Below are 115,343 nucleotides of genomic sequence, written 5' to 3'. Positions count from 1 at the left end.
GTTTCTTGCGCCAATCGTCGGTAGCGTTAAGGTCGGGCACAAGCATCACCTCTCTGCCTCGAAGTGCCTTGATTGCCTCGCGGTTGAGACAACTGCACTTGCCGCCTGTGGCGAGCCACAGATATTGCGGGAGGTAATGGGTTGCGAGTATTGCCGTCTTTTCACTCTCCACAATGGCAACCGGTTTGTCGCGGATGTATGGGAGCAGATGCTCACCGAAGAAACATTGGGTTAACTTGAAATCGGGCAATCTTAACACTGAGTGTACCCAGTTGATGTGGGGGAACGGTTCCTGCACACGATGTCCGGTCAATCGGTCATACAGCATAATCTTACCACCACGGACGTTACCGTCAGCCGAGATTTGCCAGAACACCGTGGCACCTTGCCAATGCTTCGATGTGCCTACGCGATACATTTCCATCAACCGCTGTGCTTCTTCACTTCCGATTATCGCCGCCACGAAAGCGAACAGATTGTTTCTGTCGTAGCCACGCATGGTGGCCGCTACCATTGCATCATCAATCCTGTTCATCGGAAGTAACTTTGTTAGTGGAGTAACAAGACAGCTTCTTATACCACCCTTGGCGTACACGACGGAAGAGAGTGTTGAGATTGCGGGTGAGGAACATCTTGAATGTATGGTCTTTCATCCCGAACCGCTCGGCTATACGGATACCGTCGGCGGTTGAAAATTCCTCGGTGAGATGCTCATACACGGTGCGGTGCAGTTCATTCAATTTCTCCTCGCTGATGCAGGTGAGTACGCTGAGCGCATTGCTTCGGAAATATTCAGCCAATTCTATCACTCCTGCCACGTCGTCATCTTCGATGTATGAGGGGCGCGGCTCTTTATCACTGACAGCCCAGCGAACCAATCGGAGTATAAGGCAGAACCGGAGCACATAGATTTCGAGTTTGCAGAAGAAGCTGACCACATTATCGCTCATCTCGTTGTCGCATAGTGCGGCATTCTCATGTTGCCATTCATAGAGTCTGCGCTTGGCATCCGCAGTGAACCGCATGACAGTGGGAATTGGCTCCTTTTCCTCGTTGACCACACACTCCACCGAAAGAAGTCGGTTGAGTATGCGCTCCCATTCACGGTCGAGATCGTCGCGCACTTCATCCTCGTTCCATCTCGGCTTGCCGTTGCTCTTGGTCATTGCAAAGAGTATGCGGTCAATAAACCCGTTGGCGGCTCTCTCACCGTTGGCAAGTTCGGTGAGCAGACGTTTTTGGATTGTTCCGACCACCGAGATGAACGGACGCTTGATGAAGATGGAGTTCTGGCAATTCTTGCGGTCCGACATTGTTGTGCTGCCGTTGAAAGCCGAAAGCCAGAATTGTTCTTCCGAGCCGGTGTTGTAGCGGGTGAAGTTCTTGAACCATGCCGACAGTTCATCAACCCAAAGGCATAATCCACGAGGATTATGGGAGTGGATGGCACTGAGACCCTCCTGCGTCACGTCCGACACCAGGTAGCGCAACCGTTTCGGCTCTTTCGGAAATTCTTCCAGTCCGGCACTGATGCGCTCCTTGCGGCTCATCGCTATAGCCTGCTGATATTCGCAATGCTTTTTCTGAAACTCCTGATTGTTTTTCCAGTCGGCATTGACCAGCGGGCGCATCACGAATGTAAGCGGATGTGATTTGCAATCTCCGGGGCGTCCGACAATCGCGATATACACGATTGCCGATTCTTGCCAGCTGCGTTTCACTTCTACGCGGTGGGTATTGCCGATTGCCACAGATATTGCGGCAATCATAGCCGATGCCGTGTAGTCAATCGGGAAACCGCATGTGGTGTTGAGTTCGAGGATGATCCGTTGCATCTTGGCGGGGAACACATGTACCGGGAAATCACTATCGGATGTCTTGATGTGATTCATCAGTGCGCTGATTACTGAGTCAGTGGTAATATTCTTTTCCATAGGCTCAGAAGTTATATCCACCACGGGGACGGCGTTTCATTCCGGCAGTTATGGCAGCCGCAGTTTCGGCGAGTGATGGAGCGACGGAATGTTTGCGTCCGCTTTCAATCCATGCGTACAGTTCATCCTCATAAAAATAGAGGAGTTTGCCGCGCTTGTAGCTCGGAATGGGGTCATTCGGAGCCTTGATGCCGCGGTAGAGACTCGAAAGTGACTTGCCTATTATCTGGCAAGCCTCTTTCGCATACACGAGTCTGCGCGAGGGCTTGGACTGTTTGGAGTGGCCGGTGAAGCCTGCCTTTTCAAGCAGTTCAAGCACTCGGTCGAGTTTCTCTGAGAGACCGCCTACCACGTGGGGCAGTTGGTCGAAGGTGATTGTTGGTGCTTCCATTTTAGTGCGGTTTTATATTGTTTACGGAAATAGAACCGCACTGATTGAAAGTGAGTTGTCGGTGAAATAAATAACCGCAATCACGTTCTAAAATAACCGTTTGGCAAGTGTTAATACTGTGATATTCAGAAGGTGTTTTGTGAAAATATTTGTATGGTGATTCGTAAAAACAGTAGGTGATTTCAAGGTTATTTTGAGCAATAACCTTTAATGGCTTTCATTGGTGTGGAAAGTTGAGTAAATTTGCGTTATAATTGAGATTCATTATGGTATATATCGAAACTGAAAGGCTTATTTTACGTTCGTGGAAACCGGAAGATTTACCATTGTTCATTGCTATGAATAAGGATGAACAGGTAATGCGCTATTTCCCGGCTATACTGAGTGATGGGGAAACTATGGCATTTTACAAACGGATACAGGATGAGTTCAATCAAAAGGGTTGGGGGCTTTATGCAGTGGAAATAAAGTCTACCGGAGAATTCATCGGATATGTCGGGCTTCATGGGATAGGCTTCGATGCAGTTTTTACTCCCGGAGTTGAGATAGGCTGGCGACTTGCAGCCGATTATCACAATAAGGGATATGCAACTGAGGCGGCAAGATCAGTTTTGAAATTGGCAAAAAAATCAGGAATTGAACGGTTGTTTTCTTTCACAGCCAAAATTAATGCTCCTTCAGAACGTGTGATGCAGAAGATTGGCATGGTAAAGGCTGGAGAGTTTAATCACCCGAAACTGTCAGATGCTTCACCGCTATGTGTTCATGTACTTTATGAGATTGAGTTATAGCAAAATAGGCGAATAGTCATGACTTTTGTCCCGACTATTCGCCTGTAATATACTTAGGATTTCCTTGTTATTTCCCGCTTTTCTTTTTTGCAGCCTCTAATTTGGCTTTAGCCTCTTCCTCCGCCAATCTTTTGGGTATAATGTCGAGGTTGATTGTCTTATAGCGTTTATAGTGTTCAAAGAGATAATTCATTTCTTTGGCTGACAGTAAAGGAATACGATCCTTCTTTGGATTCTTATCTGCAAGTTTTGCTATAATTGTTCCTATTTTTACGGTGTCAAAACTCTCTGCAAATACATTTTTGACGAATAGTGCAATTTCATTCCCCTTAAGATTCAGGAACTTGCCGACATTGTAACAAAGATGTTTGATGTCTTCTTTCGACAGGTGATTGCTTCGGAGCCGAACAGAAGCGAATTTAGCTATGGGATTTTTAGTCCATTTTTCAGCGTTCTTATGAAGTTTATCGAGTTCGTGAGACTCCATGAATTGTTTCATGGTATGTGTGATATATGCACATATAAACGACACCTGTTCAAGATTATATAATTCTTCGTGACGTTGCATCTCCTCAAACGCCTCATCACATTGTTGTTTTCTTGTGATTATTTCTTCATGCGTTTCTATGGTGTCTTTGTATTTCTCATAAAAATTGCATATTGGACCCATGTCTTCGAGATAATACACCGAACCGTCGGGAGTAACATAGACCTCTTGCTCTGTTTCCTCGATCAAAGTAGTTCCATCCGGATTGTTGTGGATCTCTTGAACTGATACTGATGAAAAGAAACCTACTTCTTCACCATATTCTCTCTTCTTTTTAACGCGTTTAATACCGTGGTCGTGGTCATATCGTTCTTCCGCAGTCATAGAGTCAAGATACTCCTTGTATGCCTCTTCAAGTTCGGCATCATAATCTCTTGAATCGTTATACGCTTTTTCAAGGATAATCTCTTCATCAGATAGACCAATACCCACATAGGCTTCCTCTCCGTCCGAGAAACGGATATGACGCATATCGTCTACAACTTCCAAGACCTCAAACGGTGCTTTGTCCGTTGATTTCTCAAAAGTTGCATTGCTCTCTTCAATGTCAGACACTTCTGAGTTGGTCTCGAAATATTGCGTCATTGTTACTGATGGTTCTTCAACTGAAACGTGCATTTTCTCACCGTTGGCAGTTTCAGCAATAGCCATAACTTCACGACGGCGAAAAAGAGTTGAAAGACGATTGAAAACATCTTCGACTGCCGACTGGAATCCGCAATATAGACCGATTGTGAGGACAAAGAAAACGGCAAAGAGAACATTGCCGGTAAATTCGTCAGTGCCGAAACGGGTTATGGCGGCATGACGACCAAGTAAAGCCATGATGCCGCAACCGGCAACCACGGCACTCCAGATAAAAATTTTGTCCCGGGTAGGGGGAGCGAGGCTCCTCAAGCGCTGGGGCGTTTCCTTCATAAATAAAACAGTGGGTTAAATATTCACGTCTTTATAGACAATTTAACCCACTGTTTTGTTCGTTCAGGTAAGGCCACAATTTAATCGTATTGAATGCGGAGATATTCCGCTATATCAATTTTTGCCTGGGCTATATCTGGATTTGAGAGTATAGGAATCAATGTATCAACCTCTTCAATGGGACGGTTCCACCATTGTAGACGCTCCAACAGGTCTATCATTTCATCGTCAAATCTGCGGCGTATGACTTTTGCCGGATTGCCCACGGCTATCGAATATTGAGGAATGTCGGAGGCAACCGTGGCATTTGTGCCGATTATGGCTCCGTCGCCAATATGCACGCCGGGCATGATTGTCACATTTTGCCCGATCCACACATCATTGCCGATGACTGTGTCACCTTTGAGCGGCAATTCATCCATTACCGGAGCAATCGCACCTCCCCAATCTCCTCCCATTATGTAGAAAGGATAGGTGGTGGCGCAATCCATCCGATGATTGGCGCCGTTCATAATAAAAGTAACTCCCTTAGCAATGGCGCAAAAGTTACCGATTATCAGCCTATCACCGATGAACTCATAGAAATGTGTAACGTGTTCCTCAAATCTGTCGGCTCCGTCTATATCATCGTAATATGTATAATCTCCGATAATGATTCTCGGATTCTTCACCACATTTTTTATGTAGCAAATGCTCGGAATCGCAGAATTTGGAAATGCTTTGTCTTTGTCAGGATATATTTTCATCATTATAGAAATCTTTGCGAAGAAGGATGTATTATATAGAGAGCTTCAAATTCGGCATAATGGCATCTATCATGGGCTGGGGAACTTCACATTCCCTTGCCAAGAGAGGCCAGCGTGAAGACACTTCGGCAATACGGTCAATTATTTCAGTAGCTTCCTTTATATTGTTGTGTCTCGCAAATTCCAAAAGGTCTTGGCGAGTGATGTCGTCAAACTTTCCGTTTATTGACATCTGGTGCTGTGCTGTCCATCCACCCTTCGGATTATAGGCAAATCCCATGTCGTATGCCGGCGAAAGAGTCCATTTCCCTTGTCTGTCCATAAGGAAGGATATGTTTTTTGTGTGGTCATCCTGATTGCGGATTACAACATTGAATACCATGCGACGATACATTTCCTGTGCCTGTGAGTATGGCAGTCTCAATGCTCTCATCACGTTGAACGCCTGCTCGTAAGAGTATGAACGGGGATTACGATAATCATAATGCGCTATACCACAGAGTGTCTGCATATGAATTTTCTCACCATTCCGGCGGTCAAAACGCTTGGTGAGAAAATGGGCGCGTCCATTCTCTTCTATCAGACTGCAATCCGACATTTCTATGCCGCATTCCTTTACAAGCCGATAGAAAGAGTATTCCAGTCGGCCGAAATTCTGAGTTTCCCTGAATCCGGCTTCAGCGGTTACACCGTCGAGTTTTATCAGATAATAGTCAAAGCCTTCCGGGGCTTCAATCTGTCCTGAACGAACTTCCCCGGTCGATGGATTGTAGGCTATGATGGCTTTCGCCCTCTGTCCTCCGGCAGAGGTACCAAGTCGCACTATCTCGGCTATTGCCGCCTTCTTGTCCTCTTCAAGATTAGCTCCAAATTCTTCCTTTTCCGACAGTGCTTCGCTTGCCACTTCAACAAGGGAATCAAGTTCTATTCTGACATCGGGACCATAGGGCGCATCCATGGCCGGTTCAAACTCCAACGCTCCCATACAGCGTTTCCCAAGAAAACATAACGTCTCCACAGCGTTCCCGCTGCTACGCCCGGTCAGCGCAAGCCAGCGGTCGAACAATGCTCGTCCGTAAGTATCGGGCAATGAATCTGCAAGCATACCGGGAAGTCCCTTGAACGTCTCACGACCTATGTCGGAGAATGAATACACCCTTCCCTGACGCACAGGCATCAGAAGCGGCGAGGGTTCAAGACCTTTGCCTATGAAGCTTTCGGCATACTCGAAATGTGCCAGCTGGCGGTTGCTGTCCCATCGGAATGTACCGACGGGTTGACCATACAGGTTTACTCTTGCTATATCTACCATTCTGATTCCTCGGTATTAGGTTGTGTGTTGGTCTTGTTATTGCCGCTTGCGCGTTTGCGCTGCTTCTTCTTGCTTGCTTCGACAAACTCGAAATATTCATTGGGACTCATCTCATCTTCCTTAATGAGTGACGAGAACACATCCAGTTCGCCAAGTATGCGAAGCACGCGCATCAGGGAATCGAAATAGCTTATATCGCCTTTCTCGATTCTCTTTAGTGTCGTCAATGAGACTTGCGCCTGTTCTGCGAGTGATGTCTGAGTGAAGTTCTGTCGGAGTCGCAGATGCCTTATTTTTTGTCCCAGCCGACGGCGGATTTCACTGTCAGGTAACATGTATATATTCTCTTCCATAGTCGTACTTGCGTCTATTAGGTTGCAAATATAGCAATAATAGCTCAAACTACGACTATTTTGTGCGATTTTTTTTGAGCCAGTCTGAAGATTATTGTCTATTTACAGGATGGTCAAAGATACCCTTCTGCCGAGACCCTCAAAGATTCGGAAGAGGGTGCTGAGCTGGACATCAGATTTGCCGTTTTCCAGACGAGAGATATAGGTTTTCTTAGTACCGATACGCTCAGCGAGCTGCTGTTGGGTCAGTCCGGCTTTGAGACGTTCTTCTTTGAGTGTCTCTGCCAGACAGAACGCCGCCGCATCAGCGTCGAACTGTTCCCGCTCCGAGGTGCCGGGCTTGCCATATTCTGCATCAAGAAGCTCGTCGAAAGTTGAGCAATGCATTATCTTGTCATCGTGATTAGAGGTATTGCTTTCCATCACACTATATGGTTAAAAGTTTGACGCCGAGAGCATCGGAAATCTTTGCTATCGTTCTCAGTGTGAAATTATGAGTGCCTCCAAGCCATCGAGATACTTCTGCTTCGGTCTTGCCCATCTTTTTTGCCAACTGTTTCTGACTGATATTCTTTTCACGAAGAATCATGTCAATCTTATCGGCCAAGGCAAACGACATGTCAAGTTCCATCTTGACATCGTTCTTAACGGTAGCAAGACATTCATCGAATAGTTGGGCTGTAGTTTTCATAACTCAAATGTTTTATCGGTTATTCCATTCAGGACTGTTTCTTCGACAATGATGGATCCTTCTTTCTCAGCTGCTTTTAATAGCGCATCAAATTTCTGAAGATCCATGACATAACCATTGAGTTCCTGATTCTCATTGTATGTCTTTGTTTGCTTAATACCTCCATTGCCAAGAATCAATATTTTATCCGAAATTCTCAGGCAATATAATCTCAGTTTGCCTGAGTCAATCGGGAGTGCGCATACTCTGTCTGCATATTTCCCCTCGGGACGGAAATATCGTTCCTGCACTCCATTTTCCAGAATTTTTTGCAGGGCATACAGAATCAGCTGATAGTCACGCTGGAGTTTGCCATTGTCCTTGAAGCGGTTAAGGAATTTTGCGAACTCCGACATATCACCATCCTCAAAGATGATGGTGTAGAGGCTTGCCGATTCGGAAGACCTCACAGGCTCTATTTTTACTTTCTTACTCATAATTCGTCTACAAAGATATAACAAAATTTCGAGAGTGTTAGCTTATATGCTAATTATTTTATTTCAGGATAATTGAATTTTAGCGGCATCGCGTAGCTTTCAGCGTACACAGGTTATGATGATTCAACACAAATCGGTGTTTTTGTGGCGTTTTAATCGGTGTTTTTGCGGCATTTCAATCGGTGTTTTTGTGGTGTTTTGATCGGTGTTTTTGCGGTGCCTGCTTTGAGCTTTAACCTTATCAATCATTTGAGGGTGATTGAGTTGGCGGCATCACGCTTCTTCTGGCTGATGACCTCTGCATATATCTGAGTCGTGGCGACGTTTTTATGCGTTAGCATCTTGCTGACGGTGTAGATATCTGTACCGTTGGTAATCAGAAGTGTAGCGTAGGTGTGGCGAAGACCGTGGAAGGTAAATTTCTTCTTGATACCGGCATCTTTTAGCCATTTCTTGAACGGTTCGCGGGTATGGGCACGGCTCAGTCCTTTGAATACCATGCCTCGACCTTGTTCACCACAGTACGACAAGGCTTCATCGCTCAATGGCAGTGTTGCCTGCGTCTTAGTTTTCTGGGTACGGATGCGCATACAGTAGCCGCCATCGGGTGACAACTCAATATTCTCCCAACGGAGCTGGAGAATATCGCTGATGCGAAGTCCTGTCATACAGGCGAAGAGTGATGCACGTTTTAGTACATCGACTTTGCATGGCGTGGCAGCCAGTTTCTTAACCTCCTCGATTTCGAGATAGTTGATTTTCGGTTCCTCCCAGTCAATGCGGTCAAGGTAGTCATTGACGTTCTCACGGAGCCAGCCTTCCTTATATGCCAACTTCAACAGAGCGCGGAAGGTTGACCAGTATCCGGCGGCAGAGTTGCGTGAGATTATGTTGCCCGTTTGTTTCACCCCGATTCTGAGAATGTAGGTGCGAAAGTCGTTACACAGTCCGATAGTCACGTCTTTCATCAGACATCTGCCATTACAGAAGTCCTTGAAGTGTTTATAGACGATTTCCCATTTCTGATATTTCTCTTTGGTCTTGCTCTCGAAGTATTCAAGAAAGTCCGCTTGTTTCTTGGTGCGGTCAAGGAAGCCAAACTCCTCATTGATGATTGCCAGTTCGCGGGTGGCACGGATGCCACGGGCTTTGAGCATGATTTCCTCGTTGTAATCAAGCTCGAACTTGTCTTTTGGATTACCGATGAGATACAGACCGAGAAACTCCCGGCGCGACATCTTCTTGATGTGCGGATTCCAGATGGGTGGGTAGTAGTCGAGATAGAGCGACAGTTTGCCGCTGCGGAGTTTTTCTTTTCGGAGGGTCACTTTGGTGATTGTTGCTGATTCCATATTATGCTGTTTTAGATTTATAATGTGTTAGGGAAAGAGGTGGTTGCCCGGTGAGAAAAATCACCGGATTATAACTCAATCTTTGGGTTGAATAACTCGGCTAACTCTTTGGCGTTCAGTTTGACATGCTTACCACAGCGGAGCTTGGTTATCTTGTATCTTTTGACGTAGTGATACAGCTGGTCACGGGTCAATAAGTATTTCTCCATGGCATCAGCCACCGAAATAAACTCTACATCCTCGGCTGACTTAGCACCCTTGGCCACATCGAAGTGATATTTGGAATAGTAGACCTTTGAACCCTCTTTGCGCTTTGGTATACCGATTTTCGACACCAGAGAATATATCGCAGAGAGAGTCATACCATACTTTGACTGAATATCCTCGACCGAATACCACTCCGTAATTTCCGGATTCTCCTTTCTCGCAGAGAAAAGCCGGTCGATATGGCTCTTGCTGAAATATGCCTTACCACGAAGAATGGTCTTAGGCACATTGTTCTCGGCAACGACCTTGTATATCCACGAATCCTTGACCCCGAACTTCTCACGAATTTCTGCGCGAGTATAAAACTCACTTATCGTTTTCTTTTCATTGGTTTCCCTTTTTGTATATGGGGAACCATCAAGCATTTTGTCTATACTCTCACGTTTGATAAGTGTCAAACGAGAACTGAGTTTGGCCGCAACAAGATTACCGCGATAAATCAGTTTATAAATACCCTGCCGAGTCATACCCAGCACTTGCGCTGTTTCCGCGACTGTCAGATAATCTTTCTCCTTAATAGCAGATGTCGTCGCTGGCACAGTTGAGTTTGCGAGTTGAATCTTCTGCTGTCTCATTCGCTCCTTATAGGAGTGCTCCGCACATCGCTTCGAGCAGAAGCGAGTGACGGTAGTCTGAGCGGTGAATTGTTTGCCACACCACTCGCAAATTTTCTCAATTCTAATGTTGCTACTCATTTCATTTGTGGAGATTTCTCCGTTGTTTGTAAATGTTCGTAAACCATTGACAACCATTGTCAACTTTCTCCACCACCTTGCTGACGCTTGTGGTGAAATGAGTCGCTGTCGTACAAAATCCGTACAAAATAGTGCATAAAAACGCCTAGCACTGACAGTTATCAGCATTAGGCGTTCTTGTAAGATTTAAGTTTTATCGTTCAGTAATAGTCAATTACTATCAATTTAACGCATTGATAATCAACCATTACTTGCCGATGCAGAATTGGGAGAAGATGGTGTTGAGGATTTCGGTGGAGGGGATTGTGCCTGTTATTGTGGAGAGGTGGGAAATGGTTTCGCGTAGATGTTCGGCTATGAGGAAGCTTTCAAGTCCGTTGTTGAGCCCATTTATTAGAGGTCGGATTGATTCAATGGCTTGACCAAGAGCTTCAGCCTGGCGCAGATTGGTGATTATGATGTCGTTTTGATCGGTGGTGTCTTTATTTTTTGCAATCTTTGTCAGCTCATGTTTCAGGTCGGATATCCCTGTGCCATGTTTTGCGGATATGGGTATCACATTTTCAATGGATATCTTGTCTGTATTGATTGCTTGTTTCGTTTTGGATGATGAGTCAAGCAGGTCGACCTTATTTAGTACAACTATTATGCTTGGTGATATTCCTGTGTCGGACAATAATTCCTCCGGAAGGTGGTTTCTAAGAGCGGTCATATCAAGGCTGTCATCCGGAACGGTCGTTGCATCGATGATAAGGAGCGCTATGACAGATCTGCTGATGGCTTTACGTGAACGGCTGATGCCTATCTGTTCAATAGGGTCGGATGTGTCGCGTAGTCCTGCGGTATCGATGAAACGGAAAAGGTAATCACCGATTTCAAGAGTCTCTTCGATTGTGTCGCGTGTAGTGCCATGTATGTCGCTTACTATTGCTCGTTCATCATCAAGGAGAGTGTTGAGTAGTGATGATTTTCCGGCATTTGTCGCTCCGATTATTGCTACAGGGATTCCTTCCTTTATGGCATTGCCTCCTTGGAATGAGTTGTGTAGGCGTTGGAGTTCATTATGGATATCGGTAGCTATCTGGAGCAATCGGTTACGGTCGGCAAACTCTACGTCCTCCTCCGAAAAGTCAAGTTCAAGTTCGAGAAGAGCAGATAGCTGTATCAATTGCTCACGTAGTGTGGAGAGTTTTTTCGAGATGCTTCCTTTCATCTGGCTCATGGCTATACGATGAGCGGCACGTGACGACGAGGCTATGACATCAGCCACACCTTCGGCTTGCGACAGGTCCATGCGTCCATTCATCACAGCACGTCGGGTGTATTCTCCTGGTTGTGCCATTCTGCATCCTGAACGTATGAGAAGTGCGATTGTCTCACGCTGTATCCATCGTGAGCCGTGTACAGAAATTTCAACGATGTCCTCTCCTGTATATGAATTGGGCCTGCGAAATACGGTGGCCACACATTGGTCAAGAGGTTCGTCGGATCTTTCTTTGTCGATTATTTCTCCAAGATGTGCTGTATGGCTCTTTGCGGAGGAGAGCGGTGCTCCCTTCCACAAAGAGTCAACTATACTGACCGCTTCCGGTCCGCTCACGCGAATCACGGCTATACCTCCCGTGCCTCCAGGCGTGGATATCGCACAGATGGTATCTTCAGCAAGGTAGAGGTCCATCATTACTTTTTAAGAGTGCTCCATTGGTGAAAATTACATTGGCTCTCAATCTGTTCCTCAACATCGTCGGGGAGCGTTGAGAAGAAATCATGACCGGTAAGTTTCTCTACCTCGTCAATGGATACAGCACAGTTCTGCATTCCTCCGACCACAGTGCCGTTCGGCATTATGAAACCTATGCCGCGTGCCGGAGTAGAGTAGGGGGCTATGATTACTTTGAAGAACCTGCGCGGCACCCATACTTTGGAGTCTCCTATATATTCCAATGGGGTCTCATCCATAATAGGACCGCATACAATATAGATTTTTCCATCTATTTGAGCCCATGTACGGCATTTCTCCTCAAGTGATTTCCAGGAACCGTTGTTGAGAGAATGTAACTGCGGGCACATGTTGGCGAATGAAAAGCATTCGTCCATTGCTTTCTGGCTCCATTTCATGTCACCTGCCGGAGCCATGTGACCACGGTCATATCCCGATCCACGGTAGTCATAGTCGTAAGCGCAACCTTTGATTTCGGGATCTACAAAAAATTCATCTCCGCGTGGCACCGTCCCATTGGTCTTTTCCTCAGTAAGTTCCCATGACACCCAGTTGGGGATATGACAGTCGGCATTGAACGAAACATCCATTCCTGTGTAGCTCTTTAGCTGAGAGGGTACGTCCGGATTGGTGACGACTTTCATAAGGTTGCCATACTCTCCAGGTACTTGCTGCATTTCCGGTTCCGGATTGTTGCAGCAAGTGAGAGTATTGGCTACCCAGAAACAACCGAGTAATACAAAGGTCAGAATGAGGGAAGAGAGTGATTTACGAGATGATTTCCTGCGGCTTGATTTTCTGTATTTGTATGACATGTCAGGTGTTGTAATTATGTGGTTAAATAGTTAATAAATTGGTTTCTGATAAGTGAGTTATTCGGAGAGTTGAAGAATAGTGTTGAGTAGTGTTTCTCCAAGTCCGATGGTATATCCCTGTTGTACAGCCACGACACGATTGAAAGTATCGGCGATAATAAATATCGGCAGATCTGAAGTAGTCAGATTAAGCCCATCTTTCAGAGCTTTCGCTATCTTACCATCCGGATCTGAGCCCCATTTGATTGTTGATGGCAGTGACTTGTAGAGTGAGGAATCAAAACGGCTGGCACTCTCTTCAGGCAGAAGCAGTACAATGCTTTTCCCCCATTTCTCAAATTCATCTTTTATTGCCGATATGTCATTGAGGGCGTGAGCCGATGGCTCGTGGCTTGGAGCTATCAGTCCGAGTACATAATACCCGCGTCCTGTGGTGGAAAGTATGCTGCGAAGTTCGCCCGACGGATCTTTATAGCGTGTTTCAGCGTCAAAGTTGCCTATTACTTCTACTCCGTTTGTCGCATGACGCACAGTAAGAGGGACGTTTGCTATGGCGGATTCCTGGACTGTAAAGATACGTATCTTGGCGAGCACGCTTCCGTCAGCCATGCGCCTTCCTGTCACCATCATATATTGTCCGGCATCCACTTCGATGGGCTCGGAAGCTATTTGTGACACAGGAAGAAGTTCTCCCAATTCAAGTGTCGACGGGATGCCGTCAGAGATCTTTGCGATGGTGAATTGTGGATAGTATTTCGGCTCAAGCCCTCCGTCGTGGGTATAGCTGATATTGATTCTGCCCTTAGGATTATTTGGCGTGACAACTTTTCCGAAAAGGTCTACATCAATCCATTTCCCTGAATTGTCGGCGTATTGTGTTTTGCAAGTCACAGGATCGAGTCTCGCCGGAATGCCGAAACTGCGAGCTCCGCTTACAAAGAATATTGCCGCGGAGTGGGTGTCAGCTTTTCTCCCTTTCAGTACTCCTTCAGGATGCATGCTGAATCCGAGAGGATTCCATGAAGTGTCAATGGTTATATTGTCTGATACCCATTTGCTCCATTTATCCGGGTTGGCACGGAAGCTGTTGCGTTCAGTTTCTGAGAATGCATTGCGGAAAACATGTTTATATGGAGTGAGCTGCTCCAGCCATACACGTGGGTTAAGTATGCTCTGTTTGAAATGCCAGCTGTTCACGTCAGGAGTCGCAACATGATCGCGCAATGTCTCTGCATTTATGTCATTGAGGTCTTTTACCGCTATGACGCTAAGAAGGTCGATCGCCTTATTGCGGTCCGTTTCCGGGACTTCGTTCAGGAACGATTCTATCACGCGCCAGTTGCCTCTTGCATCGGTCATTATATCTTTCACCTTTTCGGAGTCAAGACCAAGTTTTTTGGCAAGAACTTCTGACTGTTCCGGGGTATAGAACGTATTCATATATGCGATACGTATTGAGTCCTCCTGAGCCTTGCGCATGTCATTCATGGCAGTTTGTTCCTTTGTGACCGGAGGCATGGATGCTCTTACCGGAGGAGGCACGATGTCAAAATCAAATTCGGCCACACTTTCCGGAGAGTACTCAAGGGTGACAGTAGCGGGAGCTGATGCCGAAGCTTTGGATATTCCGAAACGGTCTCCGTCATATGCCCATATGATCATATCCCCTTTGCCGGCAACTATTGATGCTTTGCCATTGGCGTCAGCCTCCTTTGTGCACACAGGGAAGAATTCGGCATAATTGTAGATACAGAAACGTACTTTTGCTCCGGGTACCGGTGAACCGTTCTTGTCCTTCACAGTAACATTGATGGTGCTTGTCGGGGCGTAATTGCTTGTTACGTTTATGTCGGTATAAGCAGCGTTTGTGAGCAACACTTCTTCAGGACCGTCATAACGCCCTATGACTCTGGTATTCATCATCATGCCGCGTGATGCGGGTGCATTGAACCAGGCAAGATTAAGTACTGGCTCAGGCTCGCAGGCTCCCAGAAAGTACCATTTCCCATTAGCCCATGCCTCTACCCAGGCGTGATTGTCGTCAGTGTGTGCCCATCGCGGAGTATATATCTGACGAGCAGGAATGCCGACTGAGCGTAACGCTGCGACTCCGAATGTGCTTTCCTCTCCGCATCGGCCCAAGGCGGAGCGTATTGTCGCGCTTGGCGAGTTGGTGCGTCCGTCTGAAGGTCTATAAGTCGCTTTTTCGTGACACCAGTGATTCACCTCCAATATGGCGTCTTCCATTGACATTCCCTTTATGCGATCTTTAAGTTCGGCATAGAGATAGTCGCGTGAGTCGTCAAGATTCTCGTTGTTAACACGTGGGGAAAGCACAAAATGCCGGAACTCACGGTCGGGGACATCCTTGCCCCACGGCATCTCCTCGGATGCTCGTATGGCTCCTCGGATGTTTTGGAGGTAATATTGCGGAGTCCGGTCCATTATGTCAGGTAGTGTCATATAGGCATACATAAAGCGCAGTCCCTCTTTTTCGAGGGCTGTGACTGTATCGCTCTCCAGCAGGGCCTTTAGCTGAGAAGGCATGGATGATTTGTAACGCTTCTCGAAATCGTTTCTTGATAATGGTGTCTCTATCCTGTCTACTGCAAACATGGATGCTGTTGTGGCGAACAGTAGCATAGCGGATGAGAATATACGGCATATGTGTCGCATCAGTGTATGGTATTATATTCGGTGATTATGTCTTTAAGGTTGCGCACTATTGTGGCGGATGTGGTGAGACGTGAGAACTCGTCGGCATCAGGTGTGCCCATCTTCACGCTTTCACGACGGAATTTTACCGGGGAGGTGACTTTGGTTCGTGCTGATGCATGCAGATCGTCCGCTGCTGCCGCCTTAAGTATGGCTGGGGCTGTTGCTGGTGACACTCCGGCTCCTGCCATAATCCTTATGCGGCCTTCTGCACGCTCACGCAGATGCATGAGGGTAGGGATGCCGTCAAGAGCAGTAGGTGCCATTCCCGAAGTGAGCAGGCGGTCGCATCCGAGTGAGATGATATCTTCGAGAGCCTCGTCGGGGTCTTCTGCCATATCGAATGCACGATGGAAAGTGATGCTCATGTTGTCGGCTTCATCCACAAGTCTTTTACAGGTCTCCATGTCAATATCACCTCCTGGAGTGAGTGCCCCTATTACCACACCGTCAACTCCGAGACTCCGGCACATGGCGATGTCGGAGCGCATGCATTCCACCTCATCGGGGGTATATATGAAATCGCCTCCTCGCGGACGTATGAGCACGTGCACCCTGATGCCTCGTATATTTTTTGCGGCGGCTATGAATCCTAATGACGGAGTGACGCCACCTTCACCGAGTGCGCTGCATAGTTCTACGCGATCGGCTCCTCCGGCAACGGCTGCTTTTACGCTGTCGATATCTCCGGCGCAGATTTCAAGAGTGATTTGTTTCATTTTACCGTTTATGTAAATGTGTTACCCGGTTGTTATATCACTTTTTTATAGTCACTTCTATGATATGGTCAGGCACATCGGGAGTGGCGTCCATTCGGAGGATGGTACCGTCTTTGGATTTTTTTGTCTCCACAGGAGTGCGGGATGCGAAGGTCTCCGCTTTTTTTACTTTCAGGTCAGACGGAATAATGATCTCGGTGGTGCCTGGCTTTATGACATGAAGGAAGAGCCTGTCGCCGTTGCGGGTAGCGGTGCCCCACGACTGTTCGGCAAATGGGCTGCCTTCAGTCCCATAGATGGTTTCGCCGTTGACACTCAGCCATTCTCCCATATCCTTAAGTCGATCAAGAGCTGTTGCTGGAAGTTCGCCGTTAGGCTGCGGACCGATATTGAGTAGCAGATTGGCTCCGAGTCCGGCTGTCTTTACAAGGAAACGGATCAGTTCGGTAGTGCTTTTATAATTTGTGTCGATTACTTTGTAGCCCCACATGCCGTTCATGGTCTGGCATGTCTCAAGCGGAAGCCGGCTTATTTCCTGTCCGGACAGACCTGCTGTATTCTCTCCTGGAGCATCTCTCTCGAATATCTGTATATCTTCACCTTCGAATGGGGTGATATGATGGTTGTTTCCTACAAGGCATGCCGGTTGCAGGCGATGTATCATCTCGTACTGAGGTCCGAGTTGCCAGTCGAAAGGCACTGTGTCCTGATCGTGGTCCCATACTCCGTCAAACCATATGGCACGTATAGGTCCGTAATTTGTAAGAAGCTCTGTGAGCTGGGCATTCATGAACTTGTAGTAATTGTCCCAGTCGGAGTAAGTTGAGTCGCGTCCGGTGCTGAGCCCGGTGCGCCCACGCGGATAGTCGGGGCGAGTCCAGTCGATGTGAGAGTAGTAGAGATGAAGTTTGAGGTCCTCTTTCTGGCAAGCCTCTGACAGCTCCTTTACGATATCACGTTTGAAAGGGGTGGACTTTACTATATTATAGTCGCTTTGCTTTGTGTCCCACATGGAGAATCCGTCGTGGTGCCGTGATGTGAAGCAGATATATTTTGCTCCCGAACCTTTGATGGCGCGGGCCCATTCTTCGGCATTGAAGTCAATAGGGTAGAACCCTTTGGCGGCTTTGGCGTATTCGTCGGCCTTTACGCCGTAGTTGAGATACCATTCCCCTTGACCGAACATGCTGTATATGCCCCAGTGGATGAATATGCCGAAGCGGTCGGCCGAAAATTCTTTTTGAGAACGCTTTACCTCTTCGGACGGTATGTATTTGTCGGCGGCATATGCCGTAGTGGCTGATAATGCCAATGCGGCAAGAGCTGAGAATAAAATTTTTTTCATTTGGATATACTACTGGTGCGATAAAAATCGCGTTAGTTTAAAAATCATCAAATAAAGAGAGTTCTTTGACATTTTGGTCTGAATTGGTTGATGGGTCTTGTTTGGTCATAAGCCATCGCAGGTCGACACGCTCCAAGGCAGAGATTCTGATCAAGGTCGCCACCTCGGTAATAGAATAGCAGCTGTTATAATTGGCTTTTATTCTTGCTACCGTCAGATAGGCTATGATGGCAGTCCAAATGTGGACTTTAACGGCATTTTCGGAGAATCCCCAAAGATTCTTGACGACGATGTTCTGCTTAATCCACTTGAAGAAAACCTCTATATCCCAACGGTGACGATAAAGATTGGTGATTTCCAATGCGCTGACTTCAAAGTTATTGGATATGAAATCAACAATGGCATCATTGTCCATGTCATATACTCTTACGAATCTCATATCCTCAGGATAGAGCTTGCAGGACTTGTATCCGGTGACACGAATCCGAGAGTCTTCTATGATACTTGGGGTCGTATCGGGGATAGCCAACTGCTCTATGGTTGTGAACTTCATGTTCTCTTTTGGGCGTGACACCCAGAATGCCTGCGACTGATGGAATTTGAACAGTGCCTTGAAGTCAACATACGCCTTGTCCATTACATAAAAAGCGAATGGTTCCGGTGTGAGCATGTCGAGTTCGTTACTGTCATGCCATTTACCATCAGTGATATGGATGTTGGTGGGTATACTTCCTCGTAAATCAAGCAAAGTATGCATTTTAACTGCCCCCTTGCTGTATTTGCCCAACGCCCACGCTGCGAGTTTTATGCTTGTGGATATGGTCGTGGAGTCCAACGCATAAATTACGTTGTCTATGGTTATCTCTGAGAGTTGAACCTTTGAATACATTGGTCTAACCAATCCGATAAGATAAAACCCAAGTCCCTCAAAAATACGATAATCCCTGCTTTCGTTTGCGCGAGACAATGATGTATGGTTCACTGTGTTGCGAAAACCGAGGTGATATAGGATTTTCGAGTGGGCTTCCAAACATAGACAAATGTCTCTAAGTGAATCACACCCTGTCAATTGACCAAAGAGCAGATGAAGGAGGTGGTTGTAACTGGTGAGATTCTTTACATGCCAATCGCCTTTATATTGCTTTACCAGCTTATCGAACCAGTAGCGCGGTATAAACTCGATGACTTGGGAGAACACGAACTTTCCTTGATTCATAATCTTGATGCTTCTGAACAACAAGACTAATAAACCAAATTCAAATCAAAAAATCAATGTACTCTTGTATTTGACTAAATACTAATATATTAATCACAGTGGTTGGATTTTTATCGCACCACTACTAATTTGGATATAAGAGATAAGATTTGTTATTGTCTCGGATTAAGGCACTGTTGTGGTGTTAGGTGTGCGGTCTTCACCATGCTGCCGCTGCTGCACCGAGCACTGCCGCATCATTGTGTGGAAGCTGTGATGTGGTGATCTCAACCTGGTCTTTATATATGTAAAGTATATGCTTTGCGAGAGATTCTCGTATGGGGTTTATCAGATGGTCGCCTGCTTTGGTTACACCTCCGAAGAACACTATTGCCTGAGGGGATGAATAGGCACAGAAATTGGCGCAAGCTTCTCCGAGAATCTCACCTGTATATTTGAGCACACGTATGGCAAGCTGATCACCGTTGGCGGCCGCATTGCCTATATCTGCCGAGCATAGGTCCTTTGGAGGGATTTCACTCAGTACGGATTTCATGTCGGGGAATTCTGCGATCATTTCGATGGCAGTATGCACTATCCCTCTGGCGGATGCATAAGTCTCAAGGCATCCTTTGCGCCCGCAGCTGCATTGGCGTCCTCCGGGACGTATGATGGTGTGACCAAGTTCTCCAGCGAGTCCGCGGTGTCCGTGCACGAGATGTCCGTCACTGACAATGCCGCTCCCGATTCCGGTTCCGAGAGTAAGGATTATGAAGTCTGACAGACCTCTTCCTGCACCGTATATCTGTTCGCCTATAGCTGCCGCGTTAGCGTCGTTGGTGGCTGATACAGGGAGTCCGGTGGCACTTTCCATCATCTCTTTGAGCGGGATGGGTGATGGCCATGGAAGATCTACAGCTCCCTCGATCACTCCAGTATTGTGATTTACTGCCGGTGCTCCGATGCCTATGCCTTCGATCTGTCCTTCCAGGCCGTTGGCTGAAATCTGTTCAGTGACAGCTTTGGCGAGTGATGAGATATAGTCGGACAATTCAGGATATTCGCCTGTCATTATCTTGTCGCAGGCTACGATGTGTCCGTCTGTATCCACGATGCCGAATACGGTGTGGGTGCCGCCTATATCTATGCCCACTACGTAACGTTTTGCCATTGTTGTGAAATGAAGATTGGTAAATAACCCTCAAATTTAACAAAACTGAATGAACTAACCAAATTCGGGACGAATTCTTGTTGTTTTGTGCAATTATGTTTTAAAACACATGGCAAAAGTGATAGATTGTAGAAAAATATCACTAATTTGCGGACGCTTTAATTATTTGCTTAAAGCATATTCTTTAATTATTATTTACCACAACGACATCTCAGGAGAATATGAAAGTCTATCAAACCAACGAGATTAAAAACATTGCCCTTCTCGGAAGCAAGGGCTCGGGTAAAACCACGCTCGCTGAAGCTATGCTTTACGAGTGTGGAGTGATAAAACGTCGTGGCACCGTTGAAGCGGGCAACACCGTATCCGATTCTTTCCCGGTTGAGAAGGAATATGGCTATTCGGTATTCTCTACTGTGTTCTATGCTGAATTTCTCGGCAAGAAACTCAATGTGATTGACTGCCCTGGAGCCGATGACTTCGTGGGTAACGCCATCACAGCTCTTAACGTCACAGACACCGGTGTCATTCTCATTAATGCCCAATATGGTGTGGAGGTGGGCACACAGAATATATTCCGCACAACTCAGAAACTCAAGAAACCTGTGATATTCGCTCTCAATCAGCTTGATGGTGAGAAAGCGGATTATGAAAACGTGATCGAAGAGATGCGTGAGCATTTCGGCAATAAGGTCGTGACTGTGCAGTATCCGATTCAGTGCGGAGCCGGCTTCAATGCTATGATCGACGTTCTGCTTATGAAAAAATACTCCTGGGGTCCTGACGGCGGTGTCCCCACTATAGAGGAGATCCCTGCCGATCAGATGGAGCATGCCCGTGAACTTCATCAGGCTCTTGTCGAGGCTGCTGCCGAGAATGACGAGACCCTGATGGATAAGTTCTTTGAAGAGGGACATCTTACCGAGGATGAGATGCGTGCAGGCATCCGTAAAGGTCTTGTGGACCGTTCGATCTACCCTGTGTTCTGCGTAAGTGCAGCTAAGGACATGGGTGTGAGGCGTATGATGGAATTCCTTGGCAATGTGGTGCCTTTTGTCAATGATATGCCTGCTCCGGTAACTACAGACAATGTCGAGGTCAAGCCTGACAGCAATGCACCTCTTTCATTATATTTCTTCAAGACGACTGTGGAGCCTCATATCGGTGAGGTCAGCTATTTCAAGGTGATGTCGGGTACGCTTACTCCAGGTGTCGATCTTGACAACGTGACACGAGGCTCGAAAGAACGTATCGCGCAGCTCTATTGTGTGTGCGGAGGCATTAAGTCTCAGGTGGATAAGCTCTGTGCCGGCGACATCGGAGCTACGGTCAAGCTTAAGGATGTGCGCACCGGCAACACTCTTGATGCCAAGGATTGCGATTATCGTTTCGATTTCATCCGTTATCCCGAACCTAAGTATCGCCGGGCTATCCGTCCTGTCACTGAAAGTGATGCCGAGAAACTGATGACTATTCTTACCCGTATGCATGAAGAGGATCCCACATGGGTTGTCGAGCAGAGTAAGGAACTGAAACAGACTATTCTTTCAGGTCAGGGCGAGTTCCATCTGCGCACTCTCAAGTGGCGTGTGGAGAACAACGATAAGCTCCCGATCATGTTTGAGGAGCCGCGCATACCTTATCGTGAGACCATCACCAAGGCAGCACGTGCCGACTATCGTCACAAGAAGCAGAGCGGTGGTGCAGGTCAGTTTGGTGAAGTACATCTCATCATTGAGCCTTATACAGAGGGAATGCCTGCTCCTGACACATATAAGTTCGGCAGTCAGGAATTCAAGATGAGTGTACGTGACACTCAGGAGATACCTCTGTCATGGGGTGGCAAACTTGTGGTCCACAACTGTATTGTTGGTGGTGCCATTGATGCCCGGTTTATTCCTGCCATAGTCAAGGGGCTTATGGACCGTATGGAACAGGGTCCGCTGACAGGTAGCTATGCCCGTGATGTAAGAGTATGTATCTACGACGGCAAGATGCATCCTGTTGACTCAAATGAGATCTCTTTCCGTCTGGCAGGCCGCAACGCTTTCTCCGAAGCATTCCGCAATGCCAATCCTAAGGTACTTGAACCTATCTATGATGTGGAGGTTATGGTGCCGGGTGATGTGATGGGCGATGTGATGAGCGATCTTCAGGGACGTCGAGCCATAATCATGGGCATGGAAAGTGATAACGGTTTTGAGAAGATTATTGCTAAAGTTCCTCTCAAGGAAATGGGCAGTTACTCTACAGCTCTGTCATCGATCACAGGCGGGCGTTCGGCATTCACCATGAAGTTCGCATCCTATGAACTTGTTCCTTCCGATGTTCAGGACAAGCTTCTCAAGGAGTACGCCGAGAAGAGCCAGGCTGATGAATAGAATACTTAACGCTGGACACAGGATTAGTACAAACCTAATCATATATCAGATATAATTAAAGGTTAGATTTTTTCGTACAATCTTGCTGAAAAATCTCTCTTAACGTTCAGCAGTCTCAGCAATAATCAATCGGGACAGACCGGGGTCAGTGGCGGTCTGTCCCGATATATTTATTATCTGTGCCTTATCTTTTATTCCGGATTGACAGGCACCATACTGTGGCATATGATACCACGGAGCATATGACCACAGGAAACATCATTCCATAATATCCGGTCATCTCCACTACAATGAACATTGACATGAGCGGAGCCTGGATTATTCCCGCCATAGTGCCCGCCATTGCTATAAGTGCGCAGTTGCCGAGAGGCAGTTGAAGCCCGAAAAGATGGTTGAGCAGTCCACCGAAAAAGAATCCTGCCATACACCCTGCAAAAAGGGTGGGGGCAAAGTCTCCTGCCACACCGCCTCCGCTGTTAGTGGCTGCACATGCTACACCCTTCACAGCTGCAACCGCACCACACACTATCATCACAGTCTCAACAGTGGGCATTCCTTGCTTGTGCCAGAATGAGAATTCGGTCATTGTGTGCAGGTCTCCGTCGATAAGATTAGCCATTGTGGAATATCCCTCGCCATAGAGTGATGGGAACATAAATACAAGCACCGAAAGGATGCCGCCGGATACCAGGGCTCTTACCCATGGCGAGCGTAACTTTTCAAGTAGTGTGCCGGTCCATCCTGCCATCCGGTAATAGAATATCGAGTATACGCCGCAGAGCACACCCAGCACAATGATCCATCCGCTCATGTGAGGGTCGAAGTACTGAGGATGAGTCAATGGGACGTCGAGAGTGAATCCTGTGAGGCCATAGCTTGTCATACCGCCTATGACACATGCTATGGTCAGAGCTATCATCGATACAGTGGACATTGACATCCCCATGACTTCGAGCGTGAACATCATCCCTCCTATCGGTGCCTTGAATATGCCAGCGATTCCTGCTCCTGCGCCGCATCCTATGATTATCATCATCAGTCGAGGCGGTAGTCCCACCCATCGCCCAAGTTGGCTCGCGAGTGCTGCTCCGGTGGAGGCTATAGGACCTTCGGCTCCTGCTGACCCTCCGAATCCAAGGGTCAGTGTGGATGCCATTATCGGACCATAGGTATATGTGGCCGGGATATCACAGATTTTCTGTTTCACCATTGCATCGATCTTATCGAGACCATGCTCGATATTACGTCTGAAACCGTAGCGTTGGAGTGCCACTGTGAGTACGATTCCTGCGAGTGGCACAATGAGAAGTGCCCAGTTGACACCGACAATGCTGAAATGGTTGACAACCAGTATAGACAGCCATCTGATGATGGATTTAAGCAGAAATGCGCATCCACCAGTGATAAGTCCTACGAGTGCCGCAAGTACATACAGCGATACAGACGGAGGCAAAGATCCAAGCTGCCATTGCGGCTCGGCATATGTGTTGTCGCAGGTGTTGTTAGGGGTGTCGGTTGGCATGGTTGAAACGGTTGTTTCTAATAATAACGTACATGTGTGTTATTGAGTTTTGCATTTCCAACATTTGCATAATCGCCGGAATGTGTATAACTTTGTTTCCTGCAAGCTGTATGGGATGAGCCTTTTGGGCATTCCTACAGAAAATATAGATGAATTATGAATATTCTGATTACCATATGTGCGCGAGGGGGGTCGAAAGGGATTCCCGGTAAGAATATAAAACCGGTTGGAGGAAAACCGTTGCTGGCATATTCTGTTGAGACGGCAAGGCGTTTTTCCGATCGTTTTGCCTCGCAAAAGGACTCGGATGGGAATAATGGTGTGGACACAGTGCTTTCCACCGACTCTGAAGCTATCAAGAGTGTGGCGCGGGAGTATGGACTTTCTACCGATTATGTACGTCCTGACTATCTTGCGAATGACACCTGTGGTAAGCCTGATGCCATCCGTGATGTGCTATGCTATGCTCAGGAACACTATGGCAGGAATTACGACTATGTGATAGATCTTGATGTGACGTCACCCATCCGTACGGTCGAAGATGTTGAGGCCTGTCTCAGGCTTATTATTGCCAATCCTGAAGCCAAGACGATATTTTCGGTTAATCCATGTGCCCGCAATCCTTATTTCAATCAGGTCCAGGAAGATGGGAATGGATATTGCCAAGTGGTGCTTGGAGGAAAATACACCACGCGCCAAAGTGCTCCGAAGGTATATGATATGAACGCGTCGATCTATGTATACCGTCCCGAGGCACTGATGTGTGAGCATCCCAGAGCCGTGACTGATAAGTCATTGTTTTATGTTATGGACCATGTGTGTTTCGATCTTGACGAACCGTCCGATTATGATTACCTCGCCTATCTTATAGAGACAGGTAAAATAGAGTTGTGACGATGAGGGTGCTCGTAATAGGCTTAGGCTCAATTGCACGTAAGCACATCGCAGCCCTGAGGAATATTGATCCGGAAGCAGAGATCCTGGCTCTGCGCTCATCCATTGGAGCACCATCCTGTGATGGTGTGCGTGATATATATGACATCTCTGCGATAAAGGGGACAAAGATAGATTTCGCAATCATATCCACTCCTACTTCCGAGCATCTAAGGTCGCTTATGGCTGCACGAGAATTGGATTGTCCTCTTTTTATAGAGAAGCCTGTGCATCATACGCTTGAATGCGAATCTGTTGTGCGAGAGCTCATGTCGTCAGGTGTATTGACCTATGTTGCGTGCAATCTTCGTTTTCTTGATTCCATCCGTTTCATCAAGAACGCCGTAGAGACACGTGGAGTGGCAGTCAATGAGGTGAACGTATATTGCGGGTCCTATCTGCCAGAATGGCGTAAGGATGCCGATTTCCGGAAGGTGTATTCATCTGTCCCGGAGATGGGTGGAGGTGTCAATATTGATCTTATTCATGAGATTGATTACCTTTACTGGATATTTGGCATACCGGAAAGCGTCGTCAAGGTCCTTAGGAACGGTTCCTCTCTTGGCATTAGAGCCGTGGACTATGCCAACTATACAATGGACTACGGCAACTTCTGTGCGAGTGTGGTGTTGAATTACTATCGGCGTGACTATAAACGGACTTTGGAGATTGTATGGGAGGACGAGACATGGTTATGTGATCTCGCCCGGAATATGGTCGTCCGGACATCCGACGGTCAAGTGTTGTTCCGGTCGGATGATTCAATACTTGATACGTACGAGGCGCAGTTAAGATATTTTGCAGATCTTGTAAGAAACAATAAGAAAGAATCCTTTAACACTGTGGGTGATGCTCTCAGTGTGCTTAAAATATGTTTGGACGATGAATCTGAAAGATAAAGTAATCATAGTTACAGGCGGACGCGGCCTGATAGGGCGCGAGATAGTCAGGGAATTGAATGACCACGGAGCAAGAGTGGTGGATGCCGATATCTCCTGTGAGACAGATGCGGATAAAGGCACTTATGGACTTGACATGGGATCGAATGAGTCTATTGACGGTCTGATAGAGTTTACAGTCAATAATTACGGACGTATCGACGGACTCATCAATGCTGCATATCCACACACCAAGGATTGGGGGAGATACCGGTTTGAGGATACGCCGTTTGAGCACTGGGAGGAGAATGTGAGATTGCAGCTGAACTCTGTGTTCTACATCGATCGTCAGGTGTCGCTCGTGATGGAGCGTCAGGGCTACGGCTCTATAGTCAATTTCGGTTCCATTTACGGTATCGTAGGCAATGATTTCACGATCTATGAGGACTACGGAGGCACATCCCCTGTGGAATATTGCGCCATAAAGGGTGGAATAATAAATTTCACACGCTATATGGCATCCTATTTGGGGAAATACGGTATCCGAGTCAACTGCGTATGCCCGGGCGGCATATGGGATCACCAGCGTGAGGAATTCGTAAGGAACTATAATCACCGTTGTCCCATGAAACGTATGGGCAATCCTGACGACATAGCCCCGCTGTGTCTCTTCCTCGTATCGGATGGAGCGAAGTATATCACAGGTCAGATAATTGCCGCTGACGGCGGATGGACCGCGATATAGCGGCTTATTATATTTCCGGAAAAGAGATTGTGAAACATGTCAGGGAATCTCTCGATTTCAGTCAGGATATATTCGTGCTTGTGGAGCGATTCAACAACCAGCGCGAGCAAGTGGCGATAGCTTCTAAGGCTGGTGAGACAGCCGGCCGACGCTATTCCGCCAATGTGGAGACATTCATGATAGGTAAGTTGTCGGTACTTGATCTCAATGATTCACATATCAGGAATGATGAATCACGTTGCGATTATATCAATCAGTTATTCCAGTACTGGTACTATTATTATCAGCTCCGCAGCCTCACTCTCACTGACCCATGTACAGGGCGACCTCTAACATCGGAAATATACAGGCTTGTAAGATGAGAATACTGTTTGATAAAACCTGTACATGTGCTTCGGCACTTCTAAACTCTGTACTCTATTTTTTTTGCATAACGTGGCGGATTTTTATAATTTTGTTGTCGATTATGGAAAAGGACATAACAATACGTTCATTGCGCTTCCATTATACCGACAACCGTCCCTCCGGAGGTCCTGCGGCGACCGTCGTGACATCTGACCGCGGTGTTTGGGAGCCGACCATCATCCTTATGCACGGATGGGGGTGTGACCACACCACTTTGGCTTCGGTGGAGAGTGTTGCTCTTAAGTCCGGATATCGCGTTGTCAATGTGGATTTTCAAGGGTTCGGCAAATCTGAAGAGCCTTGTGCGGTATGGGGGGTGGAGGATTACACCTGTGCCATGGAGGAATTCATCGAGGCTCTCGGCATCAGGAATCCTGTGCTGTTAGGTCACTCTTTCGGTGGACGTGTAGGCATTCTTTATGCCTCTCGTCATCCCGAGGTCAAGGCTATGATACTTGTGGATGCAGCCGGGATAAAGCCCAGACGTTCGTTCAGTTATTATCGGAAAGTGTATACTTTCAAGGCTATAAAGCGGATGATGTATCTCATATATGGCAAGTCAAAGGCTGAGCTGAAACTTGATGCACGCCGTGCCAAAGCCGGGTCGAGTGACTATGCCTCTGCTTCACCGATGATGCGTCGCATACTGTCACGTGTCGTTAATGAGGACCTTACTGACCGTCTTCCGCTCGTCAAGGTTCCTGTGCTGCTTGTATGGGGCGAGAATGACACAGCCACACCGCTGTCTGATGCCCGCACCATGGAGCGTCTGATACCCGATGCCGGACTTGTTTCGTTCCCGGGATGCGGTCATTACAGCTTCCTTGATAATCCGGTTCAATTCGCCGCAGTCCTGAGGAGTTTTCTTGGAGAGATTGCAAAAAAATAGTATAGATTTTAGTCATAAGTATTAAGGAAAAGACATGATAACAATCCTAAGCGCAATTGCTGCTCTTCTCGCCATAGCCTGTTTTTTCGTGGAGTTTAGGCGTGATCTTATGATGCTTCAGCAGAACTCCTACCGCAACGAACGTTACAGCCGTTGGCTGCGTGCTTCGCAGGACACCACCTCTGCCATGCGTCTTGTGAGTGGAGCTGTGGTTCTCGCATCAATGTCGACACTATCAGTGCCTGTAGTGTCGATGTCGCTTATAGCATTTGTCTCAGCCGTCAATGTTATTATCCTTGTCAGACGCAGGTACAAGAAGCCGCTTGTGATGACCAACAGGGCTTGGCGTATTTTCTCGGTGATGCTTATCCTTGCGGTTGTGATTGTTGTGTCGACCGGAATTGTAGGGTGGAAGTACGGTAAAGGATTCGAATATGCGGCAGTGGCATCGCTCTGTGTGTTCTGCTTCTCTCATCTTTTCTCAATGTCAGCCAACTGGCTTCTCAAGCCGGTGGAGAAGCATATCAACAACGGTTATTACAAGGATGCCGAACGGATTCTGCGCTCAATGCCTGACCTGAAGATAATAGGAGTGACAGGAAGTTACGGCAAGACTTCCACCAAGCATTATCTTAACAGGATACTCTCCGAGCATTTCGATGTCATGATGACTCCCGGAAGCTATAACACAACAATGGGTGTGATACGTACTGTGCGCGAATACCTGAAGCCTTACAACGAGGTGTTTATCGTTGAGATGGGTGCCAAGCAGATAGGGGATATCAAAGAGATTTGCGACCTTGTTCATCCTTCTGTGGGGATTGTGACAGCAGTCGGCGAGCAGCATCTTGAATCGTTCAAGAGCATAGAGAATGTGCAGCGTACCAAGTTTGAGCTTATTGACTCGCTCCCTTCCGACGGAGGTCTTGCTGTCATCAATGATGATTTCCCATATGTGGCAAATCGTCCGGTAAGCAATGTGGAGTGTGTGCGTTATGCAGTGTCCAATCCTGGTAATGCAGGTTATGTTGCCACTGACATCACTTATACACCTGCCGGGACGCAATTCACTGTAAGGACACCTCAGGGTGCGTCTCTGGAATTCTCCACGCGTCTGGTAGGGGAGTGCAACGTGAGCAATCTCCTTGCGGCAGTCATTGTCGCCATGCGTCTTGGTGTACCTGAGGATAAGATAAGATATGCTGTGGGACAGATAGAGCAAGTGGAACATCGCCTGAACATGAAACGTACCCCCGGAGGAGTCACCATTATTGACGACGCGTTCAATTCCAATCCCACCGGATCCTCAATGGCTCTCGATGTGCTCGCAATGATGACACAGGGAAGGCGTATTGTGGTCACTCCTGGTATGATTGAGCTTGGTGACAGGCAGGAGGAGCTGAACCGTAATTTCGGGCAAAAGATTGCTGCATCAGCTGACATTGCCATTGTCGTGGGTGAATACAACAGGGAAGCAATAGTCGACGGCATCAATGAAAGTAAAGAGAAAGATGCATCGTCGGCGACTGAGGTCCACACTGTTCCTACATTCCTTGACTCACAGAGTCTGTTGGGTTCCATTCTCCGTCCAGGTGACACGGTGCTTTATGAGAATGATCTTCCTGACACCTTCAAGTAGCTTAAATTTCCAAAGATAAATAAACATATAATCCTCAGCCATGGGCTGAATAAATTATGAAAACCAATATAGGAGTATTCTTCGGCGGCCGTTCCACCGAACATGAGATCTCGGTGATATCGGCATCGCAGGCAATGCACGCCATCAATCGTGACAAGTATGATGTCACACCTATATACATCTCCAAGCAGGGACGTTTCTACACAGGTGACGCTCTTTTTGATGTGGCTAATTATCGTGATATTCCATCGCTTCTTGCCAAGTGCACCCAGGTGTATATGGAGCCGTCATATGGCGATTACAATCTCTACCGGGTGAAGAAACCGATGTTCGGATCGGCTGTGCTTACCACGCTTGATGTTGTGATCCCTGTGCTTCATGGCTCCAACGTCGAGGATGGAATCTTTGAAGGGGTTCTTGAGACCATAGGTATTCCGTATGCAGGATGCAACACTCTTGCAAGTGCCAACGGTATGGATAAGATCACCATGAAGATGATTCTTCGGGAGTGTGGTGTCCCTGTGATCGATTATGTGTGGTTCACTGACAAGGAGTGGTTCAAGAAACGTGATGAGCTGATCGCCCGGATTGAAGATAAGATCGGTTATCCTGTAATTGTCAAGCCTGCCAATCTCGGATCGAGTGTGGGCATAGGTCGTGCTGCAAATCGCGAGCAGCTGATCGGGAAGATTGAGATTGCAGAGAAATATTCTTCACGTATCATTGTGGAGCATATGGTCGACAATCTTAAGGAAATCAACTGTTCGGTGCTCGGTGATTGTGACGAATATCGCTCATCTGTGCTCGAAGAGCCAATCAAGAGTGCTGAGATCCTCTCGTATGAGGACAAGTACATGGGCGGAACGAAGGGAGCCAAAGGTATGCAGGCATCGCAGAAACGTATCCCAGCCGATCTCCCAGCCGGGATGACCGAACGCATCCGCTTCCTTGCCGGTGAGACATTCCGAGTGCTCGGTTGCCATGGTGTGAGCAGGATTGACTTTATCATTGACGATGACACCAAGGAGATTTTTGTCAATGAGATAAACACTATTCCGGGGTCTCTTTCTTTCTATCTTTGGGAAGCTACAGGCTTGTCGTTTGATGCTCTTATGGATACACTTGTCAAGCTCGCTCTTAAGCGTAAGCGTGAGCAAGGGCAGAAAACCGTGAGCTACGACCAGAATATATTCTCCCTCTCCGGAGGCGTCAAAGGCGGAGTGAAAGGCGGGATAAAGAAATGACCTATGAAAGGCTTTCTCGCCTTTTATACCCACATGTCAGTCATGATGATACGGCTCTCCTCGCAGTATGGTCATTGCCCGGTACACTTGCTCGACAAAGAACAGCCTCACCATTTCGTGGGTGAATGTCATTCGTGAAAGCGACATTTTACTGTCAGCCCGGGAGTACACCTCCTGCGAGAATCCGTAAGGTCCGCCGATAACGAAAACGAGTCTTTTTAACCCCTGGTTCATTCGGCGGTCGATCATGGTGGCGAATTCCCTTGAAGTCATTTCAATGCCGCGCTCATCAAGCAGGCACACATGGTCGCCCGGTTGAAGTGAAGCCATTATTCCGGCTCCCTCCTTCTGTTTCTGGACCTCTTCTGTGATACCGCGGGTGGATTTCAGATCAGGTATGATGACAATGTCCATCGGTGCATACCGGTTCACTCGTTTGAGGAATTCGCTTGTGGCATCAGCGATATATTGTGTGGATGTCCTCCCCACAGCTATCAATACTATTTTCATGCTTCAAAGTTAATCAAAAAATATGAAAACAACCGACCAACTTATCGATGATCTGCTCACCTTGGCATTCGCCGAGGATGTGGGCGACGGTGATCACACTACTTTAAGCACTATCCCCGATACTGAGCGTGGAGTACAGCGTCTCATTGTGAAGGAAGAGGGCATAATCGCCGGTGTCGAAATAGCCCGAAAAGTGTTTGAGAAATTCGACCCAGAGCTTAATATGACAGTCTACATCAATGACGGTATGCATGTGAAGCCTGGCGATGTAGCATTTGAGGTGGAGGGCAAAGTGCGCTCGCTCCTTCAGACCGAGCGTGTGATGCTCAACATCATGCAGCGTATGAGCGGTATTGCCACCCAGACTGCAAAGTATCAGCAGCGTCTTGAGGGGTTAAAGACTAAAGTGCTTGACACTCGCAAGACCACTCCCGGTATGCGTATGCTCGAAAAGGAGGCTGTACGTATCGGCGGAGGATGCAACCACCGTATAGGCCTCTTTGACATGATTCTTATCAAGGATAATCATATTGACTTTGCCGGAGGCATTCCTCAGGCTGTGAAGGCGGCTAAGGATTATTGCAAGGCTAAGGGCAAGGATCTGAAAATTGAGGTAGAGGTGCGTAACACCGATGAGATCAACCAGGCTCTTGATGCTCAGGTCGATCGCATTATGCTTGATAATTTTACTCCTGAGCGTACTCTGGAAGCGGTGAAGCTTATCAATGGTCGCACCGAAGTGGAGTCGTCAGGAGGTATAACTCTCGACACTCTCCGTGAATATGGTGAATGTGGAGTGGACTTCATATCAGTGGGTGCCCTCACTCATTCTGTCAAGGGACTTGATATGAGCTTCAAGGCTGTGAAGTAATATTGTTTGATAAATAAAAGCCGTCAGCGGTATGGAATGGCTAACAGCCTTACCCCATACCGCTGACGCTTTATAATATATGTTGCCGTTTTATGCTTGGCCGATCATTTCAAGGAACTGGCTCTCGTTGATGATCGGGATTCCGAGCTTTTGGGCTTTTTCCAGTTTGGATGGACCCATATTGTCCCCGGCAAGTACATAGTCAGTCTTTTTTGAGATTGATCCTACGTTTTTGCCTCCGTTCTTTTCGATGAGTGCCTTATATTCATCCCTGGAATGCAATGCGAACACGCCGCTTATAACTATGCTCTTACCATCAAGGATTGTAGTGTGGTCGGAGGTATCCTCTTCAGGCATGCTCATCTGCACTCCTGCCTCACGCAGCCTTTCTACAAGTACACGGTTGGGTTGGTAGGCGAAATGCTCTATAATCGAGTCAGCGATTCGCGGTCCCACATCGTCGATGGCTATAAGCTCTTCCCGGCTCATTGACATGATGGCATCTATGTTCTTTGCGGCTCGCGCTACCTTTCTTGACAGGGTGGCTCCAACATAGGGGATTGACAAGGCATACAGCACACGGTCGAATGTGACTGATTTTGAGGCTTCCACTCCTTCAAGAATCCTGTCGGCAGTGCGCGGGCCCACTCGGTCCAGTTCCCTGAGAGCCGGTGTGGTCAGTGTATAGAAATCGGCTATGTCCTTTACAAGTCCTGCGTCATATAGCAGCGAACAGTTTTCGTCGCCGACGCCTTCGATATCCATCATATTGCGCCCCACGAAGTGCTCCAGACGGCCTATTATCTGTGGGCGGCACCCATATTTGTTAGGACACAGCCATGCGGCCTCTCCCGGAATTCTTATAAGCCGAGTGCCGCAGTCGGGGCAATGTGTCACAAATTCCACCGGTCTGCTTCCTGCTTCGCGGGCGTCTGTATCTACACCTGTGATCTTGGGGATTATCTCGCCGCCTTTTTCCACATATAGCATGTCATGCTCGTGGATGTCAAGGTTCTTGACTATGTCCTCGTTGTGGAGCGATGCGCGCTTTACTATTGTGCCTGATAGAAGGACCGGATCAAGATTTGCTACCGGAGTGATCACCCCCATACGTCCTACCTCAAACGACACCTCTCTGAGCCGTGTCTGGGCTCTCTCGGCGGCAAACTTGTAGGCTATGGCCCATCTTGGGGATTTGGCTGTGTATCCGAGATTGAGTTGCTGGCGCAGATTATTGACCTTGAACACAAGACCATCCGTTGCAACCGGAAGATTACGCCGTTCGATATCCCATCTGTTTATGAAGTCATCGACCTCCTGCGCGCTGTGTAGAAGAGTCATCACGTCGCTTACCTTGAAGCCCCATTCCCGTGCCTTAAGCATGTTTTCGTAATGGTTGTCGACAGGGAGTTCATCCGACAGCAGGTAGTAGAAGTAAGCGTCAAGCCCGCGTTTTGCAACGATTGATGAGTCGAGCATCTTGAGTGTCCCTGCGGCAGCGTTTCGCGGATTTGCGAAAAGAGGTTCTTCATTGAATGCGCGTTCCTCATTGAGCCTGTCAAACTCTTTCCAGGGGAGCACGATCTCGCCGCGTATCTCGAATGTCTCAGGCCAGTCACCGGTCGGAAGTACCAAAGGTATGCTTCGTATAGTCTTGACATTGAGAGTGACATCGTCACCTTTTTCTCCGTCGCCACGTGTCACGGCACGCACAAGTCTGCCATGTTCATAGGTAAGCGAGATGCTTGTGCCGTCATATTTCATCTCTCCCACCAGAGGGACCGACAGCAGTCCTCCCGAGTTTCCGAGCGAATCATTGCATCGGTCGATCCAGTCGTTCACCTCCTCCAGAGAATATGTGTTCCCGAGCGACAGCATGGGGCGTGAATGCGTTACCTGGGTGAATCCTTTGGAAAGGTCCGAGCCCACACGATGACTTGGTGACAGCGGATCATCGAGATCCGGATTGTCATGCTCAAGCTTTTCAAGCTCTTTCATGAGCATGTCATATTGGCGGTCATCTATCTCGGGCGCATTCTCTACATAATAGAGTCGGTTGTGGCGGTTGAGCTGTTCTCTCAGCTCTTTGATTCGTTCTGATGGGGTCATTAATGTTGTAATCTAAAAGGATGTGTCGCAATTGTATTGATCACGACACATCCATAATTTATACATGTAGTGTTATTATCCGCAGTGGAAATATTCTTTCACAAGAGATTTTACTTCTTCCGGGTTTTCCTTAAGGCGTTCAGCAAGATTCGAGTCATTGAAAGCCTTGAGCTTCTTTATTGTTGCGTCGATCATCGCAGGAGCGAACACTCCGCGGGCTTCGAAATACTCACGCATATCGTTGAGTCTGTCAGCTGACTCTACGCAGCATGTAGGAAGAGTGGTGAGCTTGTCGAGCTTTTTAGTATTTTCGGCGGCATGGATATTTACATCCACATATGTGTCATTTGCTACCTCCAGGGCATTATCCATCTCAAACCCTATGCGGGCAGCAACACAGAGAGAGGCGATGAGGGTATAGACATCTGCCGAGCAGTCGGGTGAACGCATTTCAAATGTCTGCTTCCCGTATGTCTCGATCTCGCAGGGGTCACCTGGATTGGTCTGTACACACATGTCCTTTCCTGAAGTCCATCCCAATGGGACGCGTACAAGGACAGAACGGTTTCTGTCGCCCCAGCATACCGCTGTGGGTGCTTCCTGGTGAGGCACAAGGCGGAGATAAGATGTGGGATTGCAATTGCCGAATGCGGTTATGGCGGGAGCCATCTTCATGAGCCCGGCTATTGCACGCTTTGCATCGTTGCTCAGGGTGCGTTCTGCTGTCTGTGTTACATTCTTGCCATCCTTCATCAGACGCATGTGGATATGGAATCCCGACCCTGCTTTACCGACTGATATCTTGGGTGCGAATGTCACTTCGAGCTCACGTTTTGCAGCAAGATTGCGGATCACCCATTTTGCAAGCATGAGCTGGTCGGCGGCACGCAATGCTGGTCCGGGAAGGAATTCTATCTCGTTCTGTTCATATATCATTCCGCCGAGAGTGAAATTGCCCACTTCGGAATGTCCGTATTTGATCTGACCACCGATGGATGCTATCGTGTGCATTGCCTCAACACGGAAGTCATTGAATTTGGCGAATGGAGCAGACTCATGATACCCCTTTTGGTCGGTGGCTGGGAATGAGCCAGGATCAGCTGATATGACATAGTATTCCAGTTCGCCCATGCACTCGAATTCCATTCCTGTGACCTCGGTGAACTCTTTGCAGGCACGTGCGAGCACTCCGCGTGAGTCACTGTCCATCGGGTTGCCGTCCTTATCGAAGAAGCTGCAAAGCATGGTGAGGGTAGGGATGGGGGAAAACGGATCGATGAATGCCGTAGAGTAGCGCGGTATCACGTACAGGTCACTGCGTGAAGCCTCGATGAAGGGGAACAGACTTGAGCCGTCGACCCTCTCGCCGGTGGAAAGGATTGTCTCAAGATATTCCATGGAATTCACTACGAAATTGAGTGTCTTCAAGCGTCCGTCGGCAGCAGGATACATGAAGTTGACCATCTCGATCCCGTTGTCACGTATATATTCTATGATGTCACTGCGTTTCCATGTCATAGGATCTCCGAGAGTCCGCACAAGAGGATTGCGGCTCATTTCAAATAGCTTATCTGATTGTGCCATACGTGTTTTAATTTTTAGTTATGTTTTTCATTTTGGTTTATTTGGCATATTCTATTTTACCTACCACCTTGCGGCTTGTTCCGGGATTTTCGGTTGTTGCTACTGATGGCTGGTGATTCTCCCCGGGGAAATAAAGAAAGAAGCGGTCAGGTTTGGAGGGCACGTAATCAATCTCGTCCTCGGTCCTGAAGAAAGTCCTGTCTTTTTCAGGATCATATTCGGTGATAGGGATAAGTGTGCTAGCCACTCCGTATACCTCATCTCCGTCAAATGTGTACTGGAGGTCTATAAAGTCATTGTGGGTCTCTATGCGTGTGTCCTGTGCCGGTTTGGGTGTGTATTCCATGATGTTGACCCAGCATTTGCCCTCCACGAGCACATGCTTGCCTGCGGGCAGACTGTTGAGGTCATTTTCTGCAAGGAATGTGAAGAGCTTGTCCCATAGCTCTTTGTTTGCGGCATACTGGTTTGCGAACTCTACAGCATTGACAGTACTGTCGGTATTTATATTCCATCCGTTGGCCCATTCACGGCTTTCTACCCAAGCCTGTGCTTCGGCAGGTGTGTACTTTTTGGCGTTTGACATGATATATGTTTAGGAGTTTTTTTGAATTATGTATTTGTTTTTTGAATATCACTATTTATGTCTTGACAAATATCAAGCTTGCTGCAAAGATAGTCAACTCGGCTGTATTTCCGTAAAGAAATCAGAAAAAATTCATCGATTTTTCTTACCTTTGTGGTGAGAATAACTGATACACCATGAAATTACCATCAACTATTGTTGCTTTCGCATTGACGATAATGCTTGGCAGCTCTGCGGCAAATGCCGGAAATTATGATGCTCTTTATGAGGGTTTGCAATTCGAGATGCCAAAGATTGACCGTCCCGTCTTTCCGTCAAGGGCTGTGTCGCTCACTGACTTCGGTGCTGTTGCCGACGGAGTGTCCCTCAACACTAAGGCTTTTGCCAATGCCATTGACTATCTTTCGTCAAGAGGCGGTGGAACCTTGAATGTCCCTGCTGGAGTGTGGCTCACAGGCCCTATTGTATTGAAATCGAATATCAATCTCCACCTTGACGGAGGGGCATTGATCACGTTTTCAGGTGACGACAGCCTTTATGAGACAAAGTATGTGGTCTATGAGGGGTTTGAGGCATGGCGCACCCAGTCGCCTATCACTGGTGAGAACCTTGAGAACATAGCCATAACAGGCGAGGGTGTCATTGACGGAAATGGAGGTATGTGGCGTCCGGTCAAGCGTGACAAGATGTCGGGTGCCGAATGGAAGAATCTCACAGCCAAAGGTGGCATTGTTGTGGATGACAGGACATGGTATCCTTCTCAGAGCTATATCGATGGCATGGAGTATAGCCAGAAGAGTGATCGCGACCGTGCCGCTCTCACTAAAGAGGAGGCTGCCAGGATCAAGCGTTATCTGCGCCCTGTGATGATACAGCTTGTGAAGTGCAGGAATGTGTTCCTTCAGGGAGTGACATTCCAGAACTCTCCGGCTTGGAATGTGCATCCTCTGATGTGTGAGAACCTCATTGTCGATGGGGTGTTCATCAAAAATCCGTTCTTTGCCCAGAACGGAGACGGACTTGATGTTGAGTCATGCCGAAATGTGATTATATATCGCTCAACCCTTGATGTGGGCGACGATGCCATATGTCTGAAGTCGGGCAAGGATGAGGCTGGCCGTAAGCGCGGAATACCTACAGAGAATGTGATTGTGCGTGATTGCCGTGTGTATCATGGTCATGGCGGATTTGTTGTAGGTAGCGAGATGTCGGGCGGTGTGACCAATGTCTCGGTTGCAGACTGCCAGTTTATTGGCACAGATGTAGGACTGCGCTTTAAAAGCACCCGCGGACGAGGAGGTGTAGTGAAGAACATATATATTGATAATGTAAATATGCTTGACATCTCTGGTGATGCGATTACTTTCGACCTTTATTATTGGGTGAAGAATGCACCTGCCGCCATTCCTCCTGTTGATGAGACCACTCCTCAGTTCCGTGATATATACATCAATGATGTCACATCGTTCCGCTCGGGCAAGGCGTTGAAGTTTAATGGTATCCCCGAGATGCCTATCGAGAATATTCATGTGACCAATTCGGTGTTTACTGCACGTGAGGGAGGACTGCTGTCAGAATCAAAGGGGATAGAGCTCAGGAATGTGACCATCCGTCCCGACGAGGGCCCTGCGATGACGGTCAATAATGTGACTGACGCCTCGTTAACCGATTGCAGTTTCATTTCTGAACCTTCAGTCGTATATACCGGCACCAACAAGAATGTGAAGTAGCATCCGGATACTGTATTAATGCATTATCCCACGGAGAAATATTCTCTGTGGGATTTTTTCTTGTTGAATTATTATGATAATCCAAAAAAATCACTAATTTTGCATCCGGTTTTGAAGTCAAGGGAATCCGGTGTGAATCCGGGACAGTACCCGCTGCTGTAAATCCGTCCGATCATATATGATCGGGTTGCCATGTATTAACCATTGCCTTTGAAAGTAAGGTGAGAAGGTTGGCGTACAGGATGAGTCAGAAAACCTGCTTCAGAAGTCTCAGATAAATTCAACCCTGCGGGATTACAGGTTGCTTATCTTTCAAGGATTCATCCTCGTATAAGATATGTTTCATGGTTCCGTTGGTCAGAACATAAATTAACCAATTTATCAACTTTCAAAAACAGTTCTAAGACCAAATGAAACTTAATTTCGGTTTTCTTATCTATGGTGCGGCTTTCCTGACAGCTGCAATGTTTACGGCATGTTCCGATGATGATGATCAGGTGCTTCCGGTATATACAATCACGACCGTTTCTTTTGACAAGGTTCCGGAATCAATGATTGCCGTGGATGAGTATGGCTCAAACTATTATTCTTCATATGATGGCGAACAGGTGAAATCCGGTTATATGGCACGAATAGGCGAGACCGATACCTATGTGCAGTTCCCTGTCAACTATCTGTGGCAGGAATGGGTCCCTGGCAATCCATGGATGTATGAATTCTACAATGGCGGATTTGTGGTATCTGATTTCACAAATATGACAGGAGCGGACTATACAAATCAGTGTAGTGTATACAATCAGTCCGGCGGACATAATGATGCTAACTTTATTGTGGCAAATGGATACTCGGTAGCTAATGGGTCTTCTGTTTCTTACGATAAGTGTGCGAAGATTTATCTTACAGACAAGACCGGGTATCAGGTTGTAGCCTCCGATCCTGACCAGCCTGTCAGTGGTGAGGCTCATTATGGCACATTTAATAGTGTTTGGGTATGTAATACCACCTATTCATATTTGGCAATGAAGGATGGCAATGGCATAGCCCATGCGCTTAAGGACGATAACGGATGGTTCAAGGTAGTGTTTGTCGCTATGGATAAGAACTGTAAGCCCACAGGTAAGACTGTCAGCTACTATCTTGCTAACTTTGATGCTTCCAAAACCAAAGAATCAGGGCTTGATAATGAGATTCGTACAGGCTGGAACAAGGTTGACCTGAGCGGTCTCGGTGATAACGTATGTACAGTTGCTATTGATTTTGAAGGCAGTGATGTCGGTGCTTATGGCATTAACACACCTGCGTATGTCGCACTCGATGATCTTGAAATAAAAGTTAACGAATAATTCTCAGTATGAAGAAGTTCTTGCTAATCATGCCTCTTTTGGCTATACTGCTCTCCTGTAATAAAGATGAGGCTATCTTTCAGGAAGCCTCACCTGTCATTGAGCTTGATAGTGAGGACGGATACTACATTGTAAAGGTGGGGGCTACTCTCAGGGTGTCCCCTGCCTATAAAAATGTAGATGAAGCTACCTTCACATGGGAATGTGAGGGTAGCATTATATCTGATAAGCCCCAGTTGGAATACATATTCGAGATCCCTGGGACATATTATATAAATTTGACAGTCAGGACATCAGCCGGAAAAGCCGAGGAGGATATAAGGGTTGATGTGGATGAGATGGCCCCACCTGTGATATCGATAGCTATCCCTGATGGTGGGCTGAATGTGATTGCAGGACGAGAATATGAAATCGTTCCTGATGTGCAGAATGCCGATGATGCCGTTTTTGTGTGGGCGATTGACGGAAAGACTGTGAGCGAGGAGAAGTCCTGTAGATTCCGTGAATCATCTGTTGGCAAATATAATCTCAAATTGACAGTAACCAATGATGATGGCAAAGCTGAAAAGACAATAGCAATAAATGTTGTGGACAGGATGCCGATTGATATCGTGCTCCCTTCATCAATGTTTTTTTCTGAAAATATAAAGAAGTATGTCAGTGAGGGTGAATCGATATGTCTCCGACCCTATCTGTCTGTGTCAGAAAATGTCACATGTCAGTGGAGCCTTGATGGAGTAGAGATATCTGATGCGACATCTGTATTGTATGATTTTAAGCCTGAAAGAGTAGGGGAATACACTCTTTCGTTTACAGCAAAATATTCCTCAGTTCTCTCAAAACATGATATTTCACGAAATATATCATCCACAGGCAATGATGAAGCTTCCATAGATATTCCGGTTGTATGCTGTAAGGAATCTGCCATGCGGCCTTATACATCGGCTTGCAGCCGCTATGCATGTAAGGTATATGAGTATGTGCCTGCCCCTGGGCAGTTCATTAATGAGAAGGCTTCAGGCTACGATGGGGTCACAACCCATGAATCAGCATGCAGGTATGCCCTCGGCCGACTCAATAAGGAGCAGAGCGTTTCTCTCGGAGCATGGGGCGGATATATCATTGTAGGCTTTGACCATAGTATTGAGAATAGGGGAGGTTATGATTTCTCCATCAAGGGTAATGCCATAGATACATCCAATGAGCCGGGTATAGTGTGGGTGATGCAGGATGTCAATGGCAATGGTCTGCCTGATGATGAATGGTATGAGCTGAAAGGCTCGGAATACGGTAAGGAGGAGACCTTACAGCAGTATGCTGTCACTTATTTCCGTCCGGGAGCCAATATGAACACACAATGGGTTGACAATCTTGGTGGCACAGGTGTGATCAGACGTATCAGTTCACAGCACCCTCAGGCTTTCTATTATCCGTTGTGGATTGAAAGCGACTCCTACACCCTGTATGGAACCCGACTCAAGGCGCGGACCGAGATCTCATCAGTGACTGGTCTGTGGTGCAATAATCCTTTCGGATGGGGGTATGCCGATAATCTTGGGGAAGATGTCACTGACAAGAACAACCCGGAGGCTGATGCCATAGCCAATTATTTCAGGATTTCCGATGCCGTCAGGCTTGATGGAAAGCCTGCCGATCTTAAGTTTATCGATTTTATAAAGGTACAGACCGGAGTAAATGCCTATGCCGGTCAGCTTGGCGAAAATTCCACTGAGGTATTCAGTTTCTGTGATGAGAATAATAAATAGATTAAGCGTTCTGCTCTGTGTGCCTTTATGCCTGACAGGGTGCATGAAGTGGGACTACTCTGACAGTCCCGAGGATTTCGATGCACCAGGCTCCGGTCTGTTCATACTGAATGAAGGTAACTTTCAGTATGGCAATGCTTCGCTTTCCTATTACGATCCGGAGACCGATAATGTGGAGAATGAGGTGTTTTTGCGGGCTAATGGCATGAAACTCGGTGATGTGGCACAGTCCATGACCGTCTATGATGACAAGGGGTGGATAGTGGTCAATAACAGTCATGTGGTGTTTGCAATCGATCTATCCTCTTTCAAGGAGATAGGTCGAATCGAGAATCTGACATCTCCGCGTTATATACATTTTGTTAGCGATGACAAGGCTTATGTGAGCCAGTTGTGGGACAATCGTATATTTATAGTTGACCCTCGCCGGTATGAGGTGACTGGGTATATCGAAGTCCCGGATATGGCAATGGGTAACGGTTCGACAGAACAGATGGTGCAGATTGGCAAGTATGTCTACTGCAATTGCTGGTCGTATCAGAACCGTATAATAAAAATTGATACTGAGAGCGATCGTGTGGTTGCATCCGTTACTGTCGGTGTTCAGCCAACATCATTGGCGGTTGACAGGTACGGACGGTTGTGGACTGTCACTGACGGTGGTTACGAGGATAGTCCTTATGGCTATGAAGCCCCATCGCTTTTCAGGATAGATCCGGAAGAATTTACAATAGAAAAAGAGTTTAAGTTCAGGCTTGGAAATTCTCCATGCGAACTTCAGACCAATGGTGACGGAAGCCTTCTCTATTGGGTGGATGATGATATATGGTGCATGGATGTCGACGCTGAGCGTCTTCCGGTGCGGCCGTTTCTTGAACGTCGTGACACGAAGTATTATGGTCTCACGGTGAGTCCGTCGACAGGAGATGTGTATGTTGCCGATGCGATCGATTACCAGCAGCAAGGCATGATATACCGCTACACTCCGGAAGGGGAACTTGCTGATGAATTTTATGTAGGTATAACCCCTGGTGCATTCTGTTGGAAATGAAACGTCTGTTGTATTTTATAATATTGTCGGCGGTGGCTTGTGGTGCATATGCACAGGCAGATGGGAATATCAGTCTGAGGCAGGTCACAGTGACGGCACGTAGGCCCATGAAGGAGATCGGTGTTCAAAAGACCCCGTTCGATTCCGCCATGCTGAAGGAGAATGTAGCCCTTTCTATGGCTGATGTACTTGCATTCAATTCTTCGGTTTTTGTGAAAAGCTACGGACGTGCCACGCTGTCCACAGTAGCTTTCCGGGGCACTTCTCCGAGTCACACTCAGGTGACGTGGAACGGAATGCGCATCAATAACCCTATGCTTGGAATGACCGATTTCTCTACTATTCCGGCCTATTTTATAGATCAGGCATCGCTGCTTCATGGCACATCGTCAGTCAATGAAACCGGAGGAGGGCTCGGAGGGCTTGTTCGTCTCGGAACACTTCCATATGTTCCTGAAGGATTCAATGCGCAGTATGTTCAGGGAATAGGTTCATTCAGCACTTTTGACGAGTTTCTCCGTGTGACTTATGGCAACGACCACTGGAGCAGTTCTACACGTGCGGTGTATTCGTCATCCCCCAACGATTATGAATATACTAACCATGACAAGAAGGTCAATATCTATGATGATGACCACAATATAGTGGGTCAGTATCATCCCAAGGAACGTAATCGTTCCGGATCGTTCAAGGATTTCCACATTTTGCAGGAGGTCTATTACAATACTCTCCGTGGTGATCGTTTTGGTGTGAACGCATGGTTCGTAAATTCCAATCGTGAGTTGCCTATGCTCACAACCGATTATGGTAAAGCCTCTGATTTCGAGAACAGGCAGCGAGAACACACATTCCGTGGCATACTATCCTGGGATCATAACCGAAGCAATTGGAGGACAGGTGTCAAAGGCGGGTATGTTCACACTTGGATGGGATATGATTACAAGCGGGAAGTGGCTCCTGACAATTGGGCTGTGATGACACGCTCACGCAGCAAGGTGAATACCATATATGGTCAGATTGATGGGGAATATAATCCTGCCAGACGCTGGTACTTCACTGCCAATGTATCTGCCCATCAGCATTTTGTGAGGAGCGAGGACAAGAATATAATACTTCAGGAAGGTGGCAATGGCATAGTCGGTTATGACAAGGGACGTATTGAGCTTTCAGGTGCTTTTTCTGCCAAGTGGCAGGCAACTGACCGTATAGGCATGTCGCTTGTGTTGCGTGAAGAGATGTTTGGTGAAAAGTGGGCACCCCTGACGCCGGCATTCTTTATTGACGGACTTGTGGCTCGGAGAGGTAATGTTATGCTTCGGGCATCTGTGTCACGCAATCATAAGTTCCCGACGCTTAATGATATGTATTTCCTTCCGGGTGGCAATCCCGATCTCAGGAGCGAGGAAGGATGGACCTATGATGCCGGAATGTCATTCGATATTGGTGGCGAGAGCCTTGAGAGCGGATCTCGGGCGATCGCATTGGGAGGAAGTGTCACATGGTTTGATTCTTATATCGACGACTGGATAATATGGTTGCCGACAACAAAGGGCTTTTTCTCTCCCAGAAATGTGAAGAAGGTGCATGCTTATGGTATCGAGGTCAAAGGCAATATGGCATTGCGTCCCGCAAAAGGATGGCTGATCGATCTGAATGGATCATATTCCTGGACTCCGTCGATTAATGAGGGTGAAAAAATGTCGCCTGCCGATATGTCGGTAGGTAGGCAGTTGCCATATGTCCCTAAGCATTCGGCGTCGGTCACCGGACGGCTGTCATGGCAGTCATGGAGCTTTCTGTATAAGTGGGCATACTATTCTGAGCGGTTCACTATGTCGAGCAATGATTACACTCTCACCGGGCATCTTCCCGATTATTTCATGAGTAATGTCTCTCTTGAAAAGGGGTTGTCGTTCAAGCCTCTTGACATGCAGTTGAAGCTTGCCGTCAATAATCTTTTCAATGAGGACTATATGTCGGTGCTTTCGCGTCCGATGCCTGGAATAAACTTTGAGTTCTTTATAGGGATAACACCTAAATTCAGGAAAAAGAAATGAGATCCTGTTCAGTCATATTGTTTCTGGCTCTTATTATGGTCGCCTGCGGTAATAGGCAGGAGAATATTAATGAGTTTGTTTCTGATGTGTACACCCCTGTATATGCCCGGGGATTTAGTATCAGTGGTGCTGAAGGGAAGCGTAGCACACTCCTTACGGTGTCGAATCCGTGGCAGGGGGCTGACAGTGTGGTGGTGAGTCTTTTTATATCTCGTGATGGAGAGCCGGTTCCTGATGGTTTTGAAGGACAGGTGATTTACGGAGATGCCGCTCGTGTTATCACCATGTCGTCAACACAGATAGCGATGCTTGATGCGATAGGGGAGAGCCGTAAGGTGGTCGGTGTGTCAGGGCTTGGTTTCATTTCCAGTCCTGGGATCAGAAGCCGCCGTGACAGCATTGGGGATGTGGGTTATGACAGCAATTTCAATTATGAGCTGATCATGTCGCTCGATCCTGACATTGTACTGCTGTATGGAGTCAATGGCGCAAGTCCTGTGGAGAGCAAGCTCAGGGAACTTGATATACCGTTTATCTATATTGGTGACTACCTTGAGTCGTCACCTCTTGGAAAAGCCGAATGGATGGTGGCTCTGGCTGAGATTGTCGGCAGGCGTGACGATGGGGAAAAACATTTCAAAGAAATTGCTCAGAGCTATAACTCACTGAAGGAACTGGTGTCAAATGCCGTTGAGGATGTCCCGAAAGTAATGCTTAATGCTCCCTATGGCGATACCTGGTTTATGCCTGCTGAGGATAACTATTCAGTTCAGCTTATCCGAGATGCCGGCGGAGAATATATATATGGTAGAAACAGGAGCGGGATTTCTGTGCCGATTGATATTGAGGAGGCTTACATGCTTTGTTCCGATGCGGACATTTGGCTCAATCCGGGAAGTGCCGGGACTCTTGCCGAACTTGCTGTCGCTTGCCCTAAGTTTACTGATACGGATTGTTTCAGGTCAGGGCATATCTTTAATAACACTCGGCGTTCTACTTCCGGAGGCGGGAATGACTATTATGAATCGGGAGTGGTGAATCCTGATATGGTGCTTCGTGATCTTGTGAAGATATTCCATCCCGGATTGGTTCATGAGGAATTTGTGTATCACAAACAGTTGAATTGACGTATGCAATCGCGCAATACATTATTGTTCATAGCTCTGATAGTCGCAGTCGTTTCACTGTTTTCAGTGGATATGATGGTCGGAGCTGTCAATATCCCGCTTTCGGAAGTGTGGAAGGCTCTGACCGGTGGCGATTGTCCCGAGTCTACGGTTAAAATAGTCCGGAACATAAGGCTTGTCAAGGCTTTTGTCGCCCTTCTTGCCGGAGCTGCATTATCGGTCAGCGGGTTGCAGATGCAGACATTGTTTCGTAACCCCTTGGCTGGTCCTTATGTCCTTGGTATAAGTTCCGGAGCGAGTCTTGGAGTCGCGTTGGTGGTGCTTGCAGGGTTTGGCTCATCGTTTGGAGTAGCAGGTGCAGCATGGGTCGGTTCGGCGGTAGTCCTGATGTTTATAGGGATAGCCGCCCGCCGCATCAAGGATATAATGGTGATATTGATTCTCGGCATGATGTTCTCATCGGGAGTAAGTGCCGTGGTACAGATATTGCAGTATCTCAGCCGGGACGAGGCTCTAAAGACATTTGTAATATGGACTATGGGGTCGCTTGGCGAAGTGACTGTAATGCAGCTCTGCATACTGTTCCCTTCGGTGCTTCTGGGACTTGTGCTCGCAGTGCTGTCCATAAAGCCTTTGAATATGCTGCTTTTCGGTGAGGACTATGCAGTGACTATGGGCTTGAATATCAGGCGTTCGCGCGGTATGATATTTATGTCGGCAACGCTTCTTGCCGGAACTGTGACCGCTTTTTGCGGTCCGATCGGTTTTATCGGACTGGCTATGCCTCATGTCACGAGAATGATGTTTGACAACAGTGATCATCGTGTGCTCATACCTGCCACCATGCTGTCGGGAGCCTCGGTTATGATAATCTGTGACATCATATCCAAGATGTTTACTCTTCCGGTAAATGCGATTACAGCTCTTCTCGGAGTGCCTGTCGTGGTATGGATTGTGTTAAGAAATAGAGTATGATTGAATTAAAGGACTTTTCCATAGGATACGGAGCTCGCCGATTGCTGTCTGATGTGTCGCTTTCGATCCCGGGAGGATGCCTCACTGCACTTGTTGGCCGTAACGGCACAGGCAAGTCGACGCTTCTGCGTTCCATTGCAGGGCTTAACCGAAATTATTCGGGCGACATACTTGTCGATGGCAATGTTCTGAACCATCTGCCGCCTCAGCGTCTCGCAAAGATGCTTGCATTTGTGAGTACCGAACGAACCCGCATACCCTACTTGAAATGCGAGGATGTCGTAGCAATAGGAAGGGCACCATACACTAATTGGATAGGACATATCCAGGATATGGACCGTGAGATTGTGGCAAAGGCATTGTCATTGGTCGGTATGGAGGCATATGCCGGACGCACTATGGACACAATGAGCGACGGTGAGTGCCAGCGAGTGATGATTGCGCGTGCATTGGCTCAGGATACATCTGTAATACTATTTGACGAGCCCACGTCATTTCTTGACATGCCGGGCAGGTATGAGCTATGCTCTCTGCTCGGAAGGCTTGCCCACGAAGAGGGAAAGTGCATATTTTTTTCCACTCATGAGCTTGATATCGCTTTGAAGATGTGTGATAAAGTGGCAGTGCTCGATTCTACATCACTGGAGATTTACGATGCCGGAGAATTGCGTGACAGTGGGCTTATAGAACAGATTTTTTCAATAAATCTCTAACTAATCGGCTTGGGGATTGTTAAAATTTTAGTACTTTTGATTAAAAATTAAGTCCAACAACTAAAATTAGAAAATTCTTATGCAGATTCAGAGAATTCAGACAGTCTATATCTTTCTGTCTATCATCGCGATGGCTGTATTTCTGATTGTTCCTTATGGCGAAATCGAAATCCTTTCGCAGAGCCCTGTCGTTACCGAGCCTCTTTACACTATGGCTGAGTATGGAATCCTCATACCTGTGTGTGCTATTATCATCCTACTGCTCATCGACATGTTTCTTTATCGTAATCTTCCGCTTCAGCGCACAGTGCTTGTCGTCAGCCTTATGCTCACGCTTGCGGTAATTGCGACAGTATGCTTCGCACTATTCAAGGAGGCGCGTGCCGAAGGAATTGAAGCCAATTTCAGTGTATGGGATATACTCCTGCCAATAGCGGCATTGCTTGAAATCCTCGGTGTGAAAGGGATAAATCATGATATAAAGCTGCTTAACTCCTACAACCGACTCAGATAATAACGAAATATATTAAAAAAAGATGGTCCGTACATTGAAAAATTGTACGGACCATCTTTTTATGTCTTGCGAGAACAATGTAGGAGAGAGGAGAAATGATTACTCGTCAACAGGGCTGAAATCATCTTTGCCGACGCCACACAATGGGCATGTCCAATCATCGGGTATATCTTCAAAGGCAGTTCCGGCAGGAATGCCGCTTTCAGGGTCTCCGTTTGCAGGGTCATATACATATTCGCAAACATTACAGATGTACTTTTTCATATCAGACTTTTTTAATTTCTAAATTAGTTAATTCATAATCAAGAACAACGTATCAGGAAATATTGTTCAGGCCAACCTGACATGTGAATGATAAAAATAAAGTCATCCATATTGCTTGAGACATCTCTGCTTTATTTTTAATATGGATATTTCCCTTCAAATATCTTCAAATCTCTTGGCAAGAGATACTTAATTTCAGTGACAAAAGTAACTAATAAGTTTGAACTGAGCAAATTTACTCCGGTTAATTTAATGAGGTATATTCCAGTGTAAAAGTGATAAAGATATGGGATTGTTAAGAATTTTATTAAATCTAATACATGTAACTTATTGATTATCTGAAGCATCTCCATCCATCCAAATCTCTTGCCAAGAGATTGTGACACCGTAACTATGGTGTCAGATCTTATATTATGAAGATATTTTATCGAGAAGAGCCATCGTCACCTCTGTCAGTGGGTCAGGAGACTCCAAGATGGAGGGAAGAGAAGAATTGTAAAGAAAGTCGGAAACGGTAAAAATATACTATTGTCTAAATGTCTGATAACAAGAGATATTCAAACAAGCAGTTTCTCGAATTTTTCCGATCAAGACTTTCCGGCGTCAGTTCAGAAAGCGGTATGAGATACCGTAAGACAATATCCGAACTAGAAATATTCCTTGCTGGTCATCGTATCCATGTTGCTGATCTGTCGGAAATGATGATGGCTGACTGGGCTATAGATCTGTTGTGCCAGGGACTTGCCGTGAGTACAGTCACAAGGCATTTGAACAGCCTTAACGGTATGGTCAAGGACGCTGCTAAAGCGGGGATGATCAAACAGAATAATGCCGCAAGGTCGATTTCCAAATCGCTCTCCGAACTTAGAAGTGTCCCCGCGCTTTTGGGTGTCTCCGTCTTTGACGGTATCCTTTCCTTTCTACGTGATTCATTGAAGGAACGAGAAGACAATAGGTACAATGTATTTATGGACATGGTCCTGTTCTCTATGCTTAATGGGGCGATTTCTCTTGATAGTGTGAGCCGTCTAAAAAAAGAGAATATGCAGGATTATGACGGAGTGAGCCTCTCCATTCTGATGCGCAACATTGGCAAAAGGAGGGACTATGTTTTTAACATACATCAGTCGGAACTCACATCTCGTCAGCTGAAAGTTGCAATCTCCTCCGGCGTGCGTTCCGTTTTCAAGTCCCACATTGATGAACTGGAGTTCGAGCCCGACGAACTTGTGCGATCAATGTGGGTAGCATGTGTCGTCAGGAGCGGTCTGTCGGCTTCGGAAGCATTGGGGTATGTCGGAGATTCCGCCCCATACTCGATTCCGGAATTCTGTACCCCGGCATCAGTTCCGAATGATGGCAAAAATGCATGTATGTCCGTTGTAAATACAATGCTGACCAGCGGGATGCCGAGGTGGTACGTCATGCAGATGCGCAAAGGTGTTAGATATGACGAACTGCGTAAGGAAATATACGATAAAATCCGTCCTTGCCCATTGCTGTACTATCCCTGCGAGACAATTTTAAAGCGGAGCGGCAATAGAAAGAGAAAGAAAGAACGTCCATTCATAGATCGGACAGTGTTCTTTAGGAGCTATCCCGAAAAAATCATGCCTATGTTCAATGCCATAGGTGACAAGGCATGGTGTTACCGTGTCCTTGGTATCCCCGGTTCGCCCTATGCAGTAGTTCCCCAACACGATATGGAACGTTTTCAGAGGGCGATAGGCTTGTTCACTCCCGACATCGAAATCCATCCTCTTGGTTCATTGACCCCCAAACTGGGGGAAACGGTCATACTGATTAAGGCGGGTTTTGGCAACCGCGTCGCCACGGTGGAGGATATCATCAAAACTGAGTGCGGATCTGCGATATTCCGTGTGAAGCTTGATACCGACAATGGGTATGAGTTCCGTATAGATGTTCATGCGTGCCAACTAGAACGAATATAGGGTTGATCATATATATCTATAGAGCAGTTGCTGAGTCATATTGATGCATAAAAGTCGATGGGAGTTTATCCGGTAGTGAGACTTGCTGAATAAGGTTGTCAGCTTGCATCAAAACCTTGTCAGGTCATTTGATTATATAAACAGACAAAAATTGTTGTAAAGGATTTGGCACAGAAGTGTCCTGAACTGCTCAGTTCAAACATCACTACAGATCAGTCAAGCTTCAGTTATTCTATTATTGCCTCTACGTTCGACAGATAGACGTATGCTCCGGAAAATACCGATAATAAGATACATCAGGTGTCGTCATATTCTTATATTACATTAACACTATGAAAGGTAAGGATCGAGAACTTGATATACAGTTTGTTGACTTCAGCAATGTTGACGAGATATGGGACTTTGCTAATCGTATAATACATGCCGCCAATGGAGCCGGTCTGTTCGTGACCAACGGTCCTTTAGACAAGGAGCAGAGAGAAATCAGGATCATTGCCAAGGATTGGGTGAATCTTGTAGAGGCTGCCATCGTCTCGATGACCAGAGGAGACTCGCTGATTATCATATACATATTCGACATTATACACCGTATAGCCTACAGCACTCCCGCGGATACGGCTTATATAGACAGTTACAGGCTTGATGCATTTGAAGCCTATATACAAGGAGACAAAAGTATTGACATATACGTGCTGTTCCATTCATTATTGGAAGAAATCGGGAAAAGGAACAGGACATATTTTGGACGTCCCCTTGAATGGGTATCCAAATGTGTTGATCGTTGGTACAATAACTTTATCACCGGAATGAGCGCGGAAGCACAAAGCGATTATGATATCGTACATCAGGTGACTGCGTTGCTTTGCTCTGACCTTTGGGCGTACGAGAAGGACCAGAACCTGTTCAAACGCAAACTTGTGGTAAGTCATCTTGATTACATCACAGACAAGGAGGCTGTTGTTACTGATACTGGAATGCAGAGAGCCTTGCATGCACTGCGTTTCCATGCGTCCAAATATCTTCCGTCCATAATCTAATGTTAGCACCCTCGATGTTACGAAATATTACCACAGTGTATTCCATTTAGCTTAATATAATTTAACTACAACGCATCGAATAAAATAATGAGTAATTATGCACTTATAATCGCTGGAGGTTCAGGAAACCGAATGGGGCAGGATATACCAAAGCAGTTTATGCATGTAGATAACTGTCCTATCATAATCCATACCCTTAAAGCGTTTCAATTACACCCAAACATAGATGCGATAGGTGTTGTATGTCTGCAAGGGTGGGAAACAGTTTTACAATCATATGCAAACCAGTTCTCAATAGATAAGCTTCGATGGATGTTTGAGGGTGGCGAAAATGGTCAAAGATCCATTTATAATGGACTTGTGGGGCTTAAAGACGCAGGGTGTGAGGATGACGATCTTGTATTGATTCATGATGCTGTAAGACCCCTTATATCGCAAGACATAATCTCTTCGAACATAGCCATATGTAAACGATATGGTTATGCTATAACCGGAATCAAATGTAAAGAAGCTATTTTAGAAAGTGAAGATGGTTTCAGTTCTAAGGTTTCAATTCCGAGAGATAAATTAATTAGAACACAAACACCTCAAACATTTAGGCTTAAAAACATTTTGGCTGCTCATAAGCTCGCAGCAGAAAATAATATTACAAATTCTGTGGCTTCATGCACCTTGATTGCTGAATTAGGATTATCAGAGATGCATATTGTGCCAGGGTCTGAGAAGAATATTAAAGTTACAACAATTGAAGATTTGGAAATCCTAAAAGCCTTGATGCACATCTCAAAGGAAAATTGGTTAAAATGAGGACAATTACTCGAATTAAAGAATTGAGTTTACTTCCTTTAAATTGGGAGAAACTTGATAGATCAAAAATACTGATTGTCGGCGCATCCGGATTGATAGGTAGTGCGTTTGCTCATACATTATTGACAAATCCAAATTTGAAATGCGAAATATATGTGATGGGTAGATCCTTTGATCGATTAAAGACGATTTTTGGAGAGTACATTGGGAATGAAAATTTCCATATTATAGAACATGATATTGTCAACCCATTATCATGTGCAGAGAATTTTGATTACATAGTGGATTGTGCAAGTAATGCTAATCCAGCGAACTTTAATCAAAAACCGGTAGAGACAATCCTAACAAATGTTCTAGGCGTTCAGAATCTACTTGACTATAGCAAAACGCATGGATTAAAAAGATTCCTTTTTGTTTCTTCAGGGGAAGTTTATGGAGAGACTGGTGGTGAAAATTGTAACGAAGAAGCAGATGGATATATAGATATTCTCAATCCAAGGGGATGTTATCCTTTATCTAAGAGATTATCTGAAAACTTGTGTATTAGTTATGTTGATGAGTATAATCTTGATGTAGTAATAGCACGTCCATGTCACATATTCGGACCGAACTTTCTTGATACTGATGATAGAGCCTATGCGCAATTTTTAAGAAAGGCCGCTCATGGAGAGGATATTGAGCTCAATAGTCCTGGTCTTCTGAAACGATCTTGGTGCTATATTATAGATTGTGTATCTGGATTGCTATATATTTTGTTAAATGGTGCTTCGTCAAATGCGTATAATATTTCGGATATTGCTATGACAATCAGAGATTTTGCTGAGGCTGTTGCAATAGGAGCGGGAGTAAAGGTGAAATTTAACATTCCAAAAGATTTGAATCCGCCAATAATATCGCAAGGAATATTAGATTCTACAAAATTAAGATCTTTAGGATGGAAACCATGCGGGGATATTATCTTAAATATAAAGGAATGTATAAGTGATATGACCTCTATTGATAAATAATGTAAGTTTATGATTAATTTATCTGAAGAAATCAGGAATGGTTATACAGTTTCAACCTTGTCAAAACGTGTGTGGCAAATACAACTTGATATGCTTGGTGTGCTTCTAAAAGTATGCAAAAAGTATAATTTGAAGATTTGGGCTGAAGGAGGAACTTTAATTGGTGCTATACGTCACAAAGGATTCATACCATGGGATGATGACATAGATATGATTATGTTACGTGATGACTATACAAGATTGGTAGAAGTCGCACCTATAGAGTTTAAATATCCATATTTCTTTCAAGCAGCAGAGACCGAGAAGAATTATATTCGAGGTCATGCCCAATTAAGAAAGTCTGATACGGCGGCGATCCTTCCTTGTGACATTTGGCAGAATTTCAATCAAGGTATATTTATTGATATTTTTGTGGCGGATGTTTTGCCGGATAACTCCAATGGGCTGCGAGAGAGAATATATACAGCATTGGAAACTAAACGGTCAAGAATGTATAATGCGCTTTACGGTTCGTTGCTTAGTAGGCATCCGATTAAATATTTAAAAGATTATTTATCAGTCAGAAAAATTGGGGTGTTAAATAGTTATGTTTCAATGTGTTCTCTAATTGTAGATTCTCCTATAAAATCCACTCAAATGGCTGATGTTTTATTCTCATCTTTGCACCACAAAAAGATTACAAGAGAATTGAGTTGGTACAAAGAAACCTTGATGCTCCCCTTTGAGGATATAGAAGTGCCAGTTCCCTCCGGATATAATGAGATTTTAATGACACAATATGGAGATTACATGAAACCAGTTAAAGCTCCTACAATGCATGGGGAAGTATTTTTTAATCTTGATATCCCCTATACTGATGTGCTAAAAGAACTGCGTCGTAAGGCTTCGCTTAAATCAAAGCTTAAACACTTCTTTTCGTTTGGGACAAATATCGATTAAACATCAGGCGGCGAGTGGCATGGTTTGGACTGCCGTTGAACGTTTCGGATCACAGATTGTCCAGTTCATTATAGGCATAGTTCTTGCGCGGTTACTTTTGCCTGATGATTATGGACTTATTGGGATGTTGGCTATTTTTATGGCAATCTCCCAGACATTTCTAGACTGTGGCTTTGCAAACGCATTGATTCAGAAAAAGGATCGTGATGAAATAGACTACTCCACCGTATTCTATTTCAATTTGGCGGTAGCATTGATACTGTATGGAATATTGTTTTTTTTTGCTCCTATTATTGCTGATTTTTACAATCAACCCATACTCACAGAGATTACGCGTGTTTACTCGCTCACATTGATTGTCAACGCATTAAGCATTGTTCAGACCGCAAGACTGTCGATAGACCTAGATTTCAAACTTCAAGCTAAAGCATCGATAATCTCAATTTTAATATCAGGAACCATTGGAATAGTATTGGCATACAATGGTTTTGGTGTATGGGCACTTGTAAGCCAAGGTCTATTAAGTGCAAGTATCAGGACTATGATTCTATGGATATGCGGAAATTGGATGCCATTGGCTGTTTTCTCTAAAACTTCATTCCGTTCATTGTTTTCATTCGGGTCGAAGCTGCTTTGTAGTTCTTTAATCAACACGATCTATCAAAACCTATCAACCATAATAATTGGTAAGGCTTTTCAGACTGCGGAACTCGGATATTTCACTCGTGCTAACCAGTTTGCTCGTCTTCCGTCTGATTCAGCTACCGCTATTATCATAAAAGTGGCATATCCGATTCTTTCACGATTACAGGATAATGATCAAAATCTGGTTAATGCTTACACCCAGCTGTTGAGACCTCCAGTCTTTTTGCTTTATCCGGTATTATTTCTGCTTATCGTGCTTGCTCATCCCCTAATTGAATGTTTCATTGGTACTAAGTGGTTACCATGTGTGCCTTTGCTCCAGATATTGAGTCTGGGTCAATTATGGGCTCCATTGACCAATATCAATCTGAATCTGCTCTATGTTAAGGGGCGTTCAGATTTGGTGCTAAAACTGGAGTTTATAAAAAAGCCGATAGCATTTGTTCTTTTGCTTGGAGCCGCATTTTGTAATGTATATGCTGTGTGTGTGGCATTGGCAGTATATGATTTTATAGCTTTCGCATTTAATTGCCACTATACGGACAAGTTTTTTAATTTTGGATTTCGCAGCCAGTTTCGACAGATTTTACCGATTATAGGTTACAGCCTGGCTATGTCAGTATTGGTCAGCTCAGTATATTTTATTACTGAGAGCCCATATCTGCAACTTATAGCAGGTACGATTATCGGGATAGTTTCTTACATTGCAATGTCGATTCTTTTTCATGACAGGTCATTTCAGGAATTAAAGATTCAGTTACTAAATCTTATTGGGAAATGATGTTTATAGATAATACCGCCGTACAATAACAAGCCAATGGTGTATTTCGGAAAGACATCGAGATACAGTAATCTGAATGAACACGAATTCGGGTCAATCATAATGCAAATCTATGCTTGATCCGTGTTTATGGTCTCAATGATCTCGAAACTAACGATGGACTTTTGTTTAAGATTATATCACTCTTGATCTCAGCCATATGGTTATGAAAATCCCTTATGTCAATAAAATATTTAGAATATGACAAATAAATATGATTATCTGGTAGTAGGGGCCGGGTTGTTCGGTGCCACGTTTGCGTATCTTGCAAAAAAGCAGGGGAAACGGTGTCTTGTCATCGATAGACGGTCGCATGCGGGTGGCAATATCTACTGCGAGGAGATTGAGGGGATTAACGTGCATAAGTATGGGGCGCACATTTTCCATACTTCCGATCGTGAGGTATGGGATTTTGTCAACACCATCGTGCCGTTTAACCGCTACACTAACTCTCCTGTCGCGCAGGCTCCCGACGGTAGGCTATATAATCTGCCGTTCAACATGAACACGTTCTATCAGATGTGGGGAGTCAAGACCCCTGCTGAGGCTCAGACTCGGCTTGACGAGCAGCGTTGTGAAGCGATAGCTGCAATGAAAGCCGAAGGTGTCATAGAGCCGCGTAATCTTGAAGAACAGGCTCTTACTCTTATCGGTAAAGATATCTACGAGCAGCTTATAAAGGGCTATACAGAGAAGCAGTGGGGACGTCCATGCAATGAGCTGCCTGCGTTCATAATCCGCCGTCTGCCGGTGCGTATGACTTTCGACAACAATTATTTCAACGACTCATACCAAGGCATCCCCATAGGAGGCTACAACAAGCTGATTGACGGTTTTCTCGACGGTATAGATATAAAGCTCGATGCCGATTTTTTTACCGACCGTGAGTATTGGGAATCAGTTGCCGACAAGATCGTGTTCACCGGTAAGATTGATGAATTTTACGGCTATCGCTTCGGAAAACTCGAATACCGCACTGTGTGCTTTGAGACAATCAGATTCTATACCCCCAACTTCCAAGGCAATGCCGTAGTGAACTATACTTCATCAGAAGTGCCATATACCCGAATAATCGAGCATAAGCATTTCGAGTTATTCGGAGCCGCCGTATATGACAATCCCTGGACAGTCGTATCCAAAGAATATTCTACCGAATGGTGCGACGGTATGGAGCCATTCTATCCCGTTAATGACGCCAAAAATCAAGAGATCTACAAAAAATACCGCCAATTGGCTGAAAAAGAAATCGACATAATATTCGGTGGTCGTCTCGCCGAGTACAAATACTACGACATGGCTCCGATTGTCCGCCAGGTCCTGAATCTGTTTAAATAAAAGTCACTGGCGTCTTTTAAAATCTGTTAATGCGAAATTGTTAAACTCTGTATTCATGTTGGTTACGCGATTTTCAGGCCTGCAAACCTTGTCGCACTTTTCAAATGATTACATTGGGGTTGGAGCCTTAAAACTCGGTTCCCCAATTTTTCATGAATGCAGGACGATACATTTTCAGCCAGATTGTTGACTTTTTGCCAAAACGCAAATTTGAAAGAATCATGGAGCATCGTACCAAAAATAAGGTTGAGGACAGAACCCTCGGATGGCAGTTGTCTTATTGGGGACAGTTGCTTGTCCTTATATTCGGTCAACTGCTCGGATGTCGAAGTCTCCGTGAACTCTCGGATATCACTACAGCACATCGCAAGAAATCCTTTCATCTCGGATTTGGCAAAGAAGCGGTAGACCGTAATATTCTCTCCAGATGCAATACCAATCGTGATTGGCATGTGTTCGAGGAGTTCGCCAACCATATGATTGTGCTGGCTCAGGAAGCCCGTATAGACCGGGAATTTTGTATCGGCGGCAAGTTCTATGCGTTCGATTCCTCCACGATTGACCTTTGCATGAGTGTTTATGACTGGGCAAAGTTCAGAAGCACCAAGTCCGGCATTAAACTGCATACCCAACTTGATATAGTGACGCAGATTCCAGTTATGATAAACATCACCAATGCCTCGGTTCATGATGTAAATGCGATGGATATCATTGATTATGAACCGTTGGCCGGTTATATCTTCGACCGTGGATACTGGGACTTGGATAGGCTTCATAAGATTGAGGAACTTGGAGCCTTCTTTGTCATAAGAGAGAAGGCTAAGCCGAAGTTCATTGTCGAGGATGGTCTGGACATGCCCGAGAATGGAAACATTCTTCAAGATTATACCGTAAGGTTTACCGGTAGACGCAATGCATCCAATTACCCTTCCCGGATTAGACGTATTGTAGCGTATATCCCTGACCTGAAGAGAAGTTTTGTTTTTTACACAAATAATTTCTTCCTGTCTGCCGAACAGATTGTGTTCCTTTACAAGAACCGATGGCAGGTGGAGCTTTTCTTCAAATGGATCAAACAGCACCTTAGAGTCACCACATTCTGGGGTAATTCCGAGACATCCGTCAGAATACAAATTTATGCGGCTATATGCACTTACTGCGTTGTCGCAATAATCGAACATAAAATGAAACTTGAAAGAAACATCTACGAAGTCATGAGAATCCTCGGCAGCTCCCTGCTTGTCAAGGAGCATATCAAGGACTTGTTGACTCCAGAACCGGTGCCAGCACAAATAGCAAATTGCCATCCAACTCTTGACCTCGAATTTGATTAACACTTTTTAAGAGACACTAGTGAATAAAAGTAATGTCACGTCACGCATACTGCATAATTGCACACAACGACTCATATTGTCTTCAGACACTTGTCAATCTGATTGATGATGACCGTAATGATATTTTTATTGTATCTGATAAAAAAGCTGATTCATTGGATTTGTCTGTTATAAAGACCATTAAGAGCAGATTAATCACCCCCCCCGATTCTCAACTTATTGATATTCAGTGGGGTGATGCTTCTTTAGTCAAGGCCGAATTATTGGCGTTCAGAATGGCTTTAAAACAAGGGAAATATGAATATCTTCACCTGCTGTCTGGATGTGATTTGCCTTTAAAGGATCAAGATTATATTCATGGATTTTTTAATTCTCTAAAAAAGGGTATTAACCTCGTGGGATTTGCTCAAGGAGAGTTCAATAAGAATGATTTGGCGGAAAAAACAGATTATTATCATTTTTTCATAGGTAAATATCGATATCCATTACGATACGTCAGATGGTTGTTTACCGTCTATCGGAATACAATGGTACATCTGCAAAAAACAATAGGCTTCAAGCGCAAGTGGGACATGAAACTCTATAAAGGAAGTGAATGGGTTTCAATAACTTCGGCATTTGCCAAATATCTCGTAGATAATGAAGATTTAATATTAAAGATGTTCCGATATGTTTCATGTGCCGATGAAATATATAAGCAAACATTTATTATGGCATCGCCATACAAAGAAACGATTTTTGATACAACGCTTGATTTTGCCGGAATGACACGTAAAATCGACTGGTCTCGCGGGTGTCCATATACATGGCATAGCCATGATTTTGATGAGTTAGTGAACTCAGAAGCACTATTTGCACGAAAGTTCTCCTCATTAACAGACAGGAACATAATAGACAGAATAGCAAACTATTTAACCAATCATGGAAGAAACGAAACAGCCACGGATAAAGATACTTGTAGCTTGCCACAAGGCTGACCCGAATATCCGTCAGGATGATATATATATGCCAATACAGGTAGGCAAGGCACTCCATCCGGAGCTCGATCTGGGTTTCCAATGCGACAATACTGGCGACAACATCTCGGAGAAAAACGGTTCCTACTGCGAGCTCACCGCCCTCTACTGGGCTTGGAAAAACCTTAAAGATGTCGATTACATTGGACTATGCCACTATCGCCGCTATTTCGACTTGACAGAAGAAAAACTTATAAAAGAAATATCAAGGAACGATATAATTATTGGCGAACCAAATATATTGCCCATTACCATATATGATGAGTTGGTTAAATGGACTTCATTTGAAGATGTGGCCATACTCTTTGATTCATTGCTTGAACTTTACCCTGGTTGTAAAAAGCAAATTATTGAGTTTTATTATTTGGATAATAAATTTCCCAAATGCAATATGTTTATCATGACCAAAAAGATGTTTGATGACTATTGCGAATTCTTATTCAGCATTCTTGAATTATGTGAAAACAGGATTGTAAAGTCTCCATACAAAAGACAGCAGAGGGTATTGGGGTATTTAGCAGAAACATTAATCGGATTATGGGTGGGATTCAATAAGAATAAACATAAGTATCTTAAGATTAATGAATGCGATGAATCGAAAAACAAATTGGTCGATACGATAAACTGGATTAGAAATAATATTGCTTTTAAACTATCAAAACGGCTTGTAAAGCCACAACATATTCCTTATTATACAGCAGTCAAGGTGGGATTGGTTGCAGATGGAATTGAATTGCTTAACTTGGAAGAATGATGGATACTAAATTGTCAGTCTGTATTCCGGTTTATGGTGTAGAGAAATACATTGAAAAGTGTGTTCTTTCGCTGTTTAATCAAACAATGAAGGAGGGCATTGAATTTGTTTTTGTGAATGATTGCACAAAGGATAAAAGTATAGAAATCCTAAAAGAGGTGTGCTCAAGATTTCCGGAAAGAAAATCACAGGTGAAAATTATACATCATGATAAGAATAGAGGATTGGCCGCCGCTCGTTTAACGGGTATGCGTAATGCTTCTGGTGAGTATATCGCGCATTGTGATAGTGATGATTGGGTTGAGCCGGAGATGTATCAGTCTTTATACTATACAGCTAAGAGTAATGACGCTGACATTGTTAGTTGCGATTTTATTGTTGAAAATAATAATGGATCTGAACCAGTTTCTTTGTATTATAACAACAATAAAGATTTATATCTACAAGATGTCATATCAAATAAGTGGGGAACAGTATGGAAATTTATAATAAAGAGACATATATTTACCAATGGGAAAATAATATTTGATGAAAAAATATGTCATGGTGAAGATTATATCTACACGGTGCAATGTATTTTGGCATCAAGTTCGTATGTTAATCTAAATAAAAACTATTATCACTATAATTGCCAAAACATATCTTCCATGATGAAAACCCCATCATTGGATAGTGCTAAGCAACAATACGCAGCGTCTATATTTGTATTTGATATTCTAAAAAAAAGAAATTTATTTGATAAATACAGCCAATCGATTTTGCTTAGAAAGCTATTTGCTCGAAATAGATTTCTTTATTTTGGTGTGGGTAAATGGAGAGAGATATTTCCTGAGATAAAAAACAGATATTGGTCGCTGCATCAAGTGCAGTTACTATCCAAAATTCAATATTGGATGCTTGAACACATGCCTTTGAGATTGGCTGATAAATTAATTTCATTACATACAAAAATGAAATTCTGACAATTTCCTAAGAATTATTACTCGCAGTTGTTTTGGAAAAGATTTCATTAACATCTGAAAATCTATTGGTCATATCAATAATGTTTATGACCTTTTATACAGCTCCTTTATTTAGCTATTGTCCGGTTAGATTTTCAGACATTGGTTGCTTTATTCTGCTATATCTAAGTGTAAAAGAGAATTATAAGATTAAAGTAAACCTAAATTCCATTGTCGCATTATTGTTGATATTATGGTGTATTGTTGATTCAATCATACTAAGCATATATCCCTTCTTCTCAATATTAAATCATTACACACAATTCATAAGGTTATTATTTGCTCTGGTATTATATATCTATTTGCCGAATTTATGGGAAAATATTAGCTTAAAGACCATTGTACTGGTTCTAAAACGAGTCTTAATCATTCATTTGATGATTCAAGTACTATATAGTATAATTTATTATTGTGGAATTACGAGCATATTCAATATTGTCTCAACATATGAACAACGAACTGGTTTAATCGCCTCAAATTATTTATTTTTTAATCATTTTATTATTGTTAATACTTCATCTGGTAGTCCAAGATTTTCAGGTGTTTTTGAAGAACCGGCATGGTTTGGATGGACATTAAATCTAATCATTGCAATAATACTCCAATACCAATGTCAATCCAAATCTCTGATTCTTAACAAACGTGATCATGGATTAATATTTGTCGGTTATTTCCTGACATCCTCGGTGTCGGCGATATTCTCATTAATAATAATATTTGTAATTTATTTCTATTTAAATAATAAAAAACATAAATTTAAAGTATTGCTTGTCTCAGGAGGTCTTATTGCAAGTATCATCGCTGTAATCTTCACGCTAAGTCATTCATTATTTGACAGATTGGCTATAATAACTGCTGGAAATGATGGCTCATCTAATTTCAGGCTTATAGGCTCTTGGAATAGCCTTATGACACTTTTAGCCAACAACCCTCTTATTGGATATGGTTTAGGAGATGATAATAAGTGGCATTACTATGAATCTCTAAGTTCTAAATCTTTCCATGGAATTACTATTAACGGAGTAGAAATACTGGATATGCACAATATGCTTTTCCAGATAATTTGTAATCTTGGAGTATTAGGAGGTGTCCTATTTCTTCTGCTATTACATGGGTTGTCTTTTAAGAGATCCTTAATAATTATAACTGGTATTGGATTAACATACTTTACGGTTAATGTATTTAATAACTTTTTCTTTTTTACAATCATCTCTATCGCAACATATTATTGGGGCGTACATAAAGTAAGACTCAATAGAAATACCATTATCTTAAAATGATACCCAAAATAATACATTATTGTTGGCTTAGTGAAGACCCAATGCCACAAGAACTGATAAAATGTGTGGACACATGGCATAAGTATCTAAAGGGTTATAGGTTTATAAAATGGGACTTTTCAATATTCCCCAAAGGAAAGTCAAGATGGGTTGATCAAGCATTTGAAAAGAGAAAATATGCATTTGCAGCTGATTATATAAGATTATATGCATTATACCATCATGGCGGAATATATCTTGATAGTGATGTTGAGGTGTTGAAATCATTTGATGCCTTTTTAGAGTTGGATGATATGATATGCTATGAAAATAGTCCCCGAAAAGGTCTTGAAGTTGCTGCAATTGGAGTATCAAAAAATCGAAAATGGGTGAAACAATGTTTGGACTATTATTCTGATAAATCTTTTGATTTGGGAAATGGTATACTTGACACAAAAGTAATGCCGGAAGTCGTAAAAGACATTTTGTTTCATCAGAATTGGATACTCCATGATGTGAATAGTATTCACGATGCTCATGGAGTGGATACATCAACAGAGATAGCAGTGTTCCCACATGAATTTTTCAGCCCTAAATCTTATGAAACGGGAGAGATGGGAATAACAGATAATACCTATTCCATACACCATTTCGCAGCTTCATGGTATGGAATTAAGGAAAAGATTTATCAGTTTGTTGGGAAATTAATAGGAAAAAATAATGCTAAGAAATTGGCTGACCGCATAAAAGAGCTAATTGTAAAGCACTTAATATAGTTTCAGTACTTAATATAATTTATTAATAAACGACTATTAAATTTATGAATAACCGTGAGTTTGTGCGAAAAATCGCAGACTCCGCTTTGACATATCCTTACGGTACTTTTGCTGTGGGGGTTGGGCGGGTTAACACATGTGTCAATCCATTTTCTTATCATCTTGTACGCCGTCACCCGGAACTCTACAATTCAATGGATGGCCTGTTTGTTGATGGCATGACTATGTGCTGGTTAATCCGTCTATTATGGATGAAGCGAGTGCCGAGACTTAGTTTCGATATGTCAGGAATGGCTGTTGATTTGTTTTCTTACCTCAATAATATAGGGACTGACAGGAGTATCTATTTTTTAGGAACGAAGCAGGATGTACTTGAAGCAACCATCAAGCAGTTTTATAAAAATTATCCTAAAATGAAGATTGCAGGTTATCGGAACGGTTATTTCATAGACAATGATGACAGGAAAAAGGCTATTGCTGATATAATAAAATCAAAAAGTGATTTTGCTATAATTGGGATGGGATCACCTTTGCAAGAACAGTTCGCCCTTGACTTGAAAAACGCTGGTTACAAAGGAATTGTATTCACTTGTGGAGGTTTTCTCCATCAATCTGCCAGTGACATCAACTATTATCCGAAATGGGTTAATAAATATAATCTGCGAGCATTCTACCGACTCTTCCACGAAAAAGGATTATGGTGTCGATTATACAATGTACTGATAGAATTTCCCATACTTTTTACATGGGACACACTTAGGACTAAATTATATTAACGTGAGTTTGATATAAGGATTTCTACATGATTTCGCGAATCATGAATAAAGCAATCATCCATTTAGTTTCATGCTAAGTGGATGATTGTTCCATTTTTATATCAAATACACGTTGGTTTATATCTCTGTTGTTTCAATTTAGTGAGGATATGCCACAACATTATCGTCCCCTGAAAGTCTCTTTAAAGAAACTCTCAGGGGACGATTGATTGTAATATATCGCTTAAATATTGCCTATATATCTATACCCTGGGCTTTTATGAATTTCTTTAGCACGGCAGAGAAATGCTCGTTGGAGGCTCGCGGATAACGCACCTGGGCATAGAGTTGTGCGAGATTCTCTTTGCCGTTCTCTTCTACGAATCTCCTGTATGATTCCATTGATTCTTTTTCGGAATAGAAATCTTTCAGATCCTCGTCAGTCGGGTCGTGGTAAACCCCGTCGTGCAGGATTGCATTGAGGGGGAGACGTTCGGACACCAGTGGATTTTCAGCAGGATATCCTACGGTTACGGTTATGACCGGTACAACGCCATTCGGAAGTTTCAGGGTATCGGCAATCATCGGCGCGTTGTATGTCGTAGTGCCGAGATAGCATGTGCCGAGCCCTTCCAGTTCGGCAAGCGTCACAAACTGTTGGGCGAATATGGCTGTGTCGAGCACTCCCCATGTGTATCCTTGCAGATTGTTGAGCCCGGGTTCTCCTCCTCCGAGTTGACACCAGCGGTGATAGCGGCGGAAATCAATACAGAATGTGAGCACCGATTTGGCATTCATTATTGCCGGCTGTGAGAAATGGGCTGGGGCGAGAGCCTTTATCTCGTCAGGATCAGTGGTCATGACTGCGCAATAGATCTGCATATTGCCTGTGTTGGGAGCCTGGGCGGCAACACTGACGAGACGGCGTATGAGATTGGGGTCCACCTGCCGGTCAGGGTCATAGGCGCGTACTGTGCCCCGTGTGGTGAAATAATTGTCTATTGATTGAGGTTTCATGTTCGTGTTGAAAATGTCACTGCAAGTTACGACATTTTATTCAGATGTTAATAAATTGCCGTCAAAAATTTTGGTACATAAAGGAAATTTCGTCAACTTTGCACCTGCGAAATCCATACTTGGAAAATACCCTCGAAAGCACCCCCTATTAACTGACAATGGAACTCAAAACATATACCTACGATGAGGCTTATGATGCCTCTGTGAAATATTTCGACGGAGATGAGCTTGCTGCCCGCGTGTGGGTCAGCAAATATGCGCTGAAGGATTCCGACGGACACATCTATGAACGCACCCCCGAGGATATGCATCATCGCATAGCCTCCGAGCTTGCCCGCATAGAGCGCAAATACCCTAACCCAATGAGCGAGGAGGACATCATGGAGCTTCTCGACAAATTTCGCTACATAGTGCCGCAGGGCAGTCCCATGGCTGGTATAGGAAATGATTTCCAGGTCGGTTCGTTGAGCAACTGTTTTGTGATAGGGCTTGACGGACATCCTGATTCCTACGGCGGTATAGCAAAGATTGACGAGGAGCAGGTGCAGCTCATGAAGCGTCGCGGCGGAGTGGGGCATGACCTCAGCGATCTGCGCCCCAAAGGGACTCCAGTGAAGAATTCAGCCCTGACCTCCACCGGCCTTGTGCCGTTCATGGAACGTTACTCCAACTCTACCCGCGAGGTCGCACAGGACGGCCGCCGTGGGGCCCTTATGCTCACAGTATCCATAAAGCATCCTGACTCGGAACGCTTCATTGATGCCAAGCTTGAGCAGGGTAAGATCACAGGAGCCAATGTGTCAGTTAAGATCGACGACGACTTCATGCGATGCGTGGAGAGCGGAGAGGTGTACCGCCGCCAGTTCCCGGTGTGGAGCGACAAGCCCGAGGTGAGCATCGACACTGATGCCCGCGCTCTATGGGGCAAGATCGTGTACAACGCATGGAAATCAGCCGAGCCGGGAGTCCTCTTCTGGGACACCATCACTCGTGAATCTGTGCCCGACTGTTATGCCGATCTCGGTTTCCAGACCGTATCGACCAATCCATGTGGCGAGATACCCTTGTGCCCCTACGACAGTTGCCGTCTTTTAGCCGTCAATCTCTACTCCTATGTAAAGAATCCGTTCACGGATCATGCCGAGTTCGATTACGAACTTTTTGCCGGGCATATTGCCAAGGCTCAGCGCATTATGGACGATATAATCGACCTGGAGATGGAGAAGATTGACACCATAATAGGTAAGATCGAGAGAGACCCCGAGACCTCCGAAGTCAAGGAGACCGAACTTAACCTCTGGAAAAAAATCCGAGCCAAGACCCTCAAGGGCCGTCGCACCGGACTTGGCACCACTGCCGAGGGGGATATGATTGCGGCTCTCGGATTGCGTTATGGCACCGCTGAAGCCACACAGATGTCGGTTAACGTGCATCGCGCACTTGCCGTCGCCGCATTCGGGTCATCCGTGCAGATGGCTAAGGAGCGTGGAGCCTTTGAGGTGTATGATGCCGAGCGTGAGCGCAATAACCCCTACATATCACGTCTGCGTGATTTCGCTCCCGAACTTGTGGCAGAGATGGAGAAGCATGGCCGCAGGAATATAGCCTGTCTAACGATAGCTCCCACAGGCACCACATCGCTCATGACCCGTACCTCTTCCGGCATAGAGCCAGTGTTCATGCCGGTCTACAAACGTCGCCGAAAGATCAATGCCAACGATGTGGAGACACGTGTTGACTACGTTGATGAGTCAGGTGACAAGTTTGAGGAATATGTGGTGTATCATCCAAAATTCATCGACTGGATGCGTGTCAACGGTATCGAAGTGCGTGACGACTATTCGCAGGCCGAGATCGACAGCCTCGTGGCTCGTTCCCCATATTACAAGGCTACAGCAAACGATATTGACTGGCTTGAAAAGGTAAGGATGCAGGGTGCCGTCCAGAAATGGGTTGACCACTCTATCTCGGTTACCATCAACCTTCCGGCAGACGTGGATGTCGACCTGGTCAACCGGCTCTATCTTGAAGCATGGAAAGCAGGATGCAAGGGTTGCACCATCTATCGCGACGGATGCCGTTCAGGAGTGCTCATAGCAGCTGAGAATGAGAAAAAGAAAAAGGATGCCAGCAAGGCTGAGAAAGATGGCCTTGAACCGTCATCCGACTCTGTTGCACAGCCCCTTATGCTCAAACGCCCAATGGAACTTGAGGCTGATGTCGTGCGATTCCAGAACAACAAAGAAAAGTGGATTGCCTTCGTAGGGCTTGTCGACGGCCGTCCTTACGAGATTTTCACAGGCCTTGCTGATGATGAGGACGGTATATTCTGTCCCAAATCTGTTAGCAAGGGCAAGATCATCAAGGCTGTGGACGATAAGGGCTCCAAGCGTTATGACTTCCAGTTCATCAATAAGCGAGGACTTAAGACCACTATAGAAGGACTGTCTGACAAATTCAATCCTGAGTATTGGAATTATGCCAAACTCATATCCGGAGTCCTGCGTTACGGCATGCCTATTGACCAGGTGGTAAAACTCGTCAATGGTCTTGAACTCAACTCTCACAGTATCAACACCTGGAAGATGGGTGTGGAGCGTGCGCTTAAGAAATATCTTCCATCAGGCACTCCTGCCAATGGACAGAAATGTCCTCATTGCGGACAGGAGACACTGATATATCAGGAAGGCTGCCTCATATGTACCTCGTGCGGCAATTCGCGTTGCGGTTAATGCAAAGTGAATTCTTGTATGCAGTCTCATTCTTCGGATCGGATGTGTGACGGTATGAATGTATTTATAGTATAATTAAAAAAACGGAGGGCGTTATGCGTTATGTTTTTTTATCATTGTTGGCATTTGTGATGGCTTCATGCGGTGATGCTTCTGTGGCGGAACGTGTGACGTCTGCCGAGATGGCATTTGCTGCTGAGGATGCGGCATCATCTCGCCGCATATGTGATGCGATATTGTCAGACACCGGCAATGCTGGTGGCATCACAGCCTCTGAGCTATGTCGGCTTTCGATTCTATATATGCAGCTTTATGACCGTACCGACGAGGCCGAAGCTCTCGACCTCGCCATCAGATGCTATCGCAGTGCTTTCTCAGAGAATGCCGATTCTGCAAAATATTATTATTCCCATCTTCCTGTTGACCAGGACAGATATGCCATGTCGCTCTCTACTTTGGTCCAGTCGATTGACAATCCGTCCAAGGTGGACTATGAGAATGTCGACAGCATTTTTGATTCGGAATCAATGAAGGATGTTAAGTAATACGTGACCAATGGACTGGAAAGATCTTTTAGCCAGCAAAGTGGAGGATGGCACACTCAGCCGTGAGGAGTTTGTGCCCCAGCAGGAGCCGTCAGCCGGTAAGGCTGCTGACATTCTTCATGTGTCAATTGACAGGAAAGGGCGCAAGGGCAAGACTGCCACTCTGATTGAGGGCTTCACATGTTCCGAAGAGGAGGTTCAGGAGGTAGCTGCTGCCCTGAAGACCCGCCTCGGTACAGGAGGATCGTCAAGAGGTAGTGAGATACTGATACAGGGTGATGCGCTTGAAAAAGTGAAGAGACTGCTTGTCACCATGGGATACAGGGTGAAATGATTGACATATATAAGGCATCAGCCGGCTCGGGAAAGACATTTACACTTGCACGTGAGTACATAAAATTCATACTCGGGCATAAGAATGAGCAGGGGCTATATGAATTGAACCGTCCCGGAAGTACTCCGTCTGGTCATAGAAACGTGTTGGCGATGACATTCACCAACAAGGCTACCGAGGAGATGAAATCCCGCATCATCCACGAGCTTGCTGTGCTTGCCGGATGTGAGCGTGACTGGGAAAGGAAGAGCCCTTATGAGGATGAGTTATGCAGGGTGTTCCGTTGCACATCCGAGGCTCTTGGCGTTGCAGCAAAGGACGCGCTCAGGAGCCTTCTCTATGATTTCAGCCGTTTCAGCATATCCACCATCGATTCGTTTTTTCAGATGGTGTTGCGCTCATTTGCCCACGAGGCAGATGTGTCAGCCAATTATGCTCTTGAGCTTGACGACAGGGAGGTGATCACCATGAGTGTCGATCAGTTGCTCCAGTCGCTCAACCACAGCAGGCCTACGCGCCGGTCCCGCGAGATAGAGACGTGGATCACAGGATATATGAAAAGCCTTATAGAGAACGGCAATTCATTCACCCTTTTCAACAGGAGCGGAAATGTGCATGACGACCTCATAAATTTTATAGGGGCTATACACAATGACACATTCAAGGACAATGAGGCGCGCATAATGGACTATCTTGCTGATTCCGATAGGTTTCATCAGTTCTGTAGTACTGTGTTCGATCGGATATCTGAGATCAAAAAGAACACTGCTGAAGTGTGTCGTGCCACAGTTGGATATATCGAATCACGTCCTGAGATTTCTGATATCGTCAGCAGTGTCGGTTTGAAGATTGTGAAGGCCTGGAGCGAGAGCGGGTGGAAGAAGTACGACAGTGTGCCTAAGACCATACGCTCGGTCATAGAGGACCCCTCATCCATATGGAAAGCCGCAGCGAAAAAGAATAGCAAAAAGAGTGCGTTTATATCGCCCGAGGTTGAGGCGATGATGGAGACAGCGATGCTTTCCATCGAGAAGTGCATCGAGTCGGTGAGCCTTCTGGAGATAATACGTGGCAACCTTTATCAGCTTGGTCTGGTTAACGCGCTGATGGAGCTTATCGACCGCTTCCGTCGTGAGAACTCGACCCTCCTCCTGAGTGACACCAATTCTCTGCTTGCCAAGATTATAGGTGATGAGGATTCTCCTTTTCTGTATGAGAAGCTTGGCACTCGTTATCATAATTATCTTATTGATGAGTTCCAGGACACCTCTTTGAGCCAATGGTACAATATGCGGCCTCTTTTAAGGGAGAGTCTTGCTTATGATTACGACAGCCTTGTGATAGGTGACGAGAAGCAGTGTATCTACCGTTTCCGTAACAGCGACCCTTCACTTCTCCATAATCTCCATCGGGAGGATTGGGCGGAAGGCAATTCACTTGTGCGTGGAGATTCCATAACAGAGAACACCAACTGGAGGTCCTCTGCCGAAGTGGTCAATTTCAATAATTCGTTGTTTGTGGCGATATCCAGGTTGTATGGGTTTGACGATGTTTACTCCAATGTGGTTCAGCAGGTCTCGTCAAAGCATTGTGACCATCATGGATATGTGCGTGTGAAGTTTTTTGATTCCGAGTCCTACACCGAGGATTCCTCTCTCGAAGTCATGGCAAGCGAGATGCGCAGGCAGCTTTCGTCAGGCTACAGTCCTTGTGACATTGCAGTGCTTGTGCGTAACAAAAAAGAGGGCGCAAAGGTGATACGCTACCTTGAGGCACTAATGGCTTCCGATGAGAATTTCCCTAAATTTGATATCATCTCGGAGGATTCCTTGCTTATATCACGTTCTGATGCCGTAGTCAACATCATAAGCCGCCTCCGCATGCTTTCCGATGTGGATGTCGTATCGGACAAGCGAAAGAGAAGCAGCCGAGAGATCGCAGTGATGCTTAATGATTATGAAAGCATACATGCCTCCGGTATTGCCCCTGACAAGGCTCTGCTTTCGGCGATCGAAAGAATGAAAAAGAGGGCTGATGGAGGGGATGGCAATGAGGATGCGGGAGGCTCTTCCGGAGAGGCATTGTCACTCCATGGCATTGATCTTGTATCGCTTGTCGAAAGTATAATATCCACTCGGTTATCACCTGCTATGCGTGAATCAGAGAGTGTGTATATAGCGGCATTTGTTGATCTTGTGGTCAAGTTTGTGGGGCAGGGGCATGCCGATATCCGCTCTTTCCTTCAATGGTGGGATGATGCCGGGTCCAGGAAGGCTTCCATATCAGGCAGTTCTGAAGCGCGGGCAATCAATGTCCTCACTGCACACAAGTCCAAAGGACTGGAATTTCCGTGTGTGCATATTCCGTTTGGCGAGATGTCGGCAGGTAAGTCGGGTGGCGATCTGGCATGGTTTGAGTTGCCTTGCATTCCCGGTATTCCTGATGATATACTTCCGCCCATGATGCCGTTGACTGTGAGCTCTTCACTTTCGGTCACATCTTTTGCCGAACAGTATGCCGAGATCCGTCGTGAGGAATTGCTCGACAAGACCAATCTCCTTTACGTTGCTTTCACTCGTGCCATAGACGAGCTTATTATTGGAGTAAAGCTCTCCAAAAGCGACAGGGGCGCATTGGGCGATGGCAAGAAAGTAAATGTGTCACGTATTCTCTATGAGGGGATTACGAGTGGCGGCGATAAGGACTATATGCCTCTGTCGCTTGATGACGATATGGAGTTTCGTGTCGGAAGCCCTACATGCAGGCAGATGTCGGACAGCCGTAAAGGAACTGCGATGCACCCGGCTGCATCTGAGCTTATGGTGGCTTATGAATCTACCTCGGTGGAGTCGGTGTGGCAGAATACTAATGTCGATGCCGAACGGCTCAACCGTATCGAGGTGGCACGTGAACGAGGACTGATTCTTCATGGTCTGATGTCGCATATACGCAGGGCTGAAGATGTCGACACGGCATTCCGTCTATTGCGAGGCACTCCTGACGCCCGACGTTTGACCTCGCGTGACTTTATTGATCTTAGAGATATTGTGGATGCGCGTGTCAGTGATCCTCGTGCAAAGAACTGGTATGAGGGGTTCGACAAAGTGTATATGGAGCGCGAGCTCCTCACTGCAAGTGGGGAGATAAGCAGGGCCGACCGTGTTGTATGGACAGCTGACGGGGAGGTCCATGTGATTGATTACAAGACAGGTTCGCAGGACCCTAAGAGATATAAGAGACAGGTGAACGGTTACATGCAGTTCTTCCGTTCCATAGGATGTCCGTGTGTGCGAGGATTTCTTTACTATCTTGATTCAGGCGACATCGTTGAGCTGTAGGTGCTCGATGCTTGTCGCGGATTTTTCAGCATTCCATCTGCTCCCGAATGAATGGGGCGGTAGGGGAATCGGTCTTTGCTATCTGGGCGGGAGTCCCGGTGACTATTATATTGCCGCCGTTCTTGCCTCCGCCCGGACCCATGTCGATTATATGGTCGGCTGCACATATCACATCAAGGTTGTGTTCGATTACCAGCACGGTGTTACCCTTGTCTACGAGGCGGTTGAGCACTCCTAACAGCACGCGTATATCATCGAAATGCAGCCCTGTTGTCGGCTCGTCAAGGATGAACAGGGTGTTGCCGGTGTCACGTCGAGAGAGTTCTGCGGCAAGTTTCACACGCTGATTTTCACCGCCTGAGAGGGTGGAGGATGGTTGCCCGAGTTTTATGTATCCGAGTCCGATATCCTGGAGCACTTTGATTTTCCCAAGGATTGCGGGTATGTTCTGGAAAAAGTCGACAGCCTGATTGATTGTCATGTCGAGCACATCGGCTATGGACTTGCCCTTGTATCTCACTTCGAGGGTCTCACGGTTGTAGCGTTTTCCCGAGCATGTCTCGCACGGCACAAGCACATCAGGTAGAAAGTTCATCTCGATCGTCTTGTATCCGTTCCCTGAACATGTCTCGCACCTGCCACCTGCGACATTGAATGAAAATCTGCCTGGACGGTAGCCTCGTATCTTTGCTTCCGAAAGAGAGGCGAAGAGGTCGCGTATGGCAGTGAACACTCCGGTGTAGGTTGCCGGATTGGAGCGTGGTGATTTGCCGAGAGGTGACTGGTCCACACGTACTGCCTTGTCAATATTCTCGATCCCTTCGATAGTATCGTAGGGAAGCGGCGGTGTGAGTGACCTGTAAAGCTTTTGGCTGAGGATAGGCTGGAGGGTAGCGTTCACAAGAGTGGATTTTCCGCTGCCCGATACCCCCGACACGCATACGAGCTTGCCGAGCGGTAGAGTTAGGGTGACATCTCGCAGATTGTTCCCTTTCGCACCCCGGAGCACTATCTTTTTTCCGTTGCCTTTACGTGGGTGGGTGTTGATCGGGAGTGAAAGCTCTCCATTGAGGTATTTTGCAGTAAGAGTAGAGGTTTCAAGCATGTCTCCGGGCGTTCCGGAGAACACTACTTCGCCCCCCTTTCGCCCGGCTTTAGGTCCGATATCCACTATGTGGTCAGCCTCAAGCATTATATCCTTGTCATGCTCCACCACAAGTATCGAATTGGATGCGTCGCGAAGATTTTTAAGAGAGTTGATCAGACGGCGGTTGTCGCGCTGATGCAGTCCTATCGATGGCTCGTCAAGGATGTAGAGCACATTTACAAGCTGGCTTCCCAGCTGTGTGGCAAGACGTATGCGCTGGCTCTCTCCGCCCGACAGTGTTGCTGACGGACGTGACAATTGAAGATAGTCGAGCCCTACATCTATAAGGAACCTCAGTCGGCTTCTCACCTCCTTCATGATTTCCCCGGCAATGAGTCTTGAAGTAGGGGCGAGACGCTCCTCCAGTCCCAATGTCCATTCGTAGAGGTCTGATATGTCAAGACGGCACAGGTCTGCTATATTCTTGCCGTCGACAAAGAAGTGCAGTGCCTCTTTGTTAAGGCGGTCGCCATGGCATTCGGGGCATTCTCCACGAGTGAAGAACCCCTCGCTCCATTTCTTTGCGGCAGCCGTTGCTTCCTCCCCTTGCTGCATCTCTATGTACTTCACCAGTCCGTCATAAGTCTGGAAGAAGTTTTGGGTCGCCATGGTGTCATTGTCGATTACAAGACGCTCGGTGGTGCCGTTGAGAATGTCGCTCAACGCCTCTTCGCTCAGGTCGCAGATGGGAGTCTTTACTGTGTGTCCGTATTTTTTGCATATGGCATCGATCTGCCAGAATATCATCGAATTGCGATATTTCCCTAAGGGAACGATGCCTCCCTGGTGGATTGACAGGGTTGCATCGGGGATTATCTTGTCGCGGTCAATGATGTTGACATATCCGAGTCCTTTGCAGCATGGACACGCTCCCATAGGGGAGTTGAACGAGAAGTTGTGGGGGGCTGGCTCGCGGTATGACAGTCCGCCTACAGGGTCCATCAGTGCCTGAGAGAAATACGAAGCCTTGTCATCGTCCACATCGTAGACCATCACCTGTTTGTCACCCTGGCGTAGCGCGTCTGCCACTGTGGCTTCAAGGCGTGTGAGGTCCTTGTGTGACACTTTAAGACGGTCGATCACAAGCTCTATATCGTGGTTTCGGTAGCGGTCCACTTTCATTCCGAGAGTAAGCTCACAAAGTTTTCCGTCTACGCGTGCTGTTAGGAATCCTTTCTTGCGCATCTGTTCGAAAAGCTCCTTGTAATGTCCTTTACGGTTGCGCACCACAGGGGCGAGTATATAGATCTTCTTTCCGTTGTAACGCTCAAGTATGAGATTGACTATCTGGTCACGTGTGTATTTGACCATCGGTTCGCCTGTCACGTAGCTGACAGCTGTCCCCGCACGGGCATACAGCAGACGCAGGAAGTCGTAGACCTCAGTGACAGTGCCTATTGTGGATCGCGGATTGCGGTTGATAGTCTTTTGTTCTATGGCTATCACCGGTGCAAGTCCGGTGATCTTATCGACATCCGGCCGCTCAAGGTTCCCGAGCATATTGCGTGCGTAGGAGGAGAATGTCTCGATGTACCTCCTCTGTCCTTCGGCATAGATTGTGTCGAATGCGAGTGACGATTTTCCGCTTCCGCTCAGCCCTGTGATTACAGTGAGAGTTCCGTGAGGTATGGATACGTCAATATTTTTCAGGTTGTGCACACGAGCCCCCATCACTTCGAGTGTGGGAATCTTGCCGGCTGATGAGTTTGATGAGTTACGTTCAGTATTGGACCCTTTCATAGAATCAAAAAAATGTTACTCTGTGACCCACGATGGATTGTATACAGTGGTTTTCTGCTTTGAACGGGAGAGAGACTGCTGTGTAGGGATTTTGACAGTATATGACTTCCCTGATTTATTGGTGAGGGATTTTGCTCGTATCCACGGATTGTGCTCGCGAAGTGTAATGTAGTCAATCCCTTTCTCTTTGGCCCATGCAGGCCAGTCCTCTATGGCTCCGTTCACATTTACTGTAGTGTATTCGATGGGTTGGTACAGTTGGTTGGCACGAAGGCTGAATCCATATTTCTGAGGATTCTCCATTATCATCTTCATAGCCAGGAGCCGGAATATGTAGCGCATAGTCTCGTCGGCAAGCCATAGGTCATAAGCCGATGTGGCATTCTGGGCTGCCAGCTCCTTGCTCACTCTGCCCATGCCTCCGTTGTAGCTTGCTGCCACTGATTCCCAGTTACCGTATTTTTTATAGGCGTCTTTGAGATATTTGCATGCGGCGCGTGTCGATTTTTCCACATCATATCGCTGGTCCGCCTCATCGTTGACCTCCAGACCGTACTCTTTGGCGGTCGAGGGCATGAATTGCCACATCCCTGCTGCTTTGGCTACCGATACGGCATGAGGGTTGAGAGTCGATTCGATGGCGGCAAGATAGATGATATCGGAGGGCACACCCTGCTCCTTAAGGATTGGGGCAATAACAGGGAAATATCTGTTGGCTCTCTTTATGGCAAGCAGGGTGTTGCCATGGGTATAGCTCATGGCTGTGAGCTCACGGTCGAGGCGTTCCCACATGTCGATGGGGTCAAGGGAGATTTCCTTTCCCGCGAATTTTACCGATGCGGGGATTTCCGGTGAATTCACTGTGGAAAGGTCCGTGTAGGAAGAGGATGTATGGTCGTTGGCTACCGCAGGCTCTCCTGCCGACACTGACTCCATAGGCGCGAATGCTCCTACAAGTATTATTGCTGTTACCGAGCCGAGAAATAATATACGGTTGAGATTCATTGTCGTTGATATTTATGAGAAAACTTGTTGTATATAGGTATATAAAGATTGGAATTTTCTATTGTGTCTATCTGTATTCTACAATATTTATGTCGCCTGACAGTTCATACCTCTTGCCATCGGCTCCGAGGGCACGTATAGTGTAGAAATATGCTCCTGCGGGTACATATTTCCCTCCATGCTTGCCGTCCCATCCTTGTGATGGGTCCGTCAGGGATACGATCTTTGTGCCGTGGCGGTTGAATATATGGCATTCAAAATCTATTATTGATGAATAGCTCACTTTCCATACATCGTTCACGCCGTCCATGTTTAACGGTGAGAATGCGTTAGGGCATTTCAGTGAGGATGTGCCTGTGAATATTTCATATGTTTCACCGAAATACTCGCACGAGGCATCGTCGTTCGCACAGTATAAACGCACATATATGGAGCCATGTTCGGTGAATGTATGAGTCAGTTCAGTTCCGGAGGCACGGAATATTATGTCCTCAAAGTCTCGGTGATGGGAGAATTGCCATTCATGAAACACCGCAGCATCAGTCACATCGGCTATGAATTTCACTGTGCATGGGGCAGAACCGCCAAGTGTGGTGCCGTTCTGTGGTCCTGATATCTCATTGTCGTTATATCGTGTTGACTGTATGGCTTGTGTGTGAGCCAGGATGCTGTGTGGCTGGAAAGTGGGGGAGATGTATGTCTGCTCACATCCCCATTCTCGCAAGAATCGGTCTCCTGTCAGGGTGAATGATGTCGCGCATAACGGAGCTTCAACATGTAGAGTTGGAGAGAGATGATCGAGAGATGATGTTACAGGGCTTTCTGCAAAACTCTTTTGTGCGTCGTCCCATATGAGGGACGTATATGTGAGTGACATATCTCTCGAAAGCGTCATGCGTCTGCCTGTGATAGAGTAATAGTGTATCTCATCCCCTTTGCCTGTACACTTGAGATTCATGTTCCCGCAATCATGGTCCGCCTGAGCCGAAAGCTCTCCGAGCGACAACGGATGCCGGCTGTAGTCGGTGAGCCAGATGTAAAGCCTTTTGTCACCATCCTCGATTATATATCCCGTATCTCCTTGTGGATTGTCTATCCACGAAGCTGTGGAATCCTTGCCGCTTGAGGCAATCTCATCGGCATAAGCGGCACCCATGCCGGAAAATCGGTACCACTTGACATCTGCGGGTGATGATGTTGCGTCATATCTCATCCTCAATCCGTCGGTTCCATATGCTACATTGATCCCGCAGTCAATCCCCGAGGATTTGGGTGCTGGTATATTTATGATCTTTGCCTGAGCCGGTGATGCACCATGCCATGAAAATGATATATCAGCCATGGCGTAATTTGGCATGGTGGATATAAGGGCTATGAGTAGATGTACACGGTTCATATCTCAGGTGCGTCATTTAACTTACAAAGTTACTACAAAAAAGCGATATTTGGAAACAGTATTTTCGGATTGCGCCATAGTGACGTGTCATGTAGATTCTTTTTATTATAAGCCGGCCGATAGTGAGGCTTGTTATCGCATTATTTTGTAACTTTGTCGGTATATGGTGCGGGTATCGGGTATCTGATATCAATGTATCCATATTTTAGACACAGTAGATTAAGTATGATATTTCCATCAATCAATGATGTTATGACTGATAATAGATTTCAGATATTGGAGGATATGCTTCTTGCGGACCGTTCTGTCAGGAGGTTTGATGAGTCTCATGGGATTGAAAAAAGCACTGTTGAAAGGATTGTGGGGCTTGTAAGGCTGTGTGCTTCAGGTAGGAACCTACAGCCGTTGCGCTATCGTATAGTGACAGCCCCCCATGAGAGAGAATCTGTTTTTCCCGCCCTTGCCTGGGCGGGGTATTACAAGGATTGGGATGGCCCTGGTTGTGGCGAACGTCCATCTGCCTATATTGTGCAATGTATTGACACAGAGATCGCGAATGACTGCCTTTGTGATGACGGTCTGCACTTGCAGGCATTGACGCTCGGAGCTGTGGCGTTAGGGATTTCATGCTGTATAATCAAAGCGTTCGATTCTGCTGCTGTAGCCAAGGCTCTCGGACTGTCCGGACGATATAGGCCTCGCTATGTGTTGGCTATGGGATATGCCTCAGAGCGTGTAAGAATCGTGGAGAAGACTGATGATGGAGATTGCAGGTACTATCGTGATGCCGACGATAATCATTGTGTGCCCAAAAGACCTGTTGAAAGTCTGATAATTTGACATATACAATGTGTTGTGGTCATATCCGGTAGGTCATCAATCTGCTGTCAATCCATTTGTTTGTGATATTTTTAAATAAATTTTTGGTGATTTGTAAAATATATCCTACCTTTGCTGCGTAATTGAAAGCAAAAGTTATCAATTTTGATATGAATTCACGATTTTACGCATATTCCTTTTTTTATTATTTTTATTTTGCAAAAAAATAAGAAGCGGGACATTGCGTACATAATCCGATGAATGATCAACAAGGCATATAGCCGATAAGCAATCGACAATACAGTATCCCGCTTCCTTGACACAAAGGAGGCGGGATGATTTTTTAAGATACAGGTGAAATGAAAAAGATCACTATTCAAGGGGTGGCAGGATGCTTCCATGATGCCGCTGCCCATCTTTACTTTGAGGGAGAGGAGGTCGAGACAATTCCGTGTGAGTCGTTCCCGGCAATGTTTGACACTCTTTCGTCCGACTCCTCGCTTTTGGGTATCATGGCAGTGGAGAACACTATTGCCGGACCGTTACTTCAGAACCATGAACTCCTGCGGCAGAGCACCCTCAAGGTGATAGGTGAATTGAAGATGCGCATCTCACATGTGTTGTGTGCGCTTCCCGGGCAGGAGATTGACCGGCTCACTGAAGTGAACTCTCATCCGATGGCTCTTATGCAATGTGAGCAATACCTGCGTCGTCACCCCAATCTCAAGATTGTGGAGCGGTTCGACACTGCCGGGAGTGCCGAGGAGATTGCTCGTGATAACCTTGTGGGGCATGCCGCTGTGTGCGGAGAATATGCCGCAGGGCTTTACGGACTTGATATACTTGAGCGTGGTATTGAGACCAACAAGCGTAATTTCACCCGGTTCCTCATTCTTGCCGATGCTCTCACCGCAGGTGAGATAGGTCCGGGGGAGCAGGATATCGACAAGGCATCGATTGTGTTCACCCTCCCTCACACCCAGGGTGCGCTGTCAAAGATCCTTACCATACTCTCATTCTATGACATCAACCTTTCCAAGATACAGTCCACCCCGATTGTCGGGAGGGAATGGGAGTACCGCTTTTATGTGGACCTGACATTCGACAGCCTGCTGCGTTTGCATCAGGCTATCGATGCGGTGCGACCTCTGATTCGTGATTTAAGTATTCTCGGTGAATACTCCGAAGCAAAAGTGACTCATTGAACGTTTATAATTTATGGCGTGACTCATGCCGGAAAAAATACTTGTCAGCAATGAATATTCAACCCTCACAACGAGTACAGCAGATAAAGGAATATTACTTCTCTACAAAACTTAAAGAGATATCAGCTCTTCGTAGCCGGGGCATTGATATAATATCGCTCGGGATCGGAGGTCCCGACCTTCCGCCACCCTCAGGCGTCATAACGACTATGGCTGAAGCTGTCCATGACCCTTCCAATCATGGATATCAGCCACATGTCGGTGTTCCACAGCTCCGTGAGGCGTTTGCCCGATGGTATGGGAGATGGTATGGGGTAGAGGTCGACCCTCTCACCGAGATACAGCCTCTCATCGGCTCTAAGGAAGGGGTGACCCACATATCCCTTGCTTTCTTGAATCCCGGAGATAAGGTGCTGATACCCGACCCGGGCTATCCAACATATTCATCCATAAGCCGTATGGCAGGAGCGGAAGTTGTCACATACGATCTTACGGAGGATAGCGGTTGGCAGCCTGATTTCGATGCGATCGAACGTCTCGACCTTACTCGTGTGAAACTTATGTGGCTCAATTATCCGCATATGCCTACAGGTGCTAAAGCCCGCAGGGAGACTTTTGAGAAGGCTATCGATTTCGGAAGGCGTCACGGAATAGTCATCGTGCATGACAATCCATACTCGTTTATTCTCAATCCTGAACCTATGAGCATCCTTTCTGTGCCGGGAGCAAAGGAGATAGCCATAGAACTGAACTCGCTAAGCAAGAGCCACAATATGCCCGGATGGCGTGTAGGGGTGGCTATAAGCAACCCGGAGTTCCTGTCATGGATACTGCGCATCAAGAGCAATATCGATTCCGGTCAGTTCAAGCCGCTTATGCTTGCTGCCGCCAAGGCTCTTGAGGAGGAGGCTGGCTGGCACGAAAGCCTGAATGCCGCCTATGCCTCAAGGCGTGTCATAGCCGAGCGCATCATGGAGGCTTTAGGCTGCACGTTCGACCCTTCTCAGTCGGGACTTTTCCTGTGGGGGCGCATAAGCGATCCTGAGGTGGACTCAGAGCGTCTTGCCGACAGGATTCTTGATGAGGCAAGGGTGTTTGTGACCCCTGGATTCATATTCGGACATAACGGTGAGAGGTATATCCGTATCTCCCTTTGCGCCCCTGAGGAAAAGCTTTCCGAAGCTCTTGACCGCATACGGAAGGCTATGTCAAAATAATCTTACAATATTCTCTATACTACAAAATAAGATAAGAATAACATGGAAAATATTCTCCCGCTCGCTATAGACAGTGTTGAGCTCAACCGTCCCATCATAATTTCAGGTCCGTGCAGCGCAGAGACCGAAGAACAGGTCCTGACCACAGCCCGCGGTCTTGCGCGTGCAGGCATAAAAGTATTTCGTGCAGGCATATGGAAGCCTCGCACCAAGCCGGGAGGCTTCGAGGGTATAGGTGTTCCGGGGCTTGCTTGGCTCAATAAGGTAAAGGAGGAGACCGGTATGAAAGTGTCGACCGAAGTGGCTAACCGAGGTCATGTCGAGGCGGCTCTTGAATATGGAGTAGACCTGTTGTGGATAGGTGCGCGCACGTCTGCCAATCCGTTCGCAATGCAGGAGATTGCCGATGTGCTTAAAGATGCGGGCAAGGATATACCAGTGCTTGTCAAGAATCCTGTCAATCCCGACCTCGACCTGTGGATAGGTGCGCTCGAACGCCTCTATAACGCAGGTATCCGCCGTCTTGGTGTCATACATCGCGGATTCTCCACTTACGGACCGCAGATTTATCGCAATCATCCGCAGTGGCGCATACCTTTGGAGCTGCGCCGCCGTTTCCCCTCCATTCCTATAATATGTGACCCGAGTCATATAGGAGGCAAGCGCGAACTCATTGCCTCCCTCTCCCAGCAGGCCCTCGATATGGGATTCGACGGTCTTATCATAGAGAGCCATTGCGATCCTGACTGTGCGTGGAGCGACCGTAACCAGCAGATAACTCCCGAGGTGCTTGGTGTTATTCTCGACAATCTTGTGTTCCGTGACGCTCCTGTCCCCACCGAGAATCTTGTGCATCTGCGTCGTCAGATCGACCAGCTTGACAACGAACTGATCGAAGTGCTCGGAAAGCGGATGAATGTGTCGCGTGAGATCGGTGCTTTCAAGAAGGAGCACAACATGCCTGTAGTCCAGGCAGGGCGTTACGATGATATCATGACCACGCGTGTGCTTGCTGCCAAGTCAATGGGCATGAGCGAGGATTTCATGCGTTCGATACTGTCGACAATCCACGAGGAGTCGGTGCGCATACAGGTGGAGCTAAACAATAAAAAGCAGTCGTAATGAAAATCCTTATACTTGGAGCCGGAAAGATGGGCTCCTTCTTCTGTGACCTGTTGTCATTTGACCACGATGTCGCTGTCTACGACCCCGACCCGAAGCGTCTGCGTTTCACGTTCAATGCCAGAAGGTTCTCCGATATTGAGGAGGTGGATGGGTTCCTGCCTCAGTTGGTCATAAATGCATCCACGGTTAAATACACCATTGATGCCTTCCGCCAGGTGATGCCTTATCTGCCCGACGGATGCATCATCAGTGACATTGCGTCGGTCAAGACCGGATTGCCGGAATTCTATGCCGGATGCGGACATCCTTTTGTGAGCACACATCCCATGTTCGGACCTACCTTTGCATCGCTTAGCAACCTTAGCAACGAGAACGCCATAATCATCTCGGAGGGTGATCATCTTGGCAAAGTGTTCTTCAGGGACCTTTATACCAGGCTTAGGCTCAACATCGTTGAGTACACCTTCGCGCAGCACGACGAGACTATCGCCTATTCGCTTTCGATACCGTTTGCAGCTACTCTCGCATTCGCGTCTGTCATGAAGCACCAGGAGGCTCCGGGCACCACTTTCAAGCGTCATATGCAGATTGCCGAAGGGCTAATGAGTGAGGACGATTATCTGGTGAGCGAGATTCTTTTCAACCCTCACACCTCGTCACAGCTTGAAGGTATAGTGGGCAAACTCAACGAGTTGCTTGAGATAGTCAAGGCTCATGATTCCGAAGCTATGTCGAGATATCTGTTAGAGGCACGCGAACATATAAAGTAAACTTCTCTGCACTCACAATAAAGTGCCCGGTGTGAACGTTCAGATTATATATGAAACTCCGTCCAGGCAATATCTTTAGAGTGACGTTCTTGCTGGGTGCTTTGGGTCTGTGTGCATTTTCCGCATGGGCTCAGGGTAGTGGTGACACGTTCTATTCTTTTCTGAATGTTCCGTCGTCCACTCTTGCCTACGGCTTGGGTGGGATTAACATCTCAAATATAGATGACGACATAAATGCCTCCGACCGCAATCCGGGATTGCTCGGACCGGAGGTGGGAATGCAGTTGGGTGTCAATTATATGCGCTATGTCGGCGACAGCAATTTTGCCGGAGTGAAATTTGGCATGAAAGCCGGAGAGCATGGCGCGTGGGCTGTCGGAGTGCAGTATTTAGGCTATGGAGATATCAAGGGAGCTGACATAAACGGAGTGCTGACAGGTGATTTTTCACCTAAGGACATGGTGGTATCTGCCACTTATGCTCACGATATCACCGGCAATTGGCGGGGTGGGGCGAGCCTTAAATATGTCTACTCATCCTATGATGCGTATTCTGCAATGGCAATTGCTACCGATATCGGTGTGAATTATTACGACCCTGACAGTGACTTGTCGTTTTCGGCTGTGGTTGCCAATCTCGGAGGACAGGTGAAGCGTTTTGACCGTCGGTATGAGCGTGTGCCTGTCGATGTGAGACTCGGTGTCAGCAAAGGGCTCGGAAGTGTTCCTCTCATTCTCTCGCTCACAGCCCACGATCTCACCAAGTGGCATTTGCCTTATTATGACAATGGCGACGGCTCTGACGGCGGCAAGCCGCAGGTTAAGGACCGTTTTGTGTCCAATCTGTTCCGCCACCTCGTGTTTGGTGCGGATTTCCGTGCGTCCGATAATTTCCGCTTCGGGCTTGGATACAATTATCGTACGCGCACTGACATGTCTACCTACAGGCGTAGCATCCTTTCAGGATTCTCTGCTTGTCTCGGATTGAATGTGCGCAATTTTGCTCTTGGTGTCGCCATGGCTCAGCCCCACACCGGAGCTACAACAATAATGCTTAATCTTTCTACAACTTTATATGAGTTCTGAACCTAAAATCATTATAGCCATCGACGGATATTCCTCGTCAGGCAAAAGCACTATGGCTCGCCGTCTCGCATCTGAGATCGGTTATCGTTACATCGATTCAGGCGCAATGTACCGTGCCGTAACTCTTTGGGCCATGCGTCATGGCATGGTGGCTCAAGGTGTGGATCCTGATGTGGATGCCATCGTTGCTGCTCTACCTGATATAAGCATTGACTTCCTTGTTGACGGAAACTCCCAGTCAACGACTCTCAACGGCGAGATTGTGGAGACTGATATCCGCACCCTTGAGGTGAGCAACTGTGTATCACCCGTGGCAGCTATCCCCCAGGTGCGTCATGCTCTTGTAAGAATGCAGCAGTCTATGGGGAGAGAAAGGGGATAGTCATGGACGGACGCGACATAGGCACAGTCGTTTTCCCCGATGCCGAGATGAAAGTGTTCTGCGACGCCTCGGCTGAGCGTAGGGCTGAACGCCGTTATAAGGAACTTGTTGAGAAGGGTGCCGGTGTGACATTCGAGGAAGTCCTCGACAATGTTCGCACCCGCGACCATATTGATGAGACCCGTGCCGAGGGTCCCTTGCGTTGTGCCGATGATGCCGTGCGTCTCGACAACTCATCAATGACTATCGATGAGCAGAACTCTTGGCTACTTGACCTCTACAGAAGTCGTATCTCATCTTTAGGCTGATGTTGGTAGAGATAGATGCCCGCTCAGGGTTTTGCCACGGAGTGGTGACTGCCATACGCAAGGCTGAGGAGGAGTTGGAGCGTACCGACGCGCCTCTCTATTGCCTTGGTGATATTGTCCACAACAGTGATGAGGTGGAACGCCTGGAGAGAAAAGGGTTGTCGACCATAACTCACGACGATCTTCCGCGCCTGTGTGGATCGAGGGTGCTTTTACGAGCCCATGGCGAGCCGCCATCGACATATGCCGTGGCTTCTCGGCTCGGCATAGAGCTTGTCGATGCCACTTGTCCTGTGGTGTTGCAGCTTCAGCGTCGCATCAAGGACACTTACGACAATGATGAGCCTCGCCCGCAGATAGTGATATATGGCAAGGCAGGACATGCCGAAGTCAACGGCCTTGTAGGGCAGACCAATGGAGAGGCGATTGTGGTGGAGAACCTGTCTCAGCTCGACCGTATAGATTTCAGCCGCGACATCGCGCTCTATTCCCAGACCACAATGCCGCTGAGCGGATTTGCCGAAATGACCCGGGAGATAGAGCGTCGGAAAGCCCCGGGCGTAAGTTTCAGGTATTTCGATACAATATGCCGTCAGGTAGCTAACCGGGTCAACCATCTGCGGGAGTTTGCCGGAGCTCATGATGTGGTGCTTTTTGTGGCTGGAGCCAAAAGCAGCAACGGCAAGGTGCTTTACAATGAATGCCGGGCAGTGAACCCACGCACCTATCTTGTATCGTCATCCGATGATTTTGACTCTTCCTGGATAAGCGGTGCCGAGTCTGTAGGCATATGTGGAGCCACATCTACTCCGCGATGGCTGATGGAGCAGGTGAGAGATGCCCTTACCGATTACATTTCAAAAAAATTTCATGAAGCTTAGGAATACACTTCTTTCAATTATTTTCGCTACCTTTGCATCGGTGGTGGTCGGATGCGGAGCCAAAGGCAATGTCAGTCCCGATGTGAAGGACCGCAAAGCCTACTCGCTCGGTCGTGAGCATGCCAGGCGCGTCATTGCAGTGAGTGATGACGAAGCAGCCTTGCAGGATGCTCTGCTCGATGTGAGGGCACGTATCACCAACATCAATGACCGTCTCGGTCCACAGGCTTCTGCCGACTATGAGCGCGGCTTCGTTGACTGTATCACCGAGGAGGAGGACTCGTTGGCAAAAGTGTTATTTTAGGAATATATGAAATTCTACAGCATTAATCGAAAAGCACCCTCAGCCACACTGAGGGAAGCCGTCATGAACGGTCTCGCGCCCGATGGTGGTCTGTACATGCCTGAACGTATTCCGGTGATACCTAAGGCATTCTTCAATAATATATCAGGAATGAGCATCCGCGACATAGCTTTTGTCGTTGCCGATTTGATGCTTGGATCCGATATCGATTCTTCTGATATAAGGGAAATCGTCAATGACACATTCTCGTTTGACATACCGCTTGTCAGGATTGATAAAGACATATATTCTCTCGAATTGTTTCATGGTCCGACACTTGCGTTCAAGGATGTCGGCGCACGGTTCCTTGCGCGCGTGATCAGCCGATTGTCATCTCGGTCTGAATCTCGTATGGTGAAAGTGTTGTTGGCTACATCCGGAGATTCGGGTGGTGCCGTCGCAGCAGGATTCAAGGACGTTCCGGGGGTTGAACTCTTCATATTATATCCTTCTGAACGGTTGTCACGCATGCAGCTTGACCGGCTCAATGTACCTGGCAGCCAGGTGCATGCCATAGAGGTCCTTGGCACATTCGATGACTGCCAGCGTCTTGTCAAAGAAGCATTTGCCGATGTCGAACTTCGCCAGGAATTTGACATCACATCTGCCAATTCCATCAACATCTGCCGCCTTCTTCCTCAGATGTTCTATTTCTTCCATGCCTACGCTTCGCTTGTCGGCAGTGAAGGTGGTTTCCCCGACGATGTGGTGGTGTCGGTCCCTTCCGGCAATCTCGGCAATCTCACAGCCGGTCTTCTTGCATGGAGGATGGGGTTGCCGGTGACTCGCTTTGTTGTTGCCAACAATGCCAATGACGTTACCGTCAATTATCTTTTGTCCGGTAAGTTCATACCGCGTAGGGCAGTACGTACGGTGGCATGTGCCATGGACGTGGGCAATCCATCCAACCTTTCGCGCATTCTCGACCTGTTCGGGAGTGACTACGGACCGTTGTCAAGGTTTGTCAAAGGGTATTCATATACCGACGAGGATATTCTCGGGTCCATGTCGCGTACATATTCCGCTGATTCCTATCTCCTTGATCCGCATGGAGCAGCGGCTCTCGCGGCATTGCGCGATGACCTCAGGCCGGGCGAGAAAGGGATATTCCTTGCCACAGCCCATCCCTCTAAATTCCCTCGTGCCGTCAGTGATGCCACAGGTGTTGAGTTCAAGGTCAAGGACATTCAGGATTCGGCTCATCGATCCACCCATCCGCGCATATCAGCCTCGTACGAGGCACTTAAGAAGATTCTTATGAACGAAAACGCACAGACCGTTGTTTAAAGAAAAAATCATCCATTCTAAACATATATACTTATGGCAGCCAACAAACGACTCCTTAAAAAAGAGATTCATCGTATCTGCGGAGCTCTCGCAGGCGAATGTGTGTTAGCTAAGTTAGCAATCCCCGGCATAAGCCGCGAAAAGCTCAATGAGATCATCTATCAGCTTGCCGATCTTCAGCAGTCAGCTCTCAGGCTTGTGAGCATCGACTTCCCAGGAGTGCCGTCAGGCTATAATTCCAGAAAGGAATATATTATGGCTCGTCGAGCCTATTTCAAGGCTTCCTATGCCAAGCTCAGAGAGCATTTCAACGCGCGTATTCAGGAGATCCTCAAGGAGATGAATGCCGCCGTGCCGAATGTGTCCACCCCCGAGGAACGCAAGGCGCAGATGAAACATATACTCGAACTCGGATTTGCCGAGGGTGAGGCGAATTGATAGCGTATAATGGGATTCTGTAAAAGCGTATTGAAGCTCTTCGGATGGCGGGTGATATGTTCTGTCCCCGACTATCCGAAGAGCATCGTCTGTGTAGCACCCCACACATCCAACTGGGATTTCTTGCTCTGTGAGTTCGCCTATTGGTCATTGGGTCGCAAGGCCGGGTTCCTTATGAAGGAATCCTGGTTCTTCTTCCCTATGAAATATCTTTTCCGGGCTCTTGGCGGTATCCCTGTGTCACGCAAGCGTGGCGGTCCGTCGTTGACAGATATTATTATACGTAAGTTCAACGAATCATCACGCCTGTGCCTTGCCATAGCCCCTGAGGGTACACGGTCGCGTGTCACCGAGTGGCACACAGGTTTCCTCCACATAGCCTATGAGGCTAAGATCCCTGTGGCGCTCGGCGCGATTGATGCAGAGCGCAAGCTGGTGCATCTGGAAAAGACTTTTACCCCTACAGGCGATATCCAGGCTGACATGCGTGCGGTCAAGGAGTACTATCGCGGGTTTCAAGGGATACGATCCGATAAATTCTCTGCCGAATGAAGATTTGTGCCATACCTTTCGACATTGTGTATGCCTCGCCGGAGGAAAACATTATCGCCGTGGAGTGCGCCTTAAGGCTGGTGGAGCCTGACACCGATCTGGTGGTCCTCCCCGAACTGTTCACCACCGCTTTTGTCCCTGACATTGATTCGGTTGAGAAATTGGCTGAGAGCAATGACGGCACCACTGTGGAGTCTCTGCGTCGTTGGGCGAAAAGTTTCGGCTTTGCTGTCGCAGGAAGCTTCCTTGTTACCGATGGGGCAGGGCACTACTTCAACCGTGGCTTCTTTATGGAGCCTTCGGGCACCGTCACTTTCTATGACAAGCGTCATCTGTTCCCGCTGTCGACCGAGGATAAAGTCTACACCCCGGGACGCGATATGGCTCCGCGCATCAGCTATCTCGGATGGGTATTCCGTATAGTCATCTGTTTTGACATCCGTTTCCCAGTGTGGACACGCAATCGTCCTGACGATATGTATGATGTACTCATTGTGCCGTCCAACTGGCCCCACTCGCGTGCCGATCAGTTCAAGATACTCCTTGCTGCGCGTGCTGTGGAGAATCAGATATATGTTGTCGGTGCCGACCGTTCGGGCAAGGATGCCTACGGAGAATATCTCGACAGTGATTCGGGTATATACGACAATCTCGGAAAGCCTGTCCATGACACACGTAAGGGGCTTATTTATGCTGTCCTTGACAAAGAGTCTCTGCATGAAGGTCGCCGACGTTTTCCTGCATATGTAGCCACCGACAAGTGGTCGATCGAACTGTAGAGAAAATTCTGGTTTTATAATTTTACTGTCCGCTAAACCATAAAAGGGTGAGTCCAACTTCTTGAACAGCAGAAGTTGGGCTTACTTTTTGTATTTGACAAGCCCCCTCAGCAGTTTTCGGGATCTTCAGGAGGGGATTCCGAGGCCTCTGCGAGCATGATTTTCAAGTCAGCGTCGGGCTGATTTAGGAACTTTTCGAGATTCAGATAATACATCAGTACAATTCTGACGATTGTAGCCAGTCCAGAAAAGCTCCAACGCCTTTGCAAGGTGCTTTGTAAGACCGAGAGCAACAGATTAGCTATGAGCGTTACCCAAATCTGTATTTTTATGGCATTGGCACTTTCGCCATAGAAGTATCGCAAAGGGAAGTTCTGCTTTATCTGCTTGAAAAGCGACTCAATCTGCCATCGGCGACGGTAGATGGCCACGATTGTCTCCAGAGGCATGTCGAAGTCATTGGTGAGAAGCGATATAAGTTTTGGCTTCTTGCCTTTCTTAATGTCAACGTATGTGATTATTCTTGCAATGTGGTTGATGCCGTCTTTACGGAACACTACGACCTGTTCACGGTACTCCATCAGTCCCTGCGGATTCTGGTGCATACAGTCCACAAGTATTTCATAACTGAGGTTTTTCTTCATTTTGGTTACATATACCACCCCTCGATCCGTCAGTTCCTCGAATTTGGCATAGTTGATATATGCACGGTCAAGTGCTACTATCTCGTTGTGGCTGTAATGGCTCGGTGCAAGCATGAAGGAGTCATTGGTCGCTGCCGAAGTGAACTGTACGTCGCAGTGAACGCCCTCGTTGGCATGTATGACCGAGTGTACCTTGATGCCGCCTTTCTTCTTTCCCGTCTTCGGATGACGGCCAACACCCTTGAAAATAGCATTGGAGAACAACGTGATTGTAGTGGAATCGATGATTCTAAGCCGTCTTATCCACTCTTCCGTGCCATTGCGTCGGCTGTCCGAGGAAAGAATGTCTTTATTGGCTGCATACAAGTCGCGGTATACATCTTCAAAGAACTTCTCTGAACGTCTGGCATTTGCATCCGACAAGGTGCTCCGCCTGGGCACAGTGTCAATGCCTACATGATGGAGTTTGCGTACCTCGGCTGTCATAGAAGTCTCTATCTCACGCAATGAATCGAAGCGCTGTATGACAGCATATAGCATCGTAAGCAAATGCGTATAGCCGTCAAAGCTCTTGACATACTTCTCTCCGCCGTGTTTTCGGCTGATTTCAACTATTTTTTCACGATCAAGTGATTTTATCAGCTGACCATATGTCGGCTGTCCGAAGAAATTACTACTTTTACTCATGGTTATTTAAGATAGTTTGGCGACATCAAAATAACCATTTAGGGCTGACTCCTGCAATAGGTGCCAGCCCTAATTTTCAACCGCTACTAAAAAAGTTTAGCGGACAGTAATAGTTTTATATATACCACAACACCCCTCCGACTTGTATTAACGGTCGGAGGGGTGTTGTGGTATATATGAGGTTCTTTGCCTTACGAGTACATTTTCTCCCTTGCTGCAAGCACCTTCGCGTCAGTGATGTAATCATCGTAATCCATCAGCTTGTCGATGGTGCCGTTGGGTGTTAGCTCGATGATACGGTTGCACACGGTCTGTATGAACTCATGGTCATGGCTTGACAGCAGCAGATTGCCTTTGAACGACTGTAGTGTGTTGTTGAACGCCTGTATTGACTCAAGGTCAAGATGGTTGGTAGGCGAGTCAAGCACCAGGGTATTGGCATCAGTCATCATCATGCGTGCTATCATGCATCGCATCTTCTCGCCGCCTGATAGCACCGAAGCTTTCTTGAGCACCTCCTCGCCTGAGAAGAGCATCTTGCCGAGGAAGCCTTTGAGATATATTTCCGAGTTATCGTTGGAGTATTGCGACAGCCAGTCGACAAGACTCAGGTCGGTGTTGAAGAACCCTGTGTTGTCAAGCGGCAGATACGCGGTAGTGATGGTCTGTCCCCACTCGTAGGTGCCGGCGTCGGGCTTCCGGTTGCCGGTGACGATTTCAAACAGGGCAGTCATCGCACGCGGGTCATGGCTCAGGAACGCTATCTTGTCACCCTTCTCCACCTGGAAGTTCACATCCTTGAACAGCACTTCGCCGTCAATGCTTGCCGACAGTCCTTTCACCTCAAGTATCTTGTTGCCTGGTTCGCGGTTGGGGGTGAAGATTATGCCCGGATAGCGGCGTGACGATGGCTGGATCTCCTCGACATTGAGTTTCTCAAGCATCTTTTTGCGAGAGGTGGTCTGTTTTGACTTGGCTACGTTCGCGCTGAATCGCTGTATGAATTCAAGCAGCTCCTTACGCTTTTCCTCAGCCTTCTTATTGGCCTGCTGCTGCTGGCGCAGGGCAAGCTGTGACGATTCGTACCAGAAACTGTAGTTTCCGGCAAAAAGTGTCAGCTTGTTATAGTCAATGTCAAGAGTGTGGGTGCACACCGAATCAAGGAAGTGACGGTCATGGCTCACAACCAGTACAGTGTTCTCAAACTTTGACAGGTAGTCCTCCAGCCATGCCACAGTGTCGAGGTCAAGGTCGTTGGTAGGCTCGTCGAGAAGCAGGTTGTCAGGATTGCCGAAGAGTGCTTTGGCAAGAAGCACACGCACCTTCTCGTTACCGCTCATGTCGCGCATGAGGGTATAGTGCTTGTCCTCCTTAATGCCGAGACCGCTGAGCAGCGCGGCTGCCTCGCTCTCGGCGTTCCATCCTTCGAGCTCTGCGAATCGTTCCTCAAGTTCCGAGGCGCGTATGCCGTCGGCATCCGAGAAGTCCTCCTTGGCATAAAGGGCATCCTTCTCCTGCATGATGTCCCACAGTACGGTGTGCCCGCGTAGCACAGTTTCGATTACTGTGCAGTCGTCAAACTTGAAGTGGTCCTGCTCAAGCACGCTCATACGTTCGCCAGGTCCTTGTGTCACTGTTCCGTGAGTCGGGCTGAGCTGGTCGCTGAGTATGCGCATGAGAGTCGATTTTCCGGCACCGTTCGCACCGATGATTCCGTAGCAGTTGCCGGGAGTGAACTTGAGGTTCACATCCTGAAACAGCACTCTTTTACCGAATTGTATCCCTAAATTATTAACAGCTATCATGTCGATTAATTATCTCGCTAAATTTCAAGGTGCAAAGGTACGAAAAATTCCCGTAAACCGAAAATCAATATGATTTACGTTTATTTCTCTGCCATCCCTTTCACATAACCCGTCAGGAAATTTGTGAGATACACTGTGAACAGCGGGAATACGATCATCCCTGCTATGGGGAGGATCACTGCTACTATTTTCCCGGCTACAGTCACTGGCGATATGTCGCAGCCCACAGTCGACATGTTCATCAGTGCCCACCATAATGCGGACCAATAGGTGGTCACCTGATAGTTGACCGGCTGCTCCATTGCATAGAATATGAGCGAACAGAAATATGTGATCATAAGCAGGATCACTATATACGACATGAACAGGCTTGTCACAGCATTGCTCGACAGATATCCGATCACTATCGACATGGCAAGCGCGCCGCGTGCCAGAGGTATGAACCGCACGAAGTAGAGCACATCGCCCGACAGATGCATCCCTGTAAGGTTTATTATATTGAGATAGGGGATCGACAGCAGCAGGAATGCGAGCCTGCGCCTCACGAACGACCATTTCTTGTCGCTATAGGTCAGCTCCATAAAGAAATCGGCAATAAAGAAAATGCACACCCATAGCTGAAATACCATATAGGAATGGTTCTCCAGAAAATTGACTTTCTTAAAGGTGTCTACCGAAATGAACACAATGAGCAGCACCGACAGTATTAGCACGATGAGGTTCATCACCTCGATTATTCGTGGTCTTCTCGGTCTTTCAGGCACAGTTGCCGGGACGGTATTTGCGGATGACATAGTGATGAGATGTTTTTATGAAATTAAAACATCTCATTGTTAAGATATGTTTAGACACCGATGCTCCACCATGTCACATATAATTATTGTATATAAGTGTAATAACTTGATAATAAGGAAAATATAATGGGGGGGTAATTGCAGCTTGTCGCGCAGCATTGCCAGCATCTGGGCTTTCTGCTTTTTTACCGTGATTTCAGCAATCCCCAGTCTCTTGGCTATTTCGGCATTCCTGAGCCCCTCTACAAAGCTCATTCTGAGTATTACACGATACTTCTGTGGCAGTGTCTCTATTGCCTGGTAGAGCATATCCAGTGCCTCCTGTTCAAGAATCGCCACATCAAGGTCGGGAGTTGCTTGCTCTGCAACCCCTGAATCAAGGTAGTTGTTACGTGAATTATTCTTCCTCACCAGGCTTACCGAACTGTGGAATATGCTCTTAAGCATGTAGGAATACCATGCCATTGAATTCCCGAGCCTGTGACGCTCATTGAATGAATCCATCACTGCATCCTGCACACAGTCCTCTGCCAGATAGGATAATTCATCCCCGAGCTGCCTTGAGGCATAAACAAGCAGCCCGGGATATAAATTCTCGTAGAAGGGTTCAAGCTTCCCTGAACGGAAGGATTTATAGATGTGGTCGTAATTAAACACATTGCAAATTTAACGATTTTCTCCAATATCCCAAACCTGAAATTATGATTAACAAAATTTCTTGCAAAAAGTGTAAAAATTTGATATACCTTTTCACATCCATTGCGCTCTATCTGTGTAAAGGCAGTAAAAATGGAATCAGTAAAAAGACTTCTATACCGATACATGATCGGAAAATGCACCTCCGGTGAGCTTGAAGAGCTCCGTCGGTGGGCTGAGGGCTCTCCCGAGCGTCAGGCCCTCCTGCATCGTCTTGCCGATGAGGATTATATCACCCGCCAGCTCGCGCGTCGCGAGCTTGTGCGCATCGAGCGTCCTATGGAGGATATGTCACGCCGCATATCTGCCTCGCGCCGCAGGCTGTGGTCAAGGTTTGTATCTGTGGCGGCAGTTGTGGCAGTGGTTATCGGGATAGGTGTCGCCTGTCATATATATAATGTGGGTGATGGTATAAGTCTTTCCACCGGAAATGCCCCAATGGCGGAAGCGGATGATTCGGTGAAGGTCAGGCGTCTTGACGAAATCCTTCCGGGCTCGGTCCGGGCACGCCTCACATCCACGTCAGGTTCAGCTGTCACACTCCGTGCGCAGGACACTTCTCAGGTTGGCAATCGGATACTCCTGTCGCATAACTGTCCTGTCGACCGTGTCCCGGAACTGTGCCTGGATGTGCCTCGCGGAGGAGAATTCAAGGTGGTACTTGAGGACAGCACCGAAGTGTGGCTCAATTCCGAGTCCACTCTGCGTTATCCCGAGGTATTCAGTCCTGGCGAACGCCGCGTCCAGGTGACAGGCGAGGCTTATTTTGTTGTAAAGCACGATGTTTCGCGCCCCTTCTATGTCGAGACCCCCGAACAGACTATCCGCGTCTACGGCACTTCCTTCAATGTCCGTGCCTATGCCGACGACCCCATAGTCTATACTACTCTTGAGGAGGGGTCGATATCTCTCACTCGCCGCGATTTCCATTCCGGAGAGGTTATGCTGTCTCCGGGTCATCAGGCAATGCTCGACCGCAACAACCCAAAAGTGGAAATGAAGGTGGTCGACCCCTCTGTCATCACTGGCTGGAGAAACGGACGCTTTGTGTTCGAGGAGCAGCCGCTCGCCTCGATAATGCGTGATTTGAGCCGATGGTATGATATTACTTACGAGTTTGCCGAAACTGAGCTTGAGAATATCGTGTTTATGGGAAGCATACCGCGTTATGCCGACTTCGCAACGGCAATCTCCATAATCGAGAAAAGCGGCGGTCTTAAATTCATTACTCATGGCGACAAAGTCCTCATCACAAGGCAACTGTAATCCTATATATAGAGAGACATCATTATCAATCTTTTTTATTTAACCCCTTCAAAAAACAATCTTACAATGAAGAAAGTACTATTAGCCCTGTTGCTGGCGGTCACATTGCTTGTGCCGCTCGACGGTTATGCGCGAGCGTACAATGTCTCATTCGACAAAGCCACGCCCGAGGCTGTGATCAACACTCTCAAGCACGATACCGGGCTGGAGTTTGTCTATCAGAAAGATATACTCAAGGCGGCAAAAAGCCCGGTGACATGCAATTACACTGGTCTGACCCTTGAGCAGATGCTTAATCGTGTCATATCTGTCAATATGTTTCTCGACTATGAAGTGGTTGATAAGACTGTCATACTCAAACGCCCAAATGTCGGTGTCGACATTGTTAAAGGTGATATAAAAGGTGTTGTCTACGATGTCGAGGAGAACGAGCCTCTCGCCGGTGCCACCATCATGATTGACGGCACCACCAAGATAACGGTCAGTGATGTTGACGGAAAATTCACCATATCTGACGTCACAGCTCTCAATCCTATGGTCACGGCAGTGTTTGTCGGCATGAAGCCTGTGTCGGTGAAAGTGACCCCTAAGAATATGCACGACATACGTTTCAATATGGAGACACATGTCACCATGATGAGCGAAGTGGTTGTGACTGGCTATCAGGACATCAAGAAAGAAAAAATGACTGGCTCCGTGGCAACAATAAGCTCCGAAAAGCTTGAGGAGCGTTATACCCTCAACCTGCTTGACAATCTTGAGGGACGTGTCGCAGGTCTATCCACCTATGGGGGCAAGCCCATCATCCGTGGCGTCGGCACCCTCAGCGGCTCTACTGCTCCGCTGCTTGTGGTTGACGGTCTGCCTATCGAGGGTAGCCTCGATGATATCAATCCTTATGACATCGAGAGTGTCAATGTGCTCAAGGACGCATCCGCATCCGCTATATATGGTGCGCGTGCTGCCAACGGCATTATAGTGGTCACAACCAAGAATGCTAAAAAGAAAGGTAAGATCGATATAGATTTTTCTGCCAACCTCACATGGTACGAGAACAGGAACATGGACTATCACGACAATTTCTATATGACTCCCGAAGAGCACATCAAGGCTGAGACTGAATATATGGAATACAAATATTTCGTCAAGGATGACGTCCGCAACAATGACCCTGAGCAGAATATTAAAAGTTTCCTTCAGGGATTGAAAACCGGACAGGCATACCCGAGTCTTATCGACTACTCTTATTATCAGCTTGCCACAGGAGCCATTGACCGTAATCAGCTCAACAGCATAATTGACGGGCTGAAAGGCAACAACTTTGCTCGTGACTATGCCGACAATGTGTATCGCCGTCAGTTGGTCCAGCAGTACAACATCGCCCTGCGCAGTGCGTCCGACAAGTCGCGCAACAGCATTGTCCTGAATTATAAGCACGACAACAGCGGCATGATCAATCACAAGTCCGAGTGGCTTAACATATCTTACAAAGGTAGCTTCGATATTGCCAAATGGCTTACTGCCACAGTGTCGATCAACTCTATATACTCTACCGATCGTACTTATGGATCTGATTATAACAGTTCGGCTGATAACCCATGGGCTTTTGCTCCTTACTATCCTTTCTATAATGCAGATGGCTCTATCAAGCTTCAGTACCCATGGTATAACGGTAATGAATGGTGGGATCCGGGTGAAGGTATGCACAATCTTGGCGTGAATGTCGTGGATGAGATGTACAACAACACTCAGACCGACCGTCGTCAGAACATGCGTTACCATGGCGATCTGCTCTTCAGGATTCTTCCCGGTCTTACTGCTAATGCTCAGTTCATCTATGAGGTTGACACTCAGAATCAGAAGCATCTTGCAACGGAAAAGAGCCATGCTGCGAGATCTATGCGTAACGCATTCGCTTACCGCACTGCCGAGGGCACAGTGGATTACTATACTCCACGCTCGGGCGGTTTCCTTCAGACCAATGAGATCGAGGGCAACTACTGGACTGCCCGCGGTCAGCTAAACTACTCCCGCACATTCGGCAAGCACGATATTGCAGCCATAGCCGGTCTGGAGTTCCGCGAGACAACCAGCAAGGGCACCAAGGCTCTTGCTCTCGGATACGATGAGCAGTTGCAGTCAAGCTCCACTCACACTGTCGACTTCGGCAAGCTTAGCCAGATGCGCAACAGCCCGCTATTCATGTTGGAGGCCGGAGGCTACCCTTGCAATCAGTTTGTGTTCGGTCCCTATATGGAGGATGGTATGGGTCTCGTACCCGAGGTCAATCACCGTTACGGCTCAGGATATGCCAACCTCACATACACTTACGATGAGAAGTACAATGTGTTCGGTTCGTTCCGTAAGGACTATGCCGATGTGTTCGGTCTCAATTCCAAGTTCCGTGGCAAGCCTCTGTGGTCGGTAGGTGCCGGATGGAATGTGCATAACGAGGGTTTCGTACGGGATTTTGCCCCTTGGCTAAGCTTCCTTAAGCTGCGAGTGTCCTATGGTGTGACAGGCAATATATATCAGGGTGCTACATCTGTGATGACAGCCTCAGCCGGAGAGATCAACGGCAATACCAATCTGCCGTTTGGCACAGTGACCTCTCCTGCCAATCCTGATTTGCGTTGGGAGCAGAACCGTACCACCAACGTCGGTCTCGATTTCAGCCTATTCAACTATCGTCTGCGCGGATCATTCGATTTCTATAATAAGGTCGGCAAAGATATATTCAACGGCATTAATCTCGATCCGACAACCGGATTCACTTCCATTGTCGCCAATGCAGCATCCATACGCAACCGTGGTGTCGAGCTTGTTGCAAGCTATGACTGGTTTGTGCCTCGTAGCCGTCGTGATTTCTCCTGGACTACAAGTTTGACATTCACCTACAATACCAACGAGGTCACCGATGTCGAGAACCCGGCAACCATAGCCCATCAGCTTATCAGCAAGCCTTATAAGGTCGGATATCCGGTCAATGCCATGTGGAGCTATCGTTTCGCCGGCATCTCTGACAAGATAGGGCAGGAGGGGCAGACTCTTTTCTATGTGGAGAATGGGGCTGTGCAGCATAACGCTTCAGGCAGGAGTATAGATATACTTGAATTCTCCGGACAGAGCGACCCCAAGTACATTATGGGTATCGACAACACCTTCAAGTGGAATGGGCTGAGCCTTGGTTTCGTGCTTGCATATTATGGCGGACACAAAATGCGTGCATTGGCTCAGACGGAAGTGTTCAACACGTTCACATCTCCAATGGCTTCTTACTTTGTTGACGCATGGACCCCTGAGAATAAGACCGATGTCCCGGGGCTTGGCATTTACTCTTCCACCTTGATAGGCTCTGAGCCGAGTTACTCGAATACCGCAGTCCGCGATGCCTCATTCCTTAAGCTTCGCAATATTGTGCTCGGTTACACAATTCCTGAGACTTGGCTGCGCCGTTTCGGAATAAATCTGCTCACAGTCAGTTTCCAGGTCAACAATCCTAAGGCTTTGTGGACTGCCAATGATATTGGCGTTGACCCTGAGACACTTGGAATACGCAGGCCCACCTCCTATATGGTAGGGCTTAATCTTAATCTCTGATAATTTTTAGTTTAGAGATTGAAATTAATAAAGAGTATCAACAATACGTTAATTTTGAAAAATATGAAAATCAAATATATAGCGGCGGGTATGATTGTAAGTGCGATTGCAATGTCATCATGTTCGGACTTCACTGAGATCGATGCCAAAGGCAAGAACTTGCTTAACCGTACCCAGGACCTTGAACTGCTCCTTAATGCCGACTACAGCCTCAGGGCGACGACAATGCAGGAGGTGTGCGGTGACCTTATATATGCGTACTCTCCATTGTCAACCATCCTAAAAGTGCCTGTAAAGACTACCAATTCCATTATTATGGGATGGGATGAGGCCGGACATGATGAAAAACTTCCGGAGCTTACCGCATCCGATGCATGGTATTCAGGGTGCTATGAATACATAGGGCGTATCGCCAACCCGATTCTGTCGATGGTGGATGCTGCCGATGGTGATGGTGCCACCAAGGCTGCTTTGAAGGCTGAGGCATATGTGGTGCGTGCTTACTTCCACTTTCTTGCTGTTCAGAAATTTGCGCCTGCCTACAATCCTGCCACAGCGTCTCATACCGTGGCTCTGTCATATGTCAAAGAGGACCAGGACATAAAGTCACCTACCGAACCGGTGACATTGGATGTGTTCTATGACAATATCATAGCTGACCTTGATGCTGCCGACGAGCTTGATGCCCTTCCTGAGTCGGCAGTCAATCAGCTACGTTTCAGCAAGCCTTGTCTTTATGCCATCCGCGCGCTCGTGCACATGTCGATGCAGAGATATGACCTTGCCGCGCAGGATGCCCGGAGGGCTTTGGATATAAAGAGCACCGTAGCCGATTATAACAGCATGCTTACCACATGCTATGGAGGTATAACCGGGGCCCCTTATCAGGCTATCCTGCGTAAGAAGCTTGAATGTCCGGAGGACTATTTCGCTGACTATAATATCGAGTTCTACAACACATGGCTGAATGTCGGTCAGCTTGAACCGGGACATCTGATTCATGACAGGTTCAACACTCTTAATGCTTCATATGAAGGACTTATGGATCCTTCTCAGATGATGATAGGTGTCCCCGGGCTTTTCATGACTATGGATATGGATTCTTCGTGGCCTGTTATAGGTCTGCGTTCCACTCAGATGTATCTTGTGCTTGCCGAATGTGCCATCGGCGAGGGGCATTACAATGAAGCCATGGGGCATCTTGACAAGATCCGTGTTAACCGTATCGACCCTTCGGTGTATGCTCCCCTCGAAGGTTCCGTGAACGACAAGGCTACAGCCATCGGGCATCTCAAGAGCACTGCCCTTGGAGAGAACATGATGTCGGTATGGTCGTTCGTCGACAAGAAGCGTTGGACACAGCTCGATGACTACAAGGAGACCTACAGGCGCACACTTGTCGAAATAGACATGACTCTCACCCCCGAGTCGTCACTATGGGTGTTCCCGATACCTCAGAACGTCATCAACAATAATCCCAATTTCAAGCCTTATATGAACTAATCTTAATTTTGCAGGGACACACCGGCGGAGCGAGCTGTAGCTTCAGAAACACAAAAACAAACAGCTTTTTCAAGACATCTCCACCATATACACTCCGCCCTGTGTCCCTGCATATTAATTCAATCACAATGAAACAATTATCAATTCTTGCACTCGGTGCTGTCGCAGTGTTGACAGCCTGCAACTCCCGCCCTGCCAATCAGTTCGATCTCAAAGGCACAATTGACGGTGCCGACGGGCAGACTATCTATCTTGTGTATGCTCGGAATGACTCGGTAAAGACTGACAGTACTGTTATTGCTGATGGGACATTTGCGTTTACCGGCATTGCTGAGGTTCCGGTCAGTGCGACGTTCTACATGGGCGACGTCATGAACTGGGAAAGCAAGACACGTGCCGGCATATATCTTGAGCCTTCCGAGATGACCGTGACAGGTCTTACTGCCGAGGATTTCAGCGGAGCGAAAATATCAGGTTCAAGGACTCAGGATGAGATGTACGAGTACGAGGCTCTTATACGCCCCATACAGGAGGAGATAAAGTCGGTGCGTCAGGCTATGCAGGGTGCCGATCAGCTTGCACGTCCGGCACTTGAAGCAAAATCCGACTCTCTCGGGAATATTTATGATACAATGACAATTGAGTTCATCAAGTCTCATCCTGCATCCTACTATTCCGCTGTCCTCCTGAATATGACAGCCGGACATATGTCCTATCCCGATCTTAAAGCCGCATTCGATGGTCTTACTCCGGAAGTGCAGGCTTCCGCAGAGGAGGTGGCACAGGAACTCGAAGTTCTTGAGTCGATCCAGCCGGGAAAACCAGCCCCTGACCTTATCGGCAATAACCCCGACGGAAAGGAGATAAGGCTCAGCGACCTCAAGGGCAAAGTTGTGCTTATCGACTTCTGGGCTACATGGTGCGGCCCATGTCGTGCCGCCCTTCCTCATGTCAGAGAGCTTTACAATAAGTATCACGATAGGGGATTCGAGGTGTTCTGCGTGGCAGACAATGACTCATCTCCGGACAAATGGAAAGAGGTGATTGTGGAGGAAGGCATTGAGGATTATCACAATATCCTTCGCGGACTCAAGATGAACACCACCCCTGACGGACAGTTTGCCGGCTACGATAAGTCAGGCGACCAAAGCGACAAGTATGCGGTCCATTATCTCCCCACCAAGTACCTGATTGCAGCCGACGGCACTGTGATCGGTAAGATGGATACCAACGAGGAGCTCGATGCACGCTTTGCCGAGATCTTCAGATAAACGCTGTCTTATAGACCTCTGGGAGTAGAAATATTACCGAAAAGGGCGTAAGTTACAAATATTTATTGTACTTTTGTTTTCAAAAGTTGCTTATGTCCCTTTTCGTATCTTTTCTTGACAACGGACACACAACTAACTATCCAATCATTTTCTAACATCCATAACAAGATGAAAAAATTATCAATTCTCGGTCTCGGCATGCTTGTTGTCATGAGTGCTTGTAACTCAAAGCCCTCTACCGAGTACACCATCAACGGTACTACCGACCTTCCCGACGGAGAGTGGGTACGTCTCCACTTTATGGTGGACAGAGACTCTGTATTTAAGGACAGCGTAGCCGTAGTTAACGGTGCTTTCACATTCACCGGCAACATCGAGCTTCCCAAGCAGTGCACCATCTACTCTGGCGAGCCCTCTTACACTAACAAGAAGATGCGTCAGATGATCATCGAGCCGGGTACAATCACCATCGCTCTCAATGGCGACGATTACTCCAAGGCTGAGATCTCAGGTTCTGAAATCAATGCTCAGAACGACTCTCTCAGCAGCATCCAGGAGGCAGTGTATGCTCAGATAATGCCTCTGCGCCAGGAATTCATGGCTGCTCAGAACGATTCTGTTAAGATGGATTCTCTCCAGACTGTATATGACGGTCTCATCTCTCAGGTGAAGGACGCTCAGATGAACTTCCTCAAGACTCATCCTGCATCTCTCTATTCTCCCATGGTGCTTCAGCAGGTGAAGAACGATCTTAGCCTTGAAGAGCTCAAGGAGATCTACAACTCTTTCACTCCCGAGGTTCAGGCTGCTGACGAGGCTACCGCCAAGTACATCGCCGCTCTTGAAGCTATCCAGCCCGGCGCGCAGGCTCCAGAAATCTCAGGAAAGGACCAGAACGGCAATGATGTCAAGCTCAGCGACCTCAAGGGTAAGGTTGTGCTTATCGACTTCTGGGCTACATGGTGCGGTCCATGCCGTGCTTCACTCCCACACGTAAAGAGCATCTATGACACTTACAAGGATAAGAACTTCGCTATCCTCGCAGTGTCTCTCGACCGTGACCAGGACGCATGGAAGGAATTCATCAACACTCAGAACAGCGGTCTTGAGCTTTACAGCAACGTATTCGACGAGGGTGGCAAGAATTCCGACAACTATGCTATCCAGTACATCCCCTCTAAGTTCATCGTTGATGCCGAGGGTAAGATGGTAGGCCGCTTCGACGGAGAAGAAGAACTTGACGCCAAGCTCGCCGAGCTCGTTAAGTAATATATATGTGTTGTCTCGCGGCTTCTGGCCGCGGCTTCACATTTGGAAAAAAGAAAAGATACAACAACGGACATAAGCAACTTTTTTATGAAAAAGCTGATAGCATTATTGGCTTCAGGGGCTGTTATGCTCTCTGCCCAAGCCAAGGAGGACGTGAGTGTTCTCTATGTGGGAGGTTCTCCCGACATCAATACCATAGGTGGGGTCTCCATCGATTCGGCTGTGATCGCGAAGTCAGTGAAGGAGCGTACAGCCGATTTTACAAAGTTCCTGAAGCAACGTTTCAATAAGGTCAGGGCTGTCGACGGCAAGGACTACACCTCCGGAATGTCGGACGGATATGATGTCACAGTGTTTGACGGTCGTCCTAAAGCGATACGTCCCGCCGTACGTGAGACTGACGATAAAGGCAGGATCATAAAGTACATCCGTCCCGCCTATCTCCCCGACGATTTTGACCGTGCCGCAGTATGTATCGCTGAGATGAGCGAGGATCTGGGACGCTCGGTCGGCACAAAGAACGACTGGTTCTGTCTGTGTCTCGATAACTATGCCCACAATTGGAAAAAGGATCACGCCATATTCAACGGTCCCTTCAAAGTCAGCATCAGATCAGAGATGCTGCCAACTCCCGAAAATGCAAAAGAATATTGTCCTATCTACGGTTACACTCTTCCTGAACTGACCGAAATGTGGCTTGTGCATAGTGCGGTGACCCCTGAGAACGGAAAACGCATAGGCATGGTGTCGCGTCCGTGGGGCTATACCGACTCCCCCGAAGCGGAGATTATTTCGAGCGGTGTATGCGCCAAGAGCATTGATGCTGTAGCCATAGGGCGTCACGGCAACTTTTTCCATTGGGGTTTTGCCGCCAAGCCGTCTGATATGACCGAGCCTGCCAAGGCGGCACTTGCCAATGCCATAGTGTATATGAAGGATTTTAACGGCAGGCATGTCATAGCACGCAAGAAGGACGAGGGTATAGCCACCCGCGATAGGGCGACAGCCGCTAAGTATACAGTCTCACGCGCATGTTGGAAGGACCGATTTGATACCAATATGAAGTTTTATCATATGATGGATAGTATGATAACTGCCGTGAAATCCAGGAAAGCGGCAGGAGAGAAGCTTTTGCCTGCTGATGAGATGTATCTGAAGTTTCCGGCACCTGAGAAGCCTGTGCAGGAGCCGTACGATCAGTATTTGCAGAAACAGGATCCTAAGCTTTATGAGATATTCGGTGAGGATGAGGAGGAATACGCCCGCTATTACGACAAAAATCGTCCATACTTTACCACCGATGGTGCTTATGGGATTGTGGTCGACCAGGATGCCCGCTCACTGAAGATTGCCAACAATGATATACGGTTGCTCTACAAGGCGGTCGAGCTTCTTGAGAATGGCGGCAATGATGCCGAAAAGGGCAGGCGGCTCCTTGAGCGTTACACTCTCTGCCGTTTCTCTACCCCAGCACAGTGGAAATCATGGCTTGATGCCAACCGCGACCGAATGTTCTTCACCGAAAGCGGCGGATGGCTCTGGCTCGTGGATACGCTTGATCCGGCTGTCCCCGGAAACGACTATTCGGTACGCGACAAGTCGGATGGGAATGCTCCTGTGGTGCCAGCCGTACCTGCCGGTGTGACTGATGCCGATAATCCGGTGGCTCTTAAGGCTGAGTTGGCTGACGGTCCTGACGGCACTAAGGATGTGGTGGTCACTATGACTGTTCATGACGGGTTCCATACCTACGCCACTCTTGCCGGCGGAGATTCGTTTATACCTACCGAAATTACAGTGGAACTGCCTGAGGGGTATGAAAAAGTCGGAGAACTGGTGCTTCCTGCGCCGTCACCTTCGGCTACTGCTACCACTTACTATATTGGCACAGGGGTGTTCCGTCAGCGCATCAAAGGCTCAGGCACAGGGGTAGTGACCTGCAAGATACGTTATCAGGTGTGTGATGCCTCAATATGCATGCCCCCTGTCACAAAGACATTCGATCTTACTCTCTGATTAAGAATTTTATAATAGACCAAATGACCAGGGGCTATAGTTTTTTTAATATAGTCGCTGGTCATTTGGCCTATTATAAAATATGGTTCTATGGTCCTATAAAAAGTTCCTGCCTTGGAGGAATACTTTGGTAATGAGAGGTTCAGTATAGGAATACAGCAGATAGGCGGCAGAGGGGAGTGGACGCGTGAGGAAGAATGAAGCCGTCTTGCCCGGAGTGATTGATCCGTAGCTCTCGGCAAGCCCCATTGCCGCCGCTCCGTTGAGAGTGGACGCATTGAGCGACTGCTCCGGAGTGATCCGCAGCTGTATGCATCCGAGCGACGACATGAACCGCATGTCGCCTGACGGTGATGAGCCGGGATTATAGTCCGAGGCAATGGCTACAGCGGCACCAGCCTTGATAAGCTCGCGTGCAGGGGCGTGACACATATTCAGGAAGAATGAGGCTCCCGGAAGTACGGTTGCAATGGTGTCGGAGGTCGCGAGTATGTCTATCTCGGTCTGGCCGATGTTCTCAAGATGGTCCACAGATGCAGCTCCGTGTTTTACTCCCACCTGCACTCCGCCTGAACAGTGGAGCTGATTGGCATGAAGGCGGGGGGTAATGCCGTAGCGTTCGGCATGGTTGAATATCCTGTCGGTCTGTTCAACTGTGAAAAATCCCTGCTCGCAGAACACGTCCACATAGTCGGCAAGCCTTTCGGCCGCCACAGCAGGAATCATCTCGCGGCACACATAGTCGACATATTCCTCCTGCCTGCCCTCATAGGCACGGCCTACGGCATGTGCTCCAAGGAATGTTGAGCGCACTGCCAACGGATATTCCTCCTTTATGCGGGCTATCACGCGGAGCATCTTCAACTCATCTTCAAGAGTCAGTCCATATCCGCTCTTTAGCTCTACTGCACCTGTGCCCGAGGCTATTATGGCGTCAAGTCGTGGTGCCGCTTCCTCAAATAGCTGTTGCTCGGTGTAGCCGTGCAGACGGTCAGCGGAATTGAGTATGCCTCCTCCTCGGGCGGCTATCTCCGCATAGCTCAGACCGTTGATTTTGTCGACGAATTCCTTTTCACGGTTTCCGGCAAACACCAGATGGGTGTGTGAGTCGCAGAATGCAGGGAAGAGCCAACCTCCGCGGGCATCAATCTCTTCGTCGGCACGTTCCGGACATTCCGACATTTTACCGAAGGAATGTATCCTGTCACCGTCTGTCATCAGCCATGCATCGTGAAGCTCAGGGAGGTGGTTCATCACTTCACCGCGAAGCGGACAGTCGGCGTGATCACGCACGCCGACTATCGCTCCTATGTTCTTTATAAGGAGCATACTGTGTTAATTCTGACGGAGGAACTGGACTGACTTTTCAATGAACGGATACATCACTGTATCGGTCTGTATGAAAGGCACTTCACGACGGAATGCATTATGGAATTCCTCGATTGTATCCGACGATTTGAGCGGACGGCGGAAATCGAGAGCCTGAGCGGCGTTGAACAGTTCTATGGCAAGCACTCGTTCGGCATTCTCTGCCACACGTATCAGTTTGGTAGCTGCATTCGAGCCCATTGACACATGGTCCTCCTGTCCCTGGGAAGAGGGAATGGAGTCGACACTGTTGGGCCAGCAAAGACCCTTGTTCTGGCTCACGATAGAGGCGGCTGCATACTGAGGTATCATAAAACCGCTGTTCACGCCCGGTTTTGCCACAAGGAACGACGGTAGCTGACGCACACCCGAGATGAGTTTATAGATACGGCGTTCGGAGATGTTTGCAAGTTCGGCGAGTGCGATGGCAAGGAAATCCATTGGCAGTGCGATAGGCTCGCCATGGAAATTGCCGGCTGAAACTATAATATCCTGGTCGGGGAATATTGTGGGATTGTCAGTAGGGCTGTTGATCTCATCCTCGATCTTCCCTTTCACATATGCTATGGTGTCCTTGGCTGCGCCGTGAACCTGCGGGATGCAGCGGAAAGAGTAGGGGTCCTGTACATGCTTCTTGGGGTGAGCGGCTATCTCGCTGCCTTTGAGGTATTCACGGATTGTGGCTGCTGTTTCGATCTGTCCCTTGTGGTTGCGCACACGGTTCACCTCATCGCCGAAAGCATCCACTCTGCCGTCAAATGCATCGAGCGACATGGCTGCGATCTTGTCGGCCTGGCGGCTCAGGCGCAGAGCCTTGATGAGCGCGTCCACAGCATGGGCTGACATGAACTGGGTGCCGTTGAGCAGTGCGAGACCCTCTTTTGATTGCAGGTCGATAGGACGCCATCCCATATTGTCAAGAGCCTCTGATGCAGGTATGATGTGTCCGTGCCACATCACCTCTCCGAGTCCGAGCAGAGGGAGGCTGAGGTTGGCGAGGGGTGCGAGGTCGCCGGATGCTCCGAGTGATCCCTGGCTGAACACAACAGGGAGGATGTCGGCATTGTAGAAGTCGATGAGCCGCTGCACTGTGGCTAACTGCACTCCTGAATTGCCGTAGGAGAGCGACTGTATCTTGAGCAGGAGCATCAGTCGTACTATCTGTGGTGCCACACGGTCACCGAGTCCGCACGCATGTGACATCACAAGATTCTTTTGCAGCTGTGTCAGGCTCTCCTTGTCGATCGATATATTGCAGAGCGATCCGAATCCGGTGGTGATTCCGTATATAGGATCGGTCTGTGATTCCATCTTTTCATCGAGGTATCTGCGGCACTTTTCGATACGTTCCACAGCCTCTTCTGAGAGTGACAATGATGCATGCTGATTGAGTATCTCTTCGACCTTCTCAATGGTCAGCCATTCGGAGGATATTTCGTGGTTCATACTATTGTTTGTATGATTATGATTCTTGGTTATTGTTTTGAGTAAGGATGGTGATGTGGCGCGATTTATGCCACATCACCATCATGATGATATGGTTATGCAAGAGCGTTGTCGAGCACTGAGTCGTCGGCGAAGTTGGGCAGGGTGACTGTCATGCCGGGTGTGCGGTCCATCTCTCGCCTGATAGCGTCGATAGCACCGCTGTTGCGTGCCCATGAGCGGCGCGCTATACCGTTGTTGACATCCCAGAGGAGCATACGGCTTATGCGGGTGTCTGATTCGGGACTTCCGTCGATCACCATGCCGAAGCCTCCGTTGACCACCTCGCCCCAGCCTACGCCGCCACCGTTGTGGAGAGACACCCAGGTAGCTCCGCGGAAGGAGTCGCCGATCACGTTGTGGACAGCCATGTCGGCACAGAAGCTTGAGCCGTCATAGATGTTTGAGGTCTCGCGATAGGGCGAGTCGGTGCCTGACACGTCATGGTGGTCACGTCCGAGCACTACAGGGCCTGAAAGTTCGCCACGGCGGATAGCTTCATTGAAGGCAAGTGCTATCTTGGCACGTCCTTCAGCATCGGCATAAAGAATGCGCGCCTGAGAGCCCACCACTAAATGGTTCTCCGCCGCCGACTTGATCCAGTGTATATTGTCATCGAGCTGTCCGCGTATATCTTCCGGTGCGGTCTTGGCTATCTCTTCAAGCACTTCGGCGGCGATGCGGTCGGTGACTGCAAGATCCTCCGGTGTGCCTGATGCACACACCCAGCGGAACGGTCCGAAACCGTAGTCGAAGAACAGTGGTCCCATGATGTCCTGAACGTACGACGGATAGCGGAACTCTCCGTCGGCTTTCATCACATCGGCTCCTGCGCGTGACGCTTCGAGCAGGAATGCGTTGCCGTAGTCGAAGAAGTACATTCCGGCATCAGTAAGCTTATTGATAGCGGCAATCTGACGGCGCAGTGAATCCTGCACGCGGTTGCGGAATTCCTCAGGATTGTCAGCCATCATGGCGTTTGACTCCTCAAATGTAAGTCCTGCCGGATAATATCCTCCAGCCCACGGATTGTGGAGCGATGTCTGGTCCGATCCCAGGTCAACGCTCTCGCCTTCGGCTGCGAGGCGTTCCCAAAGGTCGACGATATTGCCGAGATAAGCCATCGACACTGCCTTTCCGGCTGCGCGTGCTTCACGTATGCGTGGGATAAGTTCGTCAAGAGAGTCGTGAACCTCATCTACCCATCCCTGTGCATGACGTTTCTCGACAGCCTTGGGATTTATTTCAGCTACCACGCTTACCACTCCGGCTATATTTCCGGCTTTGGGTTGTGCGCCCGACATGCCTCCGAGACCCGATGACACGAATAGCATTCCCGATGTGGAGCGGCGTGACTCGGTGAAGCGGCGGCGGGCTGCATTGAGCACTGTGATGGTGGTGCCGTGCACAATACCCTGCGGGCCTATGTACATATATGAGCCGGCAGTCATCTGTCCGTATTGCGATACGCCGAGCGCGTTCATCCTTTCCCAATCGTCAGGCTTGGAGTGATTGGGGATGACCATACCGTTGGTGACCACTACTCTCGGAGCCTCCTTGTGTGATGGGAATAGCCCGAGTGGATGGCCTGAGTACATCACGAGAGTCTGCTCGTCGGTCATTTCCGACAGATATTTCATTACGAGGAGATACTGTGCCCAGTTCTGGAACACCGCGCCGTTGCCGCCATAAGTGATGAGCTCATGCGGATGTTGTGCCACGGCAGGGTCCAGATTGTTCTGGATCATCATCATTATCGCGGCTGCCTGCTGAGACTTTGCGGGATACATTTCCACCGGGCGGGCATACATCTTGTAGTCGGGGCGGAAACGGTACATATATATGCGCCCATATGTGCGGAGTTCGTTTACAAACTCCGGTGCCAGTTCGGCATGGAACTTCTGCGGGAAATATCGCAGTGCATTCCTGAGGGCGAGTCGCTCCTCTTCGGGGGTGAGTATCTGCTTGCGTCGGGGAGCATGGCTCACTGATTCGTCACGCGGACGGACGGGGGGGAGCACATCAGGTATTCCCTGTTTCAATTGAGCCTGGAAATCGGAAGTTTCTGAAACTGTCATATATATTTGTGTGTTCTTAGATTTTTGATTCTACTGTCTTAAGCACGTCAGCCTCAAGTCGCTCAGCCTCTGCGGTAATAGCCTCTGCGCGAGCCACAAGCTCGTCGGCGAGGGCGCGGTTCTTAAGCCCTGCGGCATTGATTTTCACATTGAGGCAGGCTCCGCGCACTGCTGCTCGCGCTGCGAGTGCTCCCACTCCTGCATCGCTGACTGATGCGGGGTTGCCTTCCTCTGCCATTTTCTGTGCGAGAGGGAACACTTTGATGGCCTGTTCCATTGTGCGCAGTGGCACTCGTGTGGCGTATTCTGTTGCCGATTCCATCGCTTCTGCGCGGGCTGCTTTTTCTGCATCCGTGCCTTTGGGCATCGAGAATACTGCCATGATGCGGTTGAATGCCTGGGTGTCCTCATCGACAAGGGCGGTGAGGGTGTCGACAAGCACACGACCCTCCTCGGCAGCATCTGAGAACTCTTTCCAGCGGTCGTCCCATCCTGCCTTGTGGGCTGACAGGTTGGCTACCATTGTGGCAAGAGAGGCTCCGAGTGCCCCCATGTATGCCGAGATGGAGCCTCCGCCGGGTGCCGGTGATTCGGATGCGGTCTCATCGGCAAATTCTTTACATGTCATGTCAACGAGTTTCTTCTCCCCGGCGTTGTCCGAGGCTATCAGATACTCGATGATCTTCTCGTTTGCATCAAACGGTTTCAGTTCGTCAAGCCCCATTGACTTGACTGCCATACGTACTATTTCGCTCTCGGGTATGCCTGATGAACGCTGCTGCTTGTGAAGGAAGTAGCGGCCGGCATCGGTGATGGCACTCTTGGGCACGAGTCCCACGATTTCGGTGCCTGTTACTCGGATTCCGCGAGCATTGGCTGCACGGCTCACTTCATCGAACGCCACATGGAGTGGGGTAGTGGTGATGTCGGTGATGTTCATCGACACCTGTGCTATGCCGTATTCGTCAATGAACCATCCTATCGCCTTGGTGCAGGGCAGGGTGCCGGGCTGCATGAGCGGGGTGCCGTCCTCAGCCTTGAGCGGTTTGCCGTTGGGCTTGCCCCCTTCGCGCATGGGGCGTCCCTTTTCGCGCACGTCAAATGCTATTGCATTGGCACGGCGTGTGGAGGTGGTGTTGAGGTTGAAGTTGACTGCGATGAGGAAATTGCGGGCTCCGATGGCTGTAGCTCCTGTGCGTGCCACTTCATCATCGAAAGGACGGTCGCCGAAATCGGCACCGCTGCCAGGCTTGCCAAGGCGGTCGGCGAGAGCCTCGTATTCACCCTTGCGGCATACGGCAAGGTTCTTGCGCTCGGGGGTGAATGCTGCCGCCTCGTAGCAGTAGACCGGTATATGCAATTCGTCAGCCACCCTGCGGGCAAGCTGACGGGACAGTTCGGCACACTCTTCGAGAGTGACACCGCTTACAGGGACAAACGGGCACACATCGGTGGCTCCCATGCGGGGATGCGCGCCGTGATGCTTGCTCATATCTATGACTTCGGCTGCTTTCCTGATACCCTGGAATGCCGCTTCGATTACATCTTCGGGGGTTCCTACGAATGTGACTACCGTGCGGTTGGTGGCTTCTCCCGGGTCAACATCGAGCAGACGCACGGATGATGCATTGCATATCGCATCGGTTATTGCTTTAATAGCGGTTTTGTCACGACCTTCGCTGAAATTAGGTACACACTCTATCAGCTTTGTTTCCATTGATTTATTATTTTTAAGGTTGGGTTTATCGTTACACTCTGTTAGCTATGTGACAGTCTATCTTTCCTGAGGCTTTTCAGACGGAAATGAGTAGTTGAAACATCAAGGGCAAAATTAGTAAAATATATGGAAAATCCCACTCATCGGAGCAGGATTTTATATTTCGATGCGACATTATCGCACTATTTTGGCATTGTGTGGGTATAACTTTGCTGAAAAATTTTACAACTATGACTGCTGTGACTAAAGAAAGGAAGCCCCGAACTAAAAAGGAGAAACGTGCGATGCCTGTTTCTGAGAAGTTCTATATGGATATGATGATGAGGATCAACAGTGTCCTGCCGTCACCTGAGAACAGAGAGGTTATCGTGATGATGTGCAAGCATATCAACGGTATACCGTTCAATCCTGATGATTTCGGTGCACTGTCCGAAGTAGCCTATATGTTGCTGCTGCCCGAGATCGACCGGGCTATGGCGCGGTCACGGGCTGCCAGGGAGAGGGCAAGGAAGAGGAAACTTGCGTCAGAATATGCCAAGACCGAAGATGAAGACAAGCCCGATGCACAAAGGTGCGAGCCATCGCAGGCAGAACACTATGATGCTGACGCTGACGGTGCTTCTTCCGTGACTGTTGATAAGTTCTCCTCTGATGATTCCGCGGTCCAGGACCCATCCGACGAAGAGGGAGATGATCATGCCGCCGACAGGGAGGAGAATATTGGAGGAGAAGTAGTCAAAGAAGTTGAATATCGTCATCCCGAAGACTTTCAGCCAGTTCAGCGACCCGAAGGAGAGTGCGCACAGTGTGCCGAGAATCATGGCTATACCGATGGTGAGCGCGGTGGAGGCGCGACGCGACATCCCGAATTCTTCAGCAAAGTATGCAATGGAGATCTCAGCCATGGATATGGTGGAGGTGATGGATGCGAGAAAAAGGAGGAAGAAGAAAAGCGTGGACCAGAACACTCCTCCCCCGATGTGCATGAATATGGACGGTAGCACCTCGAATACAAGTTTCGGGCCTGCTGCCGGTTCCTGTCCGAATGTGAACACTGCCGGAAATATGATTACGCCTGCAAGTATTGCCACAAATGTGTCAAGCCCTGCCGTGATGAGTGCGGTCCTTACGAGTGGAGTGCCCTTTGTGAAATAGCTTGAATAGGTGATAAGGCAACCGAGCCCGAGGCTCAGTGAGAAGAATGCCTGCCCCATGGCACTGAGCACCACTGACGGTGTGACCTGCGAGAAGTCGGGCATAAATAGGAATTTCAATCCTTCGGCAGCCCCAGGCATCATGAGTGAATTGGCTACAAATATTATAAGGATAACGAACAGCATGGGCATGAGTATATTGCTCATCTTTTCGATCCCTTTCTGTACACCGCGCACGAGTATCACATAGTTGACGGCAAGAAATATCATGGTCCATACCACAGGTCCGATGTCGCTTGAGGCGTAAGCGTCAAACTGGTCATGCAACCCCTCGGGAGTGGTGGCACCTCCGAATCCTGATATCGATCTTATGGTATACTCCAATGTCCATCCCGCGACCACAGAGTAGAAGCTGAGGATAAGGATCGATGCCGTGATGCCGATGTAGCTTACCCATCCCCATGCTTTTCCAGGGGATAGCGAGCGGAATGCTCCACGGATATTGGAGCCTGTGCGACGTCCGATAATGAATTCGGCACATACCACAGGTACACCGATTATAAATATGAAGAACAGATCGATGAGCAGGAATGCTCCTCCGCCGTGTACCCCTGCTTCGTATGGGAAACGCCATATATTGCCCAAGCCTACCGCAGATCCGACGGTGGTGGCTATAACGCCGAGGCGCGTGGCGAACTGTGTGCGCTGTCCGTTGTTCATCTACGGCGTTTGCGTGAGGTCGATTTCTTTTGAGTACCGCCCTTTGCAGGGATTTTGAGTTTTTGGTTTATCTGTAGTCTTGTATCGGTTTTCTTCATGCCGTTTGCAGCCTGGATCGCAGCCACTGTTGTGCCGTATTTGCGGGATATGCGGTCAAGAGTTTCACCCTTTTTTACAACGTGTGTTGTGGTGCGGGCTGCTTTGGTCTGCTGGGTGTTCTTCTTTGCCGCAGGTTGTGCTTTTTTCTCGGCTGCTTTGGGTGCGCTTACGCTTTTTGATGAAGATGCTGTTTCGGCAGGTGAGTTTGATTCCTGATCGTTGTGGGGGAATACCTGAGCGACCTCCTGAGCAGCCTGTACGCGCACTTCGTCAGGAGTTATATGCTCCACCACCTCGATGGTAAGCCTGTCGCCGGCTTTGACTTTGCCGCGGCGCAGCTTGTTCCAGCGTTTGATGTCGGTGGCCGAGACACCATACTGTTTGGCTATGTCACGTATGTTCTCTCCGCGCTCCACCACGTGGGTCTTTGTCACTATGCGTTCGGTGGCTTGCGATGCTATCTCATTGTTGACCGGGGCATTGGATGTCTGTTTCTCTGCATTGGCGAGGTTGGATTTGCCTCCGTCCGATACGATGGCGGGGGTTGTCGATGTGGAGCCTCCGGGTTCGGCTGTCGTGCGTCGGGCATAGAGGTCCTTGTCATATTCGAGGATGCGTTTCTCGCTCATTATATAGCTCAGGCACTGCTGGGTTGGTAGTGTGAGACTGTAGGGACGGTAGTCGCCGGGAATCATATCCTTGAGGAACTGAGGATTAAGCATCCTTATTTCGTCTACTGGGATGTTGAGTACAGCAGCTATCTGATTGAAATGCACATGCCTGTTGATCTGTACGGTGTCGGTGGTGAGATGCCTTTTCACAATTGTGGGCGATATGCCGTGATGACTGTAGTAGTTCATCACGTAGTTGGCGGCAATGAACGCCGGCACATAGCCTCGTGTCTCGGCAGGGAGGAAGTCATAGATGTCCCAGAAATCCTTTTTCACTTCGCCTTCTGCTCCTGCCCGGCGCAGAGCCTTGTTGACATTGCCTGGTCCGCAGTTGTAAGCGGCGATAGCGAGTGACCAGTCATTGTAGATGTCGTGCAGCTGCTTGAGATAGCGTGCGGCGAGTCGTGATGACATTCTTGGATCACGGCGTTCGTCGACAAGCGAGTTGATCTCCATGCCGAGACCCTTTGCGGTTGCCGGCATGAACTGCCATAGGCCTACGGCACCGGCACGCGACACGGCATTGGGATTGATGGCTGACTCTATTACGGGGAGATATTCAAGCTCCAGGGGCATACCCTCTTTCAGCAGTTCCTCTTCAAAGAAACGTCCGTAGTAATTGTGCAGTGCAAGCATGTCGGCAACGAGCCCTCGTTTGCGGTCGAGATACATCTCGATATAGTTCTTCACAATCGAGTTGTAGGGGAGATCTATCACCGTGGGGAGCTTGGCGAGGCGTTCCTGGTATTCCTGTGGTGTGGCTGTGTAGGAGTTGCCGAGATCCACACCTGGCACTACGTAATTCTTCAGATAGAAGTTCTCTTCAAGCAGGCGTGTCTGAGTCTCGAAACTCTCCGGAGCTATGATGTTGTCGTCCGTTATTGAATGACGTAGCTCAAGGATTGACGGCAATGTTATGGCAGATGCCACTACGGCACCGCCTAAGCCAAGTAGAACTGTTGTAAGGATCTTTTTCATTGCAAGGAAGAATATGTTGACAGCATGACGCCCGGTGTGCGGTATAGTATATTTGGTATGTGCGTAGCCGGGCGGCACGCAGGAATAGGGATTAGTCGTCAGAAGTTGAGAGCCCAGTACAGGCCTATGCTCGGGCGTGATACGCCGTTGCGTATATCGTTGTTCATGAGTGTGGGTGCCACATCCATCGACAGGTCCGGAGCTATGTCGAAGTGGGCAAGCTGGGCATCCACGTAGGCATCGACCATAGCGATGAGGTAGACGCCTACCATGCATATTATGCAGAGGTCACGGTTGCGGCGATAGTAGTTCTTGCGCGAGCGCAGGAGGTTGGTGAGCCAGGAACGGTCAAGGTCCTCTTCTTTCACAGTGGGAGCGAAGAAGTCCATATAGCTCTTGGTGGTGGGGTCGTTGTCCATGATGTCGCTGTAGGCAGTGGTGTAGTCGCGGAGCATTGTGTTGTTCCATGATGTGGCGTAGCCAAGCCCCATGAATGCTCCTACCACTATGGGGAGCTTCCAGTAGCGGCGGTTGTAGAGCTGTCCCAGTCCGGGGCAGAGTGCTGACATCCACACGGCGCGCGTTGGGTCGGGATTGAAGGTGAATGTCTTTTCCATCTGTGCTGAGTTCACAATGGGGATGGAGTCGACAGGGATTATCTTCAAGTCCGGACCTGTGGCTGACACGCTGTCCTCAACTACCATGGCAGGAAGAGCTACCTCCTTGCCTACCGGAATAGTGTCGGGCAGTTGGGATATGGGTGATGTGGTGCGGTGTTCCGGACGCACCGGGCGGTTGCCACGTGTGGGCTTGACCGGACGTACAGGGGTTGTCGCTGTGGTGGGGTTATCGTTGGCAGGAGCAGTCTGGGCGTAAACGCCAAGTGACCCGACAGTCGCAAGTATGAGTGCGATTATCGGTGCCACAAGATATCTGCTGGTATGTAACACGGGTGTTTCCGTTGTGGCTTGCATTGCGTGGTTACTGTTTTGCAGTGTCAAAGATAGCAATTAATCTTTGAAGTTCATCGTCGTCACGAAACGAGAAAGATATTTTGCCTTTGCCTGAAGCGTCGCACGACACCTTTACAGGGGTCGAGAAGCGGTGGGAAAGGTGGTCTCTTAAAATATCGAAATCTTTGTTAGAAAATCTTTTCTCGGCTTTTTCGGCGGGATTTTCCTCTTCGGGACCTGCTTCGCGGTACTTCTTTGCAAGTTCCTCGACACGCCTCACAGAGAGCCCTTGTTTGAGTATCTCGTTATATATCTTAAGCTGTAGCTTGGGGTCGTCGATGCTCAGCAGGGCGCGTGCATGACCCATGTCGATGCGCCTGTCACGGAGTCCGAGCTGGACTTCGGCAGGGAGTCGCAGAAGACGTATGAAGTTGGCGATGGTGGCACGCTTTTTGCCGATGCGTTCGCTCAGTCGTTCCTGGGTGAGTCCGTAGCGGTCGATGAGCTTTTTGAAAGTCAGAGCGATCTCTATGGCGTTGAGGTCCTCGCGCTGTATGTTCTCGATGAGTGCCATCTCGGTAACGACGGCATCGTCGGCTGTGCGTATATAGGCGGGGATTGTGGTCAGCCCTGCCATGAGGGCGGCACGGTAGCGACGCTCTCCCGCGATGATCTGATAGGTGTCAGGACCGGTCTTG

96 protein-coding genes, 1 pseudogene and 1 riboswitch (2 of these 98 cut by a window edge) are annotated in these 115,343 nt (G+C 47.5%); of the genes and pseudogenes, 56 read left to right on the top strand and 41 right to left on the bottom strand.

What is annotated here, in order from left to right; translation table 11 throughout:
• The 3 genes in view from EZ315_RS13600 to EZ315_RS13590 are tightly spaced (at most 4 nt apart) and all read right to left on the bottom strand, a layout consistent with a single transcriptional unit that may run on beyond the window.
• Nucleotides 1–535: the 5' portion of a DUF6371 domain-containing protein gene (locus tag EZ315_RS13600; protein ID WP_016411806.1), read on the bottom strand. Its footprint begins 251 nt before the window's first position; only the first 535 of its 786 coding nucleotides appear in the window; its start codon is at nucleotides 533–535; the stop codon falls past the left edge of the window.
• Nucleotides 522–1,934: a DUF3987 domain-containing protein gene (locus EZ315_RS13595; protein ID WP_135472566.1), complete on the bottom strand. Its 1,413-nt coding sequence runs from the start codon at nucleotides 1,932–1,934 to the stop codon at nucleotides 522–524. Before EZ315_RS13595 ends, EZ315_RS13600 begins: the two co-directional genes overlap by 14 nt.
• Before the next feature lie 4 nt (nucleotides 1,935–1,938).
• Nucleotides 1,939–2,325 (bottom strand): helix-turn-helix transcriptional regulator, encoded by a 387-nt coding sequence (locus EZ315_RS13590; RefSeq protein WP_135472565.1) that lies wholly within the window; start codon nucleotides 2,323–2,325, stop codon nucleotides 1,939–1,941.
• Between the two features lie 266 nt (nucleotides 2,326–2,591).
• On the opposite strand from EZ315_RS13590, the gene EZ315_RS13585 reads away from it, so the two are divergent.
• Complete coding sequence (locus tag EZ315_RS13585; RefSeq protein ID WP_170957557.1) at nucleotides 2,592–3,116, top strand: GNAT family N-acetyltransferase; 525 nt, start codon at nucleotides 2,592–2,594, stop codon at nucleotides 3,114–3,116.
• 67 nt (nucleotides 3,117–3,183) lie between these two features.
• Here the strand turns inward: EZ315_RS13585 and EZ315_RS13580 are convergent, their stop codons facing one another.
• From EZ315_RS13580 to EZ315_RS13505, 16 genes are all read right to left on the bottom strand, one after another.
• Complete coding sequence (locus EZ315_RS13580; protein ID WP_170957556.1) at nucleotides 3,184–4,581, bottom strand: hypothetical protein; 1,398 nt, start codon at nucleotides 4,579–4,581, stop codon at nucleotides 3,184–3,186.
• A gap of 80 nt (nucleotides 4,582–4,661) precedes the next feature.
• Nucleotides 4,662–5,327 (bottom strand): CatB-related O-acetyltransferase, encoded by a 666-nt coding sequence (locus EZ315_RS16725; RefSeq protein WP_394347034.1) that lies wholly within the window; start codon nucleotides 5,325–5,327, stop codon nucleotides 4,662–4,664.
• A 31-nt stretch (nucleotides 5,328–5,358) separates the two neighbouring features.
• A complete protein-coding gene (locus EZ315_RS13570) occupies nucleotides 5,359–6,639 on the bottom strand; it encodes a type II toxin-antitoxin system HipA family toxin (protein ID WP_135472562.1) in 1,281 nt (426 codons plus the stop codon).
• Entirely contained in the window at nucleotides 6,633–6,992 is a 360-nt protein-coding gene (locus tag EZ315_RS13565; protein WP_135472561.1) for a helix-turn-helix domain-containing protein, read from the bottom strand. The genes EZ315_RS13570 and EZ315_RS13565 overlap by 7 nt, the downstream gene beginning before the upstream one ends.
• A gap of 102 nt (nucleotides 6,993–7,094) precedes the next feature.
• Nucleotides 7,095–7,415: a helix-turn-helix domain-containing protein gene (locus EZ315_RS13560; RefSeq protein ID WP_197731920.1), complete on the bottom strand. Its 321-nt coding sequence runs from the start codon at nucleotides 7,413–7,415 to the stop codon at nucleotides 7,095–7,097.
• Nucleotides 7,416–7,419: 4 nt separating this feature from the next.
• Nucleotides 7,420–7,683 carry a helix-turn-helix domain-containing protein gene (locus tag EZ315_RS13555; RefSeq protein WP_197731919.1) on the bottom strand — a complete coding sequence of 88 codons (264 nt, stop codon included), beginning with the start codon at nucleotides 7,681–7,683 and terminating at the stop codon, nucleotides 7,420–7,422.
• A complete protein-coding gene (locus tag EZ315_RS13550) occupies nucleotides 7,680–8,159 on the bottom strand; it encodes a hypothetical protein (RefSeq protein WP_135472560.1) in 480 nt (159 codons plus the stop codon). Before EZ315_RS13550 ends, EZ315_RS13555 begins: the two co-directional genes overlap by 4 nt.
• Before the next feature lie 245 nt (nucleotides 8,160–8,404).
• Entirely contained in the window at nucleotides 8,405–9,511 is a 1,107-nt protein-coding gene (locus tag EZ315_RS13545; RefSeq protein ID WP_135472559.1) for a tyrosine-type recombinase/integrase, read from the bottom strand.
• A gap of 68 nt (nucleotides 9,512–9,579) precedes the next feature.
• Nucleotides 9,580–10,473, bottom strand: a complete 894-nt coding sequence (locus EZ315_RS13540; RefSeq protein ID WP_135472558.1) for a helix-turn-helix domain-containing protein — start codon at nucleotides 10,471–10,473, stop codon at nucleotides 9,580–9,582.
• 247 nt (nucleotides 10,474–10,720) lie between these two features.
• The gene (gene mnmE, locus EZ315_RS13535) at nucleotides 10,721–12,154 is read right to left on the bottom strand and encodes a tRNA uridine-5-carboxymethylaminomethyl(34) synthesis GTPase MnmE (RefSeq protein ID WP_370463780.1); all 1,434 of its coding nucleotides are present in this window, start codon (nucleotides 12,152–12,154) and stop codon (nucleotides 10,721–10,723) included.
• Nucleotides 12,154–12,870 (bottom strand): DNA/RNA non-specific endonuclease, encoded by a 717-nt coding sequence (locus tag EZ315_RS13530; protein WP_170957555.1) that lies wholly within the window; start codon nucleotides 12,868–12,870, stop codon nucleotides 12,154–12,156. Before EZ315_RS13530 ends, mnmE begins: the two co-directional genes overlap by 1 nt.
• Nucleotides 12,871–13,065: 195 nt before the next feature.
• The gene (locus tag EZ315_RS13525) at nucleotides 13,066–15,684 is read right to left on the bottom strand and encodes a transglutaminase domain-containing protein (protein ID WP_135472556.1); all 2,619 of its coding nucleotides are present in this window, start codon (nucleotides 15,682–15,684) and stop codon (nucleotides 13,066–13,068) included.
• Complete coding sequence (locus tag EZ315_RS13520) at nucleotides 15,684–16,442, bottom strand: copper homeostasis protein CutC (RefSeq protein WP_135472555.1); 759 nt, start codon at nucleotides 16,440–16,442, stop codon at nucleotides 15,684–15,686. The genes EZ315_RS13525 and EZ315_RS13520 overlap by 1 nt, the downstream gene beginning before the upstream one ends.
• 37 nt (nucleotides 16,443–16,479) lie before the next feature.
• Nucleotides 16,480–17,787 carry an alpha-L-fucosidase gene (locus EZ315_RS13515; RefSeq protein ID WP_135472554.1) on the bottom strand — a complete coding sequence of 436 codons (1,308 nt, stop codon included), beginning with the start codon at nucleotides 17,785–17,787 and terminating at the stop codon, nucleotides 16,480–16,482.
• Nucleotides 17,788–17,824: 37 nt separating this feature from the next.
• The gene (locus EZ315_RS13510; RefSeq protein WP_135472553.1) at nucleotides 17,825–19,003 is read right to left on the bottom strand and encodes an IS4 family transposase; all 1,179 of its coding nucleotides are present in this window, start codon (nucleotides 19,001–19,003) and stop codon (nucleotides 17,825–17,827) included.
• 199 nt (nucleotides 19,004–19,202) lie between these two features.
• Nucleotides 19,203–20,153 carry an ROK family protein gene (locus EZ315_RS13505; RefSeq protein ID WP_135472552.1) on the bottom strand — a complete coding sequence of 317 codons (951 nt, stop codon included), beginning with the start codon at nucleotides 20,151–20,153 and terminating at the stop codon, nucleotides 19,203–19,205.
• A 221-nt stretch (nucleotides 20,154–20,374) separates the two neighbouring features.
• Here EZ315_RS13505 and EZ315_RS13500 point away from each other — a divergent pair, with 221 nt between their 5' ends.
• Nucleotides 20,375–22,534 carry an elongation factor G gene (locus EZ315_RS13500; RefSeq protein WP_135472551.1) on the top strand — a complete coding sequence of 720 codons (2,160 nt, stop codon included), beginning with the start codon at nucleotides 20,375–20,377 and terminating at the stop codon, nucleotides 22,532–22,534.
• A 184-nt stretch (nucleotides 22,535–22,718) separates the two neighbouring features.
• Here the strand turns inward: EZ315_RS13500 and EZ315_RS13495 are convergent, their stop codons facing one another.
• Nucleotides 22,719–24,056 (bottom strand): chloride channel protein, encoded by a 1,338-nt coding sequence (locus EZ315_RS13495; RefSeq protein WP_135472550.1) that lies wholly within the window; start codon nucleotides 24,054–24,056, stop codon nucleotides 22,719–22,721.
• A 156-nt stretch (nucleotides 24,057–24,212) separates the two neighbouring features.
• Between EZ315_RS13495 and EZ315_RS13490 the strand changes: the two genes are divergently transcribed.
• The 7 genes from EZ315_RS13490 to EZ315_RS13460 all read left to right on the top strand — a co-directional run bounded on the left by EZ315_RS13490 (nucleotide 24,213) and on the right by EZ315_RS13460 (nucleotide 30,789).
• On the top strand, nucleotides 24,213–24,950 hold the full coding sequence (locus EZ315_RS13490; protein WP_135472549.1) for an acylneuraminate cytidylyltransferase family protein: 738 nt from the start codon (nucleotides 24,213–24,215) through the stop codon (nucleotides 24,948–24,950).
• 2 nt (nucleotides 24,951–24,952) lie between these two features.
• Nucleotides 24,953–25,888 (top strand): Gfo/Idh/MocA family protein, encoded by a 936-nt coding sequence (locus EZ315_RS13485; RefSeq protein ID WP_135472548.1) that lies wholly within the window; start codon nucleotides 24,953–24,955, stop codon nucleotides 25,886–25,888.
• Complete coding sequence (locus tag EZ315_RS13480) at nucleotides 25,872–26,612, top strand: SDR family oxidoreductase (RefSeq protein WP_135472547.1); 741 nt, start codon at nucleotides 25,872–25,874, stop codon at nucleotides 26,610–26,612. The genes EZ315_RS13485 and EZ315_RS13480 overlap by 17 nt, the downstream gene beginning before the upstream one ends.
• On the top strand, nucleotides 26,597–26,974 hold the full coding sequence (locus EZ315_RS13475; protein WP_135472546.1) for a TolC family protein: 378 nt from the start codon (nucleotides 26,597–26,599) through the stop codon (nucleotides 26,972–26,974). The genes EZ315_RS13480 and EZ315_RS13475 overlap by 16 nt, the downstream gene beginning before the upstream one ends.
• A gap of 104 nt (nucleotides 26,975–27,078) precedes the next feature.
• Nucleotides 27,079–27,906, top strand: a complete 828-nt coding sequence (locus EZ315_RS13470) for an alpha/beta fold hydrolase (protein WP_135472545.1) — start codon at nucleotides 27,079–27,081, stop codon at nucleotides 27,904–27,906.
• 34 nt (nucleotides 27,907–27,940) lie between these two features.
• Nucleotides 27,941–29,545: a UDP-N-acetylmuramoyl-tripeptide--D-alanyl-D-alanine ligase gene (locus EZ315_RS13465; RefSeq protein ID WP_135472544.1), complete on the top strand. Its 1,605-nt coding sequence runs from the start codon at nucleotides 27,941–27,943 to the stop codon at nucleotides 29,543–29,545.
• Between the two features lie 56 nt (nucleotides 29,546–29,601).
• On the top strand, nucleotides 29,602–30,789 hold the full coding sequence (locus EZ315_RS13460) for a D-alanine--D-alanine ligase family protein (RefSeq protein WP_135472543.1): 1,188 nt from the start codon (nucleotides 29,602–29,604) through the stop codon (nucleotides 30,787–30,789).
• A 36-nt stretch (nucleotides 30,790–30,825) separates the two neighbouring features.
• Here EZ315_RS13460 and rlmH read toward each other — a convergent pair whose 3' ends face one another.
• Nucleotides 30,826–31,299, bottom strand: a complete 474-nt coding sequence (rlmH, locus tag EZ315_RS13455) for a 23S rRNA (pseudouridine(1915)-N(3))-methyltransferase RlmH (protein WP_135472542.1) — start codon at nucleotides 31,297–31,299, stop codon at nucleotides 30,826–30,828.
• 22 nt (nucleotides 31,300–31,321) lie between these two features.
• On the opposite strand from rlmH, the gene nadC reads away from it, so the two are divergent.
• Entirely contained in the window at nucleotides 31,322–32,170 is an 849-nt protein-coding gene (gene nadC, locus EZ315_RS13450; protein WP_135472541.1) for a carboxylating nicotinate-nucleotide diphosphorylase, read from the top strand.
• A gap of 90 nt (nucleotides 32,171–32,260) precedes the next feature.
• Here the strand turns inward: nadC and ligA are convergent, their stop codons facing one another.
• The 3 genes from ligA to EZ315_RS13435 all read right to left on the bottom strand — a co-directional run bounded on the left by ligA (nucleotide 32,261) and on the right by EZ315_RS13435 (nucleotide 36,449).
• Complete coding sequence (ligA, locus tag EZ315_RS13445) at nucleotides 32,261–34,279, bottom strand: NAD-dependent DNA ligase LigA (RefSeq protein ID WP_135472540.1); 2,019 nt, start codon at nucleotides 34,277–34,279, stop codon at nucleotides 32,261–32,263.
• 75 nt (nucleotides 34,280–34,354) lie between these two features.
• Entirely contained in the window at nucleotides 34,355–35,863 is a 1,509-nt protein-coding gene (locus tag EZ315_RS13440) for a glutamine synthetase family protein (protein WP_370276555.1), read from the bottom strand.
• Nucleotides 35,864–35,900: 37 nt separating this feature from the next.
• Nucleotides 35,901–36,449, bottom strand: a complete 549-nt coding sequence (locus EZ315_RS13435) for a YhcH/YjgK/YiaL family protein (protein ID WP_135472539.1) — start codon at nucleotides 36,447–36,449, stop codon at nucleotides 35,901–35,903.
• 176 nt (nucleotides 36,450–36,625) lie between these two features.
• On the opposite strand from EZ315_RS13435, the gene EZ315_RS13430 reads away from it, so the two are divergent.
• From EZ315_RS13430 to EZ315_RS13390, 9 genes are all read left to right on the top strand, one after another.
• Entirely contained in the window at nucleotides 36,626–38,179 is a 1,554-nt protein-coding gene (locus EZ315_RS13430) for a glycoside hydrolase family 28 protein (RefSeq protein WP_135472538.1), read from the top strand.
• Between the two features lie 97 nt (nucleotides 38,180–38,276).
• A riboswitch (cobalamin riboswitch) is annotated at nucleotides 38,277–38,457 on the top strand.
• 132 nt (nucleotides 38,458–38,589) lie between these two features.
• Complete coding sequence (locus EZ315_RS13425) at nucleotides 38,590–39,522, top strand: DUF4465 domain-containing protein (protein WP_135472537.1); 933 nt, start codon at nucleotides 38,590–38,592, stop codon at nucleotides 39,520–39,522.
• An 8-nt stretch (nucleotides 39,523–39,530) separates the two neighbouring features.
• A complete protein-coding gene (locus EZ315_RS13420; protein WP_135472536.1) occupies nucleotides 39,531–41,288 on the top strand; it encodes a PKD-like domain-containing protein in 1,758 nt (585 codons plus the stop codon).
• The gene (locus tag EZ315_RS13415) at nucleotides 41,272–42,339 is read left to right on the top strand and encodes a YncE family protein (RefSeq protein WP_135472535.1); all 1,068 of its coding nucleotides are present in this window, start codon (nucleotides 41,272–41,274) and stop codon (nucleotides 42,337–42,339) included. Before EZ315_RS13420 ends, EZ315_RS13415 begins: the two co-directional genes overlap by 17 nt.
• Nucleotides 42,336–44,396 (top strand): TonB-dependent receptor, encoded by a 2,061-nt coding sequence (locus EZ315_RS13410; protein WP_135472534.1) that lies wholly within the window; start codon nucleotides 42,336–42,338, stop codon nucleotides 44,394–44,396. Before EZ315_RS13415 ends, EZ315_RS13410 begins: the two co-directional genes overlap by 4 nt.
• The gene (locus EZ315_RS13405) at nucleotides 44,393–45,523 is read left to right on the top strand and encodes an ABC transporter substrate-binding protein (protein WP_135472533.1); all 1,131 of its coding nucleotides are present in this window, start codon (nucleotides 44,393–44,395) and stop codon (nucleotides 45,521–45,523) included. The genes EZ315_RS13410 and EZ315_RS13405 overlap by 4 nt, the downstream gene beginning before the upstream one ends.
• A 3-nt stretch (nucleotides 45,524–45,526) precedes the next feature.
• Nucleotides 45,527–46,498, top strand: coding sequence for an iron ABC transporter permease (locus EZ315_RS13400; protein ID WP_135472532.1), 972 nt, complete (start codon nucleotides 45,527–45,529; stop codon nucleotides 46,496–46,498).
• The gene (locus EZ315_RS13395; RefSeq protein ID WP_135472531.1) at nucleotides 46,495–47,211 is read left to right on the top strand and encodes an ABC transporter ATP-binding protein; all 717 of its coding nucleotides are present in this window, start codon (nucleotides 46,495–46,497) and stop codon (nucleotides 47,209–47,211) included. Before EZ315_RS13400 ends, EZ315_RS13395 begins: the two co-directional genes overlap by 4 nt.
• Nucleotides 47,212–47,290: 79 nt before the next feature.
• Nucleotides 47,291–47,725, top strand: a complete 435-nt coding sequence (locus EZ315_RS13390; RefSeq protein ID WP_135472530.1) for a DUF4293 family protein — start codon at nucleotides 47,291–47,293, stop codon at nucleotides 47,723–47,725.
• A 99-nt stretch (nucleotides 47,726–47,824) separates the two neighbouring features.
• On the opposite strand, the gene rd is transcribed toward EZ315_RS13390, so the two are convergent.
• Complete coding sequence (gene rd, locus EZ315_RS13385; RefSeq protein WP_135472529.1) at nucleotides 47,825–47,989, bottom strand: rubredoxin; 165 nt, start codon at nucleotides 47,987–47,989, stop codon at nucleotides 47,825–47,827.
• A gap of 536 nt (nucleotides 47,990–48,525) precedes the next feature.
• Between rd and EZ315_RS13380 the strand changes: the two genes are divergently transcribed.
• The 14 genes from EZ315_RS13380 to EZ315_RS13315 all read left to right on the top strand — a co-directional run bounded on the left by EZ315_RS13380 (nucleotide 48,526) and on the right by EZ315_RS13315 (nucleotide 63,447).
• Nucleotides 48,526–49,941: a phage integrase SAM-like domain-containing protein gene (locus EZ315_RS13380; protein WP_347293940.1), complete on the top strand. Its 1,416-nt coding sequence runs from the start codon at nucleotides 48,526–48,528 to the stop codon at nucleotides 49,939–49,941.
• 332 nt (nucleotides 49,942–50,273) lie between these two features.
• Nucleotides 50,274–50,978, top strand: coding sequence for a hypothetical protein (locus tag EZ315_RS13375; RefSeq protein ID WP_135472527.1), 705 nt, complete (start codon nucleotides 50,274–50,276; stop codon nucleotides 50,976–50,978).
• 87 nt (nucleotides 50,979–51,065) lie between these two features.
• Entirely contained in the window at nucleotides 51,066–51,785 is a 720-nt protein-coding gene (locus tag EZ315_RS13370) for an IspD/TarI family cytidylyltransferase (RefSeq protein WP_135472526.1), read from the top strand.
• Nucleotides 51,782–52,792, top strand: a complete 1,011-nt coding sequence (locus EZ315_RS13365; RefSeq protein ID WP_135472525.1) for an NAD-dependent epimerase/dehydratase family protein — start codon at nucleotides 51,782–51,784, stop codon at nucleotides 52,790–52,792. Before EZ315_RS13370 ends, EZ315_RS13365 begins: the two co-directional genes overlap by 4 nt.
• Nucleotides 52,793–52,801: 9 nt before the next feature.
• Complete coding sequence (locus tag EZ315_RS13360) at nucleotides 52,802–53,731, top strand: LicD family protein (protein ID WP_135472524.1); 930 nt, start codon at nucleotides 52,802–52,804, stop codon at nucleotides 53,729–53,731.
• Nucleotides 53,712–55,157: a lipopolysaccharide biosynthesis protein gene (locus EZ315_RS13355; RefSeq protein ID WP_135472523.1), complete on the top strand. Its 1,446-nt coding sequence runs from the start codon at nucleotides 53,712–53,714 to the stop codon at nucleotides 55,155–55,157. Before EZ315_RS13360 ends, EZ315_RS13355 begins: the two co-directional genes overlap by 20 nt.
• Before the next feature lie 240 nt (nucleotides 55,158–55,397).
• Entirely contained in the window at nucleotides 55,398–56,531 is a 1,134-nt protein-coding gene (glf, locus tag EZ315_RS13350) for a UDP-galactopyranose mutase (protein WP_135472522.1), read from the top strand.
• Nucleotides 56,532–56,683: 152 nt separating this feature from the next.
• On the top strand, nucleotides 56,684–57,865 hold the full coding sequence (locus tag EZ315_RS13345) for an IS4 family transposase (RefSeq protein ID WP_135470498.1): 1,182 nt from the start codon (nucleotides 56,684–56,686) through the stop codon (nucleotides 57,863–57,865).
• A gap of 32 nt (nucleotides 57,866–57,897) precedes the next feature.
• Complete coding sequence (locus EZ315_RS13340) at nucleotides 57,898–58,842, top strand: beta-1,6-N-acetylglucosaminyltransferase (protein WP_135472521.1); 945 nt, start codon at nucleotides 57,898–57,900, stop codon at nucleotides 58,840–58,842.
• Nucleotides 58,787–59,635: a DUF4422 domain-containing protein gene (locus EZ315_RS13335; RefSeq protein WP_135472520.1), complete on the top strand. Its 849-nt coding sequence runs from the start codon at nucleotides 58,787–58,789 to the stop codon at nucleotides 59,633–59,635. The genes EZ315_RS13340 and EZ315_RS13335 overlap by 56 nt, the downstream gene beginning before the upstream one ends.
• Nucleotides 59,632–60,597 carry a glycosyltransferase family 2 protein gene (locus tag EZ315_RS13330; protein WP_135472519.1) on the top strand — a complete coding sequence of 322 codons (966 nt, stop codon included), beginning with the start codon at nucleotides 59,632–59,634 and terminating at the stop codon, nucleotides 60,595–60,597. Before EZ315_RS13335 ends, EZ315_RS13330 begins: the two co-directional genes overlap by 4 nt.
• Before the next feature lie 416 nt (nucleotides 60,598–61,013).
• Nucleotides 61,014–61,916 (top strand): O-antigen ligase family protein, encoded by a 903-nt coding sequence (locus EZ315_RS13325; protein ID WP_170957554.1) that lies wholly within the window; start codon nucleotides 61,014–61,016, stop codon nucleotides 61,914–61,916.
• Nucleotides 61,913–62,671 carry a glycosyltransferase family 32 protein gene (locus EZ315_RS13320; protein WP_135472517.1) on the top strand — a complete coding sequence of 253 codons (759 nt, stop codon included), beginning with the start codon at nucleotides 61,913–61,915 and terminating at the stop codon, nucleotides 62,669–62,671. The genes EZ315_RS13325 and EZ315_RS13320 overlap by 4 nt, the downstream gene beginning before the upstream one ends.
• A gap of 44 nt (nucleotides 62,672–62,715) precedes the next feature.
• Nucleotides 62,716–63,447, top strand: a complete 732-nt coding sequence (locus EZ315_RS13315; RefSeq protein ID WP_135472516.1) for a WecB/TagA/CpsF family glycosyltransferase — start codon at nucleotides 62,716–62,718, stop codon at nucleotides 63,445–63,447.
• 234 nt (nucleotides 63,448–63,681) lie between these two features.
• Here EZ315_RS13315 and EZ315_RS13310 read toward each other — a convergent pair whose 3' ends face one another.
• Nucleotides 63,682–64,443, bottom strand: a complete 762-nt coding sequence (locus EZ315_RS13310) for a nitroreductase family protein (RefSeq protein WP_135472515.1) — start codon at nucleotides 64,441–64,443, stop codon at nucleotides 63,682–63,684.
• A 158-nt stretch (nucleotides 64,444–64,601) separates the two neighbouring features.
• Here EZ315_RS13310 and EZ315_RS13305 point away from each other — a divergent pair, with 158 nt between their 5' ends.
• From EZ315_RS13305 to EZ315_RS13290, 4 genes are all read left to right on the top strand, one after another.
• Nucleotides 64,602–67,175, top strand: coding sequence for an adenosylcobalamin-dependent ribonucleoside-diphosphate reductase (locus EZ315_RS13305; protein WP_135472514.1), 2,574 nt, complete (start codon nucleotides 64,602–64,604; stop codon nucleotides 67,173–67,175).
• A gap of 95 nt (nucleotides 67,176–67,270) precedes the next feature.
• A complete protein-coding gene (locus tag EZ315_RS13300; RefSeq protein WP_135472513.1) occupies nucleotides 67,271–67,720 on the top strand; it encodes a hypothetical protein in 450 nt (149 codons plus the stop codon).
• Between the two features lie 10 nt (nucleotides 67,721–67,730).
• Nucleotides 67,731–68,054: a translation initiation factor gene (locus EZ315_RS13295; RefSeq protein WP_135472512.1), complete on the top strand. Its 324-nt coding sequence runs from the start codon at nucleotides 67,731–67,733 to the stop codon at nucleotides 68,052–68,054.
• A complete protein-coding gene (locus EZ315_RS13290; RefSeq protein WP_135472511.1) occupies nucleotides 68,051–71,392 on the top strand; it encodes a UvrD-helicase domain-containing protein in 3,342 nt (1,113 codons plus the stop codon). The genes EZ315_RS13295 and EZ315_RS13290 overlap by 4 nt, the downstream gene beginning before the upstream one ends.
• A 25-nt stretch (nucleotides 71,393–71,417) precedes the next feature.
• Here the strand turns inward: EZ315_RS13290 and uvrA are convergent, their stop codons facing one another.
• The 3 genes from uvrA to EZ315_RS13275 form a co-directional block, all read right to left on the bottom strand.
• Nucleotides 71,418–74,279, bottom strand: a complete 2,862-nt coding sequence (gene uvrA / locus EZ315_RS13285) for an excinuclease ABC subunit UvrA (protein ID WP_135472510.1) — start codon at nucleotides 74,277–74,279, stop codon at nucleotides 71,418–71,420.
• Nucleotides 74,280–74,294: 15 nt separating this feature from the next.
• Entirely contained in the window at nucleotides 74,295–75,284 is a 990-nt protein-coding gene (locus EZ315_RS13280) for a lytic transglycosylase domain-containing protein (protein WP_135472509.1), read from the bottom strand.
• A gap of 67 nt (nucleotides 75,285–75,351) precedes the next feature.
• Nucleotides 75,352–76,680, bottom strand: coding sequence for a T9SS type B sorting domain-containing protein (locus tag EZ315_RS13275; protein ID WP_135472508.1), 1,329 nt, complete (start codon nucleotides 76,678–76,680; stop codon nucleotides 75,352–75,354).
• A gap of 252 nt (nucleotides 76,681–76,932) precedes the next feature.
• Here EZ315_RS13275 and EZ315_RS13270 point away from each other — a divergent pair, with 252 nt between their 5' ends.
• From EZ315_RS13270 to EZ315_RS13210, 13 genes and pseudogenes are all read left to right on the top strand, one after another.
• On the top strand, nucleotides 76,933–77,520 hold the full coding sequence (locus EZ315_RS13270) for a nitroreductase family protein (protein ID WP_170957553.1): 588 nt from the start codon (nucleotides 76,933–76,935) through the stop codon (nucleotides 77,518–77,520).
• Nucleotides 77,521–77,858: 338 nt separating this feature from the next.
• Nucleotides 77,859–78,704 (top strand): prephenate dehydratase, encoded by an 846-nt coding sequence (locus EZ315_RS13265; protein ID WP_135472506.1) that lies wholly within the window; start codon nucleotides 77,859–77,861, stop codon nucleotides 78,702–78,704.
• Nucleotides 78,705–78,754: 50 nt separating this feature from the next.
• Nucleotides 78,755–79,921 carry a pyridoxal phosphate-dependent aminotransferase gene (locus EZ315_RS13260; RefSeq protein WP_135472505.1) on the top strand — a complete coding sequence of 389 codons (1,167 nt, stop codon included), beginning with the start codon at nucleotides 78,755–78,757 and terminating at the stop codon, nucleotides 79,919–79,921.
• Nucleotides 79,922–79,963: 42 nt separating this feature from the next.
• Nucleotides 79,964–81,043 (top strand): bifunctional 3-deoxy-7-phosphoheptulonate synthase/chorismate mutase type II, encoded by a 1,080-nt coding sequence (locus EZ315_RS13255; protein ID WP_135472504.1) that lies wholly within the window; start codon nucleotides 79,964–79,966, stop codon nucleotides 81,041–81,043.
• Nucleotides 81,043–81,816 (top strand): prephenate dehydrogenase, encoded by a 774-nt coding sequence (locus tag EZ315_RS13250; RefSeq protein WP_135472503.1) that lies wholly within the window; start codon nucleotides 81,043–81,045, stop codon nucleotides 81,814–81,816. The genes EZ315_RS13255 and EZ315_RS13250 overlap by 1 nt, the downstream gene beginning before the upstream one ends.
• 50 nt (nucleotides 81,817–81,866) lie before the next feature.
• A complete protein-coding gene (porQ, locus tag EZ315_RS13245; RefSeq protein ID WP_135472502.1) occupies nucleotides 81,867–82,901 on the top strand; it encodes a type IX secretion system protein PorQ in 1,035 nt (344 codons plus the stop codon).
• Nucleotides 82,891–83,591: pseudogene (gene cmk, locus EZ315_RS13240) on the top strand ((d)CMP kinase). The gene porQ and the pseudogene cmk overlap by 11 nt, the downstream one beginning before the upstream one ends.
• Entirely contained in the window at nucleotides 83,588–84,472 is an 885-nt protein-coding gene (locus tag EZ315_RS13235) for a 4-hydroxy-3-methylbut-2-enyl diphosphate reductase (protein WP_135472501.1), read from the top strand. Before cmk ends, EZ315_RS13235 begins: the two are co-directional and overlap by 4 nt.
• Nucleotides 84,462–84,776: a hypothetical protein gene (locus EZ315_RS13230; RefSeq protein WP_135472500.1), complete on the top strand. Its 315-nt coding sequence runs from the start codon at nucleotides 84,462–84,464 to the stop codon at nucleotides 84,774–84,776. The genes EZ315_RS13235 and EZ315_RS13230 overlap by 11 nt, the downstream gene beginning before the upstream one ends.
• Nucleotides 84,777–84,782: 6 nt before the next feature.
• Nucleotides 84,783–86,102, top strand: coding sequence for a threonine synthase (thrC, locus tag EZ315_RS13225; protein ID WP_135472499.1), 1,320 nt, complete (start codon nucleotides 84,783–84,785; stop codon nucleotides 86,100–86,102).
• A gap of 33 nt (nucleotides 86,103–86,135) precedes the next feature.
• On the top strand, nucleotides 86,136–86,540 hold the full coding sequence (locus EZ315_RS13220; protein WP_135472498.1) for a hypothetical protein: 405 nt from the start codon (nucleotides 86,136–86,138) through the stop codon (nucleotides 86,538–86,540).
• A 9-nt stretch (nucleotides 86,541–86,549) separates the two neighbouring features.
• On the top strand, nucleotides 86,550–87,092 hold the full coding sequence (locus tag EZ315_RS13215; protein ID WP_135472497.1) for a 1-acyl-sn-glycerol-3-phosphate acyltransferase: 543 nt from the start codon (nucleotides 86,550–86,552) through the stop codon (nucleotides 87,090–87,092).
• Complete coding sequence (locus tag EZ315_RS13210; RefSeq protein WP_135472496.1) at nucleotides 87,089–87,871, top strand: nitrilase-related carbon-nitrogen hydrolase; 783 nt, start codon at nucleotides 87,089–87,091, stop codon at nucleotides 87,869–87,871. Before EZ315_RS13215 ends, EZ315_RS13210 begins: the two co-directional genes overlap by 4 nt.
• A 107-nt stretch (nucleotides 87,872–87,978) precedes the next feature.
• On the opposite strand, the gene EZ315_RS13205 is transcribed toward EZ315_RS13210, so the two are convergent.
• The 4 genes from EZ315_RS13205 to EZ315_RS13190 form a co-directional block, all read right to left on the bottom strand.
• A complete protein-coding gene (locus EZ315_RS13205; protein WP_124076696.1) occupies nucleotides 87,979–89,202 on the bottom strand; it encodes an IS4 family transposase in 1,224 nt (407 codons plus the stop codon).
• Nucleotides 89,203–89,393: 191 nt separating this feature from the next.
• Entirely contained in the window at nucleotides 89,394–91,007 is a 1,614-nt protein-coding gene (locus EZ315_RS13200) for an ABC-F family ATP-binding cassette domain-containing protein (RefSeq protein WP_135472495.1), read from the bottom strand.
• An 80-nt stretch (nucleotides 91,008–91,087) separates the two neighbouring features.
• Complete coding sequence (locus EZ315_RS13195; protein WP_135472494.1) at nucleotides 91,088–91,801, bottom strand: potassium channel family protein; 714 nt, start codon at nucleotides 91,799–91,801, stop codon at nucleotides 91,088–91,090.
• 39 nt (nucleotides 91,802–91,840) lie between these two features.
• Complete coding sequence (locus tag EZ315_RS13190) at nucleotides 91,841–92,458, bottom strand: RNA polymerase sigma factor (RefSeq protein ID WP_170957552.1); 618 nt, start codon at nucleotides 92,456–92,458, stop codon at nucleotides 91,841–91,843.
• A gap of 132 nt (nucleotides 92,459–92,590) precedes the next feature.
• Here EZ315_RS13190 and EZ315_RS13185 point away from each other — a divergent pair, with 132 nt between their 5' ends.
• From EZ315_RS13185 to EZ315_RS13160, 6 genes are all read left to right on the top strand, one after another.
• Nucleotides 92,591–93,763 carry a FecR family protein gene (locus EZ315_RS13185; protein ID WP_135472492.1) on the top strand — a complete coding sequence of 391 codons (1,173 nt, stop codon included), beginning with the start codon at nucleotides 92,591–92,593 and terminating at the stop codon, nucleotides 93,761–93,763.
• A gap of 66 nt (nucleotides 93,764–93,829) precedes the next feature.
• Nucleotides 93,830–97,363 carry a SusC/RagA family TonB-linked outer membrane protein gene (locus EZ315_RS13180; RefSeq protein ID WP_135472491.1) on the top strand — a complete coding sequence of 1,178 codons (3,534 nt, stop codon included), beginning with the start codon at nucleotides 93,830–93,832 and terminating at the stop codon, nucleotides 97,361–97,363.
• 63 nt (nucleotides 97,364–97,426) lie between these two features.
• On the top strand, nucleotides 97,427–98,866 hold the full coding sequence (locus EZ315_RS13175; RefSeq protein ID WP_135472490.1) for a RagB/SusD family nutrient uptake outer membrane protein: 1,440 nt from the start codon (nucleotides 97,427–97,429) through the stop codon (nucleotides 98,864–98,866).
• Between the two features lie 128 nt (nucleotides 98,867–98,994).
• The gene (locus EZ315_RS13170; protein WP_135472489.1) at nucleotides 98,995–100,137 is read left to right on the top strand and encodes a TlpA disulfide reductase family protein; all 1,143 of its coding nucleotides are present in this window, start codon (nucleotides 98,995–98,997) and stop codon (nucleotides 100,135–100,137) included.
• A gap of 168 nt (nucleotides 100,138–100,305) precedes the next feature.
• On the top strand, nucleotides 100,306–101,406 hold the full coding sequence (locus tag EZ315_RS13165; protein WP_135472488.1) for a TlpA disulfide reductase family protein: 1,101 nt from the start codon (nucleotides 100,306–100,308) through the stop codon (nucleotides 101,404–101,406).
• A gap of 87 nt (nucleotides 101,407–101,493) precedes the next feature.
• Nucleotides 101,494–103,422 carry a protein-disulfide reductase DsbD N-terminal domain-containing protein gene (locus EZ315_RS13160; protein WP_135472487.1) on the top strand — a complete coding sequence of 643 codons (1,929 nt, stop codon included), beginning with the start codon at nucleotides 101,494–101,496 and terminating at the stop codon, nucleotides 103,420–103,422.
• A gap of 96 nt (nucleotides 103,423–103,518) precedes the next feature.
• Here the strand turns inward: EZ315_RS13160 and hutI are convergent, their stop codons facing one another.
• From hutI to EZ315_RS13120, 8 genes are all read right to left on the bottom strand, one after another.
• A complete protein-coding gene (gene hutI / locus EZ315_RS13155) occupies nucleotides 103,519–104,751 on the bottom strand; it encodes an imidazolonepropionase (RefSeq protein ID WP_135472486.1) in 1,233 nt (410 codons plus the stop codon).
• 6 nt (nucleotides 104,752–104,757) lie between these two features.
• A complete protein-coding gene (gene hutH / locus EZ315_RS13150) occupies nucleotides 104,758–106,236 on the bottom strand; it encodes a histidine ammonia-lyase (protein ID WP_135472485.1) in 1,479 nt (492 codons plus the stop codon).
• Between the two features lie 95 nt (nucleotides 106,237–106,331).
• The gene (locus EZ315_RS13145; protein WP_135472484.1) at nucleotides 106,332–108,353 is read right to left on the bottom strand and encodes a urocanate hydratase; all 2,022 of its coding nucleotides are present in this window, start codon (nucleotides 108,351–108,353) and stop codon (nucleotides 106,332–106,334) included.
• Between the two features lie 16 nt (nucleotides 108,354–108,369).
• Nucleotides 108,370–110,070 (bottom strand): glutamate formimidoyltransferase, encoded by a 1,701-nt coding sequence (ftcD, locus tag EZ315_RS13140; RefSeq protein WP_135472483.1) that lies wholly within the window; start codon nucleotides 110,068–110,070, stop codon nucleotides 108,370–108,372.
• 524 nt (nucleotides 110,071–110,594) lie between these two features.
• Nucleotides 110,595–111,944 carry a sodium-dependent transporter gene (locus EZ315_RS13135; protein WP_135472482.1) on the bottom strand — a complete coding sequence of 450 codons (1,350 nt, stop codon included), beginning with the start codon at nucleotides 111,942–111,944 and terminating at the stop codon, nucleotides 110,595–110,597.
• On the bottom strand, nucleotides 111,941–113,692 hold the full coding sequence (locus EZ315_RS13130) for a LysM peptidoglycan-binding domain-containing protein (RefSeq protein WP_170957551.1): 1,752 nt from the start codon (nucleotides 113,690–113,692) through the stop codon (nucleotides 111,941–111,943). The genes EZ315_RS13135 and EZ315_RS13130 overlap by 4 nt, the downstream gene beginning before the upstream one ends.
• A gap of 98 nt (nucleotides 113,693–113,790) precedes the next feature.
• Nucleotides 113,791–114,618, bottom strand: coding sequence for a DUF5683 domain-containing protein (locus EZ315_RS13125; RefSeq protein WP_135472481.1), 828 nt, complete (start codon nucleotides 114,616–114,618; stop codon nucleotides 113,791–113,793).
• A 55-nt stretch (nucleotides 114,619–114,673) separates the two neighbouring features.
• Nucleotides 114,674–115,343 carry the 3' portion of a ParB/RepB/Spo0J family partition protein gene (locus tag EZ315_RS13120; protein ID WP_135472480.1) on the bottom strand. 218 nt of this gene lie beyond the right edge of the window, so only the last 670 of its 888 coding nucleotides appear in the window; the start codon falls outside the window, past its right edge; it ends in the stop codon at nucleotides 114,674–114,676.

This window comes from Duncaniella freteri (genome assembly GCF_004766125.1).
Classification (GTDB): Bacteria; Bacteroidota; Bacteroidia; order Bacteroidales; family Muribaculaceae; genus Duncaniella; species Duncaniella freteri.
Note: the sequence above shows the minus strand (reverse complement) of the source record. Positions and strands in the feature narration are given on the sequence as shown.

Excerpts from the sequence above, each read along its gene's own strand:
- EZ315_RS13595 (WP_135472566.1), bottom strand. The coding sequence starts at position 1,934 with ATGGAAAAGAATATTACCACTGACTCAGTAATCAGCGCACTGATGAAT.
- EZ315_RS13590 (WP_135472565.1), bottom strand. The coding sequence starts at position 2,325 with ATGGAAGCACCAACAATCACCTTCGACCAACTGCCCCACGTGGTAGGC.
- EZ315_RS13585 (WP_170957557.1), top strand. The coding sequence starts at position 2,592 with ATGGTATATATCGAAACTGAAAGGCTTATTTTACGTTCGTGGAAACCG.
- EZ315_RS13580 (WP_170957556.1), bottom strand. The coding sequence starts at position 4,581 with ATGAAGGAAACGCCCCAGCGCTTGAGGAGCCTCGCTCCCCCTACCCGG.
- EZ315_RS16725 (WP_394347034.1), bottom strand. The coding sequence starts at position 5,327 with ATGAAAATATATCCTGACAAAGACAAAGCATTTCCAAATTCTGCGATT.
- EZ315_RS13570 (WP_135472562.1), bottom strand. The coding sequence starts at position 6,639 with ATGGTAGATATAGCAAGAGTAAACCTGTATGGTCAACCCGTCGGTACA.
- EZ315_RS13565 (WP_135472561.1), bottom strand. The coding sequence starts at position 6,992 with ATGGAAGAGAATATATACATGTTACCTGACAGTGAAATCCGCCGTCGG.
- EZ315_RS13560 (WP_197731920.1), bottom strand. The coding sequence starts at position 7,415 with ATGGAAAGCAATACCTCTAATCACGATGACAAGATAATGCATTGCTCA.
- EZ315_RS13555 (WP_197731919.1), bottom strand. The coding sequence starts at position 7,683 with ATGAAAACTACAGCCCAACTATTCGATGAATGTCTTGCTACCGTTAAG.
- EZ315_RS13550 (WP_135472560.1), bottom strand. The coding sequence starts at position 8,159 with ATGAGTAAGAAAGTAAAAATAGAGCCTGTGAGGTCTTCCGAATCGGCA.
- EZ315_RS13545 (WP_135472559.1), bottom strand. The coding sequence starts at position 9,511 with ATGGAATCAGCAACAATCACCAAAGTGACCCTCCGAAAAGAAAAACTC.
- EZ315_RS13540 (WP_135472558.1), bottom strand. The coding sequence starts at position 10,473 with ATGAGTAGCAACATTAGAATTGAGAAAATTTGCGAGTGGTGTGGCAAA.
- mnmE (WP_370463780.1), bottom strand. The coding sequence starts at position 12,154 with ATGATGGACCTCTACCTTGCTGAAGATACCATCTGTGCGATATCCACG.
- EZ315_RS13530 (WP_170957555.1), bottom strand. The coding sequence starts at position 12,870 with ATGCAGCAAGTACCTGGAGAGTATGGCAACCTTATGAAAGTCGTCACC.
- EZ315_RS13525 (WP_135472556.1), bottom strand. The coding sequence starts at position 15,684 with ATGCGACACATATGCCGTATATTCTCATCCGCTATGCTACTGTTCGCC.
- EZ315_RS13520 (WP_135472555.1), bottom strand. The coding sequence starts at position 16,442 with ATGAAACAAATCACTCTTGAAATCTGCGCCGGAGATATCGACAGCGTA.
- EZ315_RS13515 (WP_135472554.1), bottom strand. The coding sequence starts at position 17,787 with ATGAAAAAAATTTTATTCTCAGCTCTTGCCGCATTGGCATTATCAGCC.
- EZ315_RS13510 (WP_135472553.1), bottom strand. The coding sequence starts at position 19,003 with ATGAATCAAGGAAAGTTCGTGTTCTCCCAAGTCATCGAGTTTATACCG.
- EZ315_RS13505 (WP_135472552.1), bottom strand. The coding sequence starts at position 20,153 with ATGGCAAAACGTTACGTAGTGGGCATAGATATAGGCGGCACCCACACC.
- EZ315_RS13500 (WP_135472551.1), top strand. The coding sequence starts at position 20,375 with ATGAAAGTCTATCAAACCAACGAGATTAAAAACATTGCCCTTCTCGGA.
- EZ315_RS13495 (WP_135472550.1), bottom strand. The coding sequence starts at position 24,056 with ATGCCAACCGACACCCCTAACAACACCTGCGACAACACATATGCCGAG.
- EZ315_RS13490 (WP_135472549.1), top strand. The coding sequence starts at position 24,213 with ATGAATATTCTGATTACCATATGTGCGCGAGGGGGGTCGAAAGGGATT.
- EZ315_RS13485 (WP_135472548.1), top strand. The coding sequence starts at position 24,953 with ATGAGGGTGCTCGTAATAGGCTTAGGCTCAATTGCACGTAAGCACATC.
- EZ315_RS13480 (WP_135472547.1), top strand. The coding sequence starts at position 25,872 with ATGAATCTGAAAGATAAAGTAATCATAGTTACAGGCGGACGCGGCCTG.
- EZ315_RS13475 (WP_135472546.1), top strand. The coding sequence starts at position 26,597 with ATGGACCGCGATATAGCGGCTTATTATATTTCCGGAAAAGAGATTGTG.
- EZ315_RS13470 (WP_135472545.1), top strand. The coding sequence starts at position 27,079 with ATGGAAAAGGACATAACAATACGTTCATTGCGCTTCCATTATACCGAC.
- EZ315_RS13465 (WP_135472544.1), top strand. The coding sequence starts at position 27,941 with ATGATAACAATCCTAAGCGCAATTGCTGCTCTTCTCGCCATAGCCTGT.
- EZ315_RS13460 (WP_135472543.1), top strand. The coding sequence starts at position 29,602 with ATGAAAACCAATATAGGAGTATTCTTCGGCGGCCGTTCCACCGAACAT.
- rlmH (WP_135472542.1), bottom strand. The coding sequence starts at position 31,299 with ATGAAAATAGTATTGATAGCTGTGGGGAGGACATCCACACAATATATC.
- nadC (WP_135472541.1), top strand. The coding sequence starts at position 31,322 with ATGAAAACAACCGACCAACTTATCGATGATCTGCTCACCTTGGCATTC.
- ligA (WP_135472540.1), bottom strand. The coding sequence starts at position 34,279 with ATGACCCCATCAGAACGAATCAAAGAGCTGAGAGAACAGCTCAACCGC.
- EZ315_RS13440 (WP_370276555.1), bottom strand. The coding sequence starts at position 35,863 with ATGGCACAATCAGATAAGCTATTTGAAATGAGCCGCAATCCTCTTGTG.
- EZ315_RS13435 (WP_135472539.1), bottom strand. The coding sequence starts at position 36,449 with ATGTCAAACGCCAAAAAGTACACACCTGCCGAAGCACAGGCTTGGGTA.
- EZ315_RS13430 (WP_135472538.1), top strand. The coding sequence starts at position 36,626 with ATGAAATTACCATCAACTATTGTTGCTTTCGCATTGACGATAATGCTT.
- EZ315_RS13425 (WP_135472537.1), top strand. The coding sequence starts at position 38,590 with ATGAAACTTAATTTCGGTTTTCTTATCTATGGTGCGGCTTTCCTGACA.
- EZ315_RS13420 (WP_135472536.1), top strand. The coding sequence starts at position 39,531 with ATGAAGAAGTTCTTGCTAATCATGCCTCTTTTGGCTATACTGCTCTCC.
- EZ315_RS13415 (WP_135472535.1), top strand. The coding sequence starts at position 41,272 with ATGAGAATAATAAATAGATTAAGCGTTCTGCTCTGTGTGCCTTTATGC.
- EZ315_RS13410 (WP_135472534.1), top strand. The coding sequence starts at position 42,336 with ATGAAACGTCTGTTGTATTTTATAATATTGTCGGCGGTGGCTTGTGGT.
- EZ315_RS13405 (WP_135472533.1), top strand. The coding sequence starts at position 44,393 with ATGAGATCCTGTTCAGTCATATTGTTTCTGGCTCTTATTATGGTCGCC.
- EZ315_RS13400 (WP_135472532.1), top strand. The coding sequence starts at position 45,527 with ATGCAATCGCGCAATACATTATTGTTCATAGCTCTGATAGTCGCAGTC.
- EZ315_RS13395 (WP_135472531.1), top strand. The coding sequence starts at position 46,495 with ATGATTGAATTAAAGGACTTTTCCATAGGATACGGAGCTCGCCGATTG.
- EZ315_RS13390 (WP_135472530.1), top strand. The coding sequence starts at position 47,291 with ATGCAGATTCAGAGAATTCAGACAGTCTATATCTTTCTGTCTATCATC.
- rd (WP_135472529.1), bottom strand. The coding sequence starts at position 47,989 with ATGAAAAAGTACATCTGTAATGTTTGCGAATATGTATATGACCCTGCA.
- EZ315_RS13380 (WP_347293940.1), top strand. The coding sequence starts at position 48,526 with ATGTCTGATAACAAGAGATATTCAAACAAGCAGTTTCTCGAATTTTTC.
- EZ315_RS13375 (WP_135472527.1), top strand. The coding sequence starts at position 50,274 with ATGAAAGGTAAGGATCGAGAACTTGATATACAGTTTGTTGACTTCAGC.
- EZ315_RS13370 (WP_135472526.1), top strand. The coding sequence starts at position 51,066 with ATGAGTAATTATGCACTTATAATCGCTGGAGGTTCAGGAAACCGAATG.
- EZ315_RS13365 (WP_135472525.1), top strand. The coding sequence starts at position 51,782 with ATGAGGACAATTACTCGAATTAAAGAATTGAGTTTACTTCCTTTAAAT.
- EZ315_RS13360 (WP_135472524.1), top strand. The coding sequence starts at position 52,802 with ATGATTAATTTATCTGAAGAAATCAGGAATGGTTATACAGTTTCAACC.
- glf (WP_135472522.1), top strand. The coding sequence starts at position 55,398 with ATGACAAATAAATATGATTATCTGGTAGTAGGGGCCGGGTTGTTCGGT.
- EZ315_RS13345 (WP_135470498.1), top strand. The coding sequence starts at position 56,684 with ATGAATGCAGGACGATACATTTTCAGCCAGATTGTTGACTTTTTGCCA.
- EZ315_RS13340 (WP_135472521.1), top strand. The coding sequence starts at position 57,898 with ATGTCACGTCACGCATACTGCATAATTGCACACAACGACTCATATTGT.
- EZ315_RS13335 (WP_135472520.1), top strand. The coding sequence starts at position 58,787 with ATGGAAGAAACGAAACAGCCACGGATAAAGATACTTGTAGCTTGCCAC.
- EZ315_RS13330 (WP_135472519.1), top strand. The coding sequence starts at position 59,632 with ATGATGGATACTAAATTGTCAGTCTGTATTCCGGTTTATGGTGTAGAG.
- EZ315_RS13325 (WP_170957554.1), top strand. The coding sequence starts at position 61,014 with ATGATTCAAGTACTATATAGTATAATTTATTATTGTGGAATTACGAGC.
- EZ315_RS13320 (WP_135472517.1), top strand. The coding sequence starts at position 61,913 with ATGATACCCAAAATAATACATTATTGTTGGCTTAGTGAAGACCCAATG.
- EZ315_RS13315 (WP_135472516.1), top strand. The coding sequence starts at position 62,716 with ATGAATAACCGTGAGTTTGTGCGAAAAATCGCAGACTCCGCTTTGACA.
- EZ315_RS13310 (WP_135472515.1), bottom strand. The coding sequence starts at position 64,443 with ATGAAACCTCAATCAATAGACAATTATTTCACCACACGGGGCACAGTA.
- EZ315_RS13305 (WP_135472514.1), top strand. The coding sequence starts at position 64,602 with ATGGAACTCAAAACATATACCTACGATGAGGCTTATGATGCCTCTGTG.
- EZ315_RS13300 (WP_135472513.1), top strand. The coding sequence starts at position 67,271 with ATGCGTTATGTTTTTTTATCATTGTTGGCATTTGTGATGGCTTCATGC.
- EZ315_RS13295 (WP_135472512.1), top strand. The coding sequence starts at position 67,731 with ATGGACTGGAAAGATCTTTTAGCCAGCAAAGTGGAGGATGGCACACTC.
- EZ315_RS13290 (WP_135472511.1), top strand. The coding sequence starts at position 68,051 with ATGATTGACATATATAAGGCATCAGCCGGCTCGGGAAAGACATTTACA.
- uvrA (WP_135472510.1), bottom strand. The coding sequence starts at position 74,279 with ATGAAAGGGTCCAATACTGAACGTAACTCATCAAACTCATCAGCCGGC.
- EZ315_RS13280 (WP_135472509.1), bottom strand. The coding sequence starts at position 75,284 with ATGAATCTCAACCGTATATTATTTCTCGGCTCGGTAACAGCAATAATA.
- EZ315_RS13275 (WP_135472508.1), bottom strand. The coding sequence starts at position 76,680 with ATGAACCGTGTACATCTACTCATAGCCCTTATATCCACCATGCCAAAT.
- EZ315_RS13270 (WP_170957553.1), top strand. The coding sequence starts at position 76,933 with ATGACTGATAATAGATTTCAGATATTGGAGGATATGCTTCTTGCGGAC.
- EZ315_RS13265 (WP_135472506.1), top strand. The coding sequence starts at position 77,859 with ATGAAAAAGATCACTATTCAAGGGGTGGCAGGATGCTTCCATGATGCC.
- EZ315_RS13260 (WP_135472505.1), top strand. The coding sequence starts at position 78,755 with ATGAATATTCAACCCTCACAACGAGTACAGCAGATAAAGGAATATTAC.
- EZ315_RS13255 (WP_135472504.1), top strand. The coding sequence starts at position 79,964 with ATGGAAAATATTCTCCCGCTCGCTATAGACAGTGTTGAGCTCAACCGT.
- EZ315_RS13250 (WP_135472503.1), top strand. The coding sequence starts at position 81,043 with ATGAAAATCCTTATACTTGGAGCCGGAAAGATGGGCTCCTTCTTCTGT.
- porQ (WP_135472502.1), top strand. The coding sequence starts at position 81,867 with ATGAAACTCCGTCCAGGCAATATCTTTAGAGTGACGTTCTTGCTGGGT.
- EZ315_RS13230 (WP_135472500.1), top strand. The coding sequence starts at position 84,462 with ATGAAGCTTAGGAATACACTTCTTTCAATTATTTTCGCTACCTTTGCA.
- thrC (WP_135472499.1), top strand. The coding sequence starts at position 84,783 with ATGAAATTCTACAGCATTAATCGAAAAGCACCCTCAGCCACACTGAGG.
- EZ315_RS13220 (WP_135472498.1), top strand. The coding sequence starts at position 86,136 with ATGGCAGCCAACAAACGACTCCTTAAAAAAGAGATTCATCGTATCTGC.
- EZ315_RS13215 (WP_135472497.1), top strand. The coding sequence starts at position 86,550 with ATGGGATTCTGTAAAAGCGTATTGAAGCTCTTCGGATGGCGGGTGATA.
- EZ315_RS13210 (WP_135472496.1), top strand. The coding sequence starts at position 87,089 with ATGAAGATTTGTGCCATACCTTTCGACATTGTGTATGCCTCGCCGGAG.
- EZ315_RS13205 (WP_124076696.1), bottom strand. The coding sequence starts at position 89,202 with ATGAGTAAAAGTAGTAATTTCTTCGGACAGCCGACATATGGTCAGCTG.
- EZ315_RS13200 (WP_135472495.1), bottom strand. The coding sequence starts at position 91,007 with ATGATAGCTGTTAATAATTTAGGGATACAATTCGGTAAAAGAGTGCTG.
- EZ315_RS13195 (WP_135472494.1), bottom strand. The coding sequence starts at position 91,801 with ATGTCATCCGCAAATACCGTCCCGGCAACTGTGCCTGAAAGACCGAGA.
- EZ315_RS13185 (WP_135472492.1), top strand. The coding sequence starts at position 92,591 with ATGGAATCAGTAAAAAGACTTCTATACCGATACATGATCGGAAAATGC.
- EZ315_RS13180 (WP_135472491.1), top strand. The coding sequence starts at position 93,830 with ATGAAGAAAGTACTATTAGCCCTGTTGCTGGCGGTCACATTGCTTGTG.
- EZ315_RS13175 (WP_135472490.1), top strand. The coding sequence starts at position 97,427 with ATGAAAATCAAATATATAGCGGCGGGTATGATTGTAAGTGCGATTGCA.
- EZ315_RS13170 (WP_135472489.1), top strand. The coding sequence starts at position 98,995 with ATGAAACAATTATCAATTCTTGCACTCGGTGCTGTCGCAGTGTTGACA.
- EZ315_RS13165 (WP_135472488.1), top strand. The coding sequence starts at position 100,306 with ATGAAAAAATTATCAATTCTCGGTCTCGGCATGCTTGTTGTCATGAGT.
- EZ315_RS13160 (WP_135472487.1), top strand. The coding sequence starts at position 101,494 with ATGAAAAAGCTGATAGCATTATTGGCTTCAGGGGCTGTTATGCTCTCT.
- hutI (WP_135472486.1), bottom strand. The coding sequence starts at position 104,751 with ATGCTCCTTATAAAGAACATAGGAGCGATAGTCGGCGTGCGTGATCAC.
- hutH (WP_135472485.1), bottom strand. The coding sequence starts at position 106,236 with ATGAACCACGAAATATCCTCCGAATGGCTGACCATTGAGAAGGTCGAA.
- EZ315_RS13145 (WP_135472484.1), bottom strand. The coding sequence starts at position 108,353 with ATGACAGTTTCAGAAACTTCCGATTTCCAGGCTCAATTGAAACAGGGA.
- ftcD (WP_135472483.1), bottom strand. The coding sequence starts at position 110,070 with ATGGAAACAAAGCTGATAGAGTGTGTACCTAATTTCAGCGAAGGTCGT.
- EZ315_RS13135 (WP_135472482.1), bottom strand. The coding sequence starts at position 111,944 with ATGAACAACGGACAGCGCACACAGTTCGCCACGCGCCTCGGCGTTATA.
- EZ315_RS13130 (WP_170957551.1), bottom strand. The coding sequence starts at position 113,692 with ATGAAAAAGATCCTTACAACAGTTCTACTTGGCTTAGGCGGTGCCGTA.